Below are 115343 nucleotides of genomic sequence, written 5' to 3' on the forward strand. Positions count from 1 at the left end.
TTCCTGTCGCTCACCATAGAAACATATTCCCGTCGTGTCAATGAGAGATGTCGATACGTCGACCGTCCCGACCCCCACCCGGGTCGGATCCCCGGGGCAGACGGACGGGCGGACGGACCCGCGTACGGGTCAGCCGGATCAACGGCTGGCCCGTACGCGGATCGGGTCGTCAGCGGTTGCGGCGCGGCGGGGTGCCGGGCTGGACCTGCTCGTCCGGGGTGGTCCCGTCGGCGGCGGCGTTCCCGTTGCCCTGGCCCGGCTGGTTGCCGTTCCGGTTCGGCTGGTTGCCGTTCTGGCTCGGCGCCACGTCCAACTGCCCGTCCAGGCCGTACGCGATCTCCCGGCTCGGCGGGGTGAACTGCGCCGCCGGCTTGCCGGTCACGCCGGCCATCAGGGTGCGGGCCACGGCGGTGTTGACCTTCGCGGCCACCGCCGAACCGACGAAGTCGCCCGGGTCGTCCGGGTTGGCCGCGATCCCCGCCACCGCGAGCTGCGGGGTGTAACCGACGAAGGTCTCCGTCGCGTTCTCCTCCGAGCTACCGGTCTTACCGGCGACCTGCCGACCGTCGAGGATGTCGACGACCTGGGTCGCGGTGCCACCGTCACAGGTGCCGAAGCTGGACTGGCCGCCGACAGGGCAACGGGCCGCGTCGGTCGCCGCCCGCGCCACGTCCGCGCTCACCACCCGGTTGCACGACGGCCCGATCCCGTCGACCTTCTTGCCGTCCGGGCCCGTGATCGAGTTGACCGGCAACGGCTTGCAGTAGACCCCCTCCGCGCCCAGCGTCGCGTACGCGTTCGCCAGGTCAAGCGGGGTCGTCGACGCCACCCCCAGGGTGAAGGCGCCCCAGCGGTCGGCGCTGTTCTCGGCCAGGTTGGCGTCGGTCTCGGCCCGGAACTTGATCCCGAACCGCTGCGCCATCTCCACCGCCTTCTCCGAGCCGACCTGCTGCTCCAACCAGACGAAGTAGGTGTTCACCGACCGACCGAAGCCGGTCCACATGGTCCGGTAGCCGTCCATCCAGGCCGGGTTCTCGTTCGACGGGCACCAGGCACCGTCGCAGTTGCCCGGCCCGTCGTCCGAGTACGCGCTCGGGAACTTGGACGGCGCGTTGAACGCCGTGTCCAGGCTCCGCCCGTTTTCCAGCGCGGCGAGCATGGTGAACATCTTGAACGTCGAACCGGCCTGGTAACCGGTGATCGTCCCGCCGCCGGCCACCAACTGGTTCACCGTGTTCGGGTAGTTCTGCTGCCCACCCGGGTTGTCGTCCACGCTGTAGTGCCGGTTCACGGCCAGAGCCAGCACCCGGCCGGTGCCGGGTTCCACCGCCGCGATCGGCAGCGCTCGCTTGTTGTTGTAGCCGTACACGGACAGGGACTGGTTCAACGCGGCGGTCTGGACCTTCGGGTCGAGCGAGGTGACGATGGTGTAACCACCCCGGCGCAACGCCTGCTGCCGCTCTTCGACGGTGGACCCGAACGCCGGCTGTTCGTTCCACCACTGGCGGAAGTAGTCGCAGAAGAAGCCCCAGTCGACGTGTCCCGCGGTCATCGCGCCACAGTCGTTCGGCGCCTGGGTCGGGTGCAGCACCAACGGTTCGGCAGCCGTCTTCTTCGCCTCGTCCTCGGTGATGACCTTCATCTTCGCCATCGCGTCCAGGACGTACGAACGCCGGGCCAACGCCGCATCCTTGTCCCCGCTGATCGGGCTGTCGGTGTCCGGGGACTGCACCAGGCCCGCCAGCAACGACGCCTCGCCGAGCGTCAACGCCGAGGCGGGCTTGCCGAAGTAACGCTGACTCGCCGCCCCGACCCCGTACGCGCCCGCGCCGAAGTACGCGATGTTCAGGTACCGGTCCAGGATCTCCTGCTTGGAGAGCTTCTTCTCCAGTGCGATCGCGTACCGCATCTCCTGGATCTTCCGGCCCTTGGTCTCGGCGGTGGCCTCCGCCCGCTGCTCCTCGGTGAGGTTGGGGTCGGACTTGAGGACGTTACGCACGTACTGCATGGTCAGCGTCGAAGCGCCCTGCTCCACCTCGCCGGTGGCGGAGTTCGCGACGAACGCCCGGACGACACCGCGCAGGTCGACACCGCCGTGCTCGTAGAACCGGGTGTCCTCGGCCGCGACGATGGCCTGTTGCATGGTCGTGGCGATCTCGTTGATCGGTACGTCGACCCGGTTCTCGTCGTAGAAGCTGGTCAGCAGCGTCTTGCCGTCGTTGGCGTACAGGTACGAGCGCTGGGCGCTCGCCGGCACGCGCAGGTCCGCCGGAAGATCTTCGTACGACTGACTGGCCGCCCTCAGGACGACGCCGGCGAGCGCGCTGGCCGGCAGTGCCGACGCGGCGAGCACCGCACCAGCCAGTACGCCGTACAGCGCCAGTCGGCCGACCTTGCCAAATCGGGTCTTCTCCGTCACCGGTCAACAGTGCCTGCGCGCCTCCGAACCACCACCGGCCCGGGCACGATCGTTAGCAAAGTCACGGCTGCGGCCAAGGTTCCGTGCAGCCTCGAACCGGACGGCGCGCCCGGCAGGTGGCAAAGCACACCCCGGCCCGGGAATAGGGACGCCGTCGCCGGGGCTGTGACAGGCTCTCCGCATGGACGACAGCACGATTCTGAGCCGGATCAGCGAACTGGTCGACGAGGAGCACAAGCTCCGCGCCCAGGAACAGGCGAACCACAAGACCACCGACGAGGAGCGCGCCCGGCTCCGTGCCCTGGAGGAGTCCCTCGACCAGTGCTGGGACCTGCTCCGACGCCGCCGGGCCGCTCGCCAGGCGGGCAGCGACCCGGAGACGGTGGGCGACCGGGCCAAGAACGAGGTGGAGAGCTACCTCCAGTAACCCCGGGGCAGCACGCCCCTCGGCACAGCGCCGGGTCGAGCCGCTCGGCCCACCCGGCGCTGGCCGATCCGGCTCACCGTACGCCCGCCTCCCCGAGCAACCGGCGGGTCAGGCCGTCCGGGTCGATCAGCTCACCGGGCAGCCCCCGCGCGGCGAACCAGTTCGACACCACGCGTACGTCACGGGCCAGGAACTCCCGGCCCTGCGGGTTGGCGACCACGTCGACCACCTGGGGCAGGTCGATCAGGACAAGTCGCCCCTCGTGCACGAGCAGGTTGTACGGCGACAGGTCGCCGTGCGCCAGCCCGGCCCGGGCCAGCACGGTCAGGGCGTCGAGCAGTTGGCTCCAGAGACTACGCAGCTCGACCGCCTCCGGGCGTACCTGGGCCAGTCGGGGTGCCGCCTGCCCCTCTTCGAGGTCGCCGACGAATTCCAGCATCAGCTCGGTACCGACCAGTTGGACCGGGTACGGCACCGCGATGCTGCCCAGTTCCTGGCTGACCTGCCAGAGCCGGACCAGCGCGTCGAACTCGGCGGCGGCCCACTGACCGGCGATCATCTGCCGGCCGAACGCGGTCCTTCCCTCCATCGCCCGGTTTTCCCGGGACCGCCGCACCCGGCGTCCCTCCAGGTAACCGGCGTCGCGGTGGAAGAGCCGGTGCTCGGCGTCCCGGTACCGCTTGGCCGCCAGCAGACAGGACCGGTCGGTGCCGGGCACCTGCCGCCGGACGAGGTGCACGTCGGCTTCCTTACCGGTCTTGAGCACACCCAGTTCGGTGTCGACCGCGGCCAGCTCGGTGACCAGCCAGTCCGGGTACGGCGTGGGGCCGTGCACCGCCAGATCCCAGCTCGACCAGCGGTCGCCGATCTCGGGGGCGTCGGTGTCTGTGTTGGTGTCGAATCCGGCCGGTGTGGCGTGCCGGGACCGCTTCAGGAACTGCGGCTCGTCGTCGTCGAAGCGACGGTTGCGGCGCTCTCGGGCCGACGGAAGGTTGTCGTACTCACGCACGGTAGGAATCCCTTGATCGAGGTGACGGAAGGCAGGTGTGGGCGCACGACAGTGACAGCCATTACGCGACCTCCTTCTCTCCTCGACCCGGGGCGACCGGGCGTACGTGGGTGTGACGGGGACATGTTCGCCGGGACCCGGTCCGACGGTCAAACGAATTAACGGCGCGAGAAACCGCGCCGGCCCCACCGGCCCGCGACGGCGGCGGGGATCAGCCGGCGAGGACGGCGGAGACGGCCGGAATCAGGCCGTCGGCGGTGCGGGTGGGCGCGAACCGGGGCTCCATCCAACTCCGGCCCCGATGCAGCCACACACTGGGCAGGCCGACCGCCGCCGCACCACCGATGTCGGCCTCGGGGCTGTCGCCGACCACCCAGGAGCCCCGCAGTTGCATCCGTACCCGCTGGGCGGCGAGCACGAAGATGCGCGGGTTGGGCTTGCTGACGCCCGCCTCCTCGGAGATCACCCAGTCCGCCACGTACCGGTCGAGTCCGGTCCGCCGGATGATCGCGTCCTGCTGCCGTACGGCGCCGTTGCTCACCACCACCGGTACCCAGCCGGCGTCGTCGGCGATCCGCAGCGCACAGGCGATCAACGGATCGAGCCGGGTGTGCTCCACCACTCCGTCGTGCAGCGCCTCGACCAGGTCGATCGAGGGGGTACGCAGCCGGTAGCGGTCACGGATCGCGTCGGCCACGTCCCACCGGTCGGTCAGCCCGTCGGCGTCGATCGAGAGCAACCAGTCGATGTCGGTCTCGGGTGCCCCGATCTCGGCCAGGAAACTCTGCCCCCAGGCACGGAACGGGCCCGCCCGGTCGAGCAGGGTGTTGTCCAGGTCGAGGAGCAGCAGTGGCACTCGCGCACCTTACGGGAACGGAGGTGTCCGACAACAGACCCCACGTGTTAACAGCTCTTGCATCCGACTGTGCCGCGAATCAGGCGGTGAGCAGGGCGCGTTCGCCACCCAGGTGTGGCCGGCGATCGGCGAGCATCCGGTGGGTCGACCGGATCCGGACCAGTTCCACCGGATCGAACGTGCCGACAATCACCGCCTCGCCTTCGTCGGCGGCCCGTCCCAGCGGCCGACCCTCCGGGTCGTACAGGGCGGCGCCGCCGTTGAACCGCCACGGCTGCGCCCCGCCGACGGAGTTGGCGAAGGCGACGTACATGGTGTTGTCCAATGCCCGGGCGGCGTAGTAGAGGTCGCGCCGGTGCGCGGAGCCGGTGACGTATCCGCTCGGGCAGAGGTAGCCGTGTGCCCGGTCACCGGCGGCGGCACGCGCGTGCTCGGGGAAACAGCCGTCGTAGCAGACCCCGAGACCGAGTCGCCAGCCGTCGACGACGAGGGTCGCCCCCCGCTCGCCGGGGACGAACAACTCCTGCTCGTCCGGACCCCACAGGTGCTGCTTGTCGTAGCCGGCACGGGCCGTACCGGAGCGGTCCAGCACCACCGAGGCGCACGTCCGGCGGGCGTCGGCATGGCGTACCGCGGCGCCGACGACCACGACGGCCCGGCGGTCGCGCGCGGCGGCCCGGAGCGGGTCGAGCCGGGGATCGTCGATCTGGCCGCCGTCGACGGCGGCCAGATCGGTTCCGTCCGGGTCCGCGCGCAGGGTCGGCGGGTGGTACGCGGACAGGAACAGTTCCGGGAGGACGACCAATCCGGCGCCGGCGTCGGCGGCCTGGTGGACGAGTCGGGCGGCGGTCGCCGCGTTGCCCGTCAGGTCGCCCGGTACGGGTTCGGCCTGGACCGCCGCGACGGTGAGCGGTCCGGGTGGCGCGTCAGGGGTCGTCACGACCGGGAGCCTATCCCGAACCAGAACCAAGCCGTACGTACGGTTTGCATCGCCCAGTGCCACCTGACACGATCGACGGGTGCCCAGAGTGAGCCAGGACCAGCTAGACGCTCGCCGCCACGAGATCCTCGCGGCGGCGCGGACCTGTTTCGCCCGGTACGGATACGAGGGTGCCACAGTACGGCGGCTGGAAGAAGCCACCGGCCTCTCCCGGGGCGCGATCTTCCACCATTTCCGGGACAAGGACTCGCTCTTCCTCGCCGTGGCCGAGGACGACGCCGTGGCGATGGTCTCCACCGTCGCCCGCAACGGCCTGGTGCAGGTCATGCGGGACCTACTCGGCAACGCCAACTCGCCGGAGACCGCCGGCTGGCTCGGCAGCCAACTGGAGGTCTCCCGCCGACTGCGTACCGACCCGGAGTTCGCCAAGCGCTGGGCCGAACGCTCGGCGGCGATCGCCGACGCCACCCGGGACCGGTTGCTGCGGCAGCGCGACGCCGGGGTGCTGCGCGACGACGTACCGATCGACGTGCTCGCCCAGTTCCTGGAGCTGGCGTACGACGGCCTGGTGCTGCACCTGGCGATGGGACGGCCGGCCGGTGACCTCGGCCCGGTACTCGACCTGGTCGAGGAGGCGGTACGCCGCCCCGCTGGCGGCGGCGCCACCCGCTGAACGGACCCGACGGCACCCGTACCGTCGAGACTCGACACCCGACGGCCGCGGTGCTCCCCAAGGCGGGCGCGGCGCTCCACCGCTGGCGCGGCGCTCCACGGCGGGCGTCGAGGGGCGGAGCGGGTGGCGACGCTGGTCCACAATGAGCCCATGATGATCAGTGCGGCGGCACCCGCGGACACCTGGGGGATCTCGGGGCCGACCTTCCTGTTCCTGTACGCCGCGGCAGCCGGTCTGCTGATCCTCGCCGCCGTCGTACAGCGCTCCATCGTCTTCGCCGGACGGCGGGACCTCGACGCCGCCCAGCTCACCCCGGAGCAGGCCGCGTACCTCAACGGCGGCAGCCGGCTCGCCATCTACGCCTCGCTCGGCGGGCTCCGGGCCGCCGGGGCGATCGACTCGACCCGTCACCACCTCGCCACCGCCGGCCCGATGCCAGCCGGAGCGACCGGTCTGGACCAGGCCGTCTACCACGCGGCCGGGCAACGGCTACGCGCCCGCAGTCTGGCCGGCACGCACCGGGTGCAGCTCGCCCTCGACCAGCTCCGTACGGAACTGGAACGCAAGGGCCTCGCTCCCGCCGCGGAGCAACGCCGCGCCGCCCGTCTCTTCCCGCTCCTGCTGTTGGGACTCGTCGGCCTGGGCGTGCTCCGGTTCATCGCCGGGATCGCCGGCGGCAAGCCGGTCCTCTTCCTCTTCCTTCTCGTCGCCGTGGTCAGCGTGATCACCCTGGTGCTGCTGACCCGGGTGCCGAAACAGACGCGCGCCGCCCGCAACGCCGTACGGACACTGCGCGGCCAGCACGCACACCTCTCCCCCACCGCATCCCCCGCGTACGACACCTACGGCGCGACCAGCGCCGCGATGGGCGTCGCACTCTTCGGCGGCGCCGCGCTCTACAGCCTCGACCCGGGCTTCGCGGCTGAGGCCGAGGTGCAGCGCAACGTCGCCAGCGGCGGCTACGCCGGCGGCGGTGACGGTGGGGGCAGCTCCGACGGGGGCGGCGGAGGCGGCTGTGGGGGCGGCGGCGGGGGCTGCGGAGGGGGCTGCGGCGGATGAGCCTGCCCGCGTACGGCGTCGGGATCGGTTGGCGACCGGAGATCTCCGGCTTCGTCGCCGAACTGCCCGGTCTGCGCTTCGTCGAGGTCGTCGCCGAGACGGTCGCCGCCGACGGCCCGCCACCCGATGCGCTCACCGCGCTGCGGCAACGCGGGGTGGCGGTCGTACCGCACGGGGTGCGGCTCTCCCTCGGCGGCGCAGAACCGGTCGAGCCGGCCCGGGTGACCCACCTCGCCCGGGTCGCCGAGCTGTTGGGCGCCCCCCTGGTCAGCGAGCACATCGCCTTCGTCCGGGCGGGCGGCGTCGAGGCCGGGCACCTGCTGCCGGTGCCGCGTACGCACGACGCGATCGACACGCTGGTGGAGAACATCGCGCGTACCCAGGCCGAGCTGCCGGTGCCGATCGCGCTGGAACCGATCGCCGCGCTCTTCGACTGGCCGGACGACGAACTGGACGAGGCGGACTTCCTCACCGAGATCCTCGACCGGACCGGCGCGCTGCTGCTGCTCGACGTCGCGAACGTCTACGCCAACGCCCGTAACCGGGGCACCGACCCGCTCGACCTGCTCGACCGGCTGCCCCTGGAGCGGGTCGCGTACGTGCACGTGGCCGGCGGCGCCGAGCACGACGGGGTCTACCACGACACGCACACCGATCCGGTCCCGGTGCCCGTACTCGACCTGGTCGGCGAACTCTGCGCCCGGCACCGCCCGCCGGCCCTGCTGCTCGAACGCGACGGGCGCTACCCGCCGGCCCAGGTGCTCCGCGACGAACTCGACGCGATCGCCGACGCCGCCGGCTACCCGACCGTCACATGACCACCCCGGACGGGTCCGCCGCCCCAACCGCCACCGCCCCAACCGCCGTCGTGCCGTCGGCGCGCGACCGGCTCGCGGCGCGGCAGGCGGAGCTGGTAGCGACCCTGGTATCCGGCGCGGCGGTGCCCGCCGGCTTCGACACCCGCCTGGTCGGCGCCGCCCGTGCCGCGCTGCTGAACAAGCGGGCCGGCGACGTCTCCCGGCACTGGCCGCTGCTCGCCGCCGCCCTCGGCGCCGAGTGGTCGCCCACCTTCCGCTCCTGGGCCGCCACCCGACCGACCAACGGCTCACTGCGCGACGGTTGGGACCTCGCCCGGGAGTTGGCCGCCGGTGGCCGGCTGCCGGCACCGGCGGCCGAGGAACTGGCCGTACGCGAAGCGACCTGGCGCTACGACGGCGGCTCGGCCCCCGGCCGGCGACGCGCACCGGGGCTGGGCCGGGTCGGCCGCGTGCTGGCGCTCCAGGTCGCCGGGCGGGTCCGGCTGCTACGCGGTGGAGCCGGATGACGGGGCGCCGGTGGCGTCACCCGCGACAGGCACCGGTGGCAGCCGTCCTCGCCGGTACGGCAGGATCGTCGCCATGGATCTGGGACTCGCTGACCGGGTGTACCTGCTGACCGGCGCCTCGAACGGACTCGGCCTCGCCACCGCGGAACAACTCGTCGCCGAGGGGGCCCGGGTGGTCATCGCCGCCCGTGACCCGGGGCGGGTCGCCGCCGCGGTCGAGCGGCTCGGCGGTGCCGGGTCCGCGGTCGGGCTGGCGACCACGCTGGCCGACCCCGACACCCCGCAACGCCTGGTCGACGCGGCCGGTGAGCACTTCGGTCGGCTGGACGGCGCGCTCGTCTCGGTCGGCGGGCCGCCGGTCGGCACCGCCGCCCAGGTCACCGACGCGCAGTGGCGGGAGTCGTTCGAGACGGTCTTCCTCGGCACCGTCCGGATGATCCGTACGGTCGCCGAGGCACTGCCCGACGGCGGCGCGATCGGCCTGGTCCTCTCCAGTTCGGTCCGCGTCCCGATCAGCAACCTGGGCATCTCCAACGGGCTGCGCCCCGGTATGGCGGCGGTGGCGAAGGAGATGTCCGACGAGTACGGCCCGCGCGGCGTCCGCTTCGTCAGCCTGCTCCCGGGACGCATCATGACCGACCGCAACCGGCAGCTCTTCGCCGCCAGTCCCGATCCGGAGCGGGCCCGGACGGACACGGAGTCGACGATTCCGATGCGCCGGCTGGGTGACCCGGCGGAATTCGGCCGGGTGGCCGCGTTTGTCCTCTCCCCCGCCGCCAGCTACCTGACCGGGGTGACCATCCCGGTCGACGGTGGCGCACTGCGGGGGATCTGAGCCGTGCCACCGCGTACCCGGGCAGTGCCGACAGGTCGAGCGGAGGTTGCCCCGGGCCCCGTACCCGGTCCGGTCCGACCAACCCCGGCCGAACTGGCGCAGGCGTACGGGCGGACCATCCCCGACCTGATCGCACCCGATCTGGACGTGCTCTTCTGCGGCATCAACCCGGGCCTCTACTCGGCCGCGATCGGTCGGCACTTCGGCCGTCCGGGCAACCGGTTCTGGCCGGCGCTACACCGGGGCGGGTTCACCCCCCGGCTACTCGGTCCGACCGACCAGGCCGAGTTGCTCGGCTACGGGCTCGGCATCACCGACCTGGTGGAGCGGGCCACCGCTCGCGCCGACGAGCTGACCCCGGAGGAGCTCGCCGAGGGTGGTCGCCGGTTGCTGGCGAAGGTTCGGCGTCATCGGCCGGCGTGGGTGGCGGTGGTCGGGGTGACCGCGTACCGGGTCGCGTTCGACCGGCGCCGTGCCGCGCTCGGGCGGCAGCCTGAGGGAATCGGCGGGGCGGGACTCTGGGTGTTGCCGAACCCGAGCGGGCTCAACGCCCACTACACCCCGGACCGGCTGGCCGAGACCTTCGCCGAACTGCGGGCGGTGGTGCACGCCGGCCGGGGCGAACGGGCGCGCTCCGGCGAGACGCTTCACTCCGGGTCGTAGTCGCGCCGGGCCACGGTCGTCACCGGCTCCGGCCCGACCACGTCCAGGAAGGGCTTCGGGGAGTCGGCCACCGAGAACTGGGTGCGGTAGAGCTCGGCGTAGAGGCCGCCGACCGCCACCAGCTCGTCGTGCCGGCCCCGCTCGACGATCCGGCCGTGGTCGAGCACCAGGATCTGGTCGGCCTCCCGTACGGTCGAGAGCCGGTGCGCGATGACGAGCGCGGTACGGCCCCGCAGCGCGACCGCGAGCGCACGCTGCACCGCCGCCTCGGATTCCGAGTCGAGGTGGGCGGTCGCCTCGTCGAGGATCACGATGGACGGTGCCTTGAGCAGCAGCCGGGCGATGGCGATCCGCTGCTTCTCCCCGCCGGAGAAGCGGTAACCGCGCTCGCCGACCATGGTTTCCAGACCTTCGGGCAGGGCCCGGACGAGTTCTTCGACCTGGGCGCCACGCAGCGCCTCCCAGAGCTCCTCCTCGGTGGCGTCGGCCTTGGCGTACCGGAGGTTCTCGGCGATGGTCTCGTGGAACAGGTGGGAGTCCTGGGTGACCACACCGATCTCGTCCCGGAGCGAGTCGAGGGTGGCGTCCCGTACGTCGACGCCGCCGACCCGTACCTCGCCGTCGGTGACGTCGTAGACGCGGGAGACCAGCATCGAGGTGGTCGACTTGCCGGCGCCCGAGGGGCCGACGAGGGCGACCATCTGTCCGGGCTCGACGGTGAAGGAGACTCCCCGCAGGACCGGTTCGGAGACCGTACGGTCGAGCGCGGCGACGTCCTCCAGGGAGGCGAGCGAGACCTCGGCGGCGCTCGGGTAACGGAACCGTACGTCGCGGAACTCCAGCCGGCCGGAGCCGGCCGGGATGGTGACCGCGTCCGGCTTCTCGGCGATGGACGGCTTCAGGTCCAGCACCTCGAAGACCCGGTCGAAGGAGACGAGCGCGCTCATCACGTCCACCCGGACGTTGGAGAGCGCGGTCAGCGGGCCGTAGAGGCGGGTGAGGAGCAGGGCGAGGGTGACGACGGTGCCGGCGCTGACCGAGCCGGTGACGGCGAGCCAGCCGCCGAGGCCGTAGGTGAGCGCCTGGGCCAGGGAGGCGACGAGCAGCATCGCGACGAAGAACGTGCGTGAGTACATCGCGGTCTGCACCCCGATGTCACGTACCCGGTCGGCCCGCTCGGCGAACCGCCGGGCCTCGTCCTCGGGCTTGCCGAAGAGCTTGACCAGGAGCGCGCCGGAGACGCCGAACCGTTCGGTCATGGTGGCGTTCATCTTGGCGTCGAGGTTGTACGCCTCCCGGGTGATCTCGGCGAGCCGCTTGCCGACCCGGCGCGCCGGGATGACGAAGATCGGTAGGAGCAGCAGCGACAGCACGGTGATCTGCCAGGAGAGGGTGAACATCACGACGGCGGTGAGCACGAGCTGGATGATGTTGCTGACCACGCCGGAGAGCGTCGAGGTGAACGCCCGCTGGGCGCCCTGTACGTCGTTGTTGAGCCGGCTGACCAGTGCGCCGGTCTGGGTACGGGTGAAGAACTGCAGCGGCATCCGCTGCACGTGGTCGTAGACCCGGGTGCGCAGGTCGAGGATGATGCCCTCGCCGATCCGGGCCGAGTACCAGCGCTGGGCCAGCGAGAGCAGCGCGTCGGCGACGGCGAGCCCGGCGATGAGCAGGGCCAGCCGGACGATGATCCCGCCGGCGTCCGTGCCGCCCTTGGTGATGGTGTTGATCACGTCCCCGGCGAGTACCGGGGTGGCGACACCGATCACGGCGGCCAGCACGACGGTGATCAGGAAGACCACGATGTCCCGCCGGTACGGCCGGGCGAAGGCGACGATCCGACGGGTTGCCCCCCGGCTCAACTGGTGGCTCCGGACCTCGTCCCGGCTCCGCATCGAACGCAGGGTGCTCCAGCCGCCCATGCCGCCGCCAGCCATCGGGTTGGACACCCGTCACCTCCGTGTCGCTAATTGTCGCCGACCGGGTCGATCCGATTCCGTACGACGCTTAAGTCAACTCAAGAGGTAAGTTATCTCTTCCCGACTGCTCCTTACAATTTCCATAATTACTCGCCGCGCCCGGCCAGTTCGCCTATACGGCGCATCTGGGCCTCACGTTCTGCCCGTTGTTGATCACTCGGAGAACGTCCGGCGGCGCCGGCGAGGAGCGCCTTGATCTCGATCACCGCGTTCCGGTCCCCGGCCAGTACGGCCGCGGTCAGGTCGCGCACGGTGTTGTTCAGCTCGGCAGCGGGCACCACGACCGTGGCCAACCCCATCCGGGCCGCCTCGGTCGCGTCCAGGCGGCGCCCGGTCACACAGACCTCCAGCGCACGGGCGTAGCCGACCAGGTCGACCAGGCGCTTCGTGCCGGCCAGGTCCGGCACCAGGCCGAGGGTCACCTCGGCCATCGCCAGGCTGGCGTCGTCGGCCAACACCCGCAGGTCACAGGCGAGCGCGAGTTGGAAACCCGCGCCGATCGCATGCCCCTGCACGGCCGCGACCGAGATCAGGTCGGGTCGGTGCAGCCAGGTGAAGGCCGCCTGGAACTCCGCGATCCGCTCCGCCGCCTGCTCGGGCGGTAAGGCGGCGAGCGCGGCGAACGAGTCCGGCCCGGTGGCGCCGACAACAGCGCGATCCAGACCGGCCGAGAACGCCCGACCCTCACCGCACACCACGACGACACGCACGTTTCCGGGCAGGTCGCGGGCGAACTCACGCATCGCCCGCCACATCGCGGGCGTCTGCGCGTTGAGCACGTCGGGCCGGCACAACGTCACCGTCGCCACCGGCCCGTCGCATTCCAGCCGCACCCCGCTGTCAGCGGTCACCAGGAGTCCCCACTGCGCGGGGCGCGGGCCAGGCTGAGAAGCGGGTCACGCCTTCTTGCGACGACGAGCTCCGCCGCGCTGGCGCAACTGAACGCCCGACTCCGTGAGCACCCGGTGGATGAACCCATAGGAACGGCCCGTCGAGGCCGCCAGGGCGCGAATGCTCTCGCCGGACGTGTACCGCTTGACCAGGTCCTTGGCGAGCGTCTGACGCTCGGCTCCGACGATCCGGCGACCTTTCTCAGTGCTGGTGGCTGTGCCGGTGGCTGCCATGTTGATTCCTCACGTCCCAGACTGTGCGGTTCGATACGGTCCCACCTATTAGACCGCCTCGAACGATCATGCGCCAGATATCAACTCTTCGCCAACCGACACGCACAGCAGTGTCAATTTCCCGATTAGACGATTGCGCTTCCGGGGAAAGGTGCAGGCAGGACGCGGGGCGTGTTCTTCAGGGTGCCGATGTCCGTACACCCGATCCTGTGACCGACCGTTCCGGTACAGCCGCCAGAGAGCTACCGGCATTCACCACGTACTCTGGCTGACCGCGTGCGCCGACCACCCGAGCGCTATCGCGGTCGGGTGGTCGGCACGGGCCGACTCAGGCCAGCTCCACCAGTTCCAGCAGATCGTCGCTCCAGGCGTCCTCGTCGCCGTCGGGCAGCAGGATCGCCCGGTCCGGCTTGAGCGCCAGCACCGCACCCGGATCGTGCGTCACCAGCACGATCGCGCCGGGATAGCGGGCAATCGCGTCCAGCACCTGTTCCCGGCTGACCGGGTCGAGGTTGTTCGTGGGCTCGTCGAGCAGGAGTACGTTCGCGCCGGAACAGACCAGCGTGGCAAGCGCCAGCCGGGTCTTCTCCCCACCGGAGAGCACCCCGGCCGGCTTGTCCACGTCGTCGCCGGAGAAGAGGAACGCGCCGAGGATCTTGCGCAGGTCGGTGTCCGACTGCTCAAAGGCGGCGCTGCGCATGTGCTCAAGCACGCTCCGGTCCACGTCCAGGGTCTCGTGCTCCTGGGCGTAATAGCCGAGCCGCAGGCCGTGACCCGGACGGATCTCCCCGGTGTCCGGTTTCAACAAACCCCCGAGCATCCGCAGCAGGGTCGTCTTGCCGGCACCGTTCAGCCCCAGGATCGCCACCCGGGATCCCCGGTCGACCGCCACGTTGACGTCGGTGAAGATCTCCAGCGAGCCGTACGACTTGGAGAGCCCGGCGGCGGTCAGCGGGGTCTTGCCACACGGTGCGGGGCTCGGGAACCGTACCTTCGCCACCTTGTCCGCGACCCGGGACTCCTCCAGACCGGAGAGGAGCTTCTCGGCCCGACGGGCCATGTTCTGTGCGGCCACGGTCTTGGTCGCCTTGGCCCGCATCTTGTCGGCCTGCGCCATCAGCGCGCCGGCCTTCTTCTCCGCGTTGGCCCGCTCGCGGCGGCGCCGCCGTTCGTCCGTCTCCCGCTGCTCCTGGTACGTCTTCCAGCCGACGTTGTAGACGTCGACCACGGAACGGGTGGCGTCCAGGAACCAGACCTTGTTGACCACGGCCTCCAGCAGCGAGGCATCGTGACTGATAACGATCAGTCCGCCCTTGTGTCCGGCGAGGAACCCGCGCAGCCAGGTGATCGAGTCGGCGTCGAGGTGGTTGGTCGGCTCGTCGAGGAGCAGGATGCCGCCACCGTTCTCGGCCGCGTCCCGGAACAGGATCCGGGCCAGCTCGATCCGGCGTCGCTGACCACCGGAGAGGGTGCCGATCGTCTGGGCGAGCACCCGGTCGGGCAGACCGAGGTTGGCGCAGATCCGGGCCGCCTCGGCCTCGGCGGCGTACCCACCGAGGGAGGCGAACTGGTCTTCGAGGGCGCCGTAGCGGCGTACCAGGCGCTCCTCCGGGGAGATCGCGAGCTTTGCCTCGATCTCCGCCATTTGCGCCATCAGCACATCCAGCCCTCGGGCGGAGAGCACCCGGTCCCGGGCGGTGACCTGCAGGTCGCCGGTGCGCGGGTCCTGCGGCAGGTAACCGACCGCACCCCGGCGGTCGATCTCACCGGAGTACGGCTGTCCCTCACCGGCGAGCACCTTGAGGGTGGTGGTCTTGCCCGCGCCGTTACGCCCGACCAGGCCGATCCGGTCGCCCGGCTGGACCCGCAGCGTCGTGTCGGAGAGCAGGATCCGGGCGCCAGCGCGCAGTTCCAGTCCGGAAACGGTGATCATGTCGTGGGACTCACTCTCGGGGTCGAAGGCTGACTCAGGCACACGGGAGCACCGGCGGGAACGACGTCCCCCCGGTGCGGGGCGGTTCAGCCTTCGCAGAGCAGCACGGCACCCAGTGTACCGGGCCGCCCGGTCGAGCTTTCGTCGGTTTTGCCACCATGATCACTCGATCACGTAGCCACAGGTCAGCCGGCACGCGCACTCAGGCCGGGATCGGGTCTCCGCAGATCCGCCAGCTCCCCCGGTCCTCGACCACCCGGTAGACGTGGGCCTCGCTCGCCCCGCTCGGGTCAGCCAGGGTGACGCTGATCGAGAAGGTCCGGCCGGACTTCTCGATCTTGTCGATCTGGTACGAGCGCACCGCCGGCCGGCCACCGATGTCGGCGGCGAACTGCTCCCGGTCCAGCCGCTGGCGGGTGTCCGAGCAGAGCTGGTCGTACGCCCCGCCATAGTTGCCGACGATCAACCGCTGGACGAAGGAGTCGATCGCGATCCGGGCCGCCGCCTCCGGCTCCTGATCCGGCCGGAACAGGAAGAACCCGCCGATGCCGAGCCCACCGAGCAGGAGCGCCAGCGTCAGCGCGGCAACCGTCACCAGCGGTCGGCGTACCTCCTGGTCCGTCCACGGCCTCGCCACGGCGGCGACGGAATCGGAGCGGGACCGGTTACGGGCGCGCGGAGCCATGGCGGGAGGGTAGCCAGTACGCCCGGCGTGCGCTATCCGGACCCGGCGGATTCCGCACCCTGCGGATCGCGGACCAGCACCCGTACGGCCCGGGCGGCGGCGATCGAGTCGACCAGCACCGCGCGCCTCGGCTCGGGGACGTCGAGCAGGCGCTCGGCACGGAGCGCGGCCACCGGGGCGAGCCGCCGGTCGGCCAGGATCGTGTCGATCGCCCGCCGGTCCCCACCGGCGACCACCGCGTCGAGGCTGCCGACCTCCGGCAGCAGCAGCCGCAGGGCCAGGTCCACACCGTCGGCCATCGCCGCCTTCGCCTGGTTGTCCCGGCGCCGTGCGAACCGCTGCTGGGACCAGCCCCCGGCGGCGGTGCGCCCCTGCACGTACCGGCTGTCCACCTTCGAGGTCCGCAGTTCGCTCCCGTCGGCGATGCCGACCGCCACCGCTCCCTTGCGCGCCAGCACCAGACCGAGTCGACGGGCGGCGGTGGCCTCGGCCAGGAAGCCGGGCAGATCGGTGGTCGGCGGCGTACCGGGCGGGTGGTGCAGTTCGGCGGTGGCACCGTCCGGCGCGGCGAGCAGGAGACCGTACCCGGTCGGGGTGACCTCGGGCGGACCGTGCCGGGCGGTGAAGCCGTCGATCCAACGGGCGACCCGGACCGGGTCGACGTCGACCCACCGGCCGCCGCCGGCGGCGGGTCGGCTGCTCATCCCCCGACCGTACGGCACCGGGCTGGCCAGCAGGAGGACCGGGCTCAGTCGGCGGTCAACAGGCGCAGGGCGAGCAGCACGATCAGCGCGCTCGACCCGAGCGCGGTGCCGAGCCTGCCCCGGGGACTGGCCAGCGCCCGACCGAGCAACGATCCGCCGCCGGCGACCAGTAGCTGCCAGCTCGCCGAGGCGGCCAGCACGGCCGCCACGAAGATGGCCGCGTCGGTGGGAGTGAAGGGAGCGGATGCCTGCCGGCCGAGGATGAGCGCGCCGAAGTAGAGGATCGTGGTCGGGTTGAGCAGGGTCAGCGCGAGTACCCCGGCGAAGGCCCGGCCCGGCGTGGTCAGACCCCGGCCGTCGCGCACCGGGGTCGACGGGTCACGGTACTGCCGGAACGCGCGGGCCACGGTCTGGGCGGCCAGCACCAGCAGGATCCCCGCCGCGAGCAGCCGAAGCGGTCCGGCGATCGGCTCGATCACCCCGGCCAGCGCGGTGCCACCGAGCACCGCGACTCCCGCGTAGAGGCCGTCCGCCGTGGCCACCCCGAGCCCGGCGCCGGCACCGACCCGGAACGAGGTACGGGCGGTCAGGGCGACAACCAGGACAGAGATGGCGCCGAATGGAATGGCCACTCCGTAGCCGGCGAGCAGACCGGCGACCATAGCATCGACTGGGGCGTTCACCAGCGCATTGTGGTGCCCGGACCGGGGGTGGCGCGATCGGATTTAACACCCTCGTCGTGATCAAGTAACACTTCACCTGCATATGATCATGACCGTGCCACACGAAGCGGCCGATAGTACACAAAGGAGCAGAATGCTCAGGAAAATGCGGTGGCTACCCGCGGTAACACTGGTCGCCACCATGGCGGGCCTCGTGCCGAGCAGCCCCAGCCTGGCCGACGAGGGCACCGCCCCCCAGGGCAAGACGTACACCGTCACCCTGTTGACCGGGGACGTGGTGACCGTCGAGACCACCGGGACCGGTTGTCCCCGGGTCACCGTCGATCCGGTGAACCCGAACGGTGTGGTCCAGCAGAGCTGCGGCCCCGACGGGCACGTGCACGTGACCCCGGCCAGCGTCGCGGCGCAGATCGGCCCGGTTTTTGACCCGACTCTCTTCGACGTCACCGCGCTCATCCACGACGGTTACGACGACGCGAGCACCCCCGACCTCCCGCTGATCGTGCAGCCGAAGGCGAACGCACGGGTGGCGGCCCTCGGCGACGTACGGCAACTGTCGAGCATCGGGGCGGTCGCCGGTCACGTACCGAAGAAGACCCCCGCCACCGCGAAGGCAGCCGGCGACAGCCTGCTCGCGGGGGCCGCGAAGGTCTGGCTCGACCGTAAGGTCCAGGCCACCACACTCACCAAGGACCTCGACCGCAACCTGCGTCAGGTCTCCGCTCCCGAGGCATGGGACGCCGGCTACACCGGCAAGGGCACCCGGGTCGCCGTACTCGACACCGGCGCCGACTTCACCCACCCGGACCTGGCCGGTCAGATCGTCGACCGGGCCGACTTCACCGTCGAAGGCGGCGACGCCGTCGACCACAAGGGCCACGGCACGCACGTCGCCACCACCATCGCCGGCACCGGGGCGGCCTCGCACGGCCAGCGCCGCGGTGTCGCGCCCGGCGCCCGCCTGGTCATCGGCAAGGTTCTCGACGACGACGGCTTCGGTGACGACTCGGGAATCATCGCCGGCATGGAGTGGGCAGCCGCCCGCGCCGACGTGGTCAACATGAGCCTCGGCGGCGAGGAAGCAAGCGACGGGTCCGACCCGCTCGCGCTCGCCGTCGACGCCCTCTCGAAGCAGACCGGCGCGCTCTTCGTGACCTCCGCCGGCAACAACGGCGGCGCGATCTCCGCGCCCGGCTCCGCCCGCTCCGCGTTGACCGTCGGCGCAGTCGACGACAACGACAAGCTGGCGGAGTTCTCCAGCCGAGGGCCGATGCTCAACACCCACGCGGCCAAGCCGGAACTGGTGGCACCGGGCGTCGGCATCGTCGCCGGCCGGGCCAGCGGCACCACGATGGGCGCCCCGGTCGACCAGTACTACACCAGCTCCGACGGCACCTCCATGGCGGCGCCGCACGTCGCCGGCGCCGCGGCACTGCTCGCCCAGCGCCACCCGGACTGGGCCGCCGACCGGCTCAAGGCCGCGCTGGTCGGCGCCGCCGACCCGATGCCGGACGCGGACCCGTACGCCGTCGGCGCCGGTCGGCTGAACGCCGCGCGGGCGCTCTCCGGCCCCGTCAGCAACCAGCCGGTGGTGGCGCTCGGTACGTTCCCGTACCCGCAGAAGGGGTCCAGCACCACGAACCTGAGCTGGACCGGTGACTCGAACTCGGCCAACACCGAGCTGGACCTCGACGTCACCGTCACCGACCACTCCGGAGCCAAGGCACCGCGTCACACCGCGTCGCTCTCCGAGGACCGGGTACGTCTCAAGCGGGGCTCCTCCGCCGGCACCACGCTGCGGATCGACCGCTCGGAACTGGCCGGGAAGCCGGGCCTGTACACCGCAGTCGTCACCGCCCGTTCCCACGGCAAGCTCGTGTCGACCACGCCGGTCACCTTCTACGTGGAGGCGCCGAGCTACGACCTGACCATCAAGACGGTCGCGACCAGGAACCTGCCCGAAGGCGGAAGCGACTGGGTCGGCGTACTGGTGACCAACCTCGACGACCCGACCGTCTACGGCGGCGGCGACTTCACCACCCCCGGTACGACCGTCACCATGCGGGTGCCCGCCGGCCGGTACGCGGTGACCGGCGCCTACACCGTCTACGACCCGGCGACCGACAACCAGCAGGGGTTGATCGTCGGTGACCCGGACGTCGCCATCACCGCCGACCGCGTCATGACGCTGGACCCGGCACGGGCGAAGCCGGTGACCGCCACGGTGGAGAAGGTCGCCACCACCAGCAGCACCACCCAGTTCACCACCGTCCAGACCTCGCGTAACGGTCTGCGCTGGACCCAGAGCACCACCGGATTCGGCAACCTGGCGAAGGTGTCGGTGGAGCCGATGGACCGGCCCGGGATCGGTACCTTCCAGGCCTACGCGGGCTTCTCCCTGGACACCACCGGTAAGTCGGGCACTCCCGCGCACTACGACCTGGTCCACGCGTACGACAAGGGCGTGCCGGCGAATCTGACGTACCGGGTGGACAAGAAGGAGCAGTCCCGGTTCGCCCGGATCGACCAGCGGTTCAACCAGCTGGACTCGGACGGGATGGTCACCTCGCTGCGGCGTACCGGCTACACCTCGGACGGGTACGCGTTCGTGCTCCAGAACCGCACGTACGACCTGCCGGTGAACCGGACCGACTACGTTACGGCCGGTTACGTCTGGAAGGACGAAGGGGTCTACGGCGGGCTCACCGCCGCCGAAGGCGACCGCGTCTACAAGGCGGGCAGCAAGCAGTCCAAGATCTGGGCGCGGCAGCCGCTGCACTCGGACTGGTACGACGACCCGTCGGGCGCCGAGTTCTCCTGCGCCTCCGCACCGTCGCGGACCAGCGGCAACCTGCACGTGGACCTGGTCATGCTCACCGACCAGCACCAGCGGGCCGACTGTTTGGCGGCCGGGACGATCGGGGTCAACCGCAAGCTGGCCCTCTACCGGAACGGGAAACTGGTCGAGGAGCGGGCGGCATCGCTGGCCGACTTCACCGTACCCAGCTCCGCCGCGGACTACCGGTTGACCTTCGACGTCGAGACCGGACTGATCCTGCCGATCTCGACCAAGATCAGCACGTCGTGGACGTTCCGGTCGGCCGGCCCGAGCGGCACCCGCAGCGCTCCGCTGCCGCTGCTCTCGGTCGACTACGCGCTGCCGCTGGACGCGGCCAACCACCCGACGAGTGGCGCGGCCAGCTTCCACGTCCGGCAGGCGAACGGCGTACCGAACCAGCGGGTGGAGTCGTTCCAGGTCTGGACCTCGACCGACGACGGCGCCACGTGGCACTCCGCCCGGGTGAACCGGGATGGCGACGACTACCGCGCCGAACTGCCGAAGGTCAAGGCCGGACAGGCCGTCTCGCTCCGGGTGAAGGCTGGCGCGAACGGTGGCAGCGGCATCGAGCAGACGATCATCCGGGCGTACCACGCCGGCTGAGCAACACCGGTTGGCGCGTCCCGTGGATCGCTCCACGGGACGCGCCACCACTTCGACGGCGACCTGGCCGGCCGGCTCTCCGGCGGCCGGGTCGCCGTTCTTCGTGCTGGTAACGAACTCCGAAGTGCTCGCGTACCGGCCGTAGCTACGAGGTGGGCTCGGCAGCGGCGACTGCTTGCCCGAGCCACTCCAGGCACTCCGTAGACCCCGCGACGATCGGGGTGGCGATGACCTGCAGCCGCCACTCCTCGCCGGTGCCCTGCTCGGGTAGCTCGTCCAGGAAACGCGAGAGGGGCTGGCCCCTCAATGCGCGCCGGTGTCTGGCTAGCAGGCGTCAACCACGAGCAGTACCGTCGACAACACCTAACGGGACCGTCCAGGGTCCTGTACCTCACCCTCGTCCAGGAGGGCAGACACGTGCACACCATCGGGGACAACATCGCTCGGATTCGCAAACAGCGAGCCATGACGCAAGAACACCTCGCGGAATCCGCCGGGCTCAGCGTCGAAACGATCCGCAAGCTGGAGCGGAACGAGCGCACCGCCGCGCGGATGTCGACATTGAACAAGATCGCCCGAGTGCTTGGTGTCGCCACATCCATGCTGCTCGGCAACGTGGCACGAGGCGCGGCCAACCGGGAGCCGGACTCGATACCACTCGGCCTCGTCGACATGCGCCGGGCACTCACCCCGGTACGCGGCCTCGGCGGGCAGCTCATTGAGGCCGGGCCCGAACAGACCGCCCCCGCCCTGGACGACGTTCGAGACGCGATCATGGCCGCGAACAGCATGTATCACGCCAACGACTACACGAACACGCTGCTGGCCCTGCCCGGCCTGCTCGGCGAGGCACGCATGCTCGTCGACATCACCGACGGGGATGAGCGCCTGACCGCGCACATCCTGGCGGCCCGTGCACACCAGCTCGCTGGCCGCTTGATGATCCAGATGCGTCAAGTCGACCTCGCCCACGCCGCCTTGACGTTAGCCCTTGAGCACGCCGACCAGTCCGGCGACGAACTCACCGGCGCCGCAGCCATCGGACCCATGTGCTGGCTGCTGTTGCGGCAAGGGCGACTCGGCGAGACTGAGCAGTTGGCAATCGAAACGGCCGACCGGATCGAACCGCGCATGTCTCGAACCCGACCAGCCGAAGTCGCGCTCTGGGGTGAGATGTACGTGCGCGCCGCTGCCGCTGCGGTCCGGGACAACCGGGACGCCGACGCCGGTCAGATGCTCGACCTTGCGGCCACGGCGGCGCAGCGCCTTGGCGACCAAACCGACGAGGTCATTGCGACCGGCGGGATAGATTTGTCGACCGGGTCAGTGGCGATGATGAGGGTAGAGGCTGCGGTGATCGCGGGCCGCCCGGATCAGGCGTTGGTGCTCTCCGCCGACGTTGAACGGTCCCGACAGGTCACCCCGTCCTCTCGGCAGCGGCACCGTCTCGACGTCGCGTCGTCGTACGCCCAGACCGGGCAGTACGCCGAGGCAACCGGGGTGCTGCTGGAGATTCGTGAACAAGCCCCAGCCTGGATCCGCCAGCAGCGGTACGCCCGCGACATCGTCGAGTCCATCCGGGATGTGCGACGCCGGGCGATGACGCAGGAAATGGCGGACCTGGCCAAGCTGGTGGGTGTAGACGTTTAAGCAAAAGGAACCTGTACGCCACGTACTACTTGGGGCGACGAGTACGCGAAGTGGTACACACTGTCCCTTCACCTTCTGTGATCGTCTGGGGACGATCGGAGTAGGCGCTGCGGCGGCAACACCCGTTCATAGCCCCACAGGCTGTTCCGCCGCAACGCCTCCCGATCGGCGCCGGGCCGACTTCCCCCGTGGTGGGCCCGGCGCCAACCCTTTGGTGGGGAAGCAGACGGTCGTCATCCTCCCCACCCCGTGGCAGAGGTGGGCGAATGGCGAACAGCAGTTGGCGGAAGTACTTCAACGACGGAGAGGCGCCCGAAGACTGGCCGGCGCCCGGAGCGGATACCCCACCGCACCCTGAGCCGTCGTCGCTCCCGCAGCCGGTGGTCGAACCCCTCTCCGATGTGGCTCGCCTCATCGCCATCTCGATGGCGATGGGACGATCCGGCACCCCGCACGCCCAGTCGCTGATTCACCACAACTGCGGGCGGCGTTGGCGGAGGATCGGATGACGGCAGTGCGCGACTCCCGCCCACACGGGACGATCATGCCCCCGCAGGTCTGGCCCGCGATGCTCGGCAACGCTCGGGCCATCGTCGAGGCGCACCTCAACGAGCAGGAATGCGGACTGTGCCCGGCGTTCCGGCGGGGCAAATGCGGCCGGTTGGCGTGGGCCACCCGGATGCTCGCCGACCCGGTGATGCTCGCGGTTGAACGCGCCGCCGAGAGCGGAACACGACCGGTCACGGTCGGTGACCTGCCCGCAGTCCCCGACGGCACGGTGGTGCACCTGGCGCCGAGAGACTGGTCCGACGGGCGGACGCCTCAGACGTTGACCTCGAACGTTCGGGTCCTGCGGGTTCACAGGGACCGGTCGGACCCGAACGGAACCCAGGTGTGGGTTACCGGCCACTGGCTGGAATGCGCGTGGGAGTCGGTGCCAGCGCACCCACCGTGCGCGGAGGTACTGGTGGAGGCTAAGGCCATCCTGACCGCGCTCGTGGCGCTGGCGGGATCATGAGCCGCATCGATGAACCGCTGACCCGCGCCGCGACCTGGGAGGCGGCCACGATGACCATCTCCCAGCACGAGGACCGGGGCACCTCCTACGCCCCCGGCACCTGCGCCTGCTGCACCCCGGACGGCTGCGCCCAGCTCGCCTGGGCAATGGAGGTACGTGCCGGCCGGAACACGGAGTACCCCGAACCGCAGCAACGGCCCGGGTTGATCGGTTGGTAGTTTCCCCGTGACCGATGGGGACGATGGGCCGGGGTTGACGAAGGTCACCTACAACCTCTCACCAGGCGCGGTTGATGCGCGGGACGAGTTGGTTGCCGGGCGGCGGGTAACGAAGACGGGCGCGGTGGATCGGGCGTTACGTGTCGCCGCAGCGGTGTTGCGTATTGCACCGTCCGCTCCGGCGGATGTCGTCTCCGGGGTTTTCCTGACCCGCTGATCGCCGCCGACCCAAGGGGCGGTGTCCGAAGGGGGCGTACCCGATGGGGTGCGCCCCCTTTCGTGCGCCCTCTCAGCTCAGGTCGCGCTGGCTGAGGATTCCGTCTCGACCGCTGAGTCCGAGGCCCCGTTAATGAACCGCTGTCCTGCGTACGTAGCGAGCGCCTGAACTACTTGATCTTGTGATGCGCGAAGCGAGTCAATCGGCAGCAGGATGATGGAGGGGCGACCGTCGACCTTGTTCTGATATTCCGCCACGGTGCCCAGATCGGCGTCTGCCGACGGCACCAACAGCAGCCGCGGCCCACTGCTGTTGTCCGACGCCCCGTGGCGCGGCTCAAGTATCAACGCGTCAATCGATGCCCACGGTACCAACTGGTTAATGCCTTCCGCGCGCAGCCGGAGTCCCGTCTCATCCAGCACAATCGGCGCGGGACGCAGAGTACTGGCAAGACCGGCAAGAGCGCCCAGAACCATGATCAGGCTGACGACAAGCAGCGCTCCCGAACCCAACGGCACGATCAGGATTCTCAGCCCCCATCCATTCTGGGAAGCCCAAATGCCGAGGATGCCCCCCACGAGGATAAAGGCGATCCAGAAGAGGTGGGGACGACGACGATGAAGCTCCATCAAGATCTCCATAAATCAGGGCAGATACTCTTTGGCCACGGCCGTGGAGCAAGATCACGGGTGAAACTAGCAGCTACGTCCTTAAAGCTCCTAACAAGATCTTGTCGATCGATGGTGGCGAGCGTGACGGTGGCCGGTTCGAGTCGTTCCACATGGCGTGGGCAAGCCGTGGGTCATCGATGACGACTTGTGGAATCTGGTCGAGCCGGTACTTCCGCCCTGGCCGCGGCGATCACCCGGCTCGCGACCGGTGCCGGATCGGCTCTGCCTACAAGGGATTTGTTCGTGCTGCATACCGGAATCGGGTGGGAGGACCTACCCCAGGAGTTGGGCTTCGGCTCTGGGATGACCTGCTGCGCAGACTGCGCCGGTGGACCGACGCCGGCGTGTTCGACCGGCTGCATCGACTACTACTGGCCGAGTTGAACGCGGCCGGTCGTATCGACTGGTCCCGGGCGATCGTCGACGTCCCACTCGGACTTCCTGCACAGCGACTGGCAGCGGTTCGGCGGAGGCTCCAAGCTGAGCGTCCTCCCGTTGGAATGGCACAACCCGCAGCGGGCGTGCCGTTCGCCGTCCGAAAGGATCCGTCCCTCATCGAGCGTGTGTATCACGACGCTGGCAAGCGCCGGATGCATGACCTGGACCTGCTCATCCGCCGCTCCGACGGCACCGAGGCCCGTGAGGCGCTGGCCGGCCTCGGCTACGCGGAGGGCAAGTTGTCGTTGGACGGCACCAGAATCGAGCCGTACAGCCGGCGGACCCAAATGCACTGGCGCCTCCACGTGAGCAGTGCGCTGCCGCAGATCAGGTTTTCCGGCCGCGCCGACATCACCGTCTACACCGTTGACCTCTGCTTTAGCCCCTTTCAGCCGTCCTGGCCAACGCAATTGGACACTTAGGAGGTGCTCGACCGGGCGGTCACCGCGCCGGACGGAGTGATGCGCGCCACCGAGGAGGAGATGGTGTGGATCGTGAAGGCCATCATCCAGGATGGACGGAGTTGGGACAGCGTCTTGTTCTACGACAAGGCGGGTGACGTCCCGAGGTGGTCGGAGCCCGACTGGAAAGCACACCGTTGCCCGGACCCGCGTCTTTCGGTTCCCAAGCCGGAACGCTGTTTCCCGTTCCGTTGGTGGGAGGAGTAAGGTGTTTCTCGCTCGTTCACGTGACGAGTCCGTTGGTTTCCGAGGTGAGAGGGCACATGGTGGGAGACGACCCGGCCGCGACGCTTGACGAGAGTCTCTACCCGGACGTCGTCGAGGCTGGGGGGCTCGCGTTGGCGTTACGAGGGCTTGCTCGGCGTCGAGGGATTGACGTCGGCGACATCTCCGCTTCGGAGTTCGGGCCGCTGTTCTTCGCGACCATCGATTCGCCGCGTGGTGGAATCGGGGTGCAGGTGGTCCCCGGGCGGCGCTCCTTCTACATCGTGCTCTCGCATCGGAGTCATAAGTGGGCGCGAGGCGAGACCGATGACCTGTTGGACGTGTTGCGGGTAGCGGAACTGTGGCGTGGAGGGGCGATGCTGAGCGAACTCGCGAGTACATTCCCGTTCATGTCCTACCGTCCGATCGAGGAGGCGTACGAGCGCGGCGATCACGTTCCGGTTCAGTGGCAGACTCTGCTGCAAGATGCGGATCTGGACGAAATCCGTCCCCTATTGCGGGCCGCACACGAGAACGAGCGGTTACGCGAGCTGTTCCCCACCGTCTCCCACTTCACGCTCCTGCGCCTCGAACTGGACGCCGAGAACCGGAGCGCGGGAAGCGTGAGGATCGAGCGCAATCCGGCGGGCGACTACCGTGTGGTCAACAGTTGGAGTGAGGTGTCGCGGCAGGCCGGGACCCTGGATCAGGCGGTAGCGGCGGCGGTGGCGGCGCTGCCCGAGAGATCGGACCGCTGACCGGGTCATCCGAGAGGCCGCCGGGCCGGGTGGTGAACGGCGACCTCCGGCGGTTCGGGACCGTGGGTGGAAGCCCGAGCCCATCGAACATCGCCCCACCTACCCCCTCATCGCCACATTCGCGATGCAGTTTGTAGCCGCGACATCACGGCGATGGCCGTGTACGCCGGGGTGGAGACCGACATCTCCGGAAACCGGCTGCTCGTACACAGCCGTGAGTCCTCCAGGTTCACCGCAGCAGTACGAGCGGTCGTACCGGAGCAACGGCTGTGGCTACGCGAGGTGCCTCTTAGTGCGGACGAGCTGGCCGCTGGCGTGACCAGCGTCAGCGGAGACATCGCCGACTGGAAAGGTCGCGGTGTCGAGATCCGGAGCGTGGGGGCGCAGCCGGGACTTGGGTGCGTGGAGATCGGTGTCGCGCAGCCTGACCGCGACCGAGACGCCCTGGTCGCTTACTACCAGTCGACCGTGCCGGTGTGCGTGATCCCGGGGAGCCTGCTGATCCCCGCCAGAAGTTAGCTGCGACGATCGCCGCCGACCCGAGGGGCGGTGTCCGGAGGGGGCGTACCCGGTGGGGGTGCGCCCCTTCGTGTGCCCTACAGGTTGATCGTCGAGATGGCCGGCGCGCGACGGACATGCTCACCCCTCGGCTCGGACCAGGGCAGGATGTCCGACAGGTATCGAAGATGTTAGGTCTTTTCAACGTCCTGAGTGAACGGTTAGCATCCGGTACCCGAAGTTTCTTCATGTAATGATCCCACCGCCAGGAGGATCAGCATGTACCGACGTGCCCCGTACCGACGGACGACGGCCGTCGCCGCCGTCGCGGTCACCACGATCGCCGCCGCGCTCCTCGTCGCTCCCGCCACCGGCGCGCAGGCCGCCCGCGAAACCGCTCCCGCCACCACCGGGAACAGCGCCACCACCACCAGTGCCGCCGATCCGAATCGCGCCGGCACCACCAGCTTCGCGGCCGACGACTACTGCCTCGGCGAGTGCGCGGACATTCTGCCGCCGGGCCAGAACGGCAACGCCACCCTGATCGAGGTGCTCGGCAACCAGGCATTCGGCACCCTGCCCCGGCACTCCGGTGACCAGCTCGGCAAGTACGCCAACCTGGTGTACGGCTACGCCGGGCTACGCGAGGACCAGATCGGGAACTTCTTCAACGACGCCTCCTTCGGCGTGCCACCCGGCCAGGCCGAACGGACCTACTCCCCCCGCTCCGACGTCACGATCGTCCGGGACCGGTCCACCGGCATCCCGCACATCACCGGCACCACCCGGGGCGGCACCATGTACGGCGCGGGCTACGCCGGCGCCGAGGACCGCCTCTTCACCATGGACCTGCTCCGGCACGTGGGACGCGGCACGCTGACCCCGTTCGCCGGTGGCGCACCCGGCAACCGGGCACTGGAGCAGAGCGTCTGGCGCAACTCGCCGTACCGGGAGGCGGACCTGGCCGCCCAGGTCGTGGCACTTCGCCAGCGCGGGCCCCGGGGCGAACAGCTCTACCAGGACGTACGCGAGTACATCGACGGGATCAACGCGTACATCGGGGTCTGCATGGCGGGACGCAACTGTCCCGGCGAGTACGTGCTCACCGGTCATCTGGACGCGATCACCAACGCGGGCGGCCCCGAACCGTTCCAGATGACCGACCTGATCGCGATCGCCGGCGTGGTCGGCGGGCTCTTCGGCGGCGGTGGCGGCACCGAGATGCAGTCGGCGCTGGTCCGGATCGCCGCCCGCGCCAAGTACGGCAACGTCGAGGGAGACAGGGTCTGGGCCGCGTTCCGGGCCGAGAACGACCCGGAGGCGGTGCTGACCCTGCACGACGGGCAGAGCTTCCCGTACGGCGCCGCCTCGCCGGACGCGCCCAGCGTGGTGCTGCCCGACGCCGGCTCCGCCCGGGTCGAACCGGTCGTCACCGACCAGACCGGTTCGGCGACCAGCACCACCGGTGGCCCGTCCGAACTCGCCGCCGCCCTGGCCGGACTCACCATCACCCCGGCCAGCCGGGGCATGTCGAACGCGGCGGTGATCTCCGCCGCGCACTCCGCCACCGGGCACCCGGTCGCCGTCTTCGGCCCGCAGACCGGCTACTTCTCTCCCCAACTGCTGATGGTGCAGGAGTTGCAGGGGCCGGGAATCAGCGCCCGGGGCGCCGCCTTCTCCGGAATCAGCTTCTACGTCCTCCTCGGCCGGGGACAGGACTACGCCTGGAGCGCCACCTCGTCCATCCAGGACATCACCGACACCTACGCGGTTCCGCTCTGCACCCCGGACGGCAGCACGCCGACCCTGGCCAGCAACCACTACCGCTTCCGTGGCCAGTGCCGGCCGATGGAGGAACTCTCCCACGTCAACTCCTGGACCCCGAGCGTGGCGGACGGCACGCCGGCCGGCTCGTACCGGCTCGTCACCTGGCGTACCGCGCTCGGGCTGGTCGGCTGGCGGGGAACGATCGGCGGCCAACCGTACGCGTTCACGTCGCTGCGTTCGACCTACCGGCACGAGGCCGACTCGGCGATCGGGTTCCAGATGTTCAACGACCCGGCCCTGATGGGTTCCACCGCCGGGTTCAAGGACGCGGCGGCCACCATCGGGTACGCGTTCAACTGGCTCTACGTCAACTCCGACTCCTCGGCGTACTTCAACTCCGGTCTCAACCCGCTCCGGGCCACCGGGTCGAACCCGAACCTGCCGCAGCGGGCCGAACCGGCGTACGAATGGGTCGGCTTCGACCCGGCGACCAACACCGCGACCTACCTCCCGGCCGCCGCGCACCCGAACTCGGTTGACCAGGACTACTACATCAGTTGGAACAACAAGCAGGCCAAGGACTTCGGTGCCGCCGACGGCAACTTCAGCTTCGGTGCCGTGCACCGGGGCGACCTGCTGGACAAGCCGGTACGGGCCGCGCTCGCCGCCGGGCAGAAGTTCGACCGGGCCTCGCTGACCAGCCTGGTGCAGCGCGCCGGGCAGACCGACCTGCGCGGCATCGAGGTGCTCGACGAGCTGATCCGGGTGCTGGAGAGCCAACCGGTCACCGACGCCAACCTGGCGGGCGTGGTGACCCGGTTGAAGAACTGGCGGCAGGCGGGCGCCCTACGGGTGGAAACCGCCAGCGGGTCCAAGGTGTACCAGCACGCCGACGCGATCCGGGTCTTCGACGCCTGGTGGCCGCTGCTCGTCAACGGCCAGTTCAAGGCCCCGCTCGGGGCCGACCTCTACCAGGCGCTGGTGAACGCGCAACAGGTCAACGAGTCCCCCTCCGGCCACCAACGCGGCGACGTCTCCACCCTGCCGACCTCGGCGAACGAGGCCCAGGCACACAAGGGATCGTCGTTCCAGTACGGCTGGTGGGGCTATGTCGACAAGGATCTGCGCGCCGTCCTCGGCGACCCGGTGCAGGGCGGGCTGGGGCGTACCTACTGCGGCAACGGCAACCTGGCGGCGTGCCGGCAGATCCTGCTCGACACGCTACGCACCGCCGCCGCCCAGCAGGCGTCCGTCACCTACCCGGGGGACGCGACCTGTTCGGCCGGCGACCAGTGGTGCGCGGACGCGATCATCCAGTCGCCGCTCGGCGGGATCAAACACGCCACCATCGCCTGGCAGAACCGCCCGACGTACCAGCAGGTCGTCTCCTTCCCGGCCGGCCGGGGAGACGACATCTCCAACCTCGCCGCCGGGCGTACGGTGACCGCGTCGAGCACCCAGTCCGGCAACGGTGCCGCCCGTGCGGTCGACGGCGACCTCGGCACCCGCTGGGCGAGTTCCTGGTCGGACAACCAGTGGATCACCGTCGACCTCGGCTCGGTACGGCCGGTGAGCCGGGCAGTGCTGACCTGGGAGGCGGCGTACGCGCGGTCGTACCGGGTGGAGGTGTCGACCGACGGCACCGCCTGGCAACCCGTCTGGTCGACCACGGCCGGCGACGGTGGTACGGACCAACTCGACTTCGCCACCACCCCGGCCCGCTACGTCCGGATGCAGGGACTCACCCGGGCCACCGGTTTCGGCTTCTCGCTCTGGGAGTTCGAGGTGTACGCGCACTAGACGAGGACGTCGGCCCGTGTGACCGGCCCGGACCGGCGCACGGGCCGCCGTCCATGCATCCCGCCGACCGCTGGTCTGGTCATGGCCGGCGACCGTGAAGCCGCGTAGAATCTGACCGCCCTGGCGGCGCCGTTCGGCACCGCCGGGAGTGGCCCGGTGGCAGCAGGTGGAGCCGACCGGAAGACCCGCGTACGCGGGCAGGTGGCGGCGACGCGTGCACCCGACACGGCGACGCCGGTCAGACCGGGACCGTCCCATCGCAAGGCGGGCTATTGACCGCGTGCTCACTGGAGCACACTGAGAGGTAACGGGATGTCATGCTGGTTCTGGACACGCAGTCGCTGCCGTCCGGCGAGCGGGCCGAGGCTTTCCAGGCGTCGGTCAGCGCCAACTGCTCCTCAAGCATGGCGTCGTTCGAGGACCCGGCATCCATCCGCGCGACGATGACCGTCTTCGACCTCGGTCCGGCGAAGGTCTTCAACATCGACGCGTCCGGCACCACGTTGCGGCGTACGCCAAAGATGTCCCGCGCGGAGAATGAGACCTCGATCGTTCTCGCCCTGCCGGTGCGGACCGACAACCACATCGCCTGGGCTCGTGAGGAGCGCCTGTTCGGGCCGCGTGACCTCCTCCTGGTCGACCTGTCCCTGCCGTACGTCTATGGCTGGAAGGGCGCCGGCGCCTCCTATGCGCTCCACGTCGACGTGGACCATCTCGGCCTTCCCCGCGACATGATCCACGCCGCCGCCCGGGAGCTTCGGGGAAGTCCGCTCTACGAACTGGTACGTGACCATGTCGAACGGGTGACGGCGCGGGCGGACACGCTGGCCGGCAGCCCGGGAGCGGCCGAACTGGGCGCCGCCTCGGCCGAACTCATGCGGGCCCTGGTTGTCTCCGCGGCAGGCGACGGCCGCCGGTTGCGTGACGCCATGCAGTCCTCGATGCAGGCGCGGGTGGAGTCCTACGTCCGCAACAACCTGCGAGATCCGGACCTGACGCCGGAACGCATCGCCGCGGCGAACGCCATTTCCGTGCGCGCCCTCTACAAGCTGTACGAGGCGCTCGGACAGAGCCTGGAACAGTCGATCATCGAACAGCGTCTTATCGGCGCCCGCACCGACCTGACCTCGTCCCACCCGCGCTACACATCCATTGCGGCGGTAGCCCGGGCCTGGGGTTTCTCCACGCCGAGTTTCTTCTCCAACAGGTTCCGCGCGGCCTTCGGCGTCACCCCCCGGCAGATGATGAGGTCAACGACGGCCGACTGAGGCCACGTTGTGCACACAGGCGTCAGAACTGTGCGTCTCCAGAACACCTTCGCCGCCGCGGTAATGCGACCGTGCTCGCCGAACGGGTCCCGGCATGGCCGTCTCAGGTGGGCCCGGTGGCGAAGGAGGAGCGGTGCTGATCCAGAAGGTGGATGGCGTCCCGGCCGTCATGCACGGCCGGGACCGCGAGTACGCCACCGTTGTAGATCTTCTCAGTCAGGCCGGAGCTGGCCGCGGCGCCGCGCTGGTCGTACGCGGCCATGCCGGGATCGGCAAGACGATGTTGCTCTCGGCAGCTCGGCGCGTCGCGACCCGCGCCGGCATGACGGTCCTCCAGACGAGCGGCGCCGAGGTCGAGGCGGCGCTACCGTTTGCTGGACTGCATCAGCTCGTGGCGCCGCTACTGGGCGACGTCGAGGCGCTGACGTCCCGGCAGCAACGCGCACTACGGGGAGCCTTCGGCGAAGACGACGCGCGCCCAGATCTGTTCACCGTCGGGCTGGCGGTGCTGGAACTGCTGGGCCATTGCGCGGCGCGGACCCCACTGCTCATCCTGGCCGAGGACGCACACTGGCTGGACCCGGAGACCCTCGACGTACTCGTCTTCGTGGCACGTCGGCTGACCGTGGAGCCGATCGGGGCGGTGCTGGCGGTCCGGGCACAGCACGGCGATGTGCTCACCCGCACCGGCCTGACCCAACTGCACCTCAGCGAGCTCGACGACGACGCCGCCCAATGCGTCCTGCGCGACCACGCGCCTGGACTGCCACCGGACCTGCGCAAGAGGGTCCTGTCGGAGGCTGCCGGGAACCCGCTCGCCCTCGTCGAGCTGCCCCGGCTGTTCATCTCCGGCGGCGGCGCCGGCCTGCCGGAACTACTTCCGCTCAATGAACGCCTGGAGAGCGCGTTCAGCGATCGCTTCGCACAGTTGCCGGCCGCGACCCGGGCGATCGTGGCCGCGTTCTCCGCCGACACAGGTTGCCCACTGCCGACATTGCTGTCCATCGCCGGGATACTGACCGGTACGGCGGTGACCGCGCAAGCGATCCAACCGGCCATCGACGCCGGCCTGTTGCAGGTCCAGGCACAGCGGTTGCGCTTCCGGCATCCTCTGGTGCGCGCTGCGGTCTACCGCTCCGTCGACGACATCGCCCGCCTCACCGTTCACTCCGTACTCGCCGACGCCCTGGCCCGGGACCCGGACCGGCGCGCCTGGCACCGCAGCGCCGCGACACTCGGACCCGACGAGGATGTCAGTGGCGAACTGGAGGCGGCTGCCGGAAGTGCCCTCGATCGCGGTGCCCTCGGTGTCGCCGTCACCGGTCTTGACCGGGCCGCCGAGCTCACCGCCGACCCTGTCCGGCGTTCGTCCCTGCTGCTACGGGCAGCCGACCTGGCCTCGCAACTGCACGGCGGGCGGTTCGCCGCGTACCTGCTGGCGAAGACCGACCCGGCGCAGGGTGACGCCACTGATCGCGGCCGGCTCGGCCTGGTCCGCGACATCGTCGAGCCGGGCGACATGCGCGACGGAGCACGAATCGACGTGCTCTGCGATCTCGCGCTCGATGCCCATGCGGCGGGTGACCCCGACCTGGCCGCCACATTGTGCTGGCGGGCCGCCTCACGCTGCTGGTGGGGATGCCTGCCACCGGAGATCGGCGCACGGGTCACCACCGTGCTCGGCAAACTCGGACTCCCCGCTGATGATCCACGAGCACTGGCGATCGGGGCCTACGCCGAGCCGGACGCTTGCGGTCCAGGCGTCCTACGAGAGTTGCCGACCCTGGTCCCGGATCGCACCGACATCGAGGGGATGCGTTTCCTCGGCGGAGCGGCGATGATTCTGGGTGACTTTGTCACCGCATCGTCGTTCCTGTCGACCGTCGCCGCGGGATATCGGGCTCAGGGACGCGCCGCGCTGCTCGCCCGCACTCTCGCCTCCGCCGGCTTCATCCGCCTGTGGCTCGGCCGGTGGCCGGAAGTTCGGGCGGACACGGAGGAGGCCGAGGCGCTGGCGGAGGAAACGGGCGAACATTTCTGGGTCGTCGCCGCTCGGGCCAGCCGGGCCCTGCACGAGGCGATGAGCGGCAACAGCGACAGTGCGGTCCGGCTCGCCGACAGCGCGCTCGCCAGTCCGTTGGTCGCCGGCGTGCGGTTCGCCGCGGAGGCCGCCCAGCATGCCCGAGGTGTAGCCGCGAACGCCGTCGGGCGTCACGACGAGGCCCTCGACATCCTCATCCGGATCTTCGACCCGGCTGATCCCACCCACCACCTCGACATGTCCGGGTGGGCCCTGCCCGACCTGGCGGACGCCGCCGTCCGCTCGGGTCGGCAGCGAGACGTCCGGGACATCATGAGCCGAGCTCGGGAGCGGGCAGCGCGGTTGCCGTCCCCGATGTTGCACCGCTCGCTCGCCTACGCCACTGCGGTCCTGGCCGCCGACGAGCAGGCCGGTCCGGCCTTCGCGCACGCCTTCGCCATGGATCTCACCGACTGGCCGGTGCATCGGGCACGGTTGAACCTGGCGTACGGCACATGGCTGCGTCGGCGCAAGCGCATCCTTGAGTCCCGGGCCCCGTTGCGCGCCGCCCGGGACGACTTCGCCGCACTAGGCGCACACGCTTGGGGCAGGCTCGCCCGAGCGGAGCTGCGCGCCGCCGGCGAGGAGAGCGTCGGCCGGACAGCAAGTTCGGGCGAACGGCTGACCGCCCAGGAACTGCAGACGGCCATGCTGGCTGGGACCGGACTCAGCAACCGTGAAATCGGTCAACGGCTGTTTCTCTCGCACCGTACGGTCAGCTCGCATCTCTACCGGATCTACCCGAAGCTGGGCGTCAGTGGTCGCGCTCAGCTACCCGCGGCGCTGGCCTCCTACCGAGAAGCGGCGACTGACGCAGTCGACTGACGGATACCTCTCACCGGGCGAGACCACCCATCCCGACCTGTCGCCAGTAACGCATCCGTGAGAACGATGCCCAGGCAAGGACGCACCACCAACCCCAGCGGCGCTGCCGGGTGACGCAGGTGGTCGAGACAGTCAACGTACGGATTCGTCAGGTGGTCGCCTCCCGGGAGATTGGTCATGCACATCCCCTCATCGAACGGGAGTTTCCCAGAATGGTCCCTACCCGCCGATCCCTGCTTGCGGGATCAGCTCTAGCCGCGACCGGAGCGCTCCTCGGATCGTCCGCGACATTCGCGGCAGCCTCCCCGGGACGTCCTCCCAACCCGGCCAAGCCCACCGTGGTTCTCGTGCACGGCGCCTTCGCCGATGCCTCCGGCTGGAACGACGTCGCCCGCATTCTGCAACGTGACGGCTACCGGGTGCTCGCACCAGCCAACCCGTTGCGCAGCGTCGCCGGCGACTCCGCCTACCTCGCCAGCATCCTTGCCACCCTGAGCGGCCCGATCGTCCTGGTCGCCCATTCGTACGGCGGAATGGTCATCACCAACGCGGCCGTCGGCAATCCGAACGTCAAGGCGTTGGTGTACGTCGCGGCGTTCGCACCCGACCAGGGCGAGACTCTGTACAGCCTCCAGACCAAGTACCCGGGCACCAAGCTCGACCAGACCGCGCTCGACCAGCGGCGGTACCCGACTCCCGACGGTACCGACAGCATCGACGGCTACGTCAAACCGGAGGTGTTTCACCACGTCTTCGCCGGCGACCTGCCGAAGGCCACCACGGATCTCATGGCGGCTAGCCAACGCCCCGGCGACGTGCACACACTTCAGGAACCGTCGGGCGCACCGGCGTGGCGGAGCATTCCTTCCTGGTACCTCGTCGCCCGCAACGACAACCTCATTCCGGCCGCCGCTCAGCGGTTCATGGCCCACCGGGCCCGCGCCCGCACCACCGAGGTGAACGCCTCACACGTGGCAATGATCTCCCAGCCCCGAGTCACCGCCGACCTGATCCGAAAGGCAGCCTGATGACCTTCGTCACCACCTCCGACGGCACCCAGATCTTCTACAAGGACTGGGGTAGCGGTCGCCCCGTCGTGTTGTCGCACGGCTGGCCGCTGAACTCCGACAGCTGGGAGTCCCAGCAACTGTTCCTCGCCGAGCACGGGTACCGGGTGATCGCGCACGACCGGCGCGGGCACGGCCGCTCCACCCAGACCTGGCACGGCAACGACATGGACACCTACGCCGACGACCTGGCCGCCGTGCTCAACCAACTCGACCTCCGCGAGGCGACCCTGGTCGGTTTCTCCACCGGCGGCGGGGAGGTGGCCCGTTACATCGGACGGCACGGCGTGGGACGGGTCGCCCAGCTCGTGCTCGTCTCTGCGGTACCGCCGTTCATGCTGCGTACCGACGACAATCCTGGTGGCGTCCCGATGGAGGTGTTCGACGCGATCCGCGCCGGCTCTCTGGCCGACCGCTCCCAGCAGTACCACGATTTGGCCGATGGTCCCTTCTTCGGCCACAACCGTCCCGGCGCGGACGTTTCGCGGGGTACCCGGGAGGTCTTCTGGCGGCAGGGACTGCAGTCCGGACACCGCAACGCGTACGAGTGCATCGCGGCGTTCTCGGCCACCGACTTCCGTCCCGACCTCGACGCCGTCGATGTGCCGACGCTGGTCATTCACGGTGACGACGACCAGGTCGTGCCGTACGCCGTTGGCGGCCAGGCGTCGGCTGCCCGGATCAAGAACGCGCGGTTGGTCACCTACCCGGGTGCCCCGCACGGCATTACGGACACCCACAAAGAGCAACTCGGTCAGGACCTGCTCGCGTTCCTCAAGGAGTACGACGCATGAGCACGATCGTTCTGGTCCACGGCCTCTGGGTGACCCCGCGTAGCTGGGAGCAGTGGGTCTCGTACTACGAGGCCAAGGGACACACCGTGCTGACTCCTGCCTACCCCGGCTTCGAGGTCGAGGTGGAGGCGCTGCGCGCCGACCCCAGCCCGATCGCGAGAGTCACCGTGCCGGAGACGGTCGCCCACCTGGAAAAGATCATCACCGCGCTGCCCGAGAAGCCCATCATCATGGGTCACTCTTTCGGCGGCACGCTCACTCAGTTGCTGCTCGACCGGGGCCACGGCGCCGCCGGCGTGGTCATCAACTCCGCGCCGCCGGAGGGCATCCGGGTCAGCCCGCCCTCGCAGATCAAGTCACTCTTCCCCATCCTCAACAACCCCGCCAAGCGCCACCAGGCCGCCGGGTTCACCCCGGAGCAATGGCACTACGCGTTCACCAACACCCTGTCCGAGGAGGACTCGCGGGCCGTCTACGACCGCTACGCCATCCCCGCGCCCGGCAGTTGGGTCTGGGCCTACGGTCTGCTCGCCAACTTCACACCGGGTAAGCAGGAAACCTGGGTCGACTTCCGCAATCAGCACCGGGCGCCGTTGCTGTTCATCGCCGGCGGCGCCGACCACATCATGCCGCCCTCGGTGAACCGATCGAACGCCCACCATTACAAGGCTCCCGGCACCGTCACCGAATACCGCGAATTTCCCGGACGGTCCCACTGGACCTGCGCGGAGCCCGGCTGGGAGCAGGTGGCGGACGCTGCCCTTGACTGGGCCCTGGCGCACGCCCGTTAACACCGCCAGAGGCACTAGCACCAACACTTGAACGCCACCGATTGAGGGCAGATCGCCGTGAGGATCACTCCTCACGGCGATTTGCCCGTGCTCGAATGCTGTGCCCGTACGGGGTTCCCTCGGGGCAAAGGGTCAGACGTTGAAGCCCAGGGCGCGGAGCTGGTCGCGACCCTCGTCGGTGATCTTGTCCGGGCCCCACGGCGGCAGCCAGACCCAGTTGATCCGGAAGTCGGAGACCAGACCGCCACCGGGACCGGTGGTCAACGCGTTGCGGGTCTGGTCCTCGATCACGTCGGTCAGCGGGCAGGCCGCCGAGGTGAGTGTCATGTCCAGGGTGGCGACGTTGTCGTCACCGACGTGCACCCCGTACACCAGGCCCAGGTCGACCACGTTGATCCCCAGCTCGGGGTCGACGACGTCCTTCATCGCCTCCTCGATGTCGGCGATGGCCGCCTTGCTGACGGCCGGCGCGGCAGCGCCGGTGTCATCGGCGCCGGTCGCGGCGACCTCGGCCGCACCGGTCGCGCCCACGGTCTCCTCGGAACTCATGCCTTCCAGCACCTCGCTGCGCTCGCTCATGCCTTCACCTCCGGGCTCACGCCCACACCGGCGCGTACCGCGGCGTCCTTGAACGCCATCCACGGCAGCAGCGCACATTTCACCCGGCCCGGGTAGCGGGCGACACCGGCAAAAGCCACCCCGTCGCCCAGCACCTCCTCGTCCGGCGTCACCAGCCCGCGACCGGAGACCAGCTCGACGAAGGCCGTGTGTACGGCGAACGCCTCGTCGGCACCCCGACCGCTGAGCAGTTCGTGCAGCACGCTCGCCGACGCCTGGCTGATCGAACAGCCCATGCCGTCGTACGAGATGTCGGAGAGCGTGTTGCGCGCCACCGCCACCCGCACCGTCACCTCGTCACCACAGGTCGGGTTGACGTGGTGCGCCTCCGCGACCTGGCCGGACTTGTCGGCCGGGTCGCGAAGTCCACGACCGTGCGGGTGCTTGTAATGATCCAGGATGATCTCCTGGTAGAGCTGGTCGAGTTGCATCAGCCAAATACCTTTCGCACCTGCTCAAGGGCAGCCACCATCGCGTCGATCTCGGCGGTGGTGGTGTACAGGTAGAACGAGGCGCGGGTCGTCGCCGGTACGCCGTACCGGACACAGACCGGACGGGCACAGTGGTGGCCGACGCGCACCTGCACCCCCTGGTCGTCCAGCACCTGCCCGACGTCGTGCGGGTGCACACCGTCGAGCGCGAACGAGATCGTGCCACCGCGGCCGATCGGCACCACCGGCCCGAAGATCCGCAGCCCGGGTACGGTCCGGAGCGCGTCCAACGCGTACGCGGTGAGTTCCTTCTCGTGCCACTGGATCGCGCGCATACCGATCCCGGTCAGGTAGTCCACCGCCGCGCCGAGCGCCACCGCCTCGGCGATCGGCGGGGTTCCCGCCTCGAACCGGGCCGGTGGCGGTGCGAAGGTCGAACCCGCCATGCTCACGGTCTCGATCATCGAACCGCCGCCGAGCACCGGCGGCATCGCCGCGAGCAGCTCGGCCCGGCCCCAGAGCACGCCGATCCCGGTCGGCGCGCACATCTTGTGCCCGGTGAACGCGATGAAGTCGGCGTCCAGATCGACCACGTCGACCGGCATGTGCGGCGCCGACTGCGAGCAGTCGAGCATCAGCAGCGCGCCGACCTCACGCACCCGCGCGGTGATTCGCGCGGTGGCGTTGACCGTGCCGAGGATGTTGGAGACGTGCACCAACGAGACGATCTTGGTCCGCTCGTTGATCAGCTCGTCCACCTCGGACTCGTCCAGCCGCCCACCCTCGGTGAGCGTGAACCAGCGCAGCGTGGCGCCGGTCCGCTCACAGAGCAACTGCCACGGGACGATGTTGGAGTGATGCTCCATTTCGGAGATCACCACCTCGTCGCCGGGGCCGAGGCGGAACCGGGGGTCACCGGCCGCGCTGACGGAGGCGTTCGAGAAGGCGTACGCGACCAGGTTGATCGCCTCGGTGGAGTTCTTGGTGAAGACCACCTCGTCGACGCTGGGCGCGTTGATGAACGCGGCGACCTTCGCCCGCGCCCCCTCGTACGCCTCGGTCGCCTCGGTGCCGAGCGTGTGCACCGAGCGGGAGACGTTGCCGTTGTGCCGCTCGTAGTGCTGGCGCAGGACGTCGAGAACCTGCCGGGGTTTCTGCGAGGTGTTGGCGCTGTCCAGGTAGACCAGCGGGTGCCCGTTGACTTCCCGACCGAGGATCGGGAAGTCGGCGCGCACCTTGTCCACGTCGAAGCGCGGCACGTCGTCGTACTGCGGCATCCCCGGCGGGATCGCGATCGTGGTCATCTCTGGCAGCCTTCTCTTCTCAGGCGCGGGCTGCGCCGGCTCCGGCGACGTACCGCTCGTAACCCTCGGCTTCGAGCTTCTCGGAGAGTTCCGAGCCGCCCTGCTCGACGATCTTGCCGCCGACGAAGACGTGCACGAAGTCCGGCTTGATGTAGCGCAGGATCCGGGTGTAGTGGGTGATCAGCAGCAGCCCGGTCTGGCCGGTGTCGCGGACCCGGTTGACGCCCTCGCTGACCACCCGGAGCGCGTCGATGTCGAGACCGGAGTCGGTCTCGTCGAGGATCGCCACCTTCGGCTTGAGCAGTTCGAGCTGCACGATCTCGTGCCGCTTCTTCTCACCACCGGAGAAGCCCTCGTTGACGTTGCGCTGGGCGAACGCCGGGTCCATCTGGAGCCGCTCCATCGCGGTCCGCAACTCGCCGGCCCAGGTACGCAGCTTCGGCGCCTCGCCGTCCACGGCGGTCTTGGCCGTACGCAGGAAGTTGGCCACCGAGACGCCGGGGACCTCGACCGGGTACTGCATGGCCAGGAAGAGCCCGGCGCGGGCGCGCTCGTCCACGGTCATCGAGAGCACGTCGACCCCGTCGAGGGTCACCGCACCACCGGTGATCTGGTACTTCGGGTGACCGGCGATCGAGTACGCCAGGGTCGACTTGCCCGAGCCGTTCGGACCCATGATGGCGTGGGTCTCCCCCGCCCGCACGGTCAGGTCGACACCGGCCAGGATCGGCTTCAGCTCACCCTCGGGCAGCTTGACCGACACCTGCAGGTCACGGATCTCCAGAACGCTCACGGGGTAACTCCATTGCTTGGCGTAAGACTGACGAAGACATCACCGTCGCGGACCTCGACGGGATAGACGGGTACGGGTTCGGTGGCGGGCAGGCCGCTCGGCTCACCGGTACGCAGGTCGAAGCGGGAGCCGTGTAGCCAGCACTCCAGCGTGCACCCGTCGAGTTCACCCTCGGAGAGGGCGACCGACGCGTGCGAGCACTCGTCCCGGATGGCGTAGAAGGCGTCGTCGTCGGCGTGCACCAGGGCGATCTCGGTGCCGTCGACCTCCGCCCGGACCACCGCCCCCTTGGGCAGCTCCTCGGCCGCACAGATCCTGATCATCAGGATCCCGCCTTGACCAACCGGGACTCGATCGTGTCGCCGAGCCGGTCACGCAGCTCCTGGACCGGGATCTTGTTGATCAGCTCGGCGAAGAAGCCCCGAACCACGAGCTTGCGCGCCTCGGCCTCGGGGATGCCCCGAGCCATCAGGTAGAAGAGCTGCTCGTCGTCGAAGCGACCGGTCGCGCTGGCGTGGCCGGCGCCGGCCACCTCGCCGGTCTCGATCTCAAGGTTCGGTACGGAGTCCGCCCGCGCCCCGTCCGACAGCAGCAGGTTGCGGTTGATCTCGTACGTGTCGGTGCCGGTGGCGGCGGCCTGGATCAGCACGTCGCCGACCCAGACGGTGTGCGCCGCCTCGCCCTGGAGCGCGCCCCGGTAACCAACGTAGCTGCGGCAGTCCGGCACGCTGTGGTCGACCAGTTGCCGGTGTTCGAGGTGCTGGCCGGCGTCGGCGAAGTAGAGCCCGTACAGCTCGGCCTCGCCACCGCGCCCGGTGTACTCGACGGTGGTGAACTGCCGTACCAGGTCGCCGCCGACGGAGACCTGTACGTGCACCACCTTGGCGTCGCGACCGAGCCGCACCTTCAGGTGCTGGGCGTGCACCGCGTCCGGCGCCCAGTCGGCGACCGTCACCAGGGTCAGCTTCGCTCCCTCGGCGACCGTCACCTCGACGTTGTCGGCCAGCGTCGCGCTGCCCGAGTGCTCCAGCACCAGGGTGACCTCGGCGAACCGGCCCACCTCGACGAAGGTGTGCCCGTACGTCACCTTCTCCGCACCGGTGCCGACGACGCGTACGACCGCCGGCTCGGCGACCACGGCCTCCGGCGCGACCGAGATCAGGTACGCCTCGGGCGCGGCGCCGTACGCGAGCGCGCTCACCCGGTCGAACGGGGTGAGCACACTGCCGACCCGGGGGTCGTCCCGGGCGATGGTGCTGGTGGTGACGCCGTCGGGCAGCACGCCGACCTCGTGGCCGAGCGGTGCGCCGGTGCCGGCGATGTCACCGGCGAGCGACCGCAGGCGCTTGAGCGGGGTGAATCGCCATTCCTCCTCCAGCCCGGTGAGGGCGGGGAAGTCGGCGACGTCGTACGAGCGGAGCGCCTGCGACTTGGTCGTGGGCGGCGCGAAAGCCTCGGTAGTCATCTCTTCCTTGAGTCTTCTCTGGCGAGGGTCCGGCTGGGGGCGTACGCGGGCGGCGTCAGCCGACCGCGCCCTCCATCTGCAGCTCGATCAGGCGGTTGAGCTCCAGGGCGTACTCCATCGGCAGTTCCTTGGCGATCGGCTCGATGAAGCCACGAACGATCATGGCCATCGCCTCGTCCTCGCTCATGCCCCGGCTCATCAGGTAGAAGAGCTGGTCCTCGCTGACCTTGGAGACGGTCGCCTCGTGCCCCATCGACACGTCGTCCTCGCGGATGTCGACGTACGGGTAGGTGTCCGACCGGGAGATGGTGTCGACCAGCAGCGCGTCGCACTTGACCGTGGACTTGCTGTGGTGCGAACCCTCCATCACCTGGACCAGGCCCCGGTAGGAGGTACGGCCACCGCCGCGGGCGATCGACTTGGAAATGATCGTGCTGGAGGTGTGCGGCGCGGCGTGCACCATCTTGGCGCCGGCGTCCTGGTGCTGCCCCTCGCCGGCCATGGCCACCGAGAGCACCTCACCCTTGGCGTGCTCGCCGACCATCCACACGGCCGGGTACTTCATGGTGACCTTGGAACCGATGTTGCCGTCGATCCACTCCATGGTCGCGCCCTCGTGGCAGACGGCGCGCTTGGTGACCAGGTTGTAGACGTTGTTCGACCAGTTCTGGATGGTCGTGTAACGGCAGCGCGCGTTCTTCTTGACGACGATCTCGACGACCGCGCTGTGCAGCGAGTCGGAGGAGTAGATCGGCGCGGTGCAGCCCTCGACGTAGTGCACGTACGCGCCCTCGTCGACGACGATCAGGGTCCGCTCGAACTGGCCCATGTTCTCGGTGTTGATCCGGAAGTACGCCTGCAGCGGGATGTCCACCCGGACGCCCTTGGGCACGTAGATGAACGAGCCACCGGACCAGACCGAGGTGTTCAGCGCGGCGAACTTGTTGTCACCGACCGGGATCACGGTGCCGAAGTACTCCTTGAAGAGTTCCTCGTGCTCCTTGAGCGCGGTGTCGGTGTCGAGGAAGAGCACACCCTGCTCCTCCAGGTCCTCGCGGATCTTGTGGTAAACGACCTCGGACTCGTACTGCGCGGCCACACCGGCGATCAGCCGCTGCTTCTCCGCCTCCGGGATGCCCAGCCGGTCGTAGGTGTTCTTGATGTCCTCGGGCAGGTCCTCCCAGCTGGCGGCCTGCTTCTCGGTCGAGCGCACGAAGTACTTGATGTTGTCGAAGTTGATCCCGGTGAGGTCGGCGCCCCACGACGGCATCGGCTTGCGGTCGAACAGGCGCAGGCCCTTGAGACGCAGGTCGAGCATCCACTGCGGCTCGCTCTTCTTGGCCGAGATGTCCCGCACCACGGCCTCGGACAGACCACGCTGGGCGGTCGCCCCGGCGGTGTCGGTGTCGGCCCAGCCGTATTCGTAACGGCCCAGGGCAGCGAGGTGCTCCTCCTGGGAGATCGGCTGAACGATCTGCTCGGTCATCTATCTGTCCTCACAGTGGTGGCGGGATTACCGGGTTGGGCACGCCTGGACTGAGCGGGAATGTGCGTGGTGCACACCCCGTCGCCATGCGCGATGGTGGCCAAACGCTGCACATGGGTGCCGATCAGACGGGAGATGACCGCCGTCTCGGCCTCGCACAGCTGGGGAAACTCCGCGGCCACGTGCGCCACCGGGCAGTGGTGCTGGCACAGCTGACCACCGGTGGCGATCGTGGACGCGTTCGCAGCGTAGCCCTCGGCGGTCAGTGCGCCCGCAAGCGCCTCCGCGCGAGCCAGCGGGTCGTCGCCGGCGTCTTCGAGAGCGGCCCGACAGCGGGCCTCCAGGGCTGCCACCTGCTCCGCGGCGAAGGCGTCGACCGCACGGGGGCCGCCCTGGCGGGCGATCCAACGCAGCGCGGCGGTGGCCATGCCGTCGTAGGTGTGGGTGCCGCAGCGCACCTTCGCCGAGTCGGTGAGCATGAACACCCGGGCCGGACGACCCCGGCCGCGGTGGCCGCGCAGGGGCTGCTCGCGGGAGATCACGTCACCGTCGGCGAGCATCGCGTCGAGGTGCCGGCGGATCGCGGCCGGGCTGAGCCCGAGCGCGGTGCCGAGTTCGGCTGCGGTGGACGCCCCGTGAGCCAGGAGCAGGTGGGTGACCCGGTCCCGGGTGCGATCTGCGATCATGGACGGGGCCTGCGCGGACACGGCGGCGTCGGCGGCCGGACCGGCCACCGGGTCGTGCTCAGAGAGCGCCGCCATGTTTTTCACTACGCCAACGTTACGTATTTCCCGAGACGACCGCAAACCGCACTCGGAGTGATCCGGACCACCGGTTTGCGACGGTCCCCGGCGAGGCCCAGCACTACGCTACGTAGGATTACCGCCGTGAACCGATTCGGCCGCCTTCCGGTCAGCCTTCCGCTCCTGCGCCGCCTCGCGCTCGCCTCGGTGGTCGCCAACGTGATCATCGTGGTGACCGGCGGCGCCGTCCGGCTCACCGGCTCCGGCCTCGGCTGCCCCACCTGGCCCCGTTGCACCGACGACTCGTACACCACCACCTCGGAGATGGGCATCCACGGGGTGATCGAGTTCGGCAACCGTACCCTCACCGGGGCGGTGGGGTTCATCGCGCTCGCCGGGCTGCTCGCCGCGCTGACGTACCGGCCACGGCGGCGGTCCCTGGTGCTGCTCGCCGGTTCCGTGCTGCTCGGCGTCGCGGCCCAGGCGGTGATCGGCGGGATCACCGTACGGATGCAGTTGCACCCCGGGGTGGTCGGCATCCACTTCGTCGTCTCGATGCTGCTGCTGCTCTCCACGTACGCGTTCTGGCGCCGCGTCGACGAGGGCGACGGTCCGGTACGGCTGACCGTACCGCGCCCGATCCGGACCCTGAGCTGGTTCACCACCGCGGTCAGCGGCGCGGTGATCCTCGTCGGTGTGCTGGTCACCGGCAGCGGCCCGCACGCCGGTGACGAGGACGCCGCCCGCAACGGCCTCGACCCGCAGACGATCTCCCAGTTCCACGCCGATCTGGTGTTCCTGCTCGTCGGGCTGACCGTCGGACTGCTGCTCGCCCTGCGCGCGGTGAACGCCCCGGCGCTGGCGGTACGCGCCGCGGTGGTGCTGCTCGTGGTCGAACTGGGCCAGGGGCTGATCGGACTGGTGCAGTACCTCACCCACCTGCCGGCCCTGCTGGTCGGTGCGCACATGCTCGGCGCCTGCCTGGTCTGGCTGGCCACCCTGTCGGTGCTCTGGGCCACCCGGGGACGGCAGCCGGCCGCACCGGCAACCGTCGCCGACCAGGTCACCGCCTCCACCACGCCCGTCCCCGCCCTCTCCCGCTGACGTCCGGCGCCCGAAGCGCCTCCGTGCGCCCACCATCCCGCACGCCGCACCCCGATTCCCCCGCTTTCACAGAATGAGTGCCCACCCGGGCTCGGGTGGGCACTCACGGGCACAAACCCCCCGAGCGCTGCCGGGAGCGGGAAGGGTCAGGCGAGCCGGGCCAGGACGGCGTCGGCCAGGCGGTCGGCGGCACCGGGCCCATGGGCGAGGAAGAGGGACGGCTCGGTCAGCTCCAGTTCGACCAGGACCGGGGCGCCGTCCGGACCCGGAATCAGGTCCACCCGGGCATAGAGCAGCCGCTCGGTGCCACCGGGCAGGGCGGCCAGCACCCGCTCGGCAGTCGCCCGCTCGGCCGTACTCGGTGTGCGCGCGGTGATCTTCTCGCTCCGGAAGAGCTCCACCGTCTCCTGGTCCGGACCGGTGAGCATCGCCCCCTTGCGGATCGCGTGGCTGAATCCGAGGCCGTCCGGGCCGGCGAAGAAGAGCAGAGCGGTCTCCCCGACCGTGTCGACAGCGCTCAGGTAGGGCTGCACCATGGCGACCCGACCGGCCGCCCCGAGCCGGGCGACGTGCCGCACGGCGAACTCGCGCAGGGCCGGGTCGGCGAGGTCGTACCGGCCGGTGTCCAGACTGCCGGCACTGATCGCCGGCTTGATCACGAACTCACCGTCGGTTGGTGGGCGCCAGGTCGCTCCCGGCTCGACCCACTCGGTCGGCGCCGTCGGCACGCCCGCGTCGGCGAGTTCGGCGAGATACCGCTTGTCGGTGTTCCAACGGACCACGTCGGCGGGATTGGCCAGGTGGGGCACGGTATCGGCCCAGGCGACGAACTCGTCCCGGCGCGGCGCGTAGTCCCAGGCCGAGCGGAGCACCACGAGCCGGTACGCGGCCCAGTCGACCGCGGGCGCGTCCCAGACCACCGGTTCGACGTGTACGCCGCGAGCGGCGAGCGGTCCGACCACCAGCCGGTCGTCCGGATCCAGCTCCGGCAACTCGGCACAGGTAACGAGAGCGACCCGGGGCTCACCCCGGGTCGCACGGTAACTCTCGGACAAATCTATCAACGGGCCATCGTACGGCGAGCCATCGACCGCCACAGATCGTTGCTCGGCCGCATCTGGTCCATCAACTCACGTTCCCATTCATTTTCTATTGCTACCCCTGCCTTCTCGCAGGCCAGTCGGGCGACATCCGTGCCGTCCGCGAACTGGTCTCCCCACACACCGTCCTCCCCCACCAGGACGATGCGGGCACCGCGCTTGCCGACGTACTCGATGACCGCCTTCGCGCCGCCGTGTCCGGCGGCGAACGTCCGGATGCCGGCGACCAAGCCACTCGGGGCTGGCTGCGCGGCGGCCTGTTCGCTCGTCAGCGTCGTATCGGAACCATCTGCCATAGGGCGAAGCCTAAGCAGAGGCGACCTGGAGCGCCTCCCGGTTGTCAGGATTTTGTGATGACAGTTACCTCTCCACTTAAGGAGAAGCACAGGTGGTTTATGCCCATTTATCCGTTATACATGCTCATCATTGGCGGACAAATCGGGACGACTCACGTTTACCCTTGAGTCGACCCGACTCACCTCGATGCCAGGGCGTTTCCCGACATAAAGCGTCAGATGAGATTCAATCGGCTCGATTTGCTTCAGTTATGCTGATCGATTATCCAAAGACGGCGGAGAGACAGCCGGAACCGGGTCGGCACACCACCACGACCCGGATGACGCGTACGACTCAGACGCGTACGACTCAGATCAGCGCGTCGAGCGCGACCGCGACGCAGAGGATCGTCAGGTAGGTCGTCGACCAGTGGAACAGCCGCATCGGCTTGAGCGGCTCACCCCGCCGGGCCCGTCCCTCAAGGCGGTGCGCCTCAAGGAGGAAGACGGCACCGGTCACCACGGCGGTGATGCCGTAGATCGGGCCGAGGCCGAACTCCGCCCCCGCCGGCCAGGCCGCCAGCGACGTGGCCACGGTCAGCCAGGAGAAGATCACGATCTCCAGGTTGACCCGACGGACCGAGGCCACCACCGGCAGCATCGGAATTCCGGCCCGCGCGTAGTCGTCCTTGTACTTGATGGCGAGCGCGTAGAAGTGCGGCATCTGCCAGAAGAAGACCAGCCCGAACAGCGCCCACGCGGCCGGCGGCAACGACCCGGTGACCGCGGCCCAGCCGATCAGCACCGGCGCCGCCCCGCAGATCCCGCCCCAGAACGTGTTCTGCGACGTGGTCCGCTTCAGCCACATGGTGTAGACCAGGTCGTAGTAGGCGATCGCGCCAAGGGTGATGGCCGTGGCGAGCCAGTTGGTGAAGACCGCCATCAGGACGACCGACACCACCGCCAGCGTCAGGCCGAAAATCAGCGCGTTGCGCGGCGCCACCGTGTGAGTCGGCAGCGGACGTCGCTTCGTACGCCGCATCAACTGGTCGATGTCGCGGTCGATGTAGCAGTTCAACGCGTTCGCCGCGCCCGCGGCGAGCGAGCCACCGACAAGCACCACGACGATCAGCCAGAGCGACCCCAGACCCTTTGCCGCGAGCATCATCGCCGGCACGGTCGTGATCAGCAGCAGCTCGACGATCCGGGGCTTGGTGAGCGACACGTACGCCCGCACCACCGCGCCGATGTCACTGCCACGAACGGTCGAGCCGGCGGGCACATCTCCCGCCGGACTCCCGCCAGGGGTGGTGGCGACCGGGCGCTCGGTGATCGTGCTCACGGATTGCCACCTTCCGGCATCGAGGCGGGAGATCGGATTCGGCAGCGACCGGGCCGGGTCAGCACGCCGACCGACAGCCTACGCGTCGCCCTTTTGGCTGACCGGGCGACCCGTCAAGGGTGCGGGCGGTCACATCTCCATGACGCGCTCGAACAACCGAATCAGCCTGGTCGAGAGTATCGGCATCTGGATCCCCGGGCGCACGTTTAGCCCGGGTCGCTAGGGTCATCCCAGAGGGTTCCGACCACTGCCTAGGAGCACAAACCATCGTGGCTGCCAAACGACCCGCGTCATCTCCGCTGAACTGGTCCGACCTCGACCGTCGGGCCGTCGATACCGTCCGAGTGTTGGCCATGGATGCCGTCGAGAAATCCGGCAACGGTCACCCGGGCACGGCGATGAGCCTCGCGCCCGCCGCGTATCTGCTGTTCAACCGCCTGCTGAAGCACGACCCGTCCGACGCCGCATGGCCGGGTCGGGACCGGTTCGTGCTCTCCGCCGGACACTCCAGCCTCACTCTCTACATCCAGCTGTACCTCAGCGGATACGGCCTGAGCCTGGACGACCTGAAGTCGCTGCGCCAGTGGGGATCACTCACCCCGGGCCACCCCGAGCACGGTCACACCGTCGGCGTCGAGACCACCACCGGGCCCCTCGGCCAGGGGCTGGGCAACGCGGTCGGAATGGCGATGGCCGCGCGGCGTGAGCGGGGCCTGCTCGACCCCGACGCGGAGCCCGGCCAGTCCGTCTTCGACCACCACATCTGGTGCATCGCCTCCGACGGCGACATCGAGGAGGGCATCAGCCACGAGGCGAGCGCCCTGGCCGCACACCAGAAGCTCGGCAACCTCGTACTGATCTACGACGACAACGAGATCTCCATCGAGGACGACACCCGGATCGCGAAGAGCGAGGACGTCGCCGCCCGGTACGCCGCGTACGGCTGGCACGTGCAGACCGTCGACTGGCGGGCCGGCGACGCCGACCAGGGCGACTACCACGAGGACGTGGAGGCGCTCCACGCGGCGCTGAACGCCGCCAAGGAGGTCACCGACCGGCCGTCGTTCATCGCGCTGCGCACCATCATCGGCTGGCCCGCGCCGAACAAGAAGAACACCGGCAAGATCCACGGCTCCGCGCTCGGTGCCGACGAGACCGCCGCGACCAAGAAGATCCTCGGCTTCGACCCGGCGCAGAGCTTCGCCGTCGACCCGGAGGTGCTGGCCCACGCGCGCGGCACGCTGGAGCGCGGCCAGGCGGCACACGCCGAGTGGAACACGGCGTACCAGGCATGGGCGGAGGCGAACCCGGAGCGCAAGGCGCTGCACGACCGGCTCTCCACCCGTACGCTGCCCACCGGCTGGACCGACGCGCTGCCGACCTGGCCGGCGGACGCCAAGGGCGTCGCCACCCGGGCCGCCTCGGGCAAGGTGCTGGAGGCGCTCGCCCCGGTGCTGCCCGAACTGTGGGGCGGCTCGGCCGACCTGGCCGAGAGCAACAACACCACGATGAAGGGCGAGCCGTCGTTCATCCCGGCCGAGTACGCGACCAAGGACTTCCCGGGTCACGAGTATGGCCGGACGCTGCACTTCGGCATCCGTGAGCACGCCATGGGTGCGATCCTCAACGGCATCGCGCTGCACGGCGGCACCCGCCCCTACGGCGGCACCTTCCTCGTCTTCAGCGACTACATGCGCCCGTCGGTCCGGCTTGCCGCGCTGATGAAGCTGCCGGTGGTCTACGTCTGGACGCACGACTCGATCGGCCTCGGCGAGGACGGCCCGACCCACCAGCCGGTCGAACACCTCTCCGCGCTGCGTGCCATTCCCGGCCTCGACGTGATCCGCCCGGCGGACGCCAACGAGACCGCGTGGGCCTGGCGTCAGGCGCTCACCAACACCGACCGGCCGGCCGCGCTGGCGCTCAGCCGGCAGCCGCTGCCGACGGTGGACCGTGAGACGCTCGCCTCCGCCGAGGGTGTCGCCAAGGGCGGTTACGTCCTGGCCGAGGCGTCCACCGCGCAGCCCGCGGTCATCCTCATCGGCACCGGCTCCGAGGTGCAGCTCTGCCTCACCGCCCGGGACCGCCTCGAAGCCGCCGGCACGCCCACGCGGGTCGTGTCGATGCCCTGCCAGGAGTGGTTCCGGGAGCAGGACTCGGCGTACCGCGAGTCGGTGCTGCCGCGTGGCGTACGGGCCCGGGTCAGTGTCGAGGCCGGCATCGCCATGTCCTGGCGGGACCTGGTCGGCGACCTGGGCGAGACGGTGAGCCTGGAGCACTACGGCGCCAGCGCCCCGCACACCGTGCTTTTCGAGCAGTTCGGCTTTACTCCCGACCACATCGTCGCCGCCGCTCACGCGTCGCTGGCGAAGGTCGGCGAGATCACTGGCTCCACCACCGGTAACTGAGAGAAGGTCAGCACATGACGGACAGGTTGGGTGAGCTCAGCGCGGCGGGCGTCGCGGTTTGGCTCGATGATCTTTCAAGGGTGCGGCTCAGCTCCGGCGGGCTGGACCAGCTCCGCCGGGAGAAGCACATGGTCGGTGTCACCACGAACCCGACCATCTTCGCCAAGGCACTGAGCGACGCCGACGAGTACAACTGGCAGCTTCGTGACCTCGCCCTGCGCGGCGTGGCCGTGGAAGAGGCCGTACGGATGCTCACCACGTACGACGTGCGCTGGGCGTCCGACGTGATGCGGCCCGCGTACGACAGCTCCGACGGTGTCGACGGCCGGGTGTCGATCGAGGTCGACCCGCGGCTGGCGTACGAGACCGAGAAGACCGTGGCCGAGGCGAAGTCCCTCTGGTGGCTGGTCGACCGGCCGAACCTCTACATCAAGATCCCGGCGACCGAGGCCGGCCTGCCGGCGATCACCGCCACCCTCGCCGAGGGGATCAGCGTGAACGTGACGCTGATCTTCGGTCTCGACCGCTACTCGCAGGTGATGGAGGCCTTCCTCCTCGGTCTGGAGCAGGCGAAGGCGAACGGGCACGACCTCTCCAAGATCGGATCGGTCGCCTCGTTCTTCGTCTCCCGGGTCGACTCCGAGATCGACAAGCGGCTTGAGAAGATCGGCTCCGCCGAGGCGAAGGCGCTCAAGGGCAAGGCGGCGATCGCCAACGCCCAGCTCGCCTACGAGCGCTACTCGGAGGTCTTCTCCACCGACCGCTGGCGTGCGCTCGCCGACGCTGGCGCCCACCCGCAGCGCCCGCTCTGGGCCTCCACCTCGACGAAGAACCCGGACTACCGTGACACGATCTACGTCGAGGAACTGATCGCTCCCGGTACGGTCAACACCATGCCGGAGTCGGTCATCCACGCGTACGCCGACCACGGCGAGACCCGGGGCGACACCATCACCGGCTCGTACGAGGCCGCCCGGAAGGTCCTCACCGACCTGATCGCGGTCGGCGTCGACTTCGACGACGTGATCAACACGCTGGAGCGCGAGGGCGTCGAGAAGTTCGAGGCGAGCTGGGAAGAGTTGCTCGAAGGCGTACGCAAGTCGCTCACCGCGGCGGCCACCGGAGCCAACCACCCCAACCAGGCGGCCCAGGGCAACGCCGCAGCCGCCCAGCAGGCGGGGGGCAACGCGTGACCCAGGACCTGGGGAGCGCCGAGGCGGCGGCCGGACTCACGGTCTACGGCGCGGAGGCCATCGACGCCTCCGCGCCCGGCTCCACCCGCACCGCCCTGGTCGCCGACGACGCACCGCGCCGGTTGGCCAGCAAGGACGCCACGCTCTGGGGGCCGGACGCCGAGGCCGAGGCCGCCGTCCGGCTCGGCTGGGTGGACACCCACCAGCGCAGCCGTGAACTCCTCCCCCAACTCGCCGAGCTCAAGGCCGAACTGGCCGACCTCGACCACGTGGTGCTGGCCGGCATGGGCGGCTCGTCACTGGCCCCCGAGGTGATCACCCGTACCCTCGGCAAGCCGCTGACCGTCCTCGACACCACCGACCCCGGTCAGGTCCGTGCCGCCCTCGGCGACCGGCTCCTCCAGACCGTCGTCGTGGTCGCAAGCAAGTCCGGCTCGACGGTGGAGACCGACAGCCACCGCCGGGCGTACTGGCAGGCGTTCCTCGACGCGGGACTGACCGAGGCGGAAGCCGGCCGGCACTTCGTGATCGTCACCGACCCCGGTTCGCCGCTGGTCGAGACCGCCAACGAGATGGGCGCCTTCGTGCTCCTCGCCGACCCCAACGTCGGCGGCCGCTACTCGGCGCTCACCGCGTTCGGGCTCGTTCCCTCGGCACTGGCCGGGGTCGAGGTGGCCGAACTGCTCGACCAGGCCGAGGAGTTCTCCGCCACCCTCGGCGGAGACAAGGAGAACCCGGCGCTCGCGCTCGGTGCCGCACTCGGCACCGCCGCCACCGGCGGCCAGGACAAGGTCGCGCTGATCTCCGACGGCACCGGCATCGAAGGGCTCGGCGACTGGGCCGAGCAGCTCATCGCCGAGTCCACCGGCAAGGCCGGTGTCGGCATCCTGCCCGTGGTGGTCGAATCGCCGCAGGCGCCCGGCGCCACCGGTGCGGACGTGCTCACCGTGACCTACGGTGGCGCGCTCGCCCCCGGGGCCAACCCCGGCGGCGGGATCACGCCCCAGCTCGCCGTGAACGGCCCACTCGGCGCGCAGTTCCTGGCCTGGGAGTACGCGACCGCGCTGGCCGGGGTGGTGCTCGGCATCGACCCGTTCGACCAGCCGAACGTCACCGAGTCCAAGGAGAACACCAACCGGCTGCTCTCCGGCGGCCTGCCGGACGAAACACCGTCCTTCACCATCGGCGCGGTCGAGGTCTACGCCCCCGCCGGTGCCCCGGACGATCTGGCCGGTGTGCTCCGCTGGCTGACCGACGGGCTCGGCCCGGACGGCTACCTGGCCGCGATGGCGTACCTCGACCGGTTCGGCGACGCCGACGCGGCCGAGCTGCGCCCGCTGCTCGCCGAGGTCTCCGGGCGCCCGGTCACCTTCGGCTGGGGACCCCGGTTCCTGCACTCCACCGGCCAGTACCACAAGGGCGGTCCGCAGGTCGGCTCCTACCTCCAGATCACCGGCGCGGTCGCCGACGACCTGCCGGTGCCGGGTAAGCCGTACACCTTCGGTGAGTTGCAGGCGGCCCAGGCGGCCGGCGACCGGCAGGCCCTGGCGGGCCGGAAGCGGCCGGTGCTCCGGCTGCACCTGACCGACCGGGCTGCCGGTGTGGCGCAACTGCTCGACGCGGTCCGAGAGCTGCGGGGCTGAGATGAGCCCGGGGCTGAGTAAGGAAGGAGGCGCTGTGAACCCGCTGCGCGATCCGCAGGACCGGCGGCTGCCGCGCATCCCGGAGCCGTGCGCTCTGGTGATCTTTGGTGTGACCGGGGACCTGGCCCAGAAGAAGCTGCTCCCGGCCGTGTACGACCTGGCCAACCGAGGGCTGCTGCCGCCGGGCTTCGTGGTCCTCGGTTTCGCTCGCCGGGACTGGGGCGACGGTGACTTCGAGTCGCTCGCGTACCAGGCGGCGCGCAAGGGCGCCCGGACCCCGTGGCGGGAGGAGGTCTGGTCCCGGCTGGCCGGCAACATCAAGTTCGTCGGCGGCTCGTTCGACGACGACGAGGCCTTCGACAGCCTGGCCACGACCCTGGACGAACTGCGTTCCACGCACGGCATCACCGGCAACGCGGCGTTCTACTTCTCCATCCCACCGGCCGCGTTCCCGGTGGTGCTGAAGCAGCTCGCCCGTACCGGAATGGCGGACAACGGCAAGTCCGGCGGCTGGCGCCGGGTGGTGGTGGAGAAGCCGTTCGGCTCCGACCTCCGGTCGGCGAAGTCGCTCAACGACCTGGTCGACGACGTCTTCACCCGGGACGACGTGTTCCGCATCGACCACTACCTGGGCAAGGAAACCGTCCAGAACATCATGGCGCTGCGGTTCGCGAACAACCTGTTCGAACCGCTCTGGAACTCCAAGTACGTCGACTCGGTGCAGATCACCATGGCCGAGGACGTCGGCATCGGCTCCCGGGCCGGTTTCTACGACCACGCCGGCGCCGCCCGCGACGTACTCCAGAACCACCTGCTGCAACTGCTCGCCCTGGTGGCGATGGAGGAGCCGACCAGCTTCGACGCCGCCGAGATCCGGGCCGAGAAGCTCAAGGTGCTGCGGGCCATCACCATCCCGAAGGACGTCTCGACCGGCACCGTACGCGGGCAGTACCTGCCCGGTTGGGTGGCCGGCCAGCGCGCGGTCGGTTATCTGGACGAGAAGGACATCCCGCCGGACTCGACCACCGAGACGTACGTGGCCGTACGGCTCGGGATCCAGAACCGCCGTTGGGCCGAGGTGCCGTTCTACATCCGGGCCGGGAAGCGTCTGCCCCGCCGGGTCACCGAAGTGGCGATCATGTTCAAGCGGGCACCTCACCTGCCGTTCGGCGCCACCGACGTGGAGATGCTCGGCAACAACCAGCTCGTCGTACGGGTCCAGCCGGACGAGGGCGTGGTGCTGAAGTTCGGCGCCAAGGTCCCCGGCACGACCATGGAGGTCCGCGACATCGCGATGGACTTCCAGTACGGCGAGGCGTTCACCGAGTCCAGCCCGGAGGCGTACGAGCGGCTCGTACTCGACGTGCTCATCGGCGACCGGACGCTCTTCCCGGACGCGGCCGAGGTGGAACAGAGCTGGCAGGTGATCGACCCGTTGGAGACGGCCTGGCAGGAGACGAAGCCGGAGCCGTACCGGGCCGGCGAGTGGGGCCCTCGGGCGGCCGACGAGATGCTGGCCCGCGAGGGCCGGGCATGGCGGCGGGCGTGAGCGGGCGGACCAGCGGGCGCAGCGAGCAGACCAGGAGGCTCCTTTGATCGGCCTATGGGACACCACCGGGAACGAGGTGGTGAAGGCGTTGGCCGCCGAGCGGCGCAGCGCGGGCGGGGTGGCCAGCGGCATGGCGCTCACGCTGATCGTGGTGGTGGACGAGAAACGGGTCCGCGAGGCCGAGGCCGCCGCGACCATCGCCGCGGCGGCGCACCCGTGCCGGCTGCTGGTCGTGGTCCGTTCGGACGTCGAGCGGGAGCAGAGCCGGCTGGACGCCGAGATCGTGGTCGGCGGCCGGCTCGGCCCCTGTGAGGCCGTCGTGATGCGGATGTACGGTCGGCTCGCGCTGCACGCCGAGTCGGTGGTGATGCCGCTGCTGGTGCCGGACGTACCGGTGGTCACCTGGTGGCACAGTGAGCCGCCGGCCCAGATCGCCAACGATTTCCTCGGCGTCGTCGCGGACCGGCGGATCACCGACGCCGCACAGGCGATCAACCCGATCGACGCGCTGCGCCAGCGGGCCCAGGACTACGCGCCGGGCGACACCGACCTGGCCTGGACCCGGATCACCCCGTGGCGCACCCTGGTCGCGGGCGCGTTCGACACCACCGCGGCCCGGGTCACCGACGCCACGGTGGTGGCGCCGAAGGCCGACCCGACCGCCGCCCTGATGCTCGGCTGGCTCGCCGCTCGGCTCGGCATCAAGCCGCGCCTGCAGGAGACCACCGAGCACGCCCGGATGCGTTCGGTGGAGCTGCTCTGCGCCAACGGCGACCACCTGGTGCTCACCCGGGAAAACAACATGGCGACCTTCGAACGGACCGGGCAGGCCGACCGGCAGCTTCCGCTGACCCGTCGACCCCTCGGCGACGAGCTGGCGGAGGAGTTGCGTCGGCTCGACGCCGACCAGGTCTACGCCGAGGCGCTGAGCGCGACCACCGGTCTCGGTGGTCTCGACCTGCGGCCGGCTCAGCGGGTGCACATCTGGAAGGACCCGACGCCGCCCCGCCGACCGGCCGCTCCGGCGGCCTCCGGTGGTGCGAAGAGCCACGCACCGGTCGCACCGGGTGGATCCGCGAAGTGAGCGAAACCGTCGTAGAGGTACACGCCGACCCGTCCGTCGTGGCCCAGGTGGTCGCGGCGCGGTTGGTGGTCAAGCTGATCGACGCGCAGTCCGAGCGTGGTACGGCGGGGGTGGTGCTGACCGGCGGCCGGATCGCCGGCGCGGTCTTCCTCGCCGTACGGGACCTGCCGGCCCGGGACGCGGTGGACTGGTCCCGGGTCGACGTGTGGTGGGGTGACGAGCGGTTCCTGCCGACAGGACACCCGGAACGCAACGAGACCCAGGCCCGGGCGGCTCTCCTGGACCACCTGCCGTTGGACCCGGCCCGGATCCACCCGATGCCGGCCTCGGACGGCCCGGACGGGGACGACCCGGAGGCGGGTGCGGCCCGGTACGCGCAGACCCTGGCCGCGGCGGCCCCCGGTACGGCCACCCTGCCCCATTTCGACGTGCTGATGCTGGGGGTGGGCGAGGACGGCCACGTCGCCTCGGTCTTCCCGGAGCACCCGGTGGGTTACGAGACCCGGCCGGTCAGCGCCGTACGGGGCAGCCCGAAGCCGCCACCGATCCGGGTCACGCTCACCCTGCCCGCGATCAATACGGCCGAGGAGGTCTGGCTCGTGGCGGGCGGGGCCGACAAGGCGGGGGCGGTGGGGATGGCTCTGGCCGGTGCCGGGGCGCTCCAGTTGCCGGCGGCGGGTGTACACGGGGTGGAACGCACCCGGTGGGTGTTGGACCGGGCGGCGGCAGCGGAGGTCAAGCCGACGTTCCGCAGCCTGCGCTGAGTACGAAGCCCGGCGGGCCCGATGGTTGATCCATCGGGCCCGCCGGGTTTTTCACGCCTCGGGCCTTGGCTGGTTCAGATCTCCCCGCGACGGCGTCGTAGCGCGGCCAGGGCCTCGTCGAGCAGGGCGGCCCCGTCGGCGTCGCTACGCCGCTCTTTCACGTACGCCAGGTGGGACTTGTGTGGCTCGGCGCGGAGCGGACCCGGCGGGTTCTGCGCGTCCTGCCCGGCCGGTTGACCGCAGCGAGGGCAGTCCCAGGTCTCGGGCGGTGCCACCTCGGCCGCCAGCAGGATCTCGACGGTGTGCCGGTTGACGCACCAGTAGGTGACCGGCCGGCGGGGTGCCGGTTCTGTCCGGCCGGTCGGACGGGCCGGCACGGCACCGACCCGGGTGCCACGGATGGCGCTGTTGTTGTGCACGGCTGCTCGCTCCTGTCGTCCGAGCGGGACCGCCGCCGGGTACGGCGACGGCGTGGTGCGACGCGGTGCGGCAAAACGGCTGCGCGCGGCCCGTGGGCACGGGCCGCGCGCAGGTGTGGCAACTTTCTAAAGGCAGGTCAGCTGGCCATCGCGAGCTTGAGCCAGAGGCCCAGGCCGACAATGCAGGCAAACCAGACAACGCCCACCAGAACCGTGTAACGGTCGAGGTTCTTCTCCGCCACCGACGAACCGGCCAGGCTGGAGCTCACCCCACCGCCGAACATGCTCGACAACCCGCCACCCTTGCCGCGGTGCAGCAGGATCAGCATGGTGAGGAGCACACTCGTGATGACCAGCAACACGATCAACGTGTATGCGAACTGGATCGGAAGCATGGTAAGGGTCAGTCCTCTCGTGACGGGCCCGTCAAGAATAGCGGCCGGCTATGCGGTGACGTGCTCCGGGAACCGGCAGATTTTCGCGAACTCCTCCGCGTCCAGGCTCGCCCCGCCGACCAGAGCGCCGTCGACGTCCGGCTGCCCCATGATCGCCGCGACGTTGGAGGACTTCACCGAGCCGCCGTAGAGGATCCGGATCTGCTCCGCCGTAGCCCTACCGAACGTCTCCGCCACCCGCTCACGAACCGCCCCGCACACCTCCTGGGCGTTCTCCGGGGTCGCCGTCTTGCCCGTGCCGATCGCCCAGACCGGCTCGTACGCGACCACGATCTGCGCCACCTGCTCCGCCGTGAGCCCCTGCAGGGCCGCGTCGAGCTGGTCGCAGCAGTGCACGACGTGGCGGGACTCCTCGCGGACGTCCAGCCCTTCCCCGATGCAGAGGATCGGCGTCATCTCGCTGCCGAGTGCCGCCACCACCTTCGCGTTGACCACGATGTCGTCCTCGTGGTGGTAGGCCCGCCGCTCGGAGTGGCCGACCACCACGTACTGGCAACCGAGCTTGCTCAGCATCGGCCCGGAGATGTCCCCGGTGTAGGCCCCCGGCGGGTACGGCGACAGATCCTGTGCGCCGTACCCGATGAGCAGCTTGTCCCCCTCGATCGCCGTCTGCACGCTGCGCAGCGAGGTGAACGGGGGCAGGACGACCGTCTCGACGTCCGTGAGCTGCTGGACGTTGAGACGGAAGGCCAGTTCCTGGATCAGCTTGTTGGCCTCGAAGTGATTCAGGTTCATCTTCCAGTTGCCGGCCATCAGCGGCCGACGTACGGGAGCTGCTGCGGCCATCACTTCTCCAGGGCGGCGATACCGGGGAGGGTCTTGCCCTCCAGGTACTCCAGCGAGGCACCCCCGCCGGTCGAGATGTGACCAAACGACGACTCGTCCAGCCCGAGCGCACGCACCGCGGCGGCCGAGTCACCGCCGCCGACCACCGTGAACCCGTTGACCGCGGTGATCGCCTCGGCGACCCCCCGGGTGCCCGCCGCGAACGCCGGCATCTCGAACACACCCATCGGGCCGTTCCAGAAGACCGTCTTGGCGCCGCTGATCACCTCGGCGAAGGCCGCCACCGTACGCGGACCGACGTCCAGCCCGAGCCGGTTCTGCGGAATCGAGTCCGCCGGCACCGTCTCGTGCGTGGCGTCCGGCGCGAACGCCGTCGCGGCGACCACGTCGAGCGGGAGCACGATCTTGCCGTTGGCGCGGGCCAGCAGGTCCCGGCAGGTGTCGACCATCTCCTCCTCTAGCAGCGAGGTGCCGACCCCGTGGCCCTGGGCCTTGAGGAAGGTGAAGCACATCCCGCCACCGATGAGCAGGTGGTCCACCGTCGGCAGCAGCGCCTCGATCACGGCGAGCTTGTCGCTGACCTTCGAACCGCCGAGCACCACCACGTACGGCCGGTCCGGCTCTCCGGTCAACCGGGAGAGGACCTCCACCTCACGCAGGACCAGCCGACCGGCGACGTGCGGCAGACGGGCCGGCACGTCGAAGACGCTGGCGTGCTTGCGGTGCACCGCGCCGAACGCGTCGTCCACGTACGCCTCGGCGAACCCGGCGAGCTGGTCGGCGAACGCGCCCCGCTCGGCCTCGTCCTTGCTGGTCTCCCCCGGGTTGAACCGCAGGTTCTCCAGCAGCACCAGTTCACCGGCGACGAGCGACTCGACCGCGCCCCGGGCGGACTCGCCCACGGTGTCGGTCGCGAAGGTCACCGGCGAGCCGAGCAGCTCGGCCAGCCGGGTGCCCACCGGCGCCAGGCTGTACTGCGGATCCGGCGCGCCCTTCGGCCGCCCCAGGTGCGAGCAGACGATGATCGCCGCGCCCGCGTCCCGCAGCGTGGTCAGGGTCGGCAGCACCGCCCGGATCCGGCCGTCGTCGGTGATCGCCCCGGTGGCCTTGTCCAGGGGTACGTTCAGGTCGGCGCGTACGAGCACCCGCCGACCTGACACCCCCTCGGCCAGCAGATCGTCGAGGGTACCGATGCTCACAGCGAGGAACCCACCAGCTTGACCAGGTCGACGAGGCGGTTCGAGTAACCCCACTCGTTGTCGTACCAGCCGACGACCTTGACCTGGTTGCCGATCACCTTGGTCAGACCGGCGTCGAAGATGCAGGAGGCCGGGTCGGTGACGATGTCGCTGGAGACGATCTCGTCCTCGGTGTAGACCAGGATGCCCTTGAGCGCGCCCTCGGCAGCCGCCTTGATCGCCGCGTTGACCTCGTCCACCGAGGTCTCACGGGTGGCGGTGAAGGTCAGGTCGGTGGCCGAGCCGGTCGGGATCGGCACCCGCAGCGCGAAGCCGTCGAGCTTGCCCTTCAGCTCCGGCAGCACCAGGCCGATCGCCTTGGCGGCACCGGTCGAGGTCGGCACGATGTTGAGCGCGGCGGCGCGGGCCCGGCGGAGGTCCTTGTGCGGTCCGTCCTGGAGGTTCTGGTCCTGGGTGTAGGCGTGGATCGTGGTCATCAGACCCTTCTCGATCCCCACCGTGTCGCTGAGCACCTTCGCCATCGGCGCGAGACAGTTCGTGGTGCACGAGGCGTTCGAGATGATGTTGTGCTTGGCCGGGTCGTACTGGTCGTGGTTGACGCCCATCACGACCGTGACGTCCTCGTTCTTCGCCGGGGCGGAGATGATGACCTTCTTGGCGCCACCGTCGATGTGCGCCTTGGCCTTGGTCGCGTCGGTGAAGAAGCCGGTCGACTCGATCACCACGTCGGCGCCGAGGTCGCCCCACGGCAGCTTGCTCGGGTCCTTCTCGGAGAACGCCTTGAAGGTCTGCCCACCGACGGTGATCTCGTCGGCGGTCGCCTTCGCCTCGTGCGGCAGGCGGCCGAGGATGCTGTCGTACTTGAGCAGGTGCGCCAGCGTGGCGTTGTCGGTCAGGTCGTTCGCGCCGACCAGTTCGATGTCGGCGCCCGAGGCGAGCACCGCACGGAAGAAGTTGCGGCCGATTCGGCCAAAGCCGTTGATGCCAACCCGGATGGTCACAGGCCCATCTCCTCGCAGTCTGGTCCGGCGGCGTTCAGCCCGATCGCCGTCGGAGGTGTGCGCGCCGACCGCAGGAGTCGGCCGCCGATAGTGATCGGCCACCCCGCCGCGGTCCGAGGACCTGACCGCCCGAGGCGGTGAATACGGCGCGGATAACCGGTTCCGGCCCCGTCGCCGTACGCTGGGTACCTTATCCGAGCGAACCCTCCCGCGTTGCGTCGGGGCGTAAACCCACCACCTTCGGGCGACGATCCGGGGACTGTCGAAGTGAGACAGCACACGCGGGACGCCCGGCCGGCCGTTCAGACGGCCAACATGTCCGGCGTGACCGCCGCTTCGGTATCGGGAATGCCCAGGTCACGGGCACGCTTGTCGGCCAGAGCCAGCAACCGCCGGATCCGCCCGGCGATCGCGTCCTTGGTCAGTGGAGGGTCGGCCAGCGCGCCCAACTCCTCCAGGGACGCCTGGCGGTGCTCCAGGCGCAACTGCCCGGCCGAGGTGAGGTGGTTGGGTGCCTCCTCGGCAAGGATCTCCAGCGCCCGGGTCACCCGGGCGGCGGCGGCCACCGCCGCGCGGGCCGAGCGGCGCAGGTTGGCGTCGTCGAAATTGGCCAGTCGGTTGGCGGTCGCCCGCACCTCGCGGCGTACCCGACGCTCTTCCCAGGCCAGCACGCTGGAGTGGGCGCCGACCCGGGTGAGCAGGGCGGCGATCGCGTCCCCGTCCTTGACCACCACCCGGTCGACCCCACGCACCTCGCGGGCCTTCGCGGTGATCCCGATCCGGCGGGCCGCCCCGACCAGGGCGAGTGCCGACTCCGGACCGGGACAGGTGATCTCCAGCGCGGACGAGCGGCCCGGCTCGGTCAACGAGCCGTGGGCCATGAACGCGCCCCGCCAGGCGGCCACCGCGCAGCAGACGTTCGCCGCCACCACGTGCGGCGGCAGGCCGCGCACCGGACGGCCCCGGACGTCGAGCAGCCCGGTCTGGCGGGCGAGTGCCTCGCCGTCCTTGACCACCCGGACGATGTAGTGGCTGCCCTTGCGCAGGCCACCGGAGGCGAGCACGTGAATCTCGCTCGGGTAGCCGTACACCTCCGCGATCTCGCGCCGCAACCGCCGGGCGACCGCGCCGGTGTCCAGCTCCGCCTCGACCACCACCCGTCCGGAGACGATGTGCAGGCCGCCCGCGAACCGCAGCAGGGCGGCCATCTCCGCCCGGCGGCAGCAGGGTTTGGGCACGTCGACCCGGCTCAGCTCGTCCTTGACCGCAGCCGTCATCGCCATTGTCGTCACCTCGTGGCCGGTTCCGGCGTGATGCCGGTGATTCGTACGTGCTTAACGATTGGCACCCAGGACAGGCACCAGCGCGGCTCCCAGTGCGGCAGGATCATGTCGTGGACTGCCGTCCTCGACCGCCACCGGTGCGACCACCAGCCGCGCACCCAGCGATTCTGCCGCACGATGGACCGGTTCGGGGTCACCTACCGCTTTCCCGTCGGCGATAACCAGGTCGACCCGCAGTTCCGGCAGGTACCACCGGAGCGCGGCGAGGTGGTCGGCGACCGAGAGACCGAGTGTTTCCTGCTCCGCCGCCAGGTTCAGGGTGATCAGCCGGCGGGCCGGGCTGGCGACGATCGCGGCGGCCAGCTCCGGCACCAGCAGGTGCGGGATCACGCTGGTGTACCAGCTTCCCGGGCCGAAGATCAGCCAGTCCGCCTCGCGTACCGCCGCCACCGCCTCGGGGCAGGCGCGGGGACCGGTCGGGGTGAGCCGTACGGACTCGACCCGCCCCTGGGTCACCGCCACCGCGTGCTGGCCGCGTACGGTCCGCAGCTCGTCGGGGCAGGCCGGGTCCGCGCCGCGTACCCGGGCCTCGATCTCGACCTGCTGGCACGACATCGGCAGCACCCGCCCGACCGCGCCGAGCATGGCACCGGCGTGGTCGAGCGCGACCACCGGGTCGCCGAGCTGCTCCATCAGGCCGAGCAGCACCAGGTTGCCGACAGCGTGTCCGGCCAGCGGGTCCGGGCCCGAGAGGCGGGCGCCGTTGCCGTGGGCGAAGCGGTGCTGGAACAGTTCGGCGCTGCGTCGGGTGGCCGGCTGCTCGTCGGCCAGGGCGACCAGGGCCTGTCGGAGGTCGCCCGGCGGCAGTGCGCCGCGTTCGGCACGGAGCCGGCCACTGGAACCGCCGTCGTCGCCGACGGTGACGACAGCGGTGATGTCGAGTTCGAGGTCGGGCGTGCAGCGACGCAGGGCTCGCAGCGACGCGGCGAGCCCGTGGCCACCGCCGAACGCGACGACCTTGATCGCTGTCACTCGCGGCCCAGGTCGCGGTGCTGGGCGTTGGCGGCCAGCCGGGCCTGCCGCAACCGGCTGGAGAGCTCCTCCGCGATCGCCACGCTGCGGTGCTTGCCGCCGGTACAGCCGACCGCCACGGTCAGGTACCGCTTGCCCTCCCGCTCGAAACCGGGCGCGGTCGCGTTGATCAGACGGGCGTACGTCTCGACGAAGGTCACCGCACCGCGCTGACCGAGCACGTATCGGCTCACCGCTTCCTCCCGACCGTTGTGTTCCCGCAATTCCGGCACCCAGTATGGATTAGGCAGGAACCGGGCGTCGAGGACGAAGTCCGCGTCCGGGGGTAGGCCGTACTTGAAGCCGAAGGAGAGCACGGTCACCTTGAGCCGGCGGGCGTCCTCACCACCGAAGAGTTCCTCCACCCGGCTGCGAAGCTGGTTGACGTTGAGATGACTGGTATCGATGATCACGTCGGCCTGCTCGCGGGCCTCCTCCAGCAGGCCACGCTCGACCGCGATGCCGTCGGCGAGCCGCCCGTCCCCCTGGAGCGGGTGCGAGCGCCGGACGCTCTCGAACCGCCGGATCAGGACCTCGTCGTCGGCGTCGACGAAGACCACCCGGGGCTGGAAGCCCCGATCCTTGAGTGCCCGGATCGCGCCGGCCAGGTCGGTCGAGAAGGCGCGGCTACGTACGTCGAGCACCATCGCCGTCTGTCGGGTGGTCCCGCCGGCCTTGAAAGCCAGCTCGGCCATATCCAGCATGAGCGCCTGCGGCAGGTTGTCCACCACGTAGAAGCCGACGTTCTCCAGCGCTCGGGCGACCGTGCTGCGGCCTCCGCCGGAGACCCCGGTCACCACGACCAGGTCGGTCTCGGACCGGCTGGGCTCCGTCGCGCTCTCGTCCGCGCGCGAGCCGTGCGCGCCGCCGCGCTCGCTCACCTGTTCCCCCCAAGCCGCGTGCGCCGGACGGCCGCTCTTCGGTCGGGTCCGTGTGTGCGGGATCGATGTATGGTCACCAGCCACCGTCCCAGGCCGCCGAGCCCCCGTCCGTGGGGGTGCCCGTGGCAGAGGCAGAGGATCGGTGTCGCTATCACGTAGTTGTCAACGACGAAGACCCGTACTCTATCCGGCCTGCTGGCTCGCAACTCCCACCGGGTTGCGCGGGTGGTGTGTGAAGGTGACCGGGGCGACCTGCCCGGCCCACATCGAGAAGGTCCGGACCGGTCTGCCGCCACGCGCCGCGCGGGAGTGGTCGGCGGTACGGATCCCGAGACGTAACGCTGCCCTCAGAACGGGTGCCTCGATTGTTCGAGGCGCCCGTTTTTGTCTGCGCAGGACCGGAATGAGCGAGCCACCCAAATTGCGCTGTGAATCCGTACACGTTTATTAATGTTGTTTCTTTCCAGTAGCAAATATGTCCGCTCGACCGAGAGTGTGACCGACGGATTTTCGACTGCCAAACGTCCAGCATCATGAATGTGTGCCACTAACACGGACAGGATCGGGTAACGGCAACTTCGTGGCTTTTTGTCATAGAGAATCTGATCAAATCGGATCGTATCTCCCAAGCTGACAAGCATCTGTCTCGGTCCCGACCCAGTGTTGACAGATCTGAATGCCTCTCGTATTTTTTGGTCACCCCCGATCACTACGCCATATCTTCCGCCTTTCCGATCGACTCGCCGCACCGTCGCCACGCCCTGACCACGCACTCGGTGACGCAATTACCGGCGGTGTTTCACGGTGCGCCGATAAAACCGGCCGCGCCCAAGAGGGAGGAAAGCAGACCGTGCGGTCGACCAGCAGTAGCGCAGGCGAAGTCAGCGACGACCAGCGGAGCGCGGCGGAACCGGACGGCGAGTGTTACGACCTACTGGCGCTCCAGCAGGGACTGTTGTTCCACGACCGCTTCGAACCCGGTTCCGGTGTCGACATCCTGCAGATCGTCATCGACTGGCCCGAGCCGCTCGACCCGACCGCGATGACCACCGCCTGGCAGGCCGCGGCCCAACGCCATCCGGTGCTCCGGACCGCGTTCACCCTGCTCGGGCCGGAACGGGCCAGCCAGCGGGTGCAGCCCGAGGTCACCATCCCGGTGAACCGGTACGACTGGCGCACCGACACCCCGACCAGCCGGGCGGAACGGCTGGCCAGACTGGACCGGTTCCTCGCCACCGACCGGTCCCACGGCTTCGACCCGGCCACCGCGCCACTGGTCCGGATCGGACTCATCCAACACCGGGCCGACCAGCACACCATCGTGTTCAGCCTGCACCACGCGATCATCGACGGCCGATCCGTGCCGCTGCTGCTGACCGAGGTGCTCACCGACTACACCGCGATCCTGCGGGGCACCGAGCGCCCGGTCCCCGACCGCCGCCCGTTCCAGGACTTCGCCACCTGGGCCGGCCAGCGATCACTCGTCGCCGACCAGCACTTCTGGCGCGCCCGACTGGACGGGGTCACGCTCCCCACCCCGCTCCCGCTGCTCCCCGCCACCAACACCCCGCCACGCGGGCCGGAGTCCGTACGCGAACTCACCCACCAGCTCGACCCGACCCAGAGTGCGACGCTGCACCGGGCCGCGAACGCGGTCGGCGTACCGCTGAGCACCCTGGTCAACGCCGCCTGGGCGGTACTACTGCACCGCTACAGCGGCGAACGGGACGTGGTCTTCGGAGCGGTCCGGAGCTGCCGCCGGGGCTCGATCGACCGGGCCGACACGATCATCGGAATGGTGATCAACACCGTGCCGCTACGGATCGACGTACGACCAGAGCTGACCGTACGGGACTGGCTGGTCGACGTACGCGCCCAGATCGACGCGGTCCGGTCGCACCAGGCCGCGCCCCTGACCGCCGTCCAGGGCTGGAGCGGCCTGCCGGCGAGCACCCCACTCTTCGACAGCCTGCTCATGTACGAGCACCGTGACCTGCAGACCGTACTCAGCCGTTCGGTGCCCGACTGGGGCTCCCGCGTCGCCCGGGTGCACCGCCACCCGGGACCGCCGGTCACCGTCCTGGTCTTCGGCGAACCGGTGCTGCGGGTGCTGCTCTACCACGACCGGCGACGCCTCACCGACCTCGCCGCCGACCGGATGCTGCACCACCTCACCACCTGCCTGATCGGACTCGCCGCCGGCCTGGACGCACCGGTCGCCGCCCTCCCCCTGCTCGGACCGGACGAACACCACCAGCTCACGCACGACTGGGCCGGGCACCGCCCCGACGAGCCCGCCGCTGGCCGTCGGCGGCTGGTGGCCAGCCGGGAGGGCACACCGCGGCACCCGGACCAGTCGACCGGCGCCACCATCGGCGAACGGTTCTCCGCGCAGGTGCGGCGCAGCCCGGACGCGGTCGCGGTAACCGGACCCGACGGCACGCTCAGCTACGCCGAACTCGACGCACGCGCCAACCGCCTCGCCCACCTACTGATCCGGCGGGGTGCCGTACCGGACCAACCGGTCGCGGTCGCCCTGCCCCGATCAGTCCGGCTGGTGGTCGCGCTGCTGGCCGTGGTCAAGGCCGGCTGCGCGTACCTCCCCCTCGACCCGACCAATCCCCCGACCCGGACCCGGGAACTGCTCGCCGCGAGCGGCGACCCGCTGCTGCTGACCGAAGCCGATCTGACCGAAGCCGACCTGGCCGGGGCAGACCTGCCACGGACCACACCGGACCGACTGGTCCGACCGGAGAGCCTGGCGTACGTCAACCACACCTCGGGTTCCACCGGCACCCCGAAGGGCGTCGCGGTGCCACACCGCGCCGTGCTGCGCCTGGTGCACGAACCGGACTACCTGCGGCTCGGTCCCGACCAGACGGTGCTGCACCTCGCCCCGGCCGCCTTCGACGCCGCCACCCTGGAGATCTGGGGCAGCCTGCTCAACGGCGCCCGGCTCGTGGTCGCCCCACCCGACCCACTCGGACCGGCGGAGATCGCCCAACTCCTGCGGGCCGAACAGGTCAGCGTGCTCTGGCTCACCGCCGGGCTCTTCCACCAGGTGGTCGAGGAAGATCCCGGCGCACTCGCCATGGTGGGGCAACTCCTGTCCGGGGGCGACGTACTCGACCCGGGCGCGGTCCGCGCCGCGCTGCGGGTCCGCGCCGGTCGCCCACTGGTCAACGGGTACGGGCCGACCGAGAACACGACGTTCACCTGCTGCCACCGGATGACCGACCCGGAGACGGTCCCGACGCCGGTACCGATCGGCCGGCCGGTGCCGCGCAGCACCGTCTACGTCCTCGACGAACTGCTCCGTCCGGTGCCGGTCGGCGTACCCGGCGAGTTGTACACCGGCGGCGACGGGCTGGCCCGGGGCTACCTCGGGCAACCCGGGCGCACCGCCGAACGGTTCCTGCCCGACCCGTTCGCGGTCAGGCCGGGCGCACGCATGTACCGGACCGGGGACCGGGTCCGCTGGCGCCCCGACGGGACCCTGGAATTCCTCGGCCGGGTCGACCGGCAGGTGAAGATCCGGGGGTTCCGGGTGGAGCCGGCCGAGGCGGAGGCGGTCCTGCGGGCGCATCCGTCGGTCGGCGAGGTTGCCGTGGTGGTGCACGGCGACGGCGAACACCGCCGGCTGGTCGCATACGTCAGCCCGTCGACAGCTACGGCCGCAGCGAACGGTACGGCACCCCTGGACGAACGCCTGCTCGGCGCGTACGCCCTCGCCCACCTGCCGCCGTACCTGCGCCCGGCCGGCTACGTACTACTGCCGGCGTTACCGCTCAACCGCAACGGCAAGGTGGACCGGAGTGCCCTGCCCGCCCCGGCGGCGCCGACCCACGCGACGGCACAACGACCGCTGACCGACCCGACCCAGCTTCAGCTCGCCACGCTCTGGACCGACCTGCTCCGGGCCGGTGTCGGGCGGGCCGAGGACGACTTCTTCGACCTCGGCGGCAACTCGCTGCTCGCCACCCGGCTCGCCTTCCGCGCCGCCGAGCGGTTCGGCATCGACCTGCCCGTGCGTGTGATCTACGAGCAGCACAGCCTGGCCGGGCTCGCCACCGAGATCGACCGGCGGCGACGCAGCCCCGGGCCGGCACCGACCCGGATCACCGCCCGGGACCGGGGCGCCTACCGGGGCGGGGTCGCCGGCACCGGCCCCGTCGAACCGACAGATCACCTGGTCAGACCGGGGAGCGGCCCCTGGGCGATGTGGCGCTGGGTCGGGCTGCGGGCCGCCGGATTCCCGGTCGGGCCACTCACCCGGCTCGGCGACCCCGAGCACCTGGCCCACACCGACGCACTGCTGACCAGTGAGGACCGGCTGGCCGAGGTACGCCGGACGATGACCGGACGGCTGCACCAGGCCCGCCGGAGCGCCCCCGCCGACCAGCGGTCCCGGTGGAACCGGGCAGACCGGCAACTGCGCCAGGGCACCCTCCCCGACGACCTGCCCGACCTCGCCAACCCGGTGCTGACAGCCGAGATCGCCGAGACCCGGGCCGCTCTCGCCGACGCCGTGCGACAGCACCGGGCCGACCGGTCGGCGTTCGACCGTTCACACGAGCAGGCGAGCCGGCGACGCACCGCCGCGCTCCGCATCGCCGCCGCCGACCCACGGCTGCGCGAGGCGGTGACCTGGCAGAACCGGCACGCCCTGCGGACCGGACTCGACCCCCTGCTCACCCGCGCCGACGGCGACGCGACCGCCCGCGACTCCAAACACCGGCAACACGAGGCACTGGCCGCCACCTACCTACAGCGGTACTGCGCCAAGAACGACACCATCGGCTTCTTCGGTCCCGTCGGCTGGGCCACCGTCACACCGGCCGGTGCCGGGTGGGAGATCACCTCCGACCCCGCCCCGCTCACCACCCGTACGGTCTACTTCGAGAACTGGGCGATGGCCGGGCTGGCGGACACGCTCACCGCCCGCGACCCGCGCCTGGCCCCCTGGCTGATCCCCCGTCGGCTGCCGTTCCTGACCGTCCTCGACAACCAGCTCCTGCTGCCGCTCACCCCGCCCACACCGCTGCCGCCACCACTGGCCCGGCTGCTCGCCGCCGCCGACGGTCGGCGTACCGCGGGTGAGATCGCCGCCGAGCTCGTCGCCGACCCGGCCAGCGGGTTCAGCACGGCGGACGAGGTGTACCGGATGCTGGCGGAGCTGCGCGACACGCACCGGGTCACCTGGTCGCTGGAGGTGCCGAAGGAGGATCTCTTTCCGGAGCGGTCGGTCCGGAACCGACTGGCCTCGGTCACCGACGACGCCGTACGGGAACCGGCACTGCGCGCCCTGGACGACCTGGTCCGCGCCCGGGACGCGGTCGCCGGGGCGGCCGGGGACGCCGACCGGCTCGGCACCGCCCTCGCCGACCTGGAACGAACGTTCACCGAACTGACCGGCGCCGCACCAACCCGCCGGGCCGGTCGGGTGTACGCCGGCCGCACACTGGTCTACGAGGACTGCCGGGCGGGCGACCGGGTGACGCTCTCCACCGACCTGGTCGGCACCCTCTGGCCGGCGCTGAGCCTGCTGCTGGAGAGCGCCCGCTGGTTCACCTTCGCCGGCGCCGCCCTGTTCGGCCGGGCCTGCCGCGAGCGGTACGCCGAACTGGTCGACCGGGACGGGCAGCCCGTGGTGCCGTTCGCCGACTTCTGGCTCTGGGCCAACGACCTCCTCTTCGACCTGCCGGAGCGGCTGATCGCACCGGTGGTCCGGGGCCTACAGGACCGGTGGCGCCAGCTCCTGCCGGAACTCGACGGGAAACGCCGGATCCAGCTCGACTCGGCGAGCATCGCCGACCGGGTCGCCGCCGCGTTCGCCGCTCCCCGACCCGGCTGGGTCGGCGCGTACCAGCACAGCCCGGACGTGATGCTGGTCGCCGACGGGGCCGAGGCCGTCGCCCGGGGCGACTTCCGGTGGGTGGTCGGCGAGGTCCACCCGGGGGTGAACACACTGCGCTCCGCCCTGTTCATGGCCCAGCACCCGGATCACACGGAACTGGTCGCGGCGATGCGCGCCGACCTGCCCGGCCCCCGGGTGGTACTGGCCGCCACCGGTGAGGAGGGCGGCGCCCCGTCCCGGCTCACCGACAAGCTCGTCACCGACCGGGACCTGCGGCTGGTCTTCGGACACGACAGCTGCGGGCTGGACCCGGAGACGGCGGTCGCGGTGGCCGACTGCGTACTGGAGTCGCAGGACGGGACGCTGACCGTACGGACCCGGGACGGCCGGCACACGCTGCCGCTCGCCGAGGTGGTCGGCGAGGCGCTGATGCTGCAACTGATCCAACGCTTCGACCTGCTGCCACCGGCCGACCACCGACCACGGATCACCGTCGACCGGGTGGTGATCTCCAGGGAGAGTTGGCGGTTCGTTGCGGCGGGGCTGGACTTCGCCACCATCGCCGAGGAGGCGGAGCGGTTTCGGGCGGTACGCCGTTGGCAACGCGACTCGGGCCTGCCCCGGTACGTCTTCGTCAAGACCCCGGTGGAGAAGAAGCCGTTCTTCCTCGACTTCGCCAGCCTCGCCTCGGTGGACACGTTCGTCCGCGCCGTCCGGCGCACGGTCTCCGGTGCCGAACCGGACGCCACCCTGCGGCTGAGCGAGATGTTGCCGACGCCGGAGCAGCTATGGCTGACAGATCCCGGCGGTGGCCGCCGGACGGCCGAGTTCCGCCTTGTCGCCGTGGACACCCGCCGGCCGGAAGCACAGAGGAGAAGCCATGACCGGTGACACCTTCGTCCTGCCCGCCTCGTCCACCCAGCGGCGACTCTGGATGCTGGACCAGCTCGACCCGGGCTCTGCGGCGTACAACATCGCCTGGTCCGTCCGGCTCACCGGCGAGCTGCGGGTCGACGCGCTCCGTTCCACGCTGCACTGGTTGGTCGGCCGGCACGAGGTGCTGCGGACCGTCTTCACCTCGGTCGACGGTGAACCGGCACAGGTCGTCGGTCCGCAATGGTCGGTCCCGCTGCCGGTCACCGACCTGGGGGCCGACGGGGCGGCGGGGCTCGACACCCTGCTCGACACGGAGAGCCGGGTGCCGTTCGACCTCGCCACCGGCCCGCTGCTGCGGGCACGACTGGTCCGGCTCACCCCGGACCAGCACGTGCTCATCCTGGTGGTGCACCACATCGTCGCCGACGGGTGGTCGTTCGACACCGTCTTCGACGAACTCGCCCACGGATACCGGGCCGCCGTCGCCGCTACCGTGCCCGAACTGCCGCCACCACCGATCCAGTACGCCGACTTCGCGGTCTGGCAACGGGAACAGGCACAGGGGTCCGCCTTCGCCGGGGACCTCGCCTACTGGCAGGCCGAACTGTCCGGGGCGCCGACCCTGCTCGACCTGCCCGCCGACCGTCCCCGTCCGGCGGAGCAGTCACCGGCCGGGGGACTGGTCACGTTCCCGCTGCCGGCGGAGCTGACCAGCGGCGTACGGCGGCTCGCCCGGGACGCCGAGACCACCGACTTCGCGGTGCTGCTCAGCGGATTCCAGGCCCTGCTGCACCGGCTCAGTGGACAGCCGGACCTGCTGGTCGCCGTACCGGTGTCGGGACGGAGCCGGCCGGAGACCCGGGGCGTGGTCGGCTTCTTCGCCAACACCCTGGCGCTACGCGGCCGGTTCGAGGAGCGGACGAGTTTCGCCGAACTGCTGCGCGCCGCCAGGAGCAGCGCGATCGCCGCCCAGTCCCGGCAGGACGTGCCGTTCGAGGAACTGGTCGACCTGCTCGCCCCGCAGCGCAGCCTCGCCTACTCACCCCTGGTGCAGGTGATGTTCGCGCTCGAACAGACACCGGCCCCGGTCGAGGTGGCCGGGGTGCGGATCGCCCCCGAACTGCACGAGAACGGAACCGTCAAGTTCGACCTGACGCTCACCGTCGAGCAGCGGCCGGACGGGTGGCGCGGGCGACTGACGTACCGGACCGAACTCTTCGACGCCGACCGGATCGAGCGGCTCGCGTCGGCATACCTGGCGCTGCTCGGGGCAGCGGTCGAGCAACCGGCGACGCCCGTCGCCGAGCTGCCGCTGCTCAGCCCGGCCGCCCGCGAGGAGATCATCGCCGGTTGGCGGGCCGAACAACTCGACCCGCCGCCGTACGACTCGATCGCCGAACTTTTCGCACGACACCCACCGGCCGACCCGGACGCGGTCGCGGTGGCGGCGCCGGACGCGACGCTGACGTACCGGCGGCTGACCGCCGACCGCAACCGCCTCGCCCACCTGCTCCGCGAACACGGGATCGGCGTCGACGTCCCGGTGGGGATCTGCCTCACCCGGGGCAGCGCCATGCTCACCGCGATGCTGGCGGTCTGGCAGGCCGGCGGCGGGTACCTGCCCCTGGACCCGGAACTGCCGACCGCCCGGTTGGCCAGGATGGCGAGCGCGGCCGGGGTGCCACTGGTCCTGACCGACCAGGCCAGCGCCGCCCGTACGGGTGACTGTTGGCCGACCGGGACGCGGGTGCTCCGCCTCGACGACCCCGAGCAGGTCACCCGGTTGCGGGCGCTCCCGGAGACCACACCGACGTACGCCGCCCACCCCGACAGCCTCGCCTACCTGCTCTACACCTCCGGGTCGACCGGCGTGCCGAAGGGAGTCGCGGTCACCCACGGTTCCGTGGTCAACCTGCTGGTCGCCTTCGACCGCCTGCTCTGCCTCACCGCCGCCGACCGGGTCGCCGCCCTCACCACGAACGCCTTCGACATCTCCGTGGTCGAACTGGTGCTGCCACTGCTCGCCGGGGCTCGAGTGGAACTCTTCGACTCCCGGTTCGCCCAGGATGCCGCCGCCCTCCGGTCCGCACTCGCGCAGCGGGCCGTCACCACGATGCAGGCCACCCCGGCGAGCTGGCGGATGCTGCTCGCCGCCGGCGGGGTGCCGGCGAACGTACGGCTGCGGATCAGCGGCGGCGAGGCGCTCACCCGCGACCTCGCGGACGCGCTGCGTACCGACGGCGCCACCCTGATCAACGGTTACGGTCCCTCGGAGACCAGCATCTACTCGACCGCCGGCCGGGTCGACGCCGACGGCCCCGTCGACCTCGGCGGCGCGGTCGCCAACACCCGGCTCTACCTGCTCGACCCGGCTGGTCGGCCGGTGCCGGTCGGCGCCGTCGGCGAACTGCACCTGGGCGGCCTCGGCGTGGCCCGGGGATACCACGGTGACCCGGCCCGGACAGCGGTCAGCTTCCGCCCCGACCCGTGGAGCAGCCGCCCCGGCGCCCGGCTCTACGCCACCGGCGACCTGGCCCGGTGGCTGCCGGGCGGGCGGCTGGAATACCTTGGCCGCGCCGACCAGCAGGTCAAACTCCGGGGCTACCGGATCGAGCTGGGTGAGATCGAAACCGCGCTCCGCGCCCAGGAGGGCATCCGGGACGCGGTCGTGGTGACCTGGCGGGCCAGCGCCGACGACGTCCGACTGGTCGGGTACGTGGTGCCGACCGAACCCGCCGCCGACCCCGTCGCGCTCTGGTCCCGCCTGCGTCCCGCGCTCGCCGCCCAACTGCCGGAGTACATGCTGCCGGCGACCCTGGTGCCGCTGGACCGGTTTCCCCGTACCGGCAGCGGAAAAGTCGATCGCCGGGGCCTACCCGAGCCGGTGTGGCGGGACGCCGACGACGGCGACCGGGTGGCGCCACGTACACCGGTGGAGGAGCAACTCGCCCTGCTCTGGGGCGAGGTGCTGGGGCTGGCCGGGGTCGGTGTGCACGACAACTTCTTCAACCTGGGCGGCCACTCCCTCACCGCGACCCGGCTGATCGCCCGGATCCGCACCACGTTCGGCGTCGACCTGCCGCTGCGGCTGCTCTTCGCCGCGCCGACCATCGCCGAACTCGCACCCCGGGTCGCCGACCCGGCCAACCCGGGATCCCACCACAACGGCACCACCGACCGGGTCGCCACCGGCGGACCAAGCGCCCAGGACCTGCTCGCCTCGCTCGACGACCTCTCCGACCGGGAGATCGACGAGCTGTTGGACACGTTGATCGCCGAGGAGGGCTCATGACGGCCACGCCGTCCCCGACCGACCGCCGGGACCGTGCCGTGATCATCGGCGCCGGTCTGGCCGGCTCACTCGCCGCCGTGTACCTCGCCCGCCGTGGCTACCGGGTGGACGTCTACGAGCGACGCGACGACCCACGAGTGTCCCCGGCCGGAACCGGAGGCCGCTCGATCAACCTCGGACTCTCCGCCCGGGGGATGCGCGCGTTGCAGGAGGTGGGGCTCCTCGGCGACGTACTCAAGCGCAGTGTGCCGATGCGCGGCCGGGTGGTGCACTCCCCGGACGGCACGGTCAGCTTCCAGCCGTACGGGCTGCACGGCCACCAGATCCTGCACTCGGTGCTCCGCGACGAGCTGATCGCCGTACTGGTCGACGCGGCCGAGGCCCAGCCCGGGGTGCGATTCCACTTCGGCTGGCGGCTGCACGGTCTCGACCGGGAGACACCCTCGGTCGCGGTGACCCAACTCGCCGACGGCTTCACCGACGAGGTGCCGGCAGACCTGGTCGTCGGCGCGGACGGGGCGTTCTCGGCCGTACGGCAACAGCTCCAGTACGGCCTGCGGGCCAACCACGGCCAGGAGTTCCTCGACTGGGGCTACAAGGAGCTCACCATCCCGGTCGACACAGACGGCCGACCCCGGGTACGGCTGGAGGCGCTGCACGTCTGGCCGGGTGAGCACGGGCTGATGGTCGCCCACCCGAACGTCGACGGCTCGCTGACCTGCACCCTCTTCATGCCGTTCGAGGGACCGCACAGCTTCGCCACACTCGACGGACCAGCGGCGATCCAGGACTTCTTCCGGCGGAACTTTCCCGACGCGCAGGAGCTGATGCCCCGACTCGTCGAGGAGATCACCGAACACCCGACCGGCCAGATGGTCACCGTACGGACCAGCCCGTGGCGGTACGCCGACCGGGTGGTGCTGATCGGCGACGCGGCCCACGCCGTCTACCCCTTCTACGGCCAGGGCATGAACTCCTCCTTCGAGGACTGCCTGGTGCTCGACCGGTGCCTGGAGCGGCACGGCGACCGGGGCGCCGCGCTCGCCGCGTACGAGGCGGCCCGCAAGCCGCACACCGACGTGCTGGCCGACCTCTCCACCCGCAACTTCGTCGAGTTGCGGGACCGGGTGCACCGGCCGACGTACGCCCTGAAGGCGGGTGCGGACCGGCTGCTCGGCCGACTCCTACCCGACCGCTGGATTCCGCTGTACACGATGGTCGCCCACACCACCACCCCGTACGCCGAGGCGCTGGCCCGGTCGGAGCGACAGGACCGGCTGCTGCGCGCGACGGCGACCGGCGGCGTCCTGGCGCTCGGCACCGCCCTGGCATATGCGACGACCCGGGCGGCCCGCGCCGCCCGCCGATCGGGGCGGTGACGGTGCCGTGCTGATCCATCCCGAAGAGCCGGCGTGCGTGCTGGTGGAACAGTTCGACCTGACCGCCGAGGCGGTCCATCCGCTGCTGCACGGTGTCGAGGAAAAACTGCTCAGCGTGCTCCGTTGGGCCCGCGAGTACCTCTGCCGGCCACACCCGGAACTCGGCCGCAAGGGCCCGGTCTGCCCGTTCGCGCAGGCGTCCCTGGACCGGGGAATGTTCTATCTCGCCGTGCACCGGGGCGACACCGTCGCGCCGGCCGTGCTCGACGGGCTGCTGATGAGGTACCGCGACTGGTTCCGTGAGCTGCCCCCGACCACCGGCCCGGCCGCCCAGTTCAAGACGATCCTGCTCACCCTGCCGGATCTCCCACCGGACCAGGCGAACGCGGTCGTGGACCGGGCCCAGGAACGGCTGAAACCGCAGTACGTGGCCGAGGGGTTGATGGTCGGCGAGTTCCACGCCGGACCGCCGGAGAAGGCGGGGCTCTGGAACGCCGACTTCCGCCCCCTGTACAGCCCGGTGCCGCTGCTCGCGATCCGGCACATGGTCTCGTCGGACTTCCCGTTCCTCACCGAGGACGCCGACGCGGTCGCCGCGTACCTGCGCCTGTTCGGCGCGAACACGCCGCCGGCTCTGCGTACCCGGGTCAGCGCCGTGGCCCGCGAGTTCGGCCTCTCCCTGCCCGTCCCGGAGCCGGTCTCCCCCAGACCACCGGTCCCCCAACTGGCCGATCAGCAAGGAGCCACCCCATGACCGAGCGAAGCGAGGAGAGGTCATGACCGAGCGAAGCGAGGAGAGGTCATGACCGAGCGAAGCGAGGGAATCAGCCAGCTCAGTCGAACAGGTCATGGCATCGACGAGCGAAGCGAGGAGAGGTCATGACCGAGGTCAATGCGGATCATGGCAGTACTTCGCCGGCGACGAACAAGCGGGCGTTGCTGGCGCGGATGCTGACCGAGCGGGCGAACGCTCCTCGGACGTACCCGGTCTCGTCCGGTCAGCAACGGTTGTGGTTCCTGGACCGGTTCCAGCCCGGTGACCCGGTCTACAACATCCCGGTCGCGTTCCGGTTACGCGGCCCGCTCGACGTCGAAGCGCTACGCGCGGCCCTGGACCTGATCGTGCGACGGCACGCGGCGTTGCGGACCAGCTTCGCCGACTCGGGTGGCGAACCGGTGCAGGTGGTACGCCCGACCGCCGACCCGGTGCTGGAGGTCACCGACCTGTCCGGCGGCACCGCCGACGAGGCGGCCCGGCTGCTCTGGCAGGAGGCCCGCCGCCCGTTCGACCTGGCCCGTGGCCCACTGTTCCGGGCCAGGCTGGTCCGGACCGCCGAGGACGACCATCACCTCTCCCTCTGCCTGCACCACATCGTCTCCGACGCCTGGTCGCTCGGGGTGCTCTTCACCGAGCTGAACACCGCGTACGCGGCGCTGCGCGAGGGCCGTACGCCGCAGTTGCCGGAGCTGCCGGCCCAGTACGCCGACTACGCGCTCTGGCAGCGGGAGAAGCTGGCCGGCGAGGCGTTGCGGGACCAGCTCGACTACTGGCTGGACCAGTTGCGCGGCGCCCCCGCCCTGCTCACCCTCCCGACCGACCGGCCCCGCCCGGCCGCCCAGTCCTACCGGGGCGCGGTGCACTACTTCGACTTCGGTGCCGCGCTGCTGCGCAGGTTGCGGGAGTTCAACCAGGCCAGCGGGGCGACCACGTTCATGACCCTGATGGCCGGGTTCAGCGCGTTGTTGTCGCGCTCCAGTGGCCAGGACGAGTTGGTGATCGGCACCCCGGTCGCCGGGCGCAGCCACGCCGACCTGGAACCGCTGATCGGGTTCTTCGTCAACACGTTGCCGCTGCGGGTGTCGGTGGCCGGCGTACCGACGTTCCGGGAGCTGGTCGACCGGGTCCGGGAGGCGACCCTGGGTGGGCTGGCGCACGCCGACGTCCCGTTCGAGAAACTGGTCGAGGAGCTGGCGCCGGAGCGCAGCCTCGGCCACGCCCCGGTCTTCCAGACCCAGCTCATCGTGCAGAACACACCGCCGGCCAATCTGGACCTCGTCGACCTGACCAGCACCTCGCTGCGGGTGGACAGCGGCACCGCCAAGTTCGACCTCTCCCTGGTCGGGGAGATGACCTCGGACGGCGGGCTGCACCTGGCGGTGGAGTACGACATCGCCCTGTTCGACGCCGAGTCGGTGGCCCGGCTGGCCCGGCAACTGACCACCCTGCTCGACGCGGCGCTCACCGACCCGGACCGCCCGGTGGCCGAGATTCCGCTGCTGGCCGGGGTGGAGCGGTGGCGTTCGGTGGTCGACTGGAACGCCACCGCCCGGGGCCTGCCGCCGGTCGCGTCGGTGCTGGAACTGTTGCCGACCGACGACTCGGAGGCGGGGCCGGTGCCGGCGGTCAGCGGCCCGGACGGGACGGTGAACCCGGCCGGGTTGCACGAGCGGGCGGCCCGGTTGGCGTACGTGCTGCGCACCCGCGGGGTGCAGCCGGACACTCCGGTCGGCATCGTCCTCGACCGGGGTGTCGGCATGCTGGTCGGCGTCCTCGGCACCTGGCAGGCGGGGGCGGGTTACCTGCCGCTGGACCCGAGCCTGCCGGCCGACCGGCTCCGGTACCTGCTCGACGACTCCGGCGCCCGGGTCGTGGTAACCCAGCGGTCGGTCCGGGAACGTCTCGCCGACCTGCTCGCCGACGTACCGGTGGTGGTCTGTCTCGACGACGACGCGGCGGAGCTGGCGGCGGCCCCGGCCGACACGGACCCGGTGCCGGCGCACCCGGACGGCCTGGCCTACCTGATCTACACCTCGGGTTCGACCGGCCGACCGAAGGGGGTCGCGGTGCCGCACCGGTCGGTGCTGAACCTGGTCGCGTCCTTCCACGACGACCTCGGCCTGACCGGCGCGGACCGGTTCGCGGCGGTCACCACACTCTCGTTCGACATCTCCGTGCTCGAACTGCTGGTGCCGCTGGTCACCGGCACCCCGCTGACCATCGTGGACTCCGCGGTCGCCGCCGACGGGCCGGCGCTGCGGGAGCTGCTGGTAGCCGACGGAATCACCGCCATGCAGGCGACCCCGGCCACCTGGCGGTTGCTGCTCGCCACCGGTGGGGTGCCGGCCGGTTTGCGGCTGCGGCTCTGCGGCGGTGAGGCGCTTCCCCGGGATCTGGCGGACGCGCTGCTCGCGGACGGCGCGACGCTCTGGAACTGTTACGGCCCGACGGAGACCACGGTCTGGTCGGCCGCGACACCGGTGGCACCGTCACCAGCCACCATCGACCTGGGTACGCCGATCGCCAACACCGAGCTGTACGTGCTCGACCGGATCGGCCAGCCGGTGCCGGTCGGTGTGGTCGGCGAGGTGCACATCGGCGGTCATGGGGTGGTCCGGGGCTATCCCGGTCGCCCCGGGCTGACCGCCTCCCGGTTCGTCCCAGACCCGTTCAGCGGCCGGCCGGGAGCCAGGCTCTACGCCACCGGTGACCTGGCCCGGCAGCGGGCCGACGGCCGGTTGGAGTTCCTCGGCCGGACCGACCACCAGGTGAAGATCCGCGGCTTCCGGATCGAGCTGGGCGAGATCGAGGAGCAGTTGCGGGCGCACAAACTGGTCGCCGACGCGGTGGTGAGCACCTGGGCTGCCGGCGCCGACGACACCCGACTGGTCGCGTACGTCGTCCCGACGGGCGACCCTGCCCCCGACCTCTGGGCGGTGCTGCGTCCGTGGCTCGCCACCCGGCTGCCCGGTTACATGGTCCCGGCGACCCTGGTCACCCTCACCGCGTTGCCGGTGAACGCGAACGGCAAGACCGATCGGGGCGCACTGCCGCAACCGGACTGGCGGGACGCGGTCGCCGCCGAGCGGGTCGCCCCGCGCGACCCGGTGGAGCAGTTGCTCGCCGAGATCTGGCAGCAGGTGCTCGGAGTCGAAGGGCTTGGCGTACACGACGACTTCTTCGCCCTCGGCGGCCATTCGCTGCTCGCCGCCCAGGCGCTCAGCCGGATCGGTGCCGCGTTCGAACTGGAACTGCCGATCCGGGTGCTCTTCGAGGCGCCGACGGTTGCCACCATGGCCGGCGCGCTGATCGCCCGGGAACCGGTGCCGGGGCATGTGGTGACCGTCGCCGAGCTGCGCCAGGATCTCGCCGGGCTCTCCACCGAGGAGTTGCGTACGTTGCTGGGAGAGCCGTCGTGACCGAGGTTGACGCCGGTACGCGGGAACGGCTGATCCGGGAACTGCTCGCCCGCCGCGGAGTGGCCTCGGCCCGTCGCTCCACCGCCGTTCCGGTCCGCGACCCCGGCACCCGTATTCCGCTCTCCCCCCTGCAGGAGGGGCTCTGGTTCCTCGACCGGCTCGATCCTGGTGGCGGCGCGTACGCGTTGGCCCTCGCGGTCCGGTTGACCGGCACCCTGGACCGGGTGGCGCTGCGCCGTGCGCTCGACACGACCCGGGACCGGCACGAGGCGCTGCGTACCGTGTTCCGGCTCCGGGACGGCCGGACCGAGCAGGTCGTGCTTCCCGCCGAGGACCCCCGGAGCCGGATTCCGCTGGAGGTTGTCGACCTCACCGCCACCGATTCCGCCGATCGGGAGGAGCGGGTCGGTACGCTCGCCCGCGGCTTCGTCGAGAACGGCTTCGACCTGGAGCGGGGGCCGCTGTTCCGGACCCTGCTGGTCGGGTTGGAGCCGGAGGAGCACCTGCTGGTGCTGGGTGCGCACCACATCGTCGCCGACGACCGGTCGCTGCACATCGTGCTGGGTGAGGTCCTGGACGAGCTGTTCGGCGCCCCCACCCCGGCACCGCCGGAGGTGCAGTACCCGGACTACGTGTTGTGGCGGCAGCGGACCTTGGACGCCGGGGTGACGCAACGGCAGCGCGAGTTCTGGGCCGACCAGCTCGCCGGGGTGTCCGGGGCGTTGGACCTGCCGACCGACCGGCCGCGTCCACCGGTGCAGACGTTCACCGGCGGGACGCACAGGTTCGAGGTTCCGGCGGAGCTGACCAGCGCCCTCGACGGAGTGGCCCGGCGTACCAGCAGCACCCGGTTCATGCTGGTGCTGACCGCGTTGCAGGTGCTGCTGCGGCGCTGGACCGGCCAGGACGATGTCTGTGTCGGCTCCCCGGTCTCGCTCCGCGCCACCCCGGAACTCCAGTCGGTGGTCGGGCTGATGGTGAACAGCCTGGCGCTGCGCACCGACCTTTCCGGAGACCCGACGCTCACCGAAGCCCTCGGGCGGGTACGCCGTACCTGCGTCGACTCACTCGACCACGCCGACCTGCCGCTGCACCAGGTGGTCGAGCTCGCCGCCCTGCCCCGGGACCCGAGTCGCAACCCGCTGTTCCAGGTGATGTGCGTGGTCAATCCCGGTGGTACGCACCGGCGGTCACCGGGGCTGACGGTTCGACCGGCGGGTTTCGACCGGGAGAGCGCCCGGATGGATCTGACGGTGCTCTTCTTCGAGACCGGTCCGACCCTCACCGGGGTGCTCGACTACAACCGCGACCTCTTCGACCCGGCGACCATGCGGCGCTTCGGTGACCGGTTGTTGCTCGTCCTCGATGCGCTCGTCAGCGGCCCGCAGCGGCGACTCTCCGAACTGGAACTGCTCACCGGGGACGATCGGCGTGCACTGGCGGAGTGGAACGACACCATCCGCGACTCGGACGGCGGGGCGCCGAGCGGTGCCGGGTTGGCGGAGCTGGTCCGGGCGTGGGCGGTGGCGACCCCGGACGCCCCGGCGGTGGTCGACGGGGACGAGACGGTCGACTACGGCGAACTGGACCGTCGGGCCGAGCGGTTGGCTCGGCGGCTGCGGCGGGCCGGGGTCGGCCCGGAGGTGCCGGTCGGCCTGCTCCTGCCCGCCAGCATCGCGGCGATCACCGGCATCCTCGGTGTCCTCAAGGCCGGCGGCGCCTACCTGCCGCTGGACCCCGGACATCCACCGGCGCGGCTGCGCACCCTGCTCGCCGACGCGCACGCACCGGTGCTCCTGGTCGACCCGGCGGACCTATCCCGTTTCGCCGACCATCCCGGTACCGTGCTCCCCATCACAGACATCGACCAGGATGACATCGACCCAAGCGGTACCCCGCTGCCGGTGACCGACCCGGACCAGCTCGCCTATGTCATCTACACCTCCGGCTCGACCGGCGCACCGAAGGGGGTGATGGTCAGCCACCGGAGCGCGGTCAACCTGACCAGGGCTTTCATCGAGGAGCACGGGATCGGGCCGGGCGACCGCCTGCTGATGCTGCCGCCGCTGAGTTTCGACGCCTCCGTCGGCGACATCTTCCCGGCCCTGGCCGGCGGCGCCGCCCTGGTGCTGCACCGCCGCCCGGCCGAACTCACCGGCCCTGACCTGCTCCGACTCTGCGCCGAAGAGCGGCTCACCCTGGTCGACGCCGCCGCCGCGCTCTGGACCCGGTGGGTCGCCGACCTGGCCTCGACACCGGCGCACACGCCGGCAACCGGGTTGCGGGCGCTGATGGTCGGCGGTGAGGCGGCCACGACCGACACCGTACGGGGCTGGGCCCGCGCCACCGGCGGCACCGTACGGGTGTACAACCACTACGGCCCGACCGAGGGCACCGTCTGCGCCACCACGTACGCCACCGTCGACGCGAGCGAGTTGCCGGGTCTCGGCCAACTGCCGATCGGCCGCCCGCTGGGCAACGTACGGGTGCACCTGCTCGACGCCCGACTGCGCCCGGTGCCGGTCGGTTTCACCGGCGAGGTCTACCTCGGCGGTGCCGCACCGGCCCGGGGCTACCTCGGCGCACCGGGTCTGACCGCGTCACGGTTCGTGTCCGACCCGTTCGGCGCACCCGGTGCCCGGCTCTACCGCACCGGCGACCTGGCCCGGCACCGGCCGGACGGGACCATCGAGTTCCTCGGCCGCACGGACCGTCAGGTAAAGATCCGGGGACACCGGATCGATCTCGGCGAGGTGGAGGTCGCGTGCGCCGCCCAGCCCGGGGTGGGCCGGGCGGCGGTGACGGTACGCGACGACGGGACCGGTCCCCGGCTGGTCGCGTACCTGGTGCCGGCGGGCGGGACCGCGCCGACCCCGGCCGAGGTCCGGGCGGGTCTGCGGGAGCGGCTACCGGACTACCTGCTCCCCGCGCACCTGGTCTTCCTGCCCGAACTGCCGCTGAACGCGCACGGCAAACTCGACCAGGCGGCCCTTCCGGCGCCGGTCGAAGAGACGTCGGGGGCCGATCACGTACCGCCCCGGACCGCGACCGAACGGGCGCTCGCCGCCATCTGGGCCGGGATGCTCGACCGGGAACGGGTCGGCGCCCGGGACAACTTCTTCGACCTCGGTGGACACTCGCTGCTGGCCGGTCCGCTGGCCGCTCGGATCCACGCGGACCTCGGTGTCGACCTGCCGCTGCGGGCGCTCTTCGAGACCGCCGACCTGACCGGCCTGGCCCGCCGGGTCGACCAGGCCCGTGCCGGCGACACCGGTCGCCGGCTCGACCCGGACCGGGTACGCGACGACGCCCGGCTCCCCGACGACATCGCCGACCGCCTGCCGGCCGGCCGTCCGACGACCACACCGGAGACGGTGCTGGTCACCGGCGCCACCGGTTTCCTCGGCGCGCACCTGCTCGCCGACTGGCTCGACCACAGCCGGGCCGAGCTGCACTGCCTGGTCCGGGCCGGCTCCCCACAGGCCGCCACCGACCGGGTACGCGACAACCTCACCCGGTACGGCCTCTGGCGTGACGAGTACGCGAGCCGACTCGTCGGTGTCCCCGGTGACCTCGGTGAACCCGCGCTCGGGCTGAACCGGCGGGACTTCGAGGTGCTGGCCGACCGGACCGACCTGGTGTTACACAACGGCGGGCTGGTCAACTTCCTGATGCCGTACGAGTCGCTGCGGCCGGCGAACGTCACCGGCACCGTCGAGGTGCTGCGACTCGCCGCCACCGGTCGCCCGACCGCCGTACAGCTCGTCTCCACCCTCGGGGTGTTCCTCACCCCGGGCCGGGTCGACAGCCTGGTCGAGGAGGGAGACGCCCCGGACGACTGCACCGGGCTCGGCGACGGCTACAACTCCACCAAGTGGGTCTCGGACGCGCTGGTACGCGCCGCACGTGGACGCGGGTTGACGGTCAGCGTGCACCGACCGGCCCGGATCACCGGCAACGCCACCACCGGGGTCGGCAACGCCGACGACTACTTCAGCCGGCTACTGAAGACGTTCGTGCAGCTCGGCGCGGTGCCGGAGATCGGCGACGACCACGCCGACCTGTCCCCGGTCGACTACGTCGGCGCCGCGATCGGGCACCTCTCCCGGCAGCCGGAGCGCTGGGGGCAGGACTTCCACTACTACAACAACCGCACGATCTCCTTCGCCGACCTGGCCGGTGCGCTGGCCGGCTACGGCTACCCGGTCGATCTGGTCCCGTACGACCGGTGGCGGGCCGCGCTGCTGGGCCGGCCGGACGCGGCACTGGCACCCTTCGCCCCGCTCTTCGGCGAGCACACGCCTCGGCGTACCCAGCCCCGGTTCGACTGCACCCGGACCGAGGCGGCGCTGGCACCGGCCGGCATCACCTGCCCGCCGGCGGACCCGGCGCTGCTCCACACCTACCTGGCCTGGTACGTCAGCGCCGGGTTCCTCGATCCGCCGCCCGGCGGGCACAGCGATGTCAGGAGCGTCCATGGCTGAACGGATCCGCACCCGCCTGCTGATCGCGGTCTGGCTCGGTCAGCTCGTCTCCCTGGTCGGCTCCAGTCTGACCGGCTTCGTGCTCGGCGTCTGGGTCTACCAGCGGACCGGCTCGGTCACCCAGTTCTCGCTGATCTTCCTGGCCAGCAGCCTGCCGGCGGTGCTGGTCGCCCCGTTCGCCGGGGTGATCGCCGACCGTTGGGACCGGCGTCGGGTGATGCTCCTGAGCGACCTGGGGGCGGCGATCGGCACCGCCGCGCTCGCCCTGCTGGCGGCGAGCGACAGCCTCGCCGTCTGGCACATCTACCTCGCCACCGCGCTCAGCGCGGCCAGTTCGACGGTGCACCAGGTCAGCTACCAGGCGATGACGCCGGCACTGGTCGGCAAGACGCACCTGGCCCGGTTCAACGGGTTGATGCAGGTCACCCGCGCCGCCCAGATCGCGGCGCCGCTGGTCGCCGGGGTGCTGGTGGTGACGATCGGGATCGGCGGGGTGCTCGCGGTCGACCTCGGTACCTTCGCGGTGGCGTCGCTGACCCTGCTGCTGGTCCGGCTTCCCGCCGAGGCGACCCGTCCGGCGGCGCGGCGGACCCGCGAGCCGGTGCTGACCGAGGCCGTCGCGGGCTGGCACTACCTGCGCGCACGCACCGGACTGTGGCAGCTGATGGTCCTCTTCGGCGCGTACAACTTCCTCTTCGGTTTCGCCGGTGTGCTGGTGCAGCCGCTGATCCTCTCGTTCGCCTCGGCGGACACCCTGGGGTTGCTGATGTTCGCCGGTGGGGCCGGGCTTTTCGCCGGCAGCGTGGTGATGACCGCCTGGGGTGGCCCGGCCCGTCGGATCAACGCGGTCTTCGGTGGGCTGGCGCTCGGCGGGGTGGCGCTGGTGCTGCACTCGCTCACCCCCTCGGCCTGGTTGATCGCCGTGGTGGCGCCGCTGTTCCTCTTCACCCTGCCGATCGTGAACAGCTCCACCATGACCCTGATCCAGACCAAGACCGAACCGGCGGTGCTGGGTCGGGTGCTGGCCGCCGCCCGGGTGGTCGGCGACGCCAGCATCCCGGTCGCGTACCTGCTCGCCGGCCCCCTCGCCGACCAGGTGTTCGAGCCGCTGATGCGGCCTGACGGTGCGCTCGCGGGCAGCGCCGGCGCGGTCATCGGCACCGGTGACGGCCGGGGCACTGCCCTGGTCTTCGCGGTCACCGGCACGCTGATGATGCTGTTGGTCGCCGCCGCCTGGTCCCGCCGGTCGCTACGTGAGGTCGACGACCTGCCGGACGCCCTGGAGCCGACCGCGCCCGCCGAGGCCGCGACGCCGGAATCCGTGGAAACCCCCGAGCCGGTACGCGACTGACCGTCCGTCCCACCCTCAGCACGCCGCACCCTCAGCACGCCACCTTGAGCACGTGCCACCTTGAGCGAGGAGAACAAGCATGCCGGTGCCGTTGTCGCCCGAGACCGCCCGTGCGTTCATCGAGTCCGACGAGGCCCCCTCGGCCCACCTCGACATGCTGAACGCGGTCTCGTTCCGGACCGCCGGGGCGGGGCTGCGGCTCGGGGTGTTCGAGGTGCTCGCCGACGGCCCGCTGCCGGTCACCACCGTCGCCGAGCGGGTCGGCGCCGATCCGCTCGGACTGCGGCTGCTGCTCGACGCGCTGGTCGGCTTCGGCTATCTCAGCACCACCGACGGCACGTACGCGAACACCCCGAACACGACCCGGTGGTTGCTGCGCTCCACCCCGGACAGCTTCGCCCCCGTGCTGTCTTTCTGGTCCACCGTGCTGACCGAACTCTGGGGCGACCTGGAAACCTCGGTCCGCCACGGCGAACCGACCGGCGACTTCTACGCCTGGCTGGAGCGCCGACCCGAGACCCTGCGCGACTTCCAAACCATGCTGCGGAGGCTCTCCGGTTGGCTCGCCGAGGAGATCCTCACCCTGATTCCCGCTCCCCCGACGAACGGGCGACTCCTCGACCTCGGTGGCGGCCACGCGGGTTACACCACCGCCTTCTGCCAGGCGTACCCGGAACTGCACGCCACCGTCTTGGACCTGCCCGGCGCCCTGACCCAGGGGCAGGCGGTGGTCGAGTCGGCCGGGCTCGCCGACCGGGTCGAGCTACGCCCCGGCGACCTGCTCACCGCCGACCTCGGCACCGGGTACGACCTGGTTCTGCTCTTCAACATCGTGCACGGGTACGACGACCGCCAGGTCGCCGCACTGCTCGCCCGGGTCGCCACCGCGCTCAACCCCGGTGGCCGGGTGGTCCTGCTTGAGCCGCTCGCCGAGGTCCCCCAACGTCCGCCGGGCGTCGCCGACGCGTTCGTACGCGCGTTCAGCCTCAACCTCTTCCACACGCAGGGCGGCAGGGCGTACGCCTTCGACGAGTTGGCCAAGCTGCTCACCGAGGCCGGGTTCGGCGATCCGGAGGAACGGATGCTGACCCGCTCCGACGCCGACCATCTTGTCCTCGCCACCCGCGCCTGAGCGCTCCCTGGGGCGTATCAACCACAGACGTTCACGGAGCCGCGTCAGTCGGTCGGACGCCAGCCCAGCGCCGGGCCGAGCCCGGTGGCGATGTCGGTGAGGATCTGCACGTAGTCGTCGTGGTCGAAGGTGAACGGCAACGCGAACGCGACCTCGTCGACCTCCCGGAAGGCGACCTGCGCGTAGAGCCGTTCGGCGATCTCCGAGGAGCTGCCGACGAGGTCGGGCGCGAACATCATCCGTGCGGGCCCCTGCGGAGTGGCGGTACGCGGCGTCCGCTGCCGCGCGTACGCCTGGTACTTGGCCCGCTGCTCCGGTGTGGCGCTGTCGGTGGGGATCACCACCAGCCCCTGGGAGACCCGGGCACCGGCACCGTCGGGATGGTGCTCGCGGAACGTCCGGATGTGCGAGAGCTGGATCTCGGCGAAGTTCTCCGACTCCTCCGCCTTCACCACACTGCTGGTCAGGAAGTTCATCCCGTTCTCCCCGGCCCACTGGGCGGATCGCAGGCTCGCGCCGCCGTACCACATGCGGCGTCCCAGACCGGGCGAGTGGGGCTGGACCCGGTCGGAGAAGACCTCGAAGCCCTCGACCCCGCTGAAGTCGGTGGCCGGCTCACCCCGGACGAAGTCCAGCAGCCGCCGTACCCGCTGGTAGCTGAAGTCCTCGGTATCGGCGGTGTCCGGGTAGAGCGCCTCCCTGACCTGCTCGTAGTGCATCGGCGGCCCGACGCTCACCCCCGGATTGAGCCGACCACCGGAGAGGATGTCGACGGTCGCCAGGTCCTCGGCCAGCCGCAGCGGATTCTCCCAGCCGAGTGGAATGACGGCGGTGCCCAGTTCGATCCGGCTGGTGCGCTGGGAGGCAGCCGCCAGGATGGCGACCGGGGACGAGATGCCGTACTGGAGGTGGCGGTGCCGGACCCAGGCGCTGTCGAAGCCCAGCTCCTCACCGAGTGTGATGATGTCGAGCGTCGACTCGTGACCCGGGCGAGGATCAACGTCGTCGAACAACCCGATCGTCAGAAAGCCCAGCTTTCGCAGCGGCTCCGAGGGCAGCGGCACAGGGCCCCCCACATCGTCCACGGCATGCTCTGCCGTACCTCAACACCGGCCCAGTCGGGCAGGAGGTCACCACCAATGATCCACGGTGTCCGCCCCTCGGCCGAACCCGACTGCGATGTGAGTGCCCCGAGCCCTCCCTCGCCGTCACGGACCTGCACCTGGTGATGTGCTGTGCGCTGTGCGCAATCACCTGTACGCGGTGCTGGGCTGCCCTGTCGGTGGGGACTCGAACCCCGCGCTGCCCATCGCGCGCCAGGAGGGGGCCGGAAACCGCCGGCCCTCGGTGTGTGCTCGCCTCCGCGACGACTACCTGCCACACATCGCCCGCTCGCCTACTCCAGTACGTCCGCCTCCCAATTGACCCGCTGAATCAGCATGTCCAACTCGCGGACCTCACGCGCGAGCCGGTCCGCCTGGCCCCGGAGTTCCGCGACGGGGAGCGCGGCGAGCATCTTCAGCTCGGAGCGGAGCTGCCGTACGGCCTGGCCACGCTGATCGCGTCCGGCCGCCGCGTCTGCCGCCGCCGTCACCAGGGCGTGCCGCAGCCGCAGCACGTCTCGCCGAGCGAGGGCGTCGGTTAGGGTGCCCACGCCGACCTCGACCGAGGCGTTGGTCCGGTTGATCCGGCGAATCAACACCTCCAACTCGTCGAGTACGCCGTCGACCTCGACCAACAGCCGCGTCGCGTCCTCGGCGGGTGTCTCCCCTTCCTGGTACCGGGCACTGGCCACAACCCTTGCCCGCAGTTGCTCGACTCGGCGGACCGCATCGGAACGGTGGGCGAGCGCCTCGGCAAGCTTCACTACGCACCTCCACAGCTCATCACACCGCTGGCCACTTATCTGCCGGCCAGACCCCGAGAATCATGGCCCTTCGCCGGGGACAGATCAACCCGAAAACGTCCAACCGGCGGCTGACGACTCCCACCCCGTGACTGATTGCCTCACGTCGATACGCTCCGGGCGGGTGCCCGCCCAGCGAAGGAGACGATCACTATGGCTCAGGACGGCGCGTCGCGACCCCCGCTGCGGCCACGTTATTCCCGACCGTCGCCGCCTCGACCGACCACAAGACCCGGCTCGGTGTGGGTCGTCTCACTGTTGCTGGTCGCCTACGGCCTGCTCGGCACGTTACTCGGGGCGATGCTGCTGGAGGATGCGATCTCCCATGGCGAGGAGGACGTGGTCATCCTGATGGCGGTGATCAGTCTCCTGCTCTCGGCGGCGCAGGTCACGTCGGGCATCGGCCTCTTCTTCGGCGCGAGGTGGGGCCGCACCGGCGCCCTGACCGTCTGCGGAATCAATGTGCTGGCCGTCGCGGTGGCCGCCGCGAACGACGGCGTGGGCACCGCCCCGGCGTGGATCGCGGTCGCCGTCAACGCCGTCCTGGTCTTCGTTCTGCTCGGCGAGAAGATCCACGGCTGGACCGGCGGTGACAAGTGACCGGTAGCCGGGCGGCGGCCGGTGCCATAGACCAGTGACGTGGGCGGGACCTGCCCGGACCGATCTGGGTGCCGAAGTGGACACCTGCATCGCTGGCGCCCTGCTCTAGTCTGCGTGGTCATGAGCGAAGCACCGGGAACAGGCACCCTGCGGCACGAGCCACGGTACGACGGGTTCGTCGCCGCCGAGGGTCAACGGCAGGAGGTGGCCGAGGCGATCGACCGGCACATCGCCGAGCACTTCGGACCGGTGGCGTTCGTGCTCCACGAGATCGGCTCGCACCTGGTCGGGGTCCATGTCTACGTGGTCGGGCCGACTGCCGAGCGGCCGTTCCAGACGCTTATCACGTCGGGGATGAGCGAACGCCCGATGACGGTCCCCGATGGGAGTGGGATCAGCCCGTACGCGGAGTTGGTGCTCTGCCTGCCGGCGGACTGGCCGCTGACGCAGGCGGCGCTGCAGGACGAGCGGACCGGCTGGCCGGTTCGGGTGCTCAAGCAGGTGGCCCGGCTGCCGCACGAATACGGCACCTGGATCGGCGAGTGGCATTCCGTACCGAACGGCGATCCTGCGGAACGGTACGCCCCTGGCACCTCGTTCGCCGGGGTGGTCGTCACGCCGATGCTGCGGGTACGTCCCGAGGCGCGGACCATCGACGTCGCGGACGGAACGCAGATCAACCTGCTCGCGCTCGTGCCGCTGCATCCCGCCGAGGTCGCGCTGAAGGTGTCTGAGGGAACGAACGCGCTGATCGCCGCACTCGACCGGGGCGGGGTCAACGAGGTGCTGGATCCGGACCGGCCGTCGTTCGGCTGACCGCGAGCAGGTCAACAAGACGCCTTCGATCGTCCGGTGGACCGTCGCGGCACGACATGCACGGCGCTCCACTCCGGCGATGGAACTTCGAGCCGGCGCGCCACCCGTACGCCCCCCACGTCTAGCATTCGGCACATGGCCCTGTTGCACCGCGCCGAACTGCGCCCCACGAAACTCGAACTCCTGGCGGCCTGGCTGCCCGGCCGTCCCTGGTACCAGGGGGCCGCTGCCGCCGACGTCGAACGGGTGGCGGCCTTCCGGTTCGACGACCCCGCCGGTGCGGTCGGGGTGGAGACGATGCTCGTCCGGGCCGGCACCGGGCCGATCCACCAGGTCCCGCTGACGTACCGTGACGCGCCGTTGGACGGTGCCGACGACTGGCTGATCGGCACCACCGAGCACTCGGTCCTCGGCCGGCGCTGGGTGTACGACGGGTGCGGAGATCCCGTCTACGTCGCGACGCTGACCGATGTGATCTACTCCGGCGGCGTACAGGCGGACGAGTACTTCGAGGTCGACGGCGCAGTCGAACACCGCGCGCCGAACATGCTCGTCACCGGTAGTGGTGTCGCGGACGCCGACATCCCCGCCACCGGCGCGCTGCGCCGCGTCACCGACGAGGAGGACAGCACGGTCGTCACGACGGACTCCGTACAGTTGACGGTCCTGCGTCGTCTCCCCGCCGGCAACCCGGTGGCCGGCGCCATCCTGACCGGCACCTGGGACGGCCAGCCGACCCCGGTGACGCTGGCGTACGCCGACCCCACGCTGAGCCCGGACCACGCCCAACGCCGCTGACGTCGGCGCGAGCCGCCGCCCTCAGCGGGCGCTGTCGCCGAGCACCTCGTCGATCTGGCTCACGGCGAGACGCCAGCCCTCTTCCATGCCCATCTCCAGCATCTGTTCGAGCTGCTCCGCGTTCGTGAACTGGGTGACGGTCGTCATGCGTGTTCCGGAGCCGACCGCATCGAGTGTCACCACGGCGTGGGTCGGCTCGATGGTGGTGACGGGTTCGCCGTCGGCGTCGGCGAACCCGTCGTCGAACTCCAGCCGGTGCGGCGCTTCGATCGCGGTTATCCGCCACCAGCCTCGGGACTTCTCGCCCTCGGGGCCGGTCATGTAGTAGGCGGACTTCCCACCCACCACGAACTCGTGCCGTTCGAAGGTGGCCGGCCAGGTCGGCGGGCCCCACCAACGCTCCAGTTGGCGCGGGTCCTCCCAGACCTGCCACACCCGCTCGACGCCCGCGTCGAACTCCGCGACCAGCGTCAGGGTCAACGCCGCGCTGTCCTTGAAGGTAGCTACTACCGCCACTGTGGTGGATCCTCTCTCAGTCTTCGGCCAGGATCTGTTCGATCTGACTGGTGCGATACCGCCAAATTTCCTCGTACGCGCCGAGGAGGCGGGTCGCCTTGCGCAGCGCCGCCAGGTCGCCGTGGACGATCTGCTCCCGTCCCCGCCTCTTCTTGGTGACGAGCAGGGCCCGTTCGAGGACCGCGACGTGCTTCTGTACCGCCGCGAAGCTCATCGGGTAATGCTGTGCGAGCGCCGAGACGGACTGCTCGCTCCGGATCACCTGGGCGAGGATGTCGCGCCGGGTCGCGTCCGCGAGCGCGTGGAAGACCCGGTCGATCTCCTCCGCACTCAACTCATCTACAACCATATAGTTGTACGTTAGTGCTGTTACGTCCGAGACACAAGCAAGCTCCCCTCCGGAGCGGGCGCAGGGGTGTCGGGCGGCTCGGCGGGTGTGGCGCCGATGCGTCGCACGCTCGGCAGGGCGGCGGAGAGGGTGCCCGAGGAGCGGGCCGCCTGGGTCCTGCATCCGGCCCGAGCGAGCCGTGCCGGCTCCCCCGGGCGAAACGATCCACCCGCGCAAGCGCCGCCCGGCGGACTGACAGGGCTCTCCGCCCGTGCCCCCTGGACCACCGGCGTACAAACACACCTGGCCCATGTTCCGGCTTTCGGAGGACAGGCTCTGACCCGGCTCGTCCTGGAAGCACAGATCTGTCGCCCTCATCTGCCAGATCCCCCCGGTGGCCGTACCTGCCACAATTGGCCGGTAAGACCAAACGGGTAATGTCTCCGACGTGCAGGAGATGCGGCCACTCGTCGTTACTGATCGGTATGTCTTCGCGGAGGTTATTGGCCAGGGCGGGATGGGTCGGGTATGGAAAGCCCATGACAAGGCACTCCATCGCGATGTGGCAATCAAAGAAATGGTTCCGCCGCCCGGCCTGACCGACGAGGCACGGCAGGAATTGCACGTGCGGTCGCTCCGTGAGGCGCGGGCGATCGCCAGGCTTGACCACACCAACGCGGTCCGCATCTTCGACGTACTCGTGGGCGACGCCGGTGACCTATGGATCGTGATGGAGTACGTCCCGTCGCGCTCGCTGCACCAGACAATCACCGCCGACGGTCCTATCTCGCCGACCCGGGCAGCCAAAATCGGGCTGGGGGTTCTCCACGCGCTACAGGCGGCCCATCGCGCCGGGATCATGCACCGCGATGTCAAGCCGGCCAACGTACTGCTCGGCGACGACGGCCGGATCGTACTCACCGATTTCGGTCTGGCCACTGACATCGAGGATCCGGATCTGACCTCGACTGGCGTGGTCCTCGGCTCGCCCGCCTATGTCTCACCGGAGCGGGCCATGTCGGGGGCCGTGGGGCCGGAGGGGGATCTCTGGTCGCTCGGCGCCACCCTCTACGCGGCCGTGGAGGGGCACGCGCCGTACGCCCGCCCGTCCAGCTTGATGAGCCTCACCGCGCTTGTTACCGAACAGCCTCCAGTGGCGAAGCATGCCGGCCCACTGGCGCCGGTGCTGGAAGGTCTGCTCCGCAAGGATCCGGCCGAACGAATCGACGCCGAGACCGCCGAGCAGCTACTTCGTCAGATACCTCGCGAATCGACGGACGGCAGCCCGGAAGCTGATCGGACAAACGTGGAGCCCGGCGAACCCTGGGTGAGGCCACCGGGCTTTGCCGTCCCCCCGCCCGGGACATCGGTAATGCCGACTCCGCTCACCCACGATAGGACCGTCGCACCCTCCACCGAGTCGGTTGACGACAGTGCCACAGACCCCGTCGTCGCGGTCGTCAATCGGTCAGCCGGCGACACGAAGCCCCCCTCCCCTTCGGTTCGAACGCGGCGGGGTTGGTTGGTCGGCGGCCTCGCCGCCCTACTGACAATCGGACTCGCGGTAGGCATTCCGCTGGCCACCCGCGAGCGGCCCGACGGGACCGACAGCAGCCGTCTGGCCGTGCCGGGCGGCCTTCCCACCGAGTTCAGTCAGTCGCCCCTCCCGGCGTCGGCTTCCGCCACGCTGCCGCCGCTCACCTGGTCCGTTCATCGGGACGGGAGCGGATTTTCCGTCCCGGCGCCAACCCATTGGCAGATCACCCGGCGGGGTAGCCGGGTCGAGTTCCGAGAGCCCGGCGGCGACCGGCTCCTCGCGGTCAGCCAGAACGACTCCCCCAACCCCGACCCGCTCGCCGAACTGACCGCACAGGAGAAGGCCCGGCCAGCCGACGGGCAGTACCGGGACTACCACCGGATCGGGATCACCGCCGCGAACTACCACCTGGGCGCCGCCGACTGGGAGTTCAGCTACACCAGCGGCACCGACGAGGTCATGCACGTACGCCGGCGCACCTTCGTCACGTCGACGCGGAAGGGCTACACGATTGAGTGGGTGACTCCCGAGCCTGTCTGGGCAGCCAGCGAGTTCGCCTTCCAACACATCACCGCGGGATTCCAACCGGCGCCGGCCCCGAGCACCACGCCGCGTGCCCGACCTAGCACGACCCCGTCGGTGAAGCCGAGCCCGAGTAATCAGACCCCATCCGACTTCATGGTCAACGATACCGAGCTCACCTACAGTGGCAAATGGACCCACTTCCCCAACCGGAACCTCGGCGACCACAACAATGATGTCACCGTTACCGGAGAGGTAGGGGCGACCGCGGAATACTCCTTCACCGGCACCGGGTTTTCCTACCTGGCCGAATTGAACAACGACGAGGGCAACGTCGATGTGTATGTCGACGGCGTGTACCAGGCCAACGTCAACCTCTATGCGAATCCGCCGAGGCGGTCCCGGCAGGTCGTCTACCAGAAGACCGGGCTCCCCGCTGGCCGGCACACCATCAAGATTGTCAACAAGAGCACCAAGATCGGGATGATCGACGCCCTCAAGATAGTGACGGGTTAGCATTCCAGGCGGTCCGTCGAGCATCCTTTCTTACCGGTACGACATGGCCCGGTCCAGCATCCAGTCCTGGTCGACGACTCGCACACGCCACAGACGTGTTACTAGTCGTCGGTCAGGGTCTTCACCAGCGCGGGCGACAGATCCTGATCCGCGTAGAGCAGCCGTACGGCGTGCGGGTCCGGGTTGCCCGCGTCCGGGCCACGCCACGCCAGGCGCAGCCCCGCCCGCTCCGTCGTGCGCTGCGATCGGGTGTTGCCCTCCAACAGGTACGCGGTCAACGGCAGGTCGGGGCGCGTTTCCCGAGCAGCGTCGACCGCGGCACGGATGATCTCCTGGGCGTACCCCTGTCCCCAGAAGGCCGGCGATAGGCGGAAGCCGAGGTTCCACGCCACGCCGTGACGGACGAAGCAACCACCGATTCCGACGAGTTGTCCCTGAGCCGCGGGCTCGGCGGGACGCGCCACCCACACACCCAGACCGTCGCGGAGCCAGGCGGCCCGCCAGTGATCGAGCATGGTCGCGGTCTGCTCGCGGGTGGTGTGACGGGCGATCGGATCATCGCGCCACACCTGTGGATTCGCGTACAACCGGTACAGCTCGGTCAGATCGCCGCGCTCTGGAACGGTCAGCACCAACCGCTCGGTCGCGTGGTTGCCGGCTGATCCGGGTATATCGGTCCGCACCTTGTCCTCACGCCCCCAGGTCGTTGATCAAAACCCGATGTTGTGCGTACGCTCCGCGTGCCGTCAGACGCCAACGTCGTCGACGGGCCGGGACCGGCCAGCGAGACAAGTGATCACCTCCGCCGACGGAAGCGCGGCGGCGCGGTGACAGGGCGGACCTGACCTCATTCGACACGACGCCAGCACATCTCCCTGATCACGACTTACGGGGAATCAGGCGGGCGGGGCCGTGGTCCGCTCCGGGTCGAGTGCGGCGAGGATCGCCTCGGCGGTCCGCCGTCCGATGCCCGGCACCTCGACGATCTCGTCGACCCCGGCGGCGGCAAGTCGCTTGACCGACCCGAAATGCCGCAGCAGCGCCTTGCGGCGTACCTCGCCGAGGCCGGGCACGTTGTCCAGGCCGGAGGTGGTCATCCGCTTCGACCGGCGCTCCCGGTGGAACGTGATGGCAAACCGGTGCGCCTCGTCCCGGACCCGTTGCAGCAGGTAGAGCCCCTCGGACGTACGCGGCATGATCACCGGGAACTCGTCGTCGGGCAACCACACCTCCTCCAGCCGCTTGGCCAGGCCACAGAGCGCGACGTCGTCGATGCCGAGTTCGGCCAGCACCGCAGCGGCTGCGGCCACCTGCGGCTGCCCGCCGTCGACCACCACGAGCTGCGGGGGGTACGCGAACTTGCGCGGGCGCCCGGTGGTCGGGTCGATGCCGGGACGGTCCGGGTCGGCCGCCATCTCCTCACCCAGCTCACCGGTTTCCGCCCGGGTCTCCAGGTAACGGGCGAACCGGCGGCGCAGCACCTCGGACATGGCGGAGAGGTCGTCGGTCGCGCCGCGCACCACGAACCGCCGGTATTCGCTCTTGCGCGGCAACCCGTCCTCGAAGACGACCATGCTGGCGACCACGTCGGTGCCCTGGATCTGGGAGATGTCGTAACACTCGATCCGCAGCGGCGACGTACGCAAACCGAGCGCCTCGGTGATCTCGTCGAGCGCCTTGCTCCGGGTGGTGAGGTCACCAGAACGGCGCAACTTGTGCCGGGTCAGCGCCTCACCGGCGTTGCGCCCCACAGTCTCCAGCAGCGTTCGCTTGTCGCCGCGCTGCGGCACCCGGAGGCTGACCCTGCTCCCCCGGTGCTCGGAGAGCCAGTCGGCGAGCGCGTCGGCGTCCGGCGGCAGGGCCGGCACCAGCAACTCCCGGGGCACGTCGGCCTCGCCCTGCTCACCGCCGTAGACCTGGGTGCAGAAGTGGTGGACCAGGTCACCTGTGGTCAGGTCCTCGACCTTCTCCACCACCCAGCCCCGCTGGCCGCGCACCCGCCCGTCGCGTACGTGGAAGACCTGGACCGCCGCTTCGAGGGGATCCTCGGCGAAGGCGACCACGTCCGCGTCGGTGCCGTCGCCGAGCACCACGGTCTGCTTCTCCATCGCCCGGCGCAGCGCCGCCACGTCGTCGCGTAGCCGCGCCGCGAGCTCGAACTCCAACTGCTCGCTCGCGTCGAGCATCTCCCGTTCGAGGCGGCGGACCATGGTGTCGGTCCGACCGGCCATGAAGTCGCAGAAGTTCTCCACGATCTCCCGGTGCTCGTCGACGGAGACCCGGCCGACGCAGGGCGCCGAGCACTTGCCGATGTCGCCGAGCAGGCACGGCCGACCGATCTGCGCGGCCCGCTTGAACACGCCAGAGGAGCAGGTGCGCGACGGGAAGACGCGTAACAGCAGGTCGAGGGTCTCGCGGATGGCCCAGGCGTGCGAGTACGGCCCGAAGTAGCGCACGCCCTTGCGCTTCGCGCCGCGCATCACCTGGAGCCTCGGGTACTCCTCGTCGAGAGTGACGGCAAGATACGGGTACGACTTGTCGTCCCGGTAGCGGACGTTGAACCGGGGGTCGTACTGCTTGATCCAGGTGTATTCCTGCTGGAGCGCCTCGACCTCGGTGCCGACCGTGATCCAGTCGACCGAGGCGGCCGTGGTGACCATCTGCTGGGTGCGCTGGTGCAGGTTCCAGATCTCGCCGAAGTAGGAGTTGAGTCGGCTGCGCAGGTTCTTGGCCTTGCCGACATAGATCACCTTGCCGGTCGGGTCACGGAAGCGGTAGACCCCGGGTGCCTCCGGGATCGTGCCGGGGGCGGGACGGTAGGTCGAGGGGTCAGCCACGCCAGCAAGCGTAGTCCGCGCCCCTGTCATTCCCGCCCAGGCTCCGCCCCACTCTCCCCAACCCCACGAGACCCCGTTTGGAAGGGCCCCTTCCTATACAAAAAACGATAACAAGGGGCCCTTCCTTACCCCGCTCAGGTGAGTTCGACGATCAGGCCGGGCTCGGCGGCGGTGACCTCACCGTCGTACGTCTCGCCGGCCGCTGCCTGCGCGGCGGTCCGGTCGGTTCCCGGCCAGAAGTGGGTCAGCAGCAGCATCCCGACACCCGCCTCGGCTGCCTGTGCGCCGGCCTGCCGGGCGCTGGTCAGGTCGTGTACGGAGTCCGCCGGCACCTGGTCGACGTAGGTCGCCTCGGCAAGCAGCAGGTCGGAGTCGTGGGCCAACCCCACCACGTCCGGGCTCGGCCCGGTGTCGCCGGTGTACGTGAGCACTCTCCCACCGGCGGTCAGACGTATCCCGGCGTTCGGCACCCAGTGCGGCAACAGCCGGGTCTCGGCCTCGAACGGGCCGATCCGCAGCCGGTCGCCGGCGTTGAACTCGTGCCGGACGTACGCGTCGTCGAGCATTCCGGGCCGGTCCAGCGCGAGCACCGCGTCGACGGCACCCGGCAGCGCGTACACCGGAAGTGGATCGGGTTTGTCGTCCCGGAGGTGGCGCGCCCGCAGCAGCGGGTTGAGGTCGGCGCAGTGGTCCGGGTGGCCGTGGCTGACGAAGACCGCGTCGACCTGGTCGGCGCCGACTCGTTCGAGCAGTCGCGGCAGGGTGGCGTACCCGATGTCGAGGAGGAGCCGGAATCCGTCTTGTTCGACCAGGTATCCGCTGCACGCCTGGCCGGCTTCCGGCCACGCGCCGCAGGCGCCGAGCACGGTCAGCCGCATGCACGCATCGTAGAGCCCGCCCGGGCCCGACGCGGGGTGTCGCGCTTCCCGCGCCAGGCCGGCCCGTTAGGTGAGGCGAGGATGCGGCCCGCAGCTCAGGCGAGGGTGATGTTCTCTCCCTCGACCTTGACCTCCTTGGCCGCGAGCGGCCGGGTCGCCGGTCCGGTCTTCACCGAACCATCGGTGATCGAGAACTTGCTGCCGTGACAGGTGCAGTTGATCGTGCCACCGTCGACGCTGGTCACCGGGCAGTTCTGGTGGGTGCAGATCGCGCTGAACGCCTTGAACTGGCCGGCGGTCGGCTGGGTCACCACCACGTCCTTGGCCGCGAAGATCAGGCCACCGCCGACCGGTACCTCACCGGTCTTGGTCAGCACGTCGGCACCGCCGCCGTTGTCGCCACCGGCCGGGTCACTCGCGCCCGGAGCGGCGTCGTTGGCGCCGTCGGTGGAGTTGTCGGTGGAGTTGTCGGTGCCACAGGCGGCGAGCACCACGGTCGCACCGACGGCGCCCGCGCCCAACAGCATGGCGCGGCGGGTCTGCACCGGAGCGGTCACGATCTGATCGTCACTCATGCCTAGCCTTTCCTCTTCGACTGTGGTGGCCGTGTCTGGGCTGGTGCTACGGCCACGACAGTAGACACGCAAGATCCCCGGCAATGGTTCAGTTGGGCACGAATCAGACCCCGGTCGCCGCGCGGCGCCCACGGGCCGGTGTCGCCGTGGTCTTGGCCGCACCGGCCTTGGCCTTCGTCGCCGTGGCCGGAGCCGCCGTTGCTGGAGCTGCCTTGGCGGGCGCCGCCTTGGCCGCGCTCGTCCGCGTCTTCGCCGTCGCCGCGCCGTTGGCCTTGTCGGCCCGTGCGGTCGCCGTCTCCGAGCCCTTTGCCGTGCCCTTGAGGCCGAGCACCGGCCGGAGGAACTGACCGGTGTGGCTGGTCGGCACCTCGGCCAGCTCCTCCGGCGTACCGGCGGCCAGCATCAGGCCGCCCCGGTGGCCGCCCTCCGGACCCATGTCGATCAGCCAGTCGGCGGTCTTGATCACGTCCAGGTTGTGTTCGATCACGATCACCGTATTGCCCTTGTCGACCAGGCTCTCCAACACTCCGAGCAGCTTGCGGATGTCCTCGAAGTGTAGGCCCGTGGTCGGCTCGTCGAGCACGTACACGGTCCGGCCGGTCGAACGTTTCTGCAGCTCGGAGGCGAGCTTGACGCGCTGAGCCTCGCCACCGGAGAGCGTCGGCGCGGACTGGCCGAGGCGTACGTAGCCGAGGCCCACGTCGACCAGCGTCTTGAGGTGCCGGTGGATCGCCGGGATCGCGGAGAAGAACTCCGCCGCCTCCTCGATCGGCATCTGCAGTACGTCGGCGACGGTCCGCCCCTTGTAGTGCACCTCAAGGGTCTCCCGGTTGTACCGGGCTCCCTTGCAGACCTCGCACGGTACGTAGACGTCGGGCAGGAAGTTCATCTCGATCTTGATCGTGCCGTCACCGCTGCACGCCTCGCAACGTCCACCCTTGACGTTGAAGGAGAACCGGCCGGGGCCGTAGCCGCGTACCTTCGCCTCGGTCGTCTCGGCGAAGAGCTTGCGGACGTGGTCCCAGACCCCGGTGTAGGTCGCCGGGTTGGACCTCGGCGTACGGCCGATCGGCGACTGGTCGACCCCGACGACCTTGTCCACGTGTTCGAGACCGGCGACCCGGGTGTGCCGCCCCGGCACCATCCGGGCACCGTTGATCTGGTTCGCCAGGACCGCGTACAGGATGTCGTTGACCAGGGTCGACTTCCCCGAACCGCTGACCCCGGTGACGGCGGTGAACTGGCCGAGGGGGAACGACACGGTCAGGTTGCGCAGGTTGTGCTCGCGCGCCCCGTGCACCACCAGCTCACGTCCGGGCGTTTGCGGCCGGCGCTGCTTCGGGGTGGGGATCTTGCGCCGCCCGGAGAGGTAGGCGCCGGTGACCGACTCGGGGTTGGTGAGCAGTTCCGGTACGGAGCCGCTGTGCACGATCTTGCCGCCGTGCTCACCCGCACCCGGCCCGATGTCGACGATCCAGTCGGCGACGCGGATGGTGTCCTCGTCGTGCTCGACCACGATCAGGGTGTTGCCCAGGTTCTTGAGCCGGACCAGGGTCTCGATCAGCCGATGGTTGTCCCGCTGGTGCAACCCGATCGACGGTTCGTCCAGCACGTAGAGGACCCCGACCAGGCCGGAACCGATCTGGGTGGCGAGCCGGATGCGCTGGGCCTCGCCACCGGAGAGCGTGCCCGCCGGCCGGTCCAGGGAGAGGTAGTCCAGGCCGACGTCGACCAGGAAGCGCAGCCGCGCGTTGATTTCCTTGAGCACCCGCTCGGCGATCATCTTCTGCCGGTCGGTGAGTTCCAGTACGGCCAGCAACTCGGCGCACTCGCCCACCGAGAGGGCGCAGGTCTCGGCGATGCTCCGACCGCCGAGGGTGACCGCGAGCACCTCGGGCTTGAGCCGGGCCCCGCCGCAGGCCGCACACGGCACGTCCCGCATATAGCCCTCGTACTTGTCCCGGGACCAGTCCGACTCGGTGTCGGCGTGCCGGCGCTCGATCCACTGCACCACACCCTCGAAGCCGGTGTAGTAGGAACGCTCGCGGCCGTACTTGTTGCGGTAGCGCACGTGCACCTGGTCGCCGGAGCCGTGCAGGATGGTCTTCTGCGCCCGCGAGGGAAGCTTCCGCCACGGGGTGTCGAGGTCGAAGTGCTCCGCCTCGCCCAGCGCCTCAAGCAGGTGCAGGAAGTATTCCAGGGTCTGCCCCGACGACCAGGGCTGGATGGCCCCCTCGCGCAGGGTCCGTTCCGGGTCCGGCACGAGCAGGTCCGGGTCCACCTCCTTCTTCGTGCCCAGGCCGGTGCACTCGGGGCAGGCGCCGTACGGGGCGTTGAAGGAGAAGACCCGCGGTTCCAGGTCCTCGATCGCCAGCGGGTGGTCGTTCGGGCAGGCCAGGTGCTCGGAGTAGCGCCGTTCCCGGTCCGGGTCGTCCTCGGCCAGGTCGACGAAGTCGAGCAGGACCAGTCCACCGGAGAGGGCGAGCGCCGACTCCACCGAGTCGGTCAGCCGCTGCTTGGCCGATGCCTTGACGGCGAGCCGGTCGACCACCACCTCGATGGTGTGCTTCTCCTGCTTCTTCAGCTTGGTCGCCGGGGACTCGCCGATGAACTCGGTCAGCGGGTAGACCGTGCCGTCGACCCGGGCCCGGGCGTAGCCCTTGCCCTGGAGTTCGGCGAAGAGGTCGAGGTATTCCCCCTTGCGTCCGCGGATCACCGGCGCGAGCACCATGAACCGGGTGCCCTCCTTCATCGCCAGCACCCGGTCGACGATCTGCTGCGGGCTCTGCTTGGAGATCCGCTCCCCGCAGACGGGGCAGTGCGGCTCACCGACCCGGGCGTAGAGCAGGCGGAGGTAGTCGTAGACCTCGGTGATCGTGCCCACCGTCGAGCGGGGGTTGCGCGAGGTGGACTTCTGGTCGATCGACACCGCCGGGCTCAGACCCTCGATGAAGTCGACGTCTGGTTTGTCCATCTGGCCGAGGAACTGCCGCGCGTACGACGACAGCGACTCCACGTAGCGTCGCTGGCCCTCGGCGAAGATCGTGTCAAAGGCCAGGCTCGACTTTCCCGAGCCGGAGAGCCCGGTGAAGACGATCATTGCGTCCCGCGGCAGGTCGAGGTTGACGTCGCGCAGGTTGTGCTCACGCGCGCCGCGAATGATCATGCGGTCGGCCACTGTCCGTGTACTCCCGGGGAGAAGAAAGCGAGAACCTGTCCCTCGGGACAAGTTTCTACCGCTCGAAAAAATTCTGCTTTTAGGTCCGGTCCAGCAAGTATGTCCAGTCCGCCGGCTATATCCAGCCCGGCAACTGTCCAGTCGGCGATCTTGGCACCGGTTCCGGTGGTTTCCGGTGGTCCGGAAGACGCCAAGAATGCGCCTCGGCAACTCTAGCCCCGGGGTACGACACTTTCTCCCAGCCGGACGTCTGCCCTGGTCAACGACGCGTCCCCCCGCGCCGAAGCCGACCAGCCCAGCCGGTTGGCCGGGCTGATCGACAGGCGGGCTGATCGACAGGCACCATCGGATTGGAGTCGCGCCGTCACACCGGTGCCGGTCCACGGGGCGCTTGTCGAACCGGACGAAGGTCGGGTTACGGGCGGATTCGCCGCTCCGGTCGCGTACGCCGCCGCCCGGCCCGCGCCTCGGCCGCCAGCCGCGTCTCCCGTCGTCGGGTCTCGAAGGCCACCTCACGTTGCAGCTTGCACCAGCTCTCCCACCGGCGCGGGGTGAGATCCCCCTCCTCCAGGGCGGCCTGGACCGCACAGCCCGGCTCCACCTGGTGCGAACAGTCGTCGAACCGGCAGGCCGCCGCCAGCTCCGCGATGTCGGCGAAGGCCAGATCCAGTCCACCTGCCGCGTCGAGCAGACCCACCGCCCGGATGCCGGGGGTGTCGAGCACCGCCCCACCGCCGGGGATCGGGATCAACGCCCGGTGGGTGGTGGTGTGCCGGCCCTTGCCGTCCACCCCACGGATCCCCTGGGTCACCATCACGGTCGCCCCGGCCAGCGCGTTGACCAGCGTCGACTTCCCCGCACCGGAGGGCCCGAGCAACGCGAGCGTACGGCCGGCACCGACTCGTGGCCGCAACTCGTCCAGGCCCCTGCCGGTCTGCGCGCTGACCGGCAGCACCCGTACCCCGGGCGCCAGCTCCGCCACCTGGTCGGCGACCGCCGCCGGGTCGACAGCAAGATCACACTTGGTGAGCAGCACCATCGGTTCCGCGCCCGAGGCCCAGGCGAGGGCGAGCATTCGCTCGATCCGCGCCATGTCCGGCGTCGGATGCATCGGCTCGACCACCGCCGCGGTGTCGAGGTTGGCGGCGAGCACCTGCTCGAGGGCGGCCTTGCCGGCGATCCGGCGTACGATCGCCGTCCGTCGGGGCAGCACCACCTCGGCGGTGACCCGGTCGTCCGGCCAGTGCCGGACCAGCACCCAGTCCCCGACACAGGGCAGTCGGGTGGGGTCACCGGCCGCCCCGGCCAGGATCGTCCCGGCCAGACTGGCCCGGAAGGTGCCATCGGCCCGCAGGACGGTGCAGACCCCCTGATCCACCCGGACCACCCGGCCCGGCCGCAGATCGTGCCGCCCGGAGGCGGCGTTGGCGAAAACGGCGTCCCATCCCAGGGACGCAAGATCGAACCTCATGTCAACCCTCGTCAGACGTGGTGAAACGGGATGCGGGAGACGCGCACGGCGACCGGCATGATCCCCACCTCCCTCCCACTCCCGGGTGACGCGTTCACGTCGAACGGTAGAGGCTCCCGCCGATCCCCCGAAAGCCATTTCCCGGTACGGCCCGCCGATGACCACCGGCGGGGCCGGGACGACTAGGGTCGAATGCGTGACCGTTGACCCACTGGTACTCAGCGCCGAAGTGGACCGGGCCACGGAGCGGCTGCTCCGTACCGCCGGCACGCTCGACGCGACCGCCCTGGCCGCACCGTCGCGACTGCCCGGCTGGAGTCGTGGGCACGTCCTGGCCCATCTCGCGCGCAGCGCCGACGCGCTGGTGAACCTGCTCACCGGGGCGCGGACCGGCCGGGACATCCCGGCGTACGCGAGCGTCGCCGCCCGGGAGGCCGAGATCGTGGCCGGTGCCGGCCGCCCTGTCGACGAACACCTGGACGACCTGCGCGGCAGCGCCAAGCGCTTCGCCGAGGCGTGCGCCGCCATGCCGGCCGAGCGCTGGGCGACGGTGGTCCACTCGCACCGCGGTGACCGGGTCGCGGCGATCCTGGTCTGGACCCGGCTACGCGAGCTTGAGGTGCACCACGTCGACCTGGGCGCCGGCTACGACACCGTCGACTGGCCCGAGGGTTTCGGCCAACGGGTGCTCCACGAGGCCGCCACCGACCTGGGTCAGCGTGCCGACGTACCGCCGCTGGTGCTGCGCCCCACCGACACCGGCCGTACCCTGACCGTCGGCGCACCGGGCCACGGCCCGACCGTCTCCGGCCCGGTGCACACCCTGGCCGGTTGGCTGATCGGCCGTTGCGCCGGTGCCGGACTCACTGTCACCCCCACTGGCCCCCTACCGACCCCACCGGACTGGATGTAGAGGTACGGACATGAGTTACCGCGGAGATGTCTCGACCGGCGGCGCGCCGGACGTACGTGAGCTGGACAGCCTCGTCATCACCAAGGTGTCGGTCGGCCCGATGGAGAACAACGCCTACCTGGTGCGCTGCCGCTCGACCGGGGACCAGGTGCTGATCGACGCCGCGAACGAGGCGCCCCGGCTGCTGGAACTCGCCGGTGAGACCGGGCTCAGCCACGTGATCACCACGCACCGGCACATGGACCACTGGGTGGCTCTGGAGGAGGTGGTGGCGGCCACCGGCGCGGTGAGCCTGGCGCACACCGCCGACGCCGAAGGGCTGCCGATCGACTCCGAGACGCTGGTCGACGGCGACACCATCCGGGTCGGTGGCTGTGCACTGGAGGTGATCCACCTGGTCGGGCACACCCCAGGTTCGATCGCCCTGCTCTACCAGGATCCGGCCGGCATCCCGCACCTGTTCACCGGCGACAGTCTTTTCCCCGGCGGGCCGGGGAAGACCACGGATCCGGCCCATTTCGAGAGCATCATGAACGACCTGGAGTCCAAGGTCTTCGGGCGGCTGCCGGACGAGACCTGGTTCTACCCGGGCCACGGGCGGGACTCCACCCTCGGCGCGGAACGCCCGTCGCTGACCGAGTGGCGGGAGCGCGGCTGGTAGCAGCCCGCCCCGCCAGGACGGTCCCGTGCGGGGTGTCGGGGATCAGAGTTCGAAGAGGTCCTTCAGCGCCTCGACGATCCGGGACATGCTCGCCCCGGTGGCCATGCCGACCCGTTCGACACCGGCGGCGGCGGGCACCCGGCGCATCCGGTTGACCACCACCACCCCGGTCATCGGGTCGGTCTCGGCCAGCGGCACCACGAACGGCGGCAACTCCTCGGTGCCGCGCTGCCGGACGATCGGCGCACAGTAGGGGGACGCGCTCGGCCGGTCGTTGTGCGCGTCCCCGGAGAGGACGATGACGCGGTACCGCACCTGGGTGGGGTCGCCGACGGTCCAGATCTCACCCCGGTTCACGCTGCCTCGACCAGATCGGTCCAGCCGGCTTCGAGGTTGTCGGCGAGCCGGTCGAACCCGTCGAGTTCGTCGCGTACCTCCGGGTTCGCGGCCAGCCACTCGTCCTGCCGGCGGGCGGCGTGACGCAGCGCCTCCCGGCGCGCGGCCCGGTCGATCCACGCGGACAGGGACATCCCCTCCTGGCCGGCGGCGGCACGGGCCCGCGCGAGCGTATCCGGGCTCAGGCTGAGGGTGACCTTGTCTGCCATACGGGTCACCATACTCGCGGTGGTATTCCCGGGGGTATCTCTCGCCCCGGGCGCGTCGCAGCCAGGCCACCCGAGGGACGAACCGGACAACCCACCTTGCCCAACGGCTCCACCAGCAGGCCCGACCATGGGCCGTCACCGAGGCAGCGGCTAACCTCGGCGGGTGAACTGGCTCGACATCATCGGTTGGAGCGGCTCGGCGCTGCTGGTCTGGTCCCTGCTACAGACGCGGGTGCTCCGGCTGCGTGCGCTCAACCTCGTCGGCTCCCTGGTGCTGATCGGCTACAACGCCGCGCTCGGGGTCTGGCCCGGAGTCGGACTCAACGTGGTGATCGCGATCATCAACGTCTGGTACCTACGCCGGATGCTCGCCACCCGACACGACGAGCGGACCTACGAGGTGGTCGAGGTCGGCACCGGCGACGGTTTCCTCGACCACACGCTGCGTGTGCACGCGGCGGACATCGCCCGGTTCAACCCCGACTTCCGGTGGGCCGGCGCCGACCCGGACCGGTCGGCCTTCCTGGTCGTACGCGCCGACGAGGTGGTCGGCGTGGTACTGGTGAACGGGGCCGGCGGGGACGTCGCCCGGGTCGAACTCGACTACGTGACCCAGCGGTTCCGGGACTTCACCCCCGGCGAGTTCGTCTATCGCCGCAGCAGCCTCTTCACCGACCGAGGCTACCGGCGGGTACTCACCCCACCCGGCATGGTGGCGCCGTACTACGACCGGCTCGGCTTCCGCCGCGAGGGCGACTCGTACGCGCTCGACCTGCCGCCGGTCAGTCCCGGAGCCGGAGCTGGAGTACGTCCATCCGACTGATCTCCGCGTTGGCGACCTCGTCGCTGACCGACCCCTCGTAGCTCGCCAGCACCTGGAACCGGTCGGCCGGCAGGTACGCCCGACCGGGATCGCCGACCAGGACCCTGGCCCCCCGGGCGGCGGCCCGCTCCAGGAAGGGCAGCATCCGTTGCGCCAGCCCTCGGCGATAGAAGACGTCGCCGGCCAGGACCAGGTCCACTCCGGTCCCGTCGCCGTCGAGCAGGTCGCCGCCGGCCTGGCGCACCTGGATGCCGTTGGCCCGCGCGTTCATCCCGATCACGGCCAGCGCGTACGGGTCGATGTCGTTGGCGGCCACCGTCGCCGCCCCGGCGAGCCCGGCGGCGATCGCGGCCAGGCCGGAGCCGGCAGCGAGGTCCAGCACCCGCAGGCCGGTGACCACGTCGGGGTTGTCCAGCACGTACCGGGCGAGTGCCTGCCCGCCGGGCCAGGCCGATGCCCAGTACGGCGGCGGCAGCACCGCCCCCGCCTCGGCCTCCATGCGAGCCCACCAGACGATCGCGTCCTCGGCCAGGTGCAGGCGTACCTCGGGCACGAAGGGCACCTCGACCAGACGGAGTCGATCAAGCCCGCCGGACTCCGCGCCGGCCACCTTGCGCTCAAGATCGGCAAGCGGGTCCGCCGTCCGTCTCGTCACCGACACAGCATGACGCAGCCGCACCCCGTCAGCACCGTTATTACCCTCCTGTCGCCGAGCCGCGACTTCGCGCCGCATCAGGCGGGTCGGGCCGCTAGTGTCGGTGACGTGTGAGACGACCACCGTCGCACACCTGTTAAGGAGATTTGGATGGCAACCGGCACCGTGAAGTGGTTCAACTCTGAAAAAGGCTTCGGCTTCATCGAGCAGGACGGTGGGGGGCCGGACGTCTTCGTCCACTACTCCGCCATCGACAGCCAGGGTTACCGCGAGCTCAACGAGGGTCAGCAGGTCGAGTTCGAGGTAACCCAGGGGCAGAAGGGTCCGCAGGCAGCGAACGTACGTCCGCGCTGAGCCAGCGGCGACGGGCACCAAGCAACACGACCCAGCCGACGGTCAGTCCGATCCCGACCGTGGCCACCATCGTGAACGACTCTCCGGGTAGCAGTCCCCCGAGCGAGTTCGCCGCAGTGCCCAACAGCACGTACAGCCCGGCCCAGAGCGCGGCGCCCAACGCCGCGCAGGACACGAAACGGCGGTAGGACATCCGTAGACCGCCGGCGGCCAGTGGCAGCAACGCGTTGAACACCGGCAGGAACGGGGCAACCATCACCATCCGGCCGCCACCGCGGTTCAGGATGCCCTCGGCGGCGGCCCACCGCGCCTCGCCGATCCAGGTCCCGATCCGGCCACGCCGGATCCGGTCACCGAAGTAGCGGCCGGCGAGGAAGCTCAACGACCAGCCGACCACGCAGCCGGCGATCACGCTGAGGTAGGCACCGGCGGGTCCGCCCGGTCGGCCGGTGCCCACCACAGCGAGCACCGCGATGTCGCCGGGCACCAGCACGCCCACCAACGGAATCGTGTCGAGGAGCATGACCAGGCCGAGCCCGGCGAGGTACAGCACGATCGGTAACTCACCCAGTTGTGTCAACCAGTCGCTCACGGCCGCCCCCACTGCCTCATGTACCTCACAGTAGGGGCGCAGGCAAGCGCGGACATCCGGGACAGTCCCTCGACCGACGTCAAAAACCCCTGAATAGTCTCAGGGTGCTCCCCGATTTCCCGATGGGAACCGAAACTGTCTCACCATTGATTGCCGTCTCCGCCTGAAACGGCTACGGTCAGCGGCCGTGGACGCTGACTTCCTCATCATCGGCGGTGGGATAGCGGGCGCCAGCGCGGGCTATCACCTGGCCGCGTACGGGCGGGTGATCCTGCTGGAGATGGAGTCGGTCGCCGGCTACCACTCGACCGGCCGTTCGGCGGCGCTTTTCTCCGAGTATTACGGGGGGCCGGTGGTACGGGCGCTCACCTCGGCGAGCCGGTCGTTCCTGGACGCTCCGCCGCCCGGTTTCAGCGCCACTCCCCTGTTGACCCCCCGGGGTGTTCTGGCACTATCACCGGCCGGCGAGGACGAGAGTTTCGACGCGGCGCTCGCCGACGAGCTCGCCGCGCCGACCCCGGCCCGTGAGATCGATGTGGACGAGGTGCAGCGCTACTGCCCGATCGTCCGCCCCGGCCGCTACCACCGGGCGATGGTCCGCCCGGCCGCGCAGGACATCGACGTGGACGCCCTGCACCAGGGATTTCTACGAGGCATCCGGGCCAACGGCGGCCAGGTGGTCCGCTCGGCACGGGTACAGTCGCTCACCCGACTGCCCGACGGCTGGCGGGCGGAGACCGGGGTCGGCCGGTTCACCGGGACCCAGGTGGTCAACGCCGCGGGCGCCTGGGCCGACCAGGTGGCGGAACTGGCCGGGGTACGCCCGCTCGGGCTGACCCCGCTGCGACGTACGGCCTTCCTGGTGGACCTTCCCGACGGCGTACGGGCCGAGCGCTGGCCGATGGTGTCGGACGTGGCCGAGACGTTCTACTTCAAACCGGAGTCGGGGCGTTTGCTGATCTCGCCGGCCGACGCCACGCCGACCCCGCCGGGGGATGTCCGACCGGACGACCTCGACATCGCGGTGGGTGCGGCGCGGGTCGAGGAGGCGACGACGCTGAGTATCCGGCGGGTGCACCACGCCTGGGCCGGGTTGCGGACCGCCGCCGCCGATGACGTGCCGGTGGTCGGCCGCTCCGCCGACGTGGAGGGTTTCTTCTGGTTCGCCGGGTTGAGCGGGTACGGGATGCAGGTGGCACCGAGCCTCGGCCGGCTGCTGGCGGCGCTGGTGACCGGTGTTCCACCGACCGGCACGCAGATCGATCCGACTCCGGTCGCCCCCGACCGCTTCCACTGACCACCCCCCACCCGCGCCACTGCTCCCCGCGCCGCACCTCCCCGCCCACCACCTCCCCGCGCCGCAGGCGTTAGGAGGGGCCCCTTCCTCTACCGAATGCGATAACAAGGGGCCCTTGCTTACATTCGGCTGGAGGCGTATTCGCTGTCGGCAGAAGCAGAGGCTGTCGGGTCTGCGGTCCGCCTAGCGTGGGGCACATGGACAGGACGGCGTTGGTCATCGGGGCGACCGGGCAGGTCGGGCGTGCCACCGTACGCGCGCTGGTGCAGGACGGGTGGCAGGTCCGGGCCGGCTCCCGGGGTGGGCGGGGCGGCCCACTGTGGCCGATCGACTGGCACGTGTACCCGGTCGCGTTGGACCGGGAGGATGACGAGCAGTTGTCCGCCGCGATCGGCGACGGGGTGGACCTGGTGGTCGACACCGTGGCGTACGGCACCCGGCACGCCCAACAGTTGATCGACCTTGCCGACCGGATCGGCTCGGCGGTGGTGCTGTCGAGCGCCGCGGTCTACGTCGACGACGAGGGGCGGGGGTTCGGCGCGGACGGGGTCGCCTTTCCCGTACCGATCGCCGAGACCCAGCCGACCACCTCTCCGGGGGTGGGCGACTACGCGGCGGAAAAGGCCGGTCTGGAACGGGAGCTGCTCGCCGCCGGGGCGCTCCTGCCGACCACGCTGCTGCGCGCGGGCGCGATCCACGGGCCGCACACCGTCCATCCCCGGGAGTGGCACTTCGTCAAGCGGGCCCTGGACCGCCGCCCGGCCCGGGTGCTGGCCTACAGCGGCGAGAGCCGCTTCCACCCGGTCTCGACCGCGAACCTGGCCGAGTTGGTCCGGCTGGCGGCGGCCGAACCCGGTGCCCGGGTGCTCAACGCCGCCGATCCGGAGGCACCGACCGTACGGGAGATCGGCGCCGCGATCCACTCGGTGCTCGACCACGACGCCGACGAGGTGCTGATCGACGGCCCGTCACCGGCGCCGCCGGTGGGCGAGACGCCCTGGTCGGTGCCGACGCCGGTGGTGTTGGACATGGGCGTCGCCGAGCGGCAACTCGGCTACCGACCGGTGACCGGTTATCTGGAATCGCTGCCGCGGACGGTGAGCTGGCTGGTGGACACCACCCGGGACCGGGACTGGCGGTCGGTCTTCACCGACCTGGTGCACAACTACCGGACCAACTACTTCGACTACGCCGCCGAGGATGCCTGGCTGGCCCGGCACCGCTAGCGGTTTCCCCCAGGGGGATCCGCGGGAGCCGCCCGGGGCCCACGGGCGGCCGACGGCGCCGGGCCAGCGGCGGTTCAATTCTGCAGGTAGCCCTGGGAGACGCGGGCCTCGGCGAGCAGCCGGGCGAACGCGTCCGCGTTTCCCTCGACGAGCAGCGGCACGGTGGCGCCGCCACCGAGCGAGCGCAGGTAGTTGAACTCGACCGGGCCGATGTGGCGCACCTTGCCACTGTCGTGCACGACGAAGATCGGGCTGGGGTTCTGCGTGGTGCTCTGGATGAGATACATGGGACGCACCTTTCTGGTCGTCGATCTCCTAGTCGTCGATGATCCATCTGCGCCGGGGCCGATCCGGAACGGGAACGGGAGCCGCTGAGTCCTGGCCGGCGAGTTCCAGTGCCCGGGCGACGATGTCCGGCTTCTGGGCGATGATGGCGGGGCCGGGGCACTGGGGATGCCCCCAGTCGACACCGTTCTCCGCCCCCATGCTGTGGTGGCCGAGGCCCCGCCCGGAGGGACTGGTGGCGATCTGCAGGGGGACGTCGTAGATCTGGTTGGCGCGTACCAGTAGGCGCGCGTTCGCCTCGACCTGTTGTGCGGTGAGTGCGCCCGGAACGAACCCCTCGTTCTCCACACTGAGCCACGTGGGGTTTCCGGACCGTTGGGCCCAGGACCGGATGTCGGTGTCCACCATCTGCGCGATGCGGCCGTCCTTCGCGACCACGAAGTGCGACGAGACGCGGGAGGAGGGGTTCTTCTGCCAGGCAATGGTGCCCTCGAAGTAGCCCTCGGCGATGTGCAGCACGAGGCCGCGGTGTTCGATCATCCGGTCGGTGGCCTCATTGCCGTTCCTGTCGCCGTCGCCCGAGTTGACGGTGGGGCCACGCCAGGTGGCGAGATCGGTCCAGAGTGCCATTGAATTCTCCTATCGGCGGTCTTAATCCGGATTGGATTGACTATGCCGATCGTCCAACCTGTCCGACTTGAGCGTATCGCCGCCCGCACGCCGCTGACCAGGGAAAACATGTGCCAACTTCTGTCGCGCGCGCGTCAGATCGACCACCGGGAGAGTGCCGGCAGTCGATCTATAAACGATTCGATCAAAGGGGACAGTGGATCAGGGAGAAACCGGAAATCCGGTCAGAATGCCAGGCACTCGCACTCGGTCATCAACGTACGCACGTTGTCGGTGTACCGGATGTTCGAAACCTTCAGGTCGTACGTGCCGTCGGGCTTCTCCACGAGCACCGTGCCGGGCCCCATGTTGTACGACGAGATGACCGCGTTCAACAGGCACGGGTCCACATGGTCGACACAGTCCGCCGGGTCGATCGAGTAACCGAGCCCGCTCAGGTCACCCAGATACCTGATCAACCAGGCCAGGTAGTTCGCGCCGAGCGTGGCGTTGTCCTGGTACTTCCGGATGTCGAGCGACTTGTCGAACCGGTTGTTCACCTGGTCCGCCGTACCCGGCATCACCTGCATCAGCCCGACCCCGCCGTCGCAGGCCTCGATGTTGGACTGCCAGCCGCTCTCCTGCCAGGCAATCGCCTTGACCAGGGCGACCGGCACCTTGATCTCCGGCGCGGAGACCGGCCAGTAGCTGACCCCGGCGGCGGTGGTCAGCGCCGCCTTCACCTCCGCCCGGCTCGCCTGGGGGCCGACGTATTTCGGTGCGGTGCAGCTCGCCGGGGCGGGCCGGACCGCCGGCGGCGGCGGTACGTCCTGCTTCGGCACCTGCTTCGGCGGTGCCTTCGGCGGCGAGGTCTTGGGCTTGCCGGTGGTCTTGCTCGGGGTGGGAGTACGGCTCGGACCGATGCCCAGTCCCTCCGCCGTCGACCCGGTCGGCGCGGCGCTGGTGGGCTCCCCCACGGACGGGCCCGCCGAACCGTCGACGGTCACCCCGACCGGAGCGCCCACCGCCTCGACCTCCCCGCTGTCCCCGCCGCCACAACCGCTCGTCGCGGCGACCAGCAACAGGGCACCCGCGACCACACCGATCCGTCGCGTCCATCCACCCATCGGAGCCTCCCCCAGTCTGGTCCGAGCGGGAACCTTAACAAGGTCAGCCGGCAGTTCGGGGGCATCGACCGGCGCTGTTCAACGCCCTAACGGGTACGCCACCATCAGCCGACCGGCCGGGGCGTTGCTGGTGGCCGGACGCGTACGGCCCGGTCCCGGGTGGCCCAGGCGACCATGAAGACCACCGTCCACAACACCCCGAGCAGGATCGAGGTGACCGTCTCGCTCGCCGAACTCCAGCCGACGTAGAGCCGGGCCGCCGCGATCATGACCACTCCTACCGTCGCCGACGTCCAGGCCGCCACCGCGAACGGCCACCGGCTCTGGCGGGCCAGCAACCAGGCGAGTGTGCAGAGGCTCGCGGTCACGATCACGTTCTGGTTCGGCAGGGACGTCACCGCCGTACCGACCAGGGTCGGGGTGCGCTGCCCCGGCTGGGTCAGGTCCGCCACCAGGGCGAGCAGCACCAACGGCAGGGACGCCCCGACCGTGCCCACGACGCTGACCAGATCCGCCTGCCAGGGCCGCGACCGCCAGCCGACCAGCACCGCGACCAGGGCCACTGCGATGATCAGGAACGATCCCCGGAAGACGTTGAGCACGGTGACCGCGGCGTCGACCGTGCCATCGGCCCGCTGCTGGGCGAACCAGTCCGCGATCGCGTGGTCGACCACGTACAGGCCGCTCTGGTGGACCACCACGTCGACCAGGTAGGCGAGCACCAGCCCGGTGGCGAAGAGCAGACCCAGCCCGGCAGCCAAGTTGATCAACAACGTCCAGCCGGGGCCGATGTGCATCGCGAGCAGGAAGAACAACACCCCGTACCGGCCGGCGAGCCAGCGCACCGGCGGGAGTGCCCGGGCCCATCCCAGCAGCGCCCGTACCGGATCGGGATTGCGCCCCAGCCAACGCCCGACCAGGACGATCGCCACCACCGCGACCAGCAGCACCAGCACCGCCCCGGTCGCCTTGCCGAGATAGCTGGAGACGGTCTCGTACGACTCCCCGGCCAGGTAGCCGACCACCACCGAGCCGCCGACCCAGCTCACCACCCCGGCCAGGTTCCACGGAGCGAACCGCCGGTACGGCATCCCGGCGTTCCCGGCGAGCCGGGGCACCAGAGTCCGGGCGTACGCGATCCAACGAGCCGCCAGCACCGCCCGCCCGCCGAGCCGGTCGAGCATCTCGTCCGCCTTGGCCCAACGACGGGCGCCGATCCGCTGCCCCCACTTGCTGGCCCGCAACCTCGGCCCGTGCCGCCGACCGCTGCGGAACGCCACCGAGTCACCGAGCAGCGCCGAGGAGATCATTACCACCAGCGCCGTGCCAAGATCCAGCGTGCCGGTGTACGCCAGGAACCCGACCAGCAGCAGGGTCGCCTCACTGGGCACCAACAGCCCCAGCACCAACAACCCGGTCTCTCCCCCGACCAGTGCCGCCGCGACAAGGTAGACCAGCAGCGGCGGTAGCTGTTCCAGCAGCGTCACCACCGAATGCATATCCACCCCCGGATCACGCGGGCCAGCATGACAGCCTGATACGACCCCATGACAGCGGTTTGAGGGAGATCCCGACCACCTCTGGGGTGACCCCGACGCAAAGCCGCGCGGGCAGGAGGGAGGATGGAGGTATGCAGACCCGCGCCGACCTACGCAACGTCGCCATTATCGCTCACGTTGACCACGGCAAGACAACCCTGGTTGACGCCATGCTGCGACAGGCCGGTGCGTTCCACGCCCGGGCCGAGATGGCCGACCGGGTAATGGACTCCATGGACCTTGAGCGAGAAAAGGGCATCACCATTCTCGCCAAGAACACCGCCGTACGCTACGTGCCGCCGGACGGCACCGATCCCGTGGTGATCAACATCATCGACACCCCCGGCCACGCCGACTTCGGTGGCGAGGTCGAACGCGGCCTCACCATGGTCGACGGGGTCGTCCTCCTGGTGGACGCGAGCGAAGGACCGCTGCCGCAGACCCGCTTCGTGCTCCGCAAGGCGCTCAAGGCCCGCATGCCGATCATCCTGGTGATCAACAAGGTGGACCGTCCGGACGCCCGGATCAAGGAGGTCGTCGACGACACGTACGAACTCTTCCTCGACCTCGACGCCGACGAGGAACAGATCGACTTCCCGATCATCTACGCCTGCGCCCGCGACGGCATCGCCTCGCTGACCCAGCCCGCCGACGGCACCGTCCCTGACGACAGCACCTCGCTGGAACCCCTGTTCCGCACCCTGCTCGGCACCATCCCGCCGCCGGCCTACACCGAGGACGCCCCGCTCCAGGCCCACGTCACCAACCTCGACGCCTCGCCGTTCCTCGGCCGGCTCGCCCTCTGCCGCGTCCGCGAGGGCATCATCCGCAAGGGCGAGACCGTCGCCTGGTGCCGCATCGACGGCACCACCGAACGGGTCCGGATCTCCGAACTGCTGATGACCGACGGCCTCGAACGGAAGCCCGCCGAGTCGGCCGGCCCCGGCGACATCATCGCCGTCGCCGGCATTCCCAACATCATGATCGGCGAGACGCTCGCCAACGTCGACGACCCGCAGCCGCTGCCGCTGATCACCGTCGACGAGCCGGCCATCTCGATGACCATCGGCACCAACACCTCGCCGCTGGTCGGCCGGGTCAAGGGCGCCAAGGTCACCGCCCGGATGGTCAAGGACCGGCTGGACAAGGAACTCATCGGCAACGTCTCGCTCCGGGTGCTGCCGACCGAACGACCGGACGCCTGGGAGGTCCAGGGCCGTGGCGAACTCGCCCTCGCCATCCTGGTCGAACAGATGCGCCGCGAATCGTACGAACTGACCGTCGGCAAGCCCCAGGTGGTCACCAAGGAGATCGACGGCAAGACCTGCGAGCCGGTCGAACGCCTCACCATCGACTCGCCGGAGGAGCACCTCGGCGCGATCACGCAGCTCCTCGCCACCCGCAAGGGCCGGATGGAACAACTGGTCAACCACGGCACCGGCTGGATCCGGATGGAGTGGCTGGTCCCGGCCCGCGGCCTGATCGGCTTCCGGACCGAGTTCCTCACCGACACCCGGGGCACCGGCATCCTGCACCACGTCTTCGAGTCGTACGAGCCGTGGTTCGGCGAACTGCGTACCCGCAACAACGGTTCGCTCGTCGCCGACCGGGCCGGCGTGGTCACCCCGTTCGCCATGATGAACCTCCAGGAACGCGGCGTGCTCTTCGTCGAACCGACCAGCGAGGTCTACGAGGGCATGCTGGTAGGTGAGAACTCCCGCTCCGACGACATGGACGTCAACATCACCAAGGAGAAGAAGCTCACCAACATGCGCTCCTCCACCAGCGACGAGACGGAGAAGCTGATCCCGCCGCGCAAGCTGTCGCTGGAGCAGGCGCTGGAGTTCTGCCGCGAAGACGAGTGCGTCGAGGTGACGCCGAACGCGATCCGACTGCGCAAGGTCGTACTCGACCAGAACGCACGCGGCCGGGCCG

Annotated in this window: 99 protein-coding genes (1 of these 99 cut by a window edge); 49 read left to right on the plus strand and 50 right to left on the minus strand. The window is 70.2% G+C overall.

What is annotated here, in order from left to right:
* Positions 1–169 precede the first annotated feature (169 nt).
* Entirely contained in the window at positions 170–2419 is a 2250-nt protein-coding gene (locus ACIBF5_RS00430; RefSeq protein WP_396806586.1) for a transglycosylase domain-containing protein, read from the minus strand.
* A gap of 181 nt (positions 2420–2600) precedes the next feature.
* On the opposite strand from ACIBF5_RS00430, the gene ACIBF5_RS00435 reads away from it, so the two are divergent.
* Positions 2601–2846, plus strand: a complete 246-nt coding sequence (locus tag ACIBF5_RS00435; RefSeq protein WP_396806588.1) for a DUF2630 family protein — start codon at positions 2601–2603, stop codon at positions 2844–2846.
* 73 nt (positions 2847–2919) lie between these two features.
* Here the strand turns inward: ACIBF5_RS00435 and ACIBF5_RS00440 are convergent, their stop codons facing one another.
* The 3 genes from ACIBF5_RS00440 to ACIBF5_RS00450 all read right to left on the minus strand — a co-directional run bounded on the left by ACIBF5_RS00440 (position 2920) and on the right by ACIBF5_RS00450 (position 5651).
* On the minus strand, positions 2920–3855 hold the full coding sequence (locus tag ACIBF5_RS00440; protein WP_396806589.1) for a serine protein kinase RIO: 936 nt from the start codon (positions 3853–3855) through the stop codon (positions 2920–2922).
* Positions 3856–4066: 211 nt separating this feature from the next.
* Positions 4067–4711, minus strand: a complete 645-nt coding sequence (locus ACIBF5_RS00445) for an HAD family hydrolase (protein ID WP_396806590.1) — start codon at positions 4709–4711, stop codon at positions 4067–4069.
* A 79-nt stretch (positions 4712–4790) separates the two neighbouring features.
* The gene (locus ACIBF5_RS00450; protein ID WP_396806592.1) at positions 4791–5651 is read right to left on the minus strand and encodes a carbon-nitrogen hydrolase family protein; all 861 of its coding nucleotides are present in this window, start codon (positions 5649–5651) and stop codon (positions 4791–4793) included.
* A gap of 79 nt (positions 5652–5730) precedes the next feature.
* Here ACIBF5_RS00450 and ACIBF5_RS00455 point away from each other — a divergent pair, with 79 nt between their 5' ends.
* The 6 genes from ACIBF5_RS00455 to mug all read left to right on the plus strand — a co-directional run bounded on the left by ACIBF5_RS00455 (position 5731) and on the right by mug (position 10205).
* Positions 5731–6324 (plus strand): TetR/AcrR family transcriptional regulator, encoded by a 594-nt coding sequence (locus ACIBF5_RS00455; protein WP_396806594.1) that lies wholly within the window; start codon positions 5731–5733, stop codon positions 6322–6324.
* Between the two features lie 153 nt (positions 6325–6477).
* Positions 6478–7383 carry a TIGR04222 domain-containing membrane protein gene (locus ACIBF5_RS00460; protein WP_396807330.1) on the plus strand — a complete coding sequence of 302 codons (906 nt, stop codon included), beginning with the start codon at positions 6478–6480 and terminating at the stop codon, positions 7381–7383.
* The gene (locus ACIBF5_RS00465) at positions 7380–8201 is read left to right on the plus strand and encodes a DUF692 domain-containing protein (protein WP_396806596.1); all 822 of its coding nucleotides are present in this window, start codon (positions 7380–7382) and stop codon (positions 8199–8201) included. Before ACIBF5_RS00460 ends, ACIBF5_RS00465 begins: the two co-directional genes overlap by 4 nt.
* A complete protein-coding gene (locus tag ACIBF5_RS00470; protein ID WP_396806598.1) occupies positions 8198–8707 on the plus strand; it encodes a hypothetical protein in 510 nt (169 codons plus the stop codon). The genes ACIBF5_RS00465 and ACIBF5_RS00470 overlap by 4 nt, the downstream gene beginning before the upstream one ends.
* Before the next feature lie 73 nt (positions 8708–8780).
* A complete protein-coding gene (locus tag ACIBF5_RS00475; RefSeq protein WP_396806600.1) occupies positions 8781–9542 on the plus strand; it encodes an SDR family oxidoreductase in 762 nt (253 codons plus the stop codon).
* Between the two features lie 3 nt (positions 9543–9545).
* Positions 9546–10205 carry a G/U mismatch-specific DNA glycosylase gene (gene mug, locus ACIBF5_RS00480; RefSeq protein ID WP_396806602.1) on the plus strand — a complete coding sequence of 220 codons (660 nt, stop codon included), beginning with the start codon at positions 9546–9548 and terminating at the stop codon, positions 10203–10205.
* Here the strand turns inward: mug and ACIBF5_RS00485 are convergent.
* The 7 genes from ACIBF5_RS00485 to ACIBF5_RS00515 form a co-directional block, all read right to left on the minus strand.
* Entirely contained in the window at positions 10190–12142 is a 1953-nt protein-coding gene (locus tag ACIBF5_RS00485; protein WP_396807332.1) for an ABC transporter ATP-binding protein, read from the minus strand. The genes mug and ACIBF5_RS00485 overlap by 16 nt on opposite strands.
* Before the next feature lie 128 nt (positions 12143–12270).
* Positions 12271–13035, minus strand: a complete 765-nt coding sequence (locus ACIBF5_RS00490; RefSeq protein WP_396806603.1) for an enoyl-CoA hydratase/isomerase family protein — start codon at positions 13033–13035, stop codon at positions 12271–12273.
* Between the two features lie 45 nt (positions 13036–13080).
* Positions 13081–13308, minus strand: a complete 228-nt coding sequence (locus ACIBF5_RS00495) for a helix-turn-helix domain-containing protein (RefSeq protein WP_007462679.1) — start codon at positions 13306–13308, stop codon at positions 13081–13083.
* A 328-nt stretch (positions 13309–13636) separates the two neighbouring features.
* Positions 13637–15241: an ABC-F family ATP-binding cassette domain-containing protein gene (locus ACIBF5_RS00500; RefSeq protein ID WP_396807333.1), complete on the minus strand. Its 1605-nt coding sequence runs from the start codon at positions 15239–15241 to the stop codon at positions 13637–13639.
* 202 nt (positions 15242–15443) lie between these two features.
* The gene (locus ACIBF5_RS00505; protein WP_396806605.1) at positions 15444–15926 is read right to left on the minus strand and encodes a hypothetical protein; all 483 of its coding nucleotides are present in this window, start codon (positions 15924–15926) and stop codon (positions 15444–15446) included.
* 32 nt (positions 15927–15958) lie between these two features.
* Positions 15959–16630 (minus strand): acVLRF1 family peptidyl-tRNA hydrolase, encoded by a 672-nt coding sequence (locus ACIBF5_RS00510; RefSeq protein ID WP_396806607.1) that lies wholly within the window; start codon positions 16628–16630, stop codon positions 15959–15961.
* Between the two features lie 44 nt (positions 16631–16674).
* Complete coding sequence (locus tag ACIBF5_RS00515; protein ID WP_396807335.1) at positions 16675–17292, minus strand: LysE family transporter; 618 nt, start codon at positions 17290–17292, stop codon at positions 16675–16677.
* A 154-nt stretch (positions 17293–17446) separates the two neighbouring features.
* Here ACIBF5_RS00515 and ACIBF5_RS00520 point away from each other — a divergent pair, with 154 nt between their 5' ends.
* Positions 17447–20755 (plus strand): S8 family serine peptidase, encoded by a 3309-nt coding sequence (locus ACIBF5_RS00520; protein WP_396806609.1) that lies wholly within the window; start codon positions 17447–17449, stop codon positions 20753–20755.
* Positions 20756–20900: 145 nt separating this feature from the next.
* On the opposite strand, the gene ACIBF5_RS00525 is transcribed toward ACIBF5_RS00520, so the two are convergent.
* The gene (locus ACIBF5_RS00525; RefSeq protein ID WP_396806611.1) at positions 20901–21062 is read right to left on the minus strand and encodes a hypothetical protein; all 162 of its coding nucleotides are present in this window, start codon (positions 21060–21062) and stop codon (positions 20901–20903) included.
* A gap of 110 nt (positions 21063–21172) precedes the next feature.
* Between ACIBF5_RS00525 and ACIBF5_RS00530 the strand changes: the two genes are divergently transcribed.
* The 5 genes from ACIBF5_RS00530 (at position 21173) to ACIBF5_RS00550 (ending at position 23858) form a co-directional block, all read left to right on the plus strand.
* The gene (locus tag ACIBF5_RS00530; RefSeq protein ID WP_396806613.1) at positions 21173–22405 is read left to right on the plus strand and encodes a helix-turn-helix domain-containing protein; all 1233 of its coding nucleotides are present in this window, start codon (positions 21173–21175) and stop codon (positions 22403–22405) included.
* 266 nt (positions 22406–22671) lie between these two features.
* On the plus strand, positions 22672–22914 hold the full coding sequence (locus ACIBF5_RS00535; protein WP_396806615.1) for a hypothetical protein: 243 nt from the start codon (positions 22672–22674) through the stop codon (positions 22912–22914).
* A complete protein-coding gene (locus ACIBF5_RS00540) occupies positions 22911–23423 on the plus strand; it encodes a hypothetical protein (RefSeq protein WP_396806617.1) in 513 nt (170 codons plus the stop codon). Before ACIBF5_RS00535 ends, ACIBF5_RS00540 begins: the two co-directional genes overlap by 4 nt.
* On the plus strand, positions 23420–23641 hold the full coding sequence (locus tag ACIBF5_RS00545) for a hypothetical protein (RefSeq protein ID WP_396806619.1): 222 nt from the start codon (positions 23420–23422) through the stop codon (positions 23639–23641). The genes ACIBF5_RS00540 and ACIBF5_RS00545 overlap by 4 nt, the downstream gene beginning before the upstream one ends.
* A gap of 34 nt (positions 23642–23675) precedes the next feature.
* Positions 23676–23858: a hypothetical protein gene (locus ACIBF5_RS00550; protein WP_396806620.1), complete on the plus strand. Its 183-nt coding sequence runs from the start codon at positions 23676–23678 to the stop codon at positions 23856–23858.
* A 77-nt stretch (positions 23859–23935) separates the two neighbouring features.
* Here ACIBF5_RS00550 and ACIBF5_RS00555 read toward each other — a convergent pair whose 3' ends face one another.
* Positions 23936–24499 (minus strand): hypothetical protein, encoded by a 564-nt coding sequence (locus ACIBF5_RS00555; protein WP_396806622.1) that lies wholly within the window; start codon positions 24497–24499, stop codon positions 23936–23938.
* Between the two features lie 374 nt (positions 24500–24873).
* Between ACIBF5_RS00555 and ACIBF5_RS00560 the strand changes: the two genes are divergently transcribed.
* The 10 genes from ACIBF5_RS00560 (at position 24874) to ACIBF5_RS00605 (ending at position 37280) form a co-directional block, all read left to right on the plus strand.
* Entirely contained in the window at positions 24874–25389 is a 516-nt protein-coding gene (locus ACIBF5_RS00560; protein WP_396806624.1) for a nucleotidyltransferase family protein, read from the plus strand.
* Positions 25390–25392: 3 nt separating this feature from the next.
* Positions 25393–25635 carry a hypothetical protein gene (locus ACIBF5_RS00565; RefSeq protein WP_396806626.1) on the plus strand — a complete coding sequence of 81 codons (243 nt, stop codon included), beginning with the start codon at positions 25393–25395 and terminating at the stop codon, positions 25633–25635.
* A 56-nt stretch (positions 25636–25691) separates the two neighbouring features.
* Positions 25692–26390 carry a DUF6193 family natural product biosynthesis protein gene (locus ACIBF5_RS00570; RefSeq protein WP_396806628.1) on the plus strand — a complete coding sequence of 233 codons (699 nt, stop codon included), beginning with the start codon at positions 25692–25694 and terminating at the stop codon, positions 26388–26390.
* 153 nt (positions 26391–26543) lie between these two features.
* The gene (locus ACIBF5_RS00575; RefSeq protein ID WP_396806630.1) at positions 26544–26909 is read left to right on the plus strand and encodes a hypothetical protein; all 366 of its coding nucleotides are present in this window, start codon (positions 26544–26546) and stop codon (positions 26907–26909) included.
* A gap of 258 nt (positions 26910–27167) precedes the next feature.
* On the plus strand, positions 27168–30455 hold the full coding sequence (locus tag ACIBF5_RS00580; protein ID WP_396806632.1) for a penicillin acylase family protein: 3288 nt from the start codon (positions 27168–27170) through the stop codon (positions 30453–30455).
* A gap of 317 nt (positions 30456–30772) precedes the next feature.
* Entirely contained in the window at positions 30773–31723 is a 951-nt protein-coding gene (locus ACIBF5_RS00585) for a helix-turn-helix domain-containing protein (protein ID WP_396806633.1), read from the plus strand.
* A 133-nt stretch (positions 31724–31856) separates the two neighbouring features.
* The gene (locus ACIBF5_RS00590; protein ID WP_396806635.1) at positions 31857–34628 is read left to right on the plus strand and encodes an AAA family ATPase; all 2772 of its coding nucleotides are present in this window, start codon (positions 31857–31859) and stop codon (positions 34626–34628) included.
* Positions 34629–34975: 347 nt separating this feature from the next.
* A complete protein-coding gene (locus ACIBF5_RS00595) occupies positions 34976–35656 on the plus strand; it encodes an alpha/beta fold hydrolase (RefSeq protein ID WP_396806637.1) in 681 nt (226 codons plus the stop codon).
* On the plus strand, positions 35656–36489 hold the full coding sequence (locus ACIBF5_RS00600; protein WP_396806639.1) for an alpha/beta fold hydrolase: 834 nt from the start codon (positions 35656–35658) through the stop codon (positions 36487–36489). Before ACIBF5_RS00595 ends, ACIBF5_RS00600 begins: the two co-directional genes overlap by 1 nt.
* On the plus strand, positions 36486–37280 hold the full coding sequence (locus ACIBF5_RS00605; RefSeq protein WP_396806641.1) for an alpha/beta hydrolase: 795 nt from the start codon (positions 36486–36488) through the stop codon (positions 37278–37280). The genes ACIBF5_RS00600 and ACIBF5_RS00605 overlap by 4 nt, the downstream gene beginning before the upstream one ends.
* Before the next feature lie 132 nt (positions 37281–37412).
* Here ACIBF5_RS00605 and ACIBF5_RS00610 read toward each other — a convergent pair whose 3' ends face one another.
* Genes ACIBF5_RS00610 through ACIBF5_RS00645 form a run of 8 tightly spaced genes read right to left on the minus strand, consistent with a single transcriptional unit; the run spans position 37413 to position 44063 of the window.
* The gene (locus ACIBF5_RS00610; RefSeq protein ID WP_396807337.1) at positions 37413–37829 is read right to left on the minus strand and encodes a metal-sulfur cluster assembly factor; all 417 of its coding nucleotides are present in this window, start codon (positions 37827–37829) and stop codon (positions 37413–37415) included.
* 26 nt (positions 37830–37855) lie between these two features.
* Positions 37856–38329, minus strand: coding sequence for a Fe-S cluster assembly sulfur transfer protein SufU (sufU, locus tag ACIBF5_RS00615; protein WP_396806643.1), 474 nt, complete (start codon positions 38327–38329; stop codon positions 37856–37858).
* Positions 38329–39633 (minus strand): cysteine desulfurase, encoded by a 1305-nt coding sequence (locus tag ACIBF5_RS00620; RefSeq protein WP_396806645.1) that lies wholly within the window; start codon positions 39631–39633, stop codon positions 38329–38331. The genes sufU and ACIBF5_RS00620 overlap by 1 nt, the downstream gene beginning before the upstream one ends.
* A gap of 19 nt (positions 39634–39652) precedes the next feature.
* Positions 39653–40426, minus strand: a complete 774-nt coding sequence (sufC, locus tag ACIBF5_RS00625; RefSeq protein WP_396806647.1) for a Fe-S cluster assembly ATPase SufC — start codon at positions 40424–40426, stop codon at positions 39653–39655.
* Positions 40423–40749: a non-heme iron oxygenase ferredoxin subunit gene (locus ACIBF5_RS00630; protein WP_121155400.1), complete on the minus strand. Its 327-nt coding sequence runs from the start codon at positions 40747–40749 to the stop codon at positions 40423–40425. Before ACIBF5_RS00630 ends, sufC begins: the two co-directional genes overlap by 4 nt.
* Positions 40749–41891: a Fe-S cluster assembly protein SufD gene (gene sufD, locus ACIBF5_RS00635; protein WP_396806649.1), complete on the minus strand. Its 1143-nt coding sequence runs from the start codon at positions 41889–41891 to the stop codon at positions 40749–40751. The genes ACIBF5_RS00630 and sufD overlap by 1 nt, the downstream gene beginning before the upstream one ends.
* Before the next feature lie 55 nt (positions 41892–41946).
* Positions 41947–43377 (minus strand): Fe-S cluster assembly protein SufB, encoded by a 1431-nt coding sequence (sufB, locus tag ACIBF5_RS00640; RefSeq protein WP_396806651.1) that lies wholly within the window; start codon positions 43375–43377, stop codon positions 41947–41949.
* On the minus strand, positions 43374–44063 hold the full coding sequence (locus tag ACIBF5_RS00645) for a metalloregulator ArsR/SmtB family transcription factor (protein ID WP_211349567.1): 690 nt from the start codon (positions 44061–44063) through the stop codon (positions 43374–43376). The genes sufB and ACIBF5_RS00645 overlap by 4 nt, the downstream gene beginning before the upstream one ends.
* A gap of 201 nt (positions 44064–44264) precedes the next feature.
* Here ACIBF5_RS00645 and ACIBF5_RS00650 point away from each other — a divergent pair, with 201 nt between their 5' ends.
* Positions 44265–45224 carry a heme A synthase gene (locus tag ACIBF5_RS00650; RefSeq protein WP_396806653.1) on the plus strand — a complete coding sequence of 320 codons (960 nt, stop codon included), beginning with the start codon at positions 44265–44267 and terminating at the stop codon, positions 45222–45224.
* A 146-nt stretch (positions 45225–45370) separates the two neighbouring features.
* Here ACIBF5_RS00650 and ACIBF5_RS00655 read toward each other — a convergent pair whose 3' ends face one another.
* The 3 genes from ACIBF5_RS00655 to ACIBF5_RS00665 all read right to left on the minus strand — a co-directional run bounded on the left by ACIBF5_RS00655 (position 45371) and on the right by ACIBF5_RS00665 (position 47941).
* The gene (locus ACIBF5_RS00655) at positions 45371–46279 is read right to left on the minus strand and encodes a RimK family alpha-L-glutamate ligase (protein ID WP_396807339.1); all 909 of its coding nucleotides are present in this window, start codon (positions 46277–46279) and stop codon (positions 45371–45373) included.
* A gap of 5 nt (positions 46280–46284) precedes the next feature.
* The gene (locus tag ACIBF5_RS00660; RefSeq protein ID WP_396806655.1) at positions 46285–46620 is read right to left on the minus strand and encodes a hypothetical protein; all 336 of its coding nucleotides are present in this window, start codon (positions 46618–46620) and stop codon (positions 46285–46287) included.
* Between the two features lie 349 nt (positions 46621–46969).
* On the minus strand, positions 46970–47941 hold the full coding sequence (locus ACIBF5_RS00665) for a heme o synthase (protein WP_396806656.1): 972 nt from the start codon (positions 47939–47941) through the stop codon (positions 46970–46972).
* Between the two features lie 269 nt (positions 47942–48210).
* Here ACIBF5_RS00665 and tkt point away from each other — a divergent pair, with 269 nt between their 5' ends.
* Genes tkt through pgl form a run of 6 tightly spaced genes read left to right on the plus strand, consistent with a single transcriptional unit; the run spans position 48211 to position 56582 of the window.
* Entirely contained in the window at positions 48211–50349 is a 2139-nt protein-coding gene (gene tkt / locus ACIBF5_RS00670) for a transketolase (RefSeq protein WP_396806658.1), read from the plus strand.
* A 14-nt stretch (positions 50350–50363) separates the two neighbouring features.
* Positions 50364–51542, plus strand: a complete 1179-nt coding sequence (gene tal / locus ACIBF5_RS00675) for a transaldolase (protein ID WP_396806660.1) — start codon at positions 50364–50366, stop codon at positions 51540–51542.
* Positions 51539–53185 carry a glucose-6-phosphate isomerase gene (locus ACIBF5_RS00680; RefSeq protein WP_396806662.1) on the plus strand — a complete coding sequence of 549 codons (1647 nt, stop codon included), beginning with the start codon at positions 51539–51541 and terminating at the stop codon, positions 53183–53185. Before tal ends, ACIBF5_RS00680 begins: the two co-directional genes overlap by 4 nt.
* Before the next feature lies 1 nt (position 53186).
* Entirely contained in the window at positions 53187–54734 is a 1548-nt protein-coding gene (gene zwf, locus ACIBF5_RS00685; RefSeq protein ID WP_396806664.1) for a glucose-6-phosphate dehydrogenase, read from the plus strand.
* A 43-nt stretch (positions 54735–54777) separates the two neighbouring features.
* Positions 54778–55818, plus strand: coding sequence for a glucose-6-phosphate dehydrogenase assembly protein OpcA (locus ACIBF5_RS00690; protein WP_396806666.1), 1041 nt, complete (start codon positions 54778–54780; stop codon positions 55816–55818).
* Positions 55815–56582: a 6-phosphogluconolactonase gene (gene pgl, locus ACIBF5_RS00695; protein ID WP_396806668.1), complete on the plus strand. Its 768-nt coding sequence runs from the start codon at positions 55815–55817 to the stop codon at positions 56580–56582. Before ACIBF5_RS00690 ends, pgl begins: the two co-directional genes overlap by 4 nt.
* A gap of 74 nt (positions 56583–56656) precedes the next feature.
* Here pgl and ACIBF5_RS00700 read toward each other — a convergent pair whose 3' ends face one another.
* The 8 genes from ACIBF5_RS00700 to rapZ all read right to left on the minus strand — a co-directional run bounded on the left by ACIBF5_RS00700 (position 56657) and on the right by rapZ (position 63677).
* The gene (locus tag ACIBF5_RS00700) at positions 56657–57001 is read right to left on the minus strand and encodes an RNA polymerase-binding protein RbpA (protein ID WP_396806670.1); all 345 of its coding nucleotides are present in this window, start codon (positions 56999–57001) and stop codon (positions 56657–56659) included.
* 137 nt (positions 57002–57138) lie between these two features.
* On the minus strand, positions 57139–57396 hold the full coding sequence (gene secG / locus ACIBF5_RS00705) for a preprotein translocase subunit SecG (protein ID WP_121155430.1): 258 nt from the start codon (positions 57394–57396) through the stop codon (positions 57139–57141).
* 48 nt (positions 57397–57444) lie between these two features.
* A complete protein-coding gene (gene tpiA / locus ACIBF5_RS00710; RefSeq protein WP_396806672.1) occupies positions 57445–58242 on the minus strand; it encodes a triose-phosphate isomerase in 798 nt (265 codons plus the stop codon).
* Entirely contained in the window at positions 58242–59441 is a 1200-nt protein-coding gene (locus tag ACIBF5_RS00715) for a phosphoglycerate kinase (protein WP_396806674.1), read from the minus strand. The genes tpiA and ACIBF5_RS00715 overlap by 1 nt, the downstream gene beginning before the upstream one ends.
* Positions 59438–60442, minus strand: coding sequence for a type I glyceraldehyde-3-phosphate dehydrogenase (gap, locus tag ACIBF5_RS00720; RefSeq protein ID WP_396806676.1), 1005 nt, complete (start codon positions 60440–60442; stop codon positions 59438–59440). The genes ACIBF5_RS00715 and gap overlap by 4 nt, the downstream gene beginning before the upstream one ends.
* A gap of 302 nt (positions 60443–60744) precedes the next feature.
* Positions 60745–61725 (minus strand): DNA-binding protein WhiA, encoded by a 981-nt coding sequence (whiA, locus tag ACIBF5_RS00725; RefSeq protein ID WP_396806678.1) that lies wholly within the window; start codon positions 61723–61725, stop codon positions 60745–60747.
* Positions 61726–61776: 51 nt separating this feature from the next.
* Positions 61777–62757, minus strand: a complete 981-nt coding sequence (gene yvcK / locus ACIBF5_RS00730; RefSeq protein WP_396806680.1) for a uridine diphosphate-N-acetylglucosamine-binding protein YvcK — start codon at positions 62755–62757, stop codon at positions 61777–61779.
* Positions 62754–63677 (minus strand): RNase adapter RapZ, encoded by a 924-nt coding sequence (gene rapZ, locus ACIBF5_RS00735; protein WP_396806682.1) that lies wholly within the window; start codon positions 63675–63677, stop codon positions 62754–62756. Before rapZ ends, yvcK begins: the two co-directional genes overlap by 4 nt.
* 850 nt (positions 63678–64527) lie before the next feature.
* Here rapZ and ACIBF5_RS00740 point away from each other — a divergent pair.
* The 8 genes from ACIBF5_RS00740 (at position 64528) to ACIBF5_RS00775 (ending at position 86245) form a co-directional block, all read left to right on the plus strand.
* Positions 64528–70425 (plus strand): amino acid adenylation domain-containing protein, encoded by a 5898-nt coding sequence (locus ACIBF5_RS00740; protein ID WP_396806684.1) that lies wholly within the window; start codon positions 64528–64530, stop codon positions 70423–70425.
* Positions 70415–73702: an amino acid adenylation domain-containing protein gene (locus ACIBF5_RS00745; protein ID WP_396806686.1), complete on the plus strand. Its 3288-nt coding sequence runs from the start codon at positions 70415–70417 to the stop codon at positions 73700–73702. The genes ACIBF5_RS00740 and ACIBF5_RS00745 overlap by 11 nt, the downstream gene beginning before the upstream one ends.
* Positions 73699–75081 (plus strand): FAD-dependent oxidoreductase, encoded by a 1383-nt coding sequence (locus ACIBF5_RS00750; protein ID WP_396806688.1) that lies wholly within the window; start codon positions 73699–73701, stop codon positions 75079–75081. The genes ACIBF5_RS00745 and ACIBF5_RS00750 overlap by 4 nt, the downstream gene beginning before the upstream one ends.
* 7 nt (positions 75082–75088) lie before the next feature.
* The gene (locus tag ACIBF5_RS00755) at positions 75089–75835 is read left to right on the plus strand and encodes a DUF6875 domain-containing protein (RefSeq protein WP_396806690.1); all 747 of its coding nucleotides are present in this window, start codon (positions 75089–75091) and stop codon (positions 75833–75835) included.
* Positions 75836–75960: 125 nt separating this feature from the next.
* Complete coding sequence (locus ACIBF5_RS00760) at positions 75961–79278, plus strand: amino acid adenylation domain-containing protein (RefSeq protein ID WP_396806692.1); 3318 nt, start codon at positions 75961–75963, stop codon at positions 79276–79278.
* Complete coding sequence (locus tag ACIBF5_RS00765) at positions 79275–83762, plus strand: amino acid adenylation domain-containing protein (RefSeq protein WP_396806693.1); 4488 nt, start codon at positions 79275–79277, stop codon at positions 83760–83762. Before ACIBF5_RS00760 ends, ACIBF5_RS00765 begins: the two co-directional genes overlap by 4 nt.
* Positions 83755–85113 (plus strand): MFS transporter, encoded by a 1359-nt coding sequence (locus tag ACIBF5_RS00770; protein ID WP_396806695.1) that lies wholly within the window; start codon positions 83755–83757, stop codon positions 85111–85113. Before ACIBF5_RS00765 ends, ACIBF5_RS00770 begins: the two co-directional genes overlap by 8 nt.
* A 79-nt stretch (positions 85114–85192) precedes the next feature.
* Positions 85193–86245: a methyltransferase gene (locus ACIBF5_RS00775; RefSeq protein WP_396806697.1), complete on the plus strand. Its 1053-nt coding sequence runs from the start codon at positions 85193–85195 to the stop codon at positions 86243–86245.
* 44 nt (positions 86246–86289) lie between these two features.
* Here ACIBF5_RS00775 and ACIBF5_RS00780 read toward each other — a convergent pair whose 3' ends face one another.
* Entirely contained in the window at positions 86290–87309 is a 1020-nt protein-coding gene (locus tag ACIBF5_RS00780) for an LLM class flavin-dependent oxidoreductase (protein ID WP_396806699.1), read from the minus strand.
* 332 nt (positions 87310–87641) lie between these two features.
* Positions 87642–88112, minus strand: coding sequence for a DIP1984 family protein (locus tag ACIBF5_RS00785; RefSeq protein ID WP_396806701.1), 471 nt, complete (start codon positions 88110–88112; stop codon positions 87642–87644).
* A 279-nt stretch (positions 88113–88391) separates the two neighbouring features.
* Between ACIBF5_RS00785 and ACIBF5_RS00790 the strand changes: the two genes are divergently transcribed.
* The 3 genes from ACIBF5_RS00790 (at position 88392) to ACIBF5_RS00800 (ending at position 90365) form a co-directional block, all read left to right on the plus strand.
* Positions 88392–88751, plus strand: a complete 360-nt coding sequence (locus ACIBF5_RS00790) for a hypothetical protein (protein ID WP_396806703.1) — start codon at positions 88392–88394, stop codon at positions 88749–88751.
* 120 nt (positions 88752–88871) lie between these two features.
* On the plus strand, positions 88872–89567 hold the full coding sequence (locus ACIBF5_RS00795) for a suppressor of fused domain protein (RefSeq protein WP_396806705.1): 696 nt from the start codon (positions 88872–88874) through the stop codon (positions 89565–89567).
* Between the two features lie 135 nt (positions 89568–89702).
* Complete coding sequence (locus ACIBF5_RS00800; protein WP_396806707.1) at positions 89703–90365, plus strand: hypothetical protein; 663 nt, start codon at positions 89703–89705, stop codon at positions 90363–90365.
* 21 nt (positions 90366–90386) lie between these two features.
* Here the strand turns inward: ACIBF5_RS00800 and ACIBF5_RS00805 are convergent, their stop codons facing one another.
* Both ACIBF5_RS00805 and ACIBF5_RS00810 read right to left on the minus strand, forming a co-directional pair.
* On the minus strand, positions 90387–90881 hold the full coding sequence (locus ACIBF5_RS00805) for an SRPBCC domain-containing protein (protein ID WP_396806709.1): 495 nt from the start codon (positions 90879–90881) through the stop codon (positions 90387–90389).
* A gap of 16 nt (positions 90882–90897) precedes the next feature.
* Positions 90898–91230 carry an ArsR/SmtB family transcription factor gene (locus tag ACIBF5_RS00810; RefSeq protein ID WP_396806711.1) on the minus strand — a complete coding sequence of 111 codons (333 nt, stop codon included), beginning with the start codon at positions 91228–91230 and terminating at the stop codon, positions 90898–90900.
* Positions 91231–91666: 436 nt separating this feature from the next.
* Between ACIBF5_RS00810 and ACIBF5_RS00815 the strand changes: the two genes are divergently transcribed.
* Positions 91667–93784, plus strand: coding sequence for a protein kinase (locus tag ACIBF5_RS00815; protein WP_396807341.1), 2118 nt, complete (start codon positions 91667–91669; stop codon positions 93782–93784).
* Positions 93785–93885: 101 nt separating this feature from the next.
* On the opposite strand, the gene ACIBF5_RS00820 is transcribed toward ACIBF5_RS00815, so the two are convergent.
* From ACIBF5_RS00820 to rsgA, 6 genes are all read right to left on the minus strand, one after another.
* Positions 93886–94467, minus strand: coding sequence for a GNAT family N-acetyltransferase (locus ACIBF5_RS00820; RefSeq protein ID WP_396806713.1), 582 nt, complete (start codon positions 94465–94467; stop codon positions 93886–93888).
* 213 nt (positions 94468–94680) lie between these two features.
* On the minus strand, positions 94681–96621 hold the full coding sequence (gene uvrC / locus ACIBF5_RS00825) for an excinuclease ABC subunit UvrC (protein WP_396806715.1): 1941 nt from the start codon (positions 96619–96621) through the stop codon (positions 94681–94683).
* A gap of 134 nt (positions 96622–96755) precedes the next feature.
* Complete coding sequence (locus tag ACIBF5_RS00830; protein ID WP_396806717.1) at positions 96756–97499, minus strand: MBL fold metallo-hydrolase; 744 nt, start codon at positions 97497–97499, stop codon at positions 96756–96758.
* A gap of 95 nt (positions 97500–97594) precedes the next feature.
* Positions 97595–98074 carry a Rieske (2Fe-2S) protein gene (locus ACIBF5_RS00835; RefSeq protein WP_396806719.1) on the minus strand — a complete coding sequence of 160 codons (480 nt, stop codon included), beginning with the start codon at positions 98072–98074 and terminating at the stop codon, positions 97595–97597.
* A gap of 103 nt (positions 98075–98177) precedes the next feature.
* Complete coding sequence (uvrA, locus tag ACIBF5_RS00840; RefSeq protein ID WP_396806721.1) at positions 98178–101252, minus strand: excinuclease ABC subunit UvrA; 3075 nt, start codon at positions 101250–101252, stop codon at positions 98178–98180.
* Positions 101253–101667: 415 nt separating this feature from the next.
* Positions 101668–102723: a ribosome small subunit-dependent GTPase A gene (rsgA, locus tag ACIBF5_RS00845; RefSeq protein WP_396806723.1), complete on the minus strand. Its 1056-nt coding sequence runs from the start codon at positions 102721–102723 to the stop codon at positions 101668–101670.
* A 196-nt stretch (positions 102724–102919) separates the two neighbouring features.
* On the opposite strand from rsgA, the gene ACIBF5_RS00850 reads away from it, so the two are divergent.
* Positions 102920–103636 (plus strand): maleylpyruvate isomerase family mycothiol-dependent enzyme, encoded by a 717-nt coding sequence (locus ACIBF5_RS00850; protein WP_396806725.1) that lies wholly within the window; start codon positions 102920–102922, stop codon positions 103634–103636.
* A 10-nt stretch (positions 103637–103646) separates the two neighbouring features.
* The gene (locus tag ACIBF5_RS00855) at positions 103647–104297 is read left to right on the plus strand and encodes an MBL fold metallo-hydrolase (RefSeq protein ID WP_396806727.1); all 651 of its coding nucleotides are present in this window, start codon (positions 103647–103649) and stop codon (positions 104295–104297) included.
* Positions 104298–104339: 42 nt separating this feature from the next.
* Here ACIBF5_RS00855 and ACIBF5_RS00860 read toward each other — a convergent pair whose 3' ends face one another.
* Both ACIBF5_RS00860 and ACIBF5_RS00865 read right to left on the minus strand, forming a co-directional pair.
* Entirely contained in the window at positions 104340–104654 is a 315-nt protein-coding gene (locus ACIBF5_RS00860) for a type II toxin-antitoxin system PemK/MazF family toxin (protein WP_396806729.1), read from the minus strand.
* Complete coding sequence (locus ACIBF5_RS00865; protein WP_396806731.1) at positions 104651–104902, minus strand: hypothetical protein; 252 nt, start codon at positions 104900–104902, stop codon at positions 104651–104653. Before ACIBF5_RS00865 ends, ACIBF5_RS00860 begins: the two co-directional genes overlap by 4 nt.
* 163 nt (positions 104903–105065) lie before the next feature.
* Between ACIBF5_RS00865 and ACIBF5_RS00870 the strand changes: the two genes are divergently transcribed.
* Positions 105066–105725, plus strand: coding sequence for a YgjV family protein (locus tag ACIBF5_RS00870; protein ID WP_396806733.1), 660 nt, complete (start codon positions 105066–105068; stop codon positions 105723–105725).
* Here ACIBF5_RS00870 and ACIBF5_RS00875 read toward each other — a convergent pair.
* Positions 105685–106380 (minus strand): class I SAM-dependent methyltransferase, encoded by a 696-nt coding sequence (locus tag ACIBF5_RS00875; RefSeq protein WP_396806735.1) that lies wholly within the window; start codon positions 106378–106380, stop codon positions 105685–105687. The genes ACIBF5_RS00870 and ACIBF5_RS00875 overlap by 41 nt on opposite strands.
* 150 nt (positions 106381–106530) lie before the next feature.
* Between ACIBF5_RS00875 and ACIBF5_RS00880 the strand changes: the two genes are divergently transcribed.
* A complete protein-coding gene (locus ACIBF5_RS00880) occupies positions 106531–106734 on the plus strand; it encodes a cold-shock protein (protein WP_121155518.1) in 204 nt (67 codons plus the stop codon).
* Here ACIBF5_RS00880 and ACIBF5_RS00885 read toward each other — a convergent pair.
* Positions 106655–107326 carry a DedA family protein gene (locus ACIBF5_RS00885; protein WP_396806737.1) on the minus strand — a complete coding sequence of 224 codons (672 nt, stop codon included), beginning with the start codon at positions 107324–107326 and terminating at the stop codon, positions 106655–106657. The genes ACIBF5_RS00880 and ACIBF5_RS00885 overlap by 80 nt on opposite strands.
* A 187-nt stretch (positions 107327–107513) precedes the next feature.
* Here ACIBF5_RS00885 and ACIBF5_RS00890 point away from each other — a divergent pair, with 187 nt between their 5' ends.
* Both ACIBF5_RS00890 and ACIBF5_RS00895 read left to right on the plus strand, forming a co-directional pair.
* Positions 107514–108623: an NAD(P)/FAD-dependent oxidoreductase gene (locus ACIBF5_RS00890; protein ID WP_396806739.1), complete on the plus strand. Its 1110-nt coding sequence runs from the start codon at positions 107514–107516 to the stop codon at positions 108621–108623.
* Positions 108624–108820: 197 nt separating this feature from the next.
* A complete protein-coding gene (locus tag ACIBF5_RS00895) occupies positions 108821–109849 on the plus strand; it encodes an NAD-dependent epimerase/dehydratase family protein (RefSeq protein WP_396806741.1) in 1029 nt (342 codons plus the stop codon).
* Positions 109850–109923: 74 nt separating this feature from the next.
* Here the strand turns inward: ACIBF5_RS00895 and ACIBF5_RS00900 are convergent, their stop codons facing one another.
* The 4 genes from ACIBF5_RS00900 to ACIBF5_RS00915 form a co-directional block, all read right to left on the minus strand.
* Entirely contained in the window at positions 109924–110136 is a 213-nt protein-coding gene (locus ACIBF5_RS00900) for a hypothetical protein (protein WP_396806742.1), read from the minus strand.
* 28 nt (positions 110137–110164) lie between these two features.
* Positions 110165–110764 (minus strand): N-acetylmuramoyl-L-alanine amidase, encoded by a 600-nt coding sequence (locus tag ACIBF5_RS00905; RefSeq protein WP_396806744.1) that lies wholly within the window; start codon positions 110762–110764, stop codon positions 110165–110167.
* A 224-nt stretch (positions 110765–110988) separates the two neighbouring features.
* Positions 110989–111870, minus strand: a complete 882-nt coding sequence (locus tag ACIBF5_RS00910; RefSeq protein WP_396806746.1) for a transglycosylase SLT domain-containing protein — start codon at positions 111868–111870, stop codon at positions 110989–110991.
* 104 nt (positions 111871–111974) lie between these two features.
* Entirely contained in the window at positions 111975–113369 is a 1395-nt protein-coding gene (locus ACIBF5_RS00915) for a DedA family protein (protein WP_396807343.1), read from the minus strand.
* A gap of 131 nt (positions 113370–113500) precedes the next feature.
* Between ACIBF5_RS00915 and typA the strand changes: the two genes are divergently transcribed.
* Positions 113501–115343, plus strand: the 5' portion of a protein-coding gene (typA, locus tag ACIBF5_RS00920; RefSeq protein WP_396806748.1) for a translational GTPase TypA. It continues 26 nt past the right edge of the window; only the first 1843 of its 1869 coding nucleotides appear in the window; its start codon is at positions 113501–113503; its stop codon lies off the right edge, out of view.

This window comes from Micromonospora sp. NPDC050417, assembly GCF_044458865.1.
Taxonomy (GTDB): domain Bacteria; phylum Actinomycetota; class Actinomycetes; order Mycobacteriales; family Micromonosporaceae; genus Micromonospora_G.

Coding starts and splice junctions, on each gene's coding strand:
- ACIBF5_RS00435 (WP_396806588.1), top strand. CDS start 2,601: ATGGACGACAGCACGATTCTGAGCCGGATCAGCGAACTGGTCGACGAG.
- ACIBF5_RS00460 (WP_396807330.1), top strand. CDS start 6,478: ATGATCAGTGCGGCGGCACCCGCGGACACCTGGGGGATCTCGGGGCCG.
- ACIBF5_RS00465 (WP_396806596.1), top strand. CDS start 7,380: ATGAGCCTGCCCGCGTACGGCGTCGGGATCGGTTGGCGACCGGAGATC.
- ACIBF5_RS00470 (WP_396806598.1), top strand. CDS start 8,198: ATGACCACCCCGGACGGGTCCGCCGCCCCAACCGCCACCGCCCCAACC.
- ACIBF5_RS00475 (WP_396806600.1), top strand. CDS start 8,781: ATGGATCTGGGACTCGCTGACCGGGTGTACCTGCTGACCGGCGCCTCG.
- ACIBF5_RS00485 (WP_396807332.1), bottom strand. CDS start 12,142: ATGGCTGGCGGCGGCATGGGCGGCTGGAGCACCCTGCGTTCGATGCGG.
- ACIBF5_RS00495 (WP_007462679.1), bottom strand. CDS start 13,308: ATGGCAGCCACCGGCACAGCCACCAGCACTGAGAAAGGTCGCCGGATC.
- ACIBF5_RS00500 (WP_396807333.1), bottom strand. CDS start 15,241: ATGATCACCGTTTCCGGACTGGAACTGCGCGCTGGCGCCCGGATCCTG.
- ACIBF5_RS00505 (WP_396806605.1), bottom strand. CDS start 15,926: ATGGCTCCGCGCGCCCGTAACCGGTCCCGCTCCGATTCCGTCGCCGCC.
- ACIBF5_RS00510 (WP_396806607.1), bottom strand. CDS start 16,630: ATGAGCAGCCGACCCGCCGCCGGCGGCGGCCGGTGGGTCGACGTCGAC.
- ACIBF5_RS00515 (WP_396807335.1), bottom strand. CDS start 17,292: ATGGTCGCCGGTCTGCTCGCCGGCTACGGAGTGGCCATTCCATTCGGC.
- ACIBF5_RS00520 (WP_396806609.1), top strand. CDS start 17,447: ATGCTCAGGAAAATGCGGTGGCTACCCGCGGTAACACTGGTCGCCACC.
- ACIBF5_RS00535 (WP_396806615.1), top strand. CDS start 22,672: ATGGCGAACAGCAGTTGGCGGAAGTACTTCAACGACGGAGAGGCGCCC.
- ACIBF5_RS00540 (WP_396806617.1), top strand. CDS start 22,911: ATGACGGCAGTGCGCGACTCCCGCCCACACGGGACGATCATGCCCCCG.
- ACIBF5_RS00545 (WP_396806619.1), top strand. CDS start 23,420: ATGAGCCGCATCGATGAACCGCTGACCCGCGCCGCGACCTGGGAGGCG.
- ACIBF5_RS00555 (WP_396806622.1), bottom strand. CDS start 24,499: ATGGAGATCTTGATGGAGCTTCATCGTCGTCGTCCCCACCTCTTCTGG.
- ACIBF5_RS00570 (WP_396806628.1), top strand. CDS start 25,692: ATGGTGGGAGACGACCCGGCCGCGACGCTTGACGAGAGTCTCTACCCG.
- ACIBF5_RS00575 (WP_396806630.1), top strand. CDS start 26,544: ATGGCCGTGTACGCCGGGGTGGAGACCGACATCTCCGGAAACCGGCTG.
- ACIBF5_RS00580 (WP_396806632.1), top strand. CDS start 27,168: ATGTACCGACGTGCCCCGTACCGACGGACGACGGCCGTCGCCGCCGTC.
- ACIBF5_RS00585 (WP_396806633.1), top strand. CDS start 30,773: ATGCTGGTTCTGGACACGCAGTCGCTGCCGTCCGGCGAGCGGGCCGAG.
- ACIBF5_RS00600 (WP_396806639.1), top strand. CDS start 35,656: ATGACCTTCGTCACCACCTCCGACGGCACCCAGATCTTCTACAAGGAC.
- ACIBF5_RS00605 (WP_396806641.1), top strand. CDS start 36,486: ATGAGCACGATCGTTCTGGTCCACGGCCTCTGGGTGACCCCGCGTAGC.
- ACIBF5_RS00610 (WP_396807337.1), bottom strand. CDS start 37,829: ATGAGTTCCGAGGAGACCGTGGGCGCGACCGGTGCGGCCGAGGTCGCC.
- sufU (WP_396806643.1), bottom strand. CDS start 38,329: ATGCAACTCGACCAGCTCTACCAGGAGATCATCCTGGATCATTACAAG.
- ACIBF5_RS00620 (WP_396806645.1), bottom strand. CDS start 39,633: ATGACCACGATCGCGATCCCGCCGGGGATGCCGCAGTACGACGACGTG.
- ACIBF5_RS00630 (WP_121155400.1), bottom strand. CDS start 40,749: ATGATCAGGATCTGTGCGGCCGAGGAGCTGCCCAAGGGGGCGGTGGTC.
- sufD (WP_396806649.1), bottom strand. CDS start 41,891: ATGACTACCGAGGCTTTCGCGCCGCCCACGACCAAGTCGCAGGCGCTC.
- sufB (WP_396806651.1), bottom strand. CDS start 43,377: ATGACCGAGCAGATCGTTCAGCCGATCTCCCAGGAGGAGCACCTCGCT.
- ACIBF5_RS00645 (WP_211349567.1), bottom strand. CDS start 44,063: ATGATCGCAGATCGCACCCGGGACCGGGTCACCCACCTGCTCCTGGCT.
- ACIBF5_RS00660 (WP_396806655.1), bottom strand. CDS start 46,620: ATGGCAGATGGTTCCGATACGACGCTGACGAGCGAACAGGCCGCCGCG.
- tal (WP_396806660.1), top strand. CDS start 50,364: ATGACGGACAGGTTGGGTGAGCTCAGCGCGGCGGGCGTCGCGGTTTGG.
- zwf (WP_396806664.1), top strand. CDS start 53,187: ATGAGCCCGGGGCTGAGTAAGGAAGGAGGCGCTGTGAACCCGCTGCGC.
- secG (WP_121155430.1), bottom strand. CDS start 57,396: ATGCTTCCGATCCAGTTCGCATACACGTTGATCGTGTTGCTGGTCATC.
- tpiA (WP_396806672.1), bottom strand. CDS start 58,242: ATGGCCGCAGCAGCTCCCGTACGTCGGCCGCTGATGGCCGGCAACTGG.
- whiA (WP_396806678.1), bottom strand. CDS start 61,725: ATGGCGATGACGGCTGCGGTCAAGGACGAGCTGAGCCGGGTCGACGTG.
- ACIBF5_RS00745 (WP_396806686.1), top strand. CDS start 70,415: ATGACCGGTGACACCTTCGTCCTGCCCGCCTCGTCCACCCAGCGGCGA.
- ACIBF5_RS00750 (WP_396806688.1), top strand. CDS start 73,699: ATGACGGCCACGCCGTCCCCGACCGACCGCCGGGACCGTGCCGTGATC.
- ACIBF5_RS00760 (WP_396806692.1), top strand. CDS start 75,961: ATGACCGAGGTCAATGCGGATCATGGCAGTACTTCGCCGGCGACGAAC.
- ACIBF5_RS00770 (WP_396806695.1), top strand. CDS start 83,755: ATGGCTGAACGGATCCGCACCCGCCTGCTGATCGCGGTCTGGCTCGGT.
- ACIBF5_RS00775 (WP_396806697.1), top strand. CDS start 85,193: ATGCCGGTGCCGTTGTCGCCCGAGACCGCCCGTGCGTTCATCGAGTCC.
- ACIBF5_RS00795 (WP_396806705.1), top strand. CDS start 88,872: ATGAGCGAAGCACCGGGAACAGGCACCCTGCGGCACGAGCCACGGTAC.
- ACIBF5_RS00800 (WP_396806707.1), top strand. CDS start 89,703: ATGGCCCTGTTGCACCGCGCCGAACTGCGCCCCACGAAACTCGAACTC.
- ACIBF5_RS00810 (WP_396806711.1), bottom strand. CDS start 91,230: ATGGTTGTAGATGAGTTGAGTGCGGAGGAGATCGACCGGGTCTTCCAC.
- ACIBF5_RS00815 (WP_396807341.1), top strand. CDS start 91,667: ATGCGGCCACTCGTCGTTACTGATCGGTATGTCTTCGCGGAGGTTATT.
- ACIBF5_RS00830 (WP_396806717.1), bottom strand. CDS start 97,499: ATGCGGCTGACCGTGCTCGGCGCCTGCGGCGCGTGGCCGGAAGCCGGC.
- ACIBF5_RS00835 (WP_396806719.1), bottom strand. CDS start 98,074: ATGAGTGACGATCAGATCGTGACCGCTCCGGTGCAGACCCGCCGCGCC.
- rsgA (WP_396806723.1), bottom strand. CDS start 102,723: ATGAGGTTCGATCTTGCGTCCCTGGGATGGGACGCCGTTTTCGCCAAC.
- ACIBF5_RS00855 (WP_396806727.1), top strand. CDS start 103,647: ATGAGTTACCGCGGAGATGTCTCGACCGGCGGCGCGCCGGACGTACGT.
- ACIBF5_RS00865 (WP_396806731.1), bottom strand. CDS start 104,902: ATGGCAGACAAGGTCACCCTCAGCCTGAGCCCGGATACGCTCGCGCGG.
- ACIBF5_RS00880 (WP_121155518.1), top strand. CDS start 106,531: ATGGCAACCGGCACCGTGAAGTGGTTCAACTCTGAAAAAGGCTTCGGC.
- ACIBF5_RS00895 (WP_396806741.1), top strand. CDS start 108,821: ATGGACAGGACGGCGTTGGTCATCGGGGCGACCGGGCAGGTCGGGCGT.
- ACIBF5_RS00900 (WP_396806742.1), bottom strand. CDS start 110,136: ATGTATCTCATCCAGAGCACCACGCAGAACCCCAGCCCGATCTTCGTC.
- ACIBF5_RS00905 (WP_396806744.1), bottom strand. CDS start 110,764: ATGGCACTCTGGACCGATCTCGCCACCTGGCGTGGCCCCACCGTCAAC.
- ACIBF5_RS00910 (WP_396806746.1), bottom strand. CDS start 111,870: ATGGGTGGATGGACGCGACGGATCGGTGTGGTCGCGGGTGCCCTGTTG.
- ACIBF5_RS00915 (WP_396807343.1), bottom strand. CDS start 113,369: ATGCATTCGGTGGTGACGCTGCTGGAACAGCTACCGCCGCTGCTGGTC.